Source organism: Robertmurraya mangrovi, from assembly GCF_034427655.1.
Taxonomy (GTDB): Bacteria; Bacillota; Bacilli; order Bacillales; family Cytobacillaceae; genus Robertmurraya_A; species Robertmurraya_A mangrovi.
In genome coordinates this window covers 230,687-346,029 of record NZ_JAXOFX010000003.1, presented here as the reverse complement: position 1 = coordinate 346,029, position 115,343 = coordinate 230,687, and the positions used below count along the sequence as shown (strand labels likewise).

The following is a 115,343-nucleotide window of genomic DNA, read 5'->3' as shown; positions in this document are numbered from 1 at the left end:
AATGTATAAAATGGCCCAACTAATAAAGCCCGTAGCAAATCCTACTAGTATTAACCCATACCACCCCTTAAAAAACTTTACCCCATACAATTCTAGGCCAGATTTAAAAAGTTTTTTACTTACTATAAGTGCAATCGGAAAAAAACTAACTAAGTGGATGAATCGTAGGATATCATTCATGGGAAACAACTGTGGAACTAAATTAAAATATAAACTTAAAATAAGGAAGGCTAAAAGAAACTTTTTCATTAGTAACTCCTGATATATGTTTTATATATTACTTCTCTAAAAGCAGCTCATTCTCCTTTTTTCATCATCTCTTATTGGGTGCTGATACTTTCTTTATAAAACCAACTAAAAAAACCTCTTACAATCCATAGGGTGAAAAATACACTAATCCAACTGTAGTACCATTCCCAATGGATATATTTAATTAAATCTGTATACTTTTCAAATATAATTTCCGGTATGATGATTCCCGTTGTAAATAGGGATATATAATATATTTTCGTCAGTAGTCTTCTGTTAGATGGATAGTAGAGGTTAAAAAACATACTTATTGCGGGGAAAACTAAAAACTCAAAGGTAAAACTAGAACGATTCACATGGGCTAGTTCTCGTATAGGATATTCAATCCACTTTAACTCAACAACAAGTAATCCTAAGAACCACCCTAAAAACTGTAAAAACAAAAAGGAAATACTGGCTTCCTTTCTCCTATCTTTAGGGACAAAGAATAATGACCCTAAGGTTACTAACCAAACTATATATAGAATGATCCATTCTATACTCATATTGATTCCACCTTATTTTTTTTAGTGTACTCACTATCCATTAACCACGTAATATATTTTCTACATAACCAAAGTTCAACAGTAAAATTCAGGGCACTTCTAGTTAAACTCTCTTTAGTAACATCCATTATTTCAGTAAAATATCCTATGACACCCATGATGAATAAAATAAATGTGACAGTAAGTATATAGTGAATTATCCTATATATTTTCCTTTTTGGAAAAAGCAACTGAAAGAACACGGCTATTGTGGGAAAAACCATGTATTCCATAGAAAAGTTTATCTTTGTAGCGTAGGGAAATTCTCTGAATGGTGCTTCTAGTAAACCGAAGTATGTTAACCCGATGCTAAATAGCCAAGTTAAGAAATGAAAGAACAGAAACACAGCAATAGATTCCCTTATTCTTTTTTTGGGGACAAAGATAATCAACATGAGAGGCAATATAATCCAAATAAGGCAAGTGGTCACTACTTCGATAGACACTGAATGATCCCCCTAGTGAAAATTGGCCTGTATTAATCTTTAAGTATTCCAAATTATTTTATACACTATGCATTCTTTAATGAAGATTAGGAATAAAAAGGGCTGTCCAAATAGTCAGATAAATGACACACTGGACAGCCCTAAAATATTTCAGTTTTCAGCAGTTAATAGATCTGTTGATTTCCGTTCCAGGCACTTCGCTTTCCGCGGGCGTGCCGGGGAGCCTCCTCGCCGCTGAAGCGCCTGTGGGGTCTCCCCAGCCCCGTTCTCCCGCAGGAGTCTTCGTGCCTTCCACTCCAATCAACAGAGCCCACTCTAAAAAGATACCACTTTAACATAGTATCTTTTAATAATCGCTCTTTCTAAAACGTTGGTGCCCTATACATGTAATGTACATAAAAAATACATTAAAACAATATATCGAGTTATCTAAATAATCCACTTGCTTATATTTTGAATCCTTCAGGAAAGCTCCATAAAAGCGTCCTTATCAAACTATTCCAGTTCATTTTCATTAACAAACATGACATGATCAAATTTTTGATGAAAATTCACATAACCATTTCCATTTACTGATCCTTCAGGAAATGCATCTTTCCCATTTCGGTCATATGGTCTCCAGCCAATATAATGGTTAGGTTGTTGAAAAAAATCACCAAAGATTGAAGTTTGTGTCTTTTGTTTTTGAACATGATAACTACTATCGATAAATTTTACCCAGTCATTTGGGATTTGTAGAATCCCATAGTTTTTCTCTTTAAGAATTACGGCATGTTTCATCTGAACTTGTGGCTCATACGTATGAATCCCGTCAGAAACAAAGTAATTTCTCTTTTTAATTAAATAAAAATCGATTGAATCAACCTCATCGTTCGGGTCTATATTCCAAACAAGAAACTGCTTTGAAGGTTTTCTCTCATTTGGTGTCCATAAAATCGGCTGACCTGACCCCTCTATAGTGGACACTTGCCATTTGCGATTTTTCCAAACCCAGTAACTCGAACCATATGCCCCTTTATCAGTTTTAAAAGGGACATAAGCATGCGATTCATCTAAAAATAATTCATCTAATATTTCACTAACTTCAGCTTCAGCAAATAATGCGTTCATTTTAGAGATTAACTGTTGTTCACTCGGGAAAGCCTTTGGAGCTGAAAAGTAAAACCAATAAACAGTTGCTAAAGCTACTATAAGGAACAAAGAGGACATGAAATAGATGGTCTGTTTTCTATTCATCACGTTTCTCCTCCTTTAATCCTTCTAAAAACGGCATTTTTGAGCGGAAATATTGTTGCCCATTTGGAGTAGAGATTAATAAACCTTTTCCATCTCTTTCTACATAAACAGTTGAGACCATTCCGCTACCGATTTTTGGGTTTACACCAACTAATTGATAAGGAAACCTTTCACTCTTATTCTTTTCATCAGGGTCCATATATGTTTCTGAATACCACTCGTCACTGTAAATGGTTGACGGCTCCATTTGACCAATCGATTGCTCTAACTTCTCTTTATTTAATGAACTTTCCACACCTGATGGATGTAAGATAATCATATGAGCATTCTCCATGTTTGCTAAATATGTCTCAAGTTGGTCCTTAGGATAGAATAGATGGTTAACAGGTAAGGATAATAATGAAGTGGCAAGGAACAAATACCCCGAAAAAAAGCCTAACCATGCATATTTTCTATACACCAACCATTTATCCACGGATTTTCGATAAATGAAATACAGTAACCATACACCTAATGGTAAAATAGGAATTTTTATTACTTGATTAAGCATGGGCCAATTGATTGAAAATGAAAATATGCCAATGATAACAACCAAAATGGCTTTCCAAACCTTAGGCTTCTCTATTTGTCTTTTATAAATCTGGAAAAATAATACCCCCATTGTAATCCATGCTAACACCGACAATATCAAAATTGGGATGTTAATATGTGAAAAGGTCATGTCCGATCATCCCCTTGTTTTTCCAATTTTGTTTTATTCCAATTTTAACATGAAAACATTGGGTATCATGTGGTAAATATTAGCTAAATTAAAACTAATATTTACCATTTACATAAAAAATAAGCCCTCTTTAAAGAGAGCTCAAATTAGAAAACTATTCTAGAATTTCACCAGTTTTATACCCTGACATGAAACTTTCCACTACTTCTTCTAAGTTTTCATTCCCTTCTGGTAAGGAAACAATCACTTCGTTTCGGGTATTCACGGAAGTTATTTTTATATGGTTCATTCTATTCACTTCGAGTTGAACCTTTAAGTCTTCCGCGATGGAATCAGCCGTATACTCATCTTTTAACAAATATCTAATATTACGCACTATAATCATCCTTTCTAGCCTGATGATTATAGTGTTACACAACCACTAATAAACGATACAAATTCATCTACCATAGAAAATGCAACTTTAACACTAAGTTATTACTAGAGTAAGTGAGGGTGAAAGCGATTGGCTAATAGTCTCGTAGCTTGTTTAGGATCTATATCATGAACCCATACATCAGCTATGTTTGGTTCGGCAGTAATGAGTCTCTCTCCAGTAGGTGATATTAATGACGTTGTACTTTCCTGTCCTTCAATGGCATAATTCACACTCGCGAAGTAAATATTATTTTCCACACTTCTGCATACCATAGCATGATTAAAAAATTCAGGGTTGCTCACTCGGTCGGTAAATTGAGGATGGAATACAATACTTGCCCCTTTTAAAGCTGCCCATCTTACTGTTTCTGGATATCTCCAGCCTTCGTGACAAATAACAATTCCAAATTTAACACCGTTTATTTCAAAAAGTTGACGCCCCTCTCCCGGAACGTAGCCAAAGAAGTCCTCACTAGGGTCAATTTGATTTTTCGTTTGATAACCTAATACTTGTCCGGATTGGTCGATAACAAATGCAACCATATGTAGACCAAGTTGATCCTTCCACTCCATTGGGAGAATAACCGCTATTTGAAGCTCTCTTGCTAGTTGACAAATTTCTTGGATGGCACGCTCTTGAAATGAATGGTCATATGGTTCTACCTCGTAACCAACACCTCTTAATCCTGGTACAATAGACTCTGGGAAGCATACGATTTCACATTCTTTTTCCTTAGCCTTTATAATCTTTTCCTTCACCCTTTGTAAAGATTCGATACTAGTTTCAGGGAATTTCGTTTGTGCTAAACCGATTTTCAAGACTTTTCACCTCATTAGAACCTGTATTAATATAATTCTTGCCAATCTAATCTATTTGCTTCATCTGTAAAACCTAATTTTAATAGTTCTTCTTTTATTAAATTTGCCAATTCGTACTGATCTTGGATTAAGTACAAGAATTGTATATCCCTTATCAAGGCAAGCTTTGCTTCAACAGGAGCCTCTTTAAAGAATGCTCCAACCTCATCTAACTCTATATTCATATTTTCGTTTAAATCCATATTTCTGTAATTCTTGGAAGAATTTTCATATATAATTCCCAATTGATCCTTAGTAGGTATAAGGATTTTGCTTAGGCGCTCGTATTCTAGTTCTTTCTGGTATAAATATAAATCATCTATTTTCTTGCATTCATACATGACTTTAATGTGTTCCAATACATAAGTATTCCTTTTGTTAAAGTCCTCATTCTCGCTCAATTCTTGTTTGATTTGTTCTACTAGACTTTCATATTCATCTTTGGTGCTAAAACTTAAAAAGTTCTCTATGGCAATTGCACCTTTAAGTGTAAAGACGACATCTATAAATTCTTTTAAGTTTCTAGCAACAATCTTAACAAAATTACCGAAGTTCATTGGGCTTACACATACTATATTTGCCTCTTCTAAATCTTTGACTCTCCCGAAATCTGTAAGAAAACCAAAATGTATACCATCTACTCCAGTCCTAGCAAATGGAATTACATCATAAGGAGTAACATTATATGCTTCGTACTCCTCCATAAGAATGAGTGAAAGTTCACTATCAAGGGAAAATCCTTCTTGTTGTAATTCTTCCTCCAGGTAAAAAAGCTTTTTTAGGGTATCAGGTAAAGGATAGGTTCCTAAATAATTCACGATATTTCCTCTCAATCCTTGTGATTTTCTATATAATTTTGAATACAATCTATGATGCTTGCATAATAGGAATCTTCGTGAGAAACAAATGCTTCTTTACCCACTGTCTTATCAATCGATTCCCTCTCACCTATAGAGCTTATTTCAAATCCTTCTATCTTAATCTCTTTAACCTCGCCAGACCATAAACGAGCAAAATGATAGAAATCAGCTCGAGCCATCCCAGACACTTCTTCCACTTGGAGGATAAAATCAAGTGGTTTATCTTTACTATCATACAAAAAGACATGTGCAATTTCTTTATCAATAAAATTCTCTTTCGTCACACAATAGTCGATGGAGTCTAGGAATTGTAATTCTTTTATTGACACATCTATGCCAATCTCCTCTTTCATTTCCCTAATGCCATCTTCAACCGATTCATGTGATAATAGATGACCTGCCGCTGTTATATCTAAAAGATTAGGATAATCCTTTTTAAGCTTACTTCTCAATTGAAAGTAAATATACGTTGTGTTATTTTCCTCTTTTATAAGCCAACAATGAAAAGTTTCATGCCAGTAACCTAATCGGTGCACTTCTTCTCTAGTAGCTGTCCCTATCTCATTTCGTTTATCATCAAATATTTTTAACATTTCTATTTCCATTTCTAATCACCTAATTTCCCCTTCTTGTATGATGAAAAGTGTAAAATAACTTTCCTTTTTTTACAAGAAAATTCATTAACAGGAGTGAAATAAAACTCAAAGTTTATATGTGAATTTATAAAAAGGTATAAAAAAAACACTCCTCAAAAGGAATGCTTTTATCATTTATTCTTCAACCCACATTGAACGGAAAATTTGTGTATGCATACTCCCCTGAACAATGTTCTCTAGAAAGAAAGGTTGAATTAACTTAACATATTCATCATCATCAAAAAGCTTCTTATTAGAAAGCTCCATTTCTGCTAATCCCTCATATGTGATTAAAAGAGAATAAGTATGGTCATGTCCCGAAACCGGTGTTAGAATCTCAACCTTTTGATTATGCTGTTGATTACGATATTTTTGAATTTCTTTTAAATTACTAATTGCATCTTCAAATTTGTCTTGTTTAATTTCAAAAGTTTGATAAACATAAATAGCCATACATGCACCTCTGCCAAATTTATAAAATCAGATATATAACAGAATGTCCTTACACGTATATTTTATTCACCTTTTGTATGATTCCTAACAATGTTTAAAATAGATTCCCTTTTTCTAATGAATTTGATATAATATTCATTGATAATGATTATCATTATCAACAAAGGCGGTTGTCGAATGGAAAAGGTTTACTTTTGTGAAAAGAGTAAATATCACTCGAAAAAAGAATACAAATACTTAAAATCCATGTTCCCAAAAATTAAAATTAAACGTAAAAAGTGTTTAGGAAAGTGTAAAACTTGTAAGAATTGCCCCTTTACTCTTGTTGATGGGAAAGTGTTTAAAAGTGACTCGACACCTGAACTTTACCTAAGTATCTATAAGCAAATACTAAGTAACTAAAGTATGATAAACACTACATAAAAATTCAAATGAGACCCACAAAGGTCTCTTTTTCTTATATCGCACTATGCATTTTGAATAGTTTAAAGTTTTAAGTGAAAAATATATCTCATTAGTGCCTATAGCAAAAAGTCTATTTTCTAGGAGGAATATATGTTAATAAAAGATAATTCCATTAGGCTTTCTTGCTTGAATGAATATGATCCGTTAAAAACAGTCTTAGTTTGTAAACCTGATCACATGACTGTAAAAGATACGATTCCTGAAACAGACAATGATTATAAAAAGGGGTTAAGTCTAGACAGGGCTATGAAACAGCATCGTCATTTTGTCTCTGCTCTAGAAGATTATGGTGTTGAAGTACTTTTTCTCCCTTCACAAAAACAATTTCCTGAACAAGTGTTTACTCGCGATATAGGTTATACTTTAGGGGAAGAAATGTATATAGCGGAGATTGCTAGCTTTTTGAGACAAGGTGAAGAAGACCAATTAAGGGAATGGCTTAAAAAAGCTAATCTTCCCTACAATGACTTAAACACAGACCGTATTGAAGGTGGAGATGTTCTGATTGATGGCAGCACGGTCTATGTTGGGATTAGCAATCGAACGACCGAAGAGGCAGCTAATCATTTACAGTCTAAGTTAAAAAACTTTGAAGTCATTACTATCCCCTTTACTGATGAATATCTACACTTAGATTGTGTGTTTAATATCCTGTCTCCGACTGAAGCCTTAATTTACCCAGAGGAAATTCATGATGAAAAAATTAAATATCTTAAATCTCGTTATGACTTAATTGAAATTTCTAAGGAAGAACAATATACTCTCGGCACAAATGTCCTATCTATCGGACACAAACGAGTATTCAGCTTACCTGTAAACAAAAATGTAAACATGCAATTGAGAGCTCGGGGCTATGAAGTCATTGAGATAGATTTATCCGAGATTATCAAATCTGGAGGAGCTTTTCGTTGTTGTACCCTTCCGTTATTAAGGGAGTCTTAAAAGATTATTCAACCCTATCTTAAAGATAGGGTGATTTTGTTTCATTAACATAAGTAAAACTTATATGTTTTAATAATTAAAATAAAATTTACTTATACAAGGAGTTTATATTATATTTTTCATGGGGATATATTCCAATCATTAATGGAATCAATTAAAATAAAACATGCTCTTTTCACCATTAGTATTTAGATTTTTGAAAACAGCTATTTAGAAACGAGGACAGCTATGAACAAATTCAATTCTTTTTTAAACCAATTCCATATCATTGTTTGGGTCTTATTATTGGGTACTGTTATTATAAGATGTGCTTCAACTATGACTCTACCTTTTCTAGCCATCTATCTTTCAAAAGGCATGGACATTCATCCATTACTTATTGGTCTAACCATTGGTATGTCGCCATTAATGGCCACTGTCGGCGGCTTTGTAGGTGGAAATCTATCAGATAAATATGGTAGAAAACCAGTCATGCTAACCGCTTTATTCTTGTTAGCTTTTGTATTTTTCGGATTTACTGTCGCTAATCATGCAGGTTGGTTCATTCTATTAAACGCTTTAAATGGTCTATGTAATTCTTTCTTTGAACCTACTTCTCAAGCTTTAATGGCGGACTTAACAGATAAAAAGAATCGCTTAAAAGCATATTCTTATAGATATACAGCCATTAATATCGGAGCATCTGTCGGTCCATTAGTCGGGGCTTATTTAGCAATGGTATCAGCTAAAACAACCTTTATCATCACAAGTCTCGTTTATCTGTTTTATGGCATCATCCTATTCATCCTTATGAATCGATTATTAGTGGAAACAAAGAAACTTCATAAATCCAGTGTTACCTTTGTGGATGCCCTAAACATAGTCAGAAGAGATAAAGCGTTAGGCTTTTTAATATTAGGCGGAATCTTAATCAATATTGGTTATGGTCAATTAGAGTCTAATTTACCTCAACACTTAGATCAAACCATCGCTAATAGTGTTTATATATACTCAGTATTGCTGTCCATAAATGCTGTTATGGTTGTATTTCTACAAATCCCAATTAGCCATATAGCTGAGAAATATCGTCCTATGCAGGTAATGATCGTTGGTGCGATATTCTTGTCTTTAGGTTTGATAGGCTTCAGTTTCGTAAACGGCTGGGTTTCTGCTATTCTTGCCATAGCACTCTTAACCATTGGTGAAATTTTAATTTTCCCTTCCAATAGTATTCTAATTGATCAGTTAGCCAGTGAAGAATTAAGAGGAACTTATTTTGGTGCAGGTCAATTTAGAAAAATTGGACACTTCGTTGGACCGATTATGGGTGGTTTCTTCTTAAGTCAATTTGGCGGACAAACAGCATTCTGGATCATCTCAATCATCTCTATTAGTAGTATTTACTTCTTTACACTAGGAAATCGTGCTCAACTAAACATTCAAACAGCGTCTATAAAAGGATAAAATAAATGACCACTTTTCAAGGCGAAAGTGGTCATTTTTTGTATGCTTATGAAGTCAACCGTTGGTGTCGAATCAATAGAAAAGCAACTCCTGCTATCGTGTAAAAGATAACCAACATAAAGAGAATCCAATATTTTTTTGTATCATACGAGATTGGGTTACGATATTTCCTTGATACAAATACCCTACCAATATGGTGCATTAAACGTAAATACACCCAATACAAGCTGTAAGAATCCCACGTGTCCCATGCATTTCTAAATACAATAAAGTGAAAGGCTAGTCTTAAGATAATCTCAAAAGTAAAAACTAGATTTACTGTAATAAAGAAAAAAGGAAACGTCCATTTTTCCGGTTGAAAGCGTATAATAAACAAACTTAAAAATCCAAAACTCAAAGCAACGGTTGGTAAAATAAACCTTATGGGAAATACAAATCGATAATAACCATTTATATAGAAAAAGAAACAGAGAAAAATGGCAAGGGCTGCACTAATTAGAAACACGATGCCATACCGTAAAACATTTTTCCTAATGATTAGTATACATCCTATACTTGTAACCGTGATAACAGTGATTAATATGATCCAATGAGTAAGATTCACTTCCATTTTTATAACTCCTAACAACGAATCCTTTTTCCCTATCTTCACCAATTAATGCTAATGATATAAAAATTCTTTTTATATAATGGAACAGTTTTTTTCTTAGAGATACTATTTATGTGAAAAAAACAAAAAACACCTACGAATAAATAGGTGTTTTAGAAATAAATAGATGCTAAACTGGAACTGTTACAAAAAACTCCTCGTATAACGCCTGAACAGCCTTTCTTTCGTCTGCTTCTTTCACGCCGAACATCATGCTGACCTCAGAGGATCCTTGGTTAATCATCTCTATATTTACACCAACTTTAGCTAATGCACTTGATGCTCGCGCAGTTGTGCCGACATTATGTCTCATTCCCTCACCAACTACCATAATAAGGGCAAGATCGTGCTCAACAATCACTTCATCCGCATTTAGTTCTGTCTTAATTCGGTTAATAACCTCTTCCTCTATATTTGATGTTAGTTGATTTTGACGTAAAATAATCGATATATCATCAATCCCTGAAGGAGTATGTTCATAGGAAAGACCGTTTTCCTCGATAATCCCTAACAATCTACTCCCAAATCCAATTTCTCTATTCATTAAATACTTACTTACATAAATACTACAAAAACCATTGTCACTTGCTATACCTACAACTGGTCCGTTTTGATTTGTTCGTTTGTTCACGATTAAAGTTCCTGGAGCTAATGGATTATTTGTATTCTTTACATTAACCGGGATCCCGGCACGAAAAGCAGGAATAAGAGCTTCATCATGGAATACAGAAAAGCCCGCGTATGAGAGCTCTCTCATTTCTCTATATGTGAGTTCCCTAATTCCTTTAGGATTAGATACAATATGAGGATTGACAGAAAATACACCGTCCACATCAGTAAAATTTTCGTACATACTTGCATTTACAGCATGAGCTAGAATGGAACCTGTAATATCCGAACCGCTCCGTGAAAAAGTAGCTACTTCGCCCTTTTCTGTATACCCAAAAAAGCCTGGAAATACTAAAATACCTGGTTGATGACGAAGATTGCTTAAATTCTCATATGAATGTGGTAACACCTGTGCGTTTCCATATTCATCTGTAACTAATAATCCTGCATCCTTAGGGTTAATATAATGGGCCTCTATTCCTTCATTTCTAAAATAAGCTGCAATCAACTTTGCGTTGTTGTCCTCCCCAGAAGCCTTTATCGCTTCCAAATATCTTTCAGGATTGCTTCTATCCCTTTCCAATAAACATAACAAGTCCTTGCGTATTCGGTTAACAATGTTTGAAGAAAGGTGTAATTCCTCTGCTAAACTTTCATACCTTTCAATAATTTTCCCGAATAACTCGGAAACATCTTTCTCTTGTAAGAAATACTCACCCAATTGAATCAATAAATCAGTTACTTTTGTATCTGAAGCGAATCTCTTGCCTGGCGCCGAAACAACCACTATTTTTCTCTCAATATCAGAAACTACAATTTGTAAAACCTTTTTCACTTGTTCACCTGATGATAAAGATGAGCCTCCAAATTTAACAACCTTCATATTTATATCCCCTGCTTTTTAAATAATTTATATGTAATTATCACTCCTCAAACAAAAAGAATCAATAGTTTTTTCTTCCCTACAAACACATTTGTGTTTATATCACGAACACTAATTTATTTTTTTCATAATTTCTACCTTATATAGTTGAAAAGTAATTAAATAGTTGCTCAAACAAACATCAACATAGTAAACTTTGTAAGTATGTAAAAATTTAACGGGTTAAAGGAGGCTTCATATGCCCTCTGAAAGGAATAATAAAACAAGATTATCCATTTTAATGTTTAACATGTTTATAGCGATGGTTGGTATTGGGTTAATCATTCCCGTACTACCTGTATTTTTAAACGAGTTTGGTGTTGGCGGAAAAGCAATGGGTTACCTAGTTGCGGTCTTTGCTATTACTCAATTTATTTTTTCTCCTATTGCGGGAGAAATGTCCGATAAATATGGTAGAAGAATGCCTATTATCTTCGGGTTAATTATGTTCACTTTATCTCAACTTCTATTTGCTATCGGTACAGAAATGTGGATGCTTTATGTATCTAGACTAATCGGTGGCGTGGGTGCCGCTTTCCTAGTTCCGCCTATGATGGCTTACGTGGCGGATATCACCACTGAGAAAGAACGTGGAAAAGGAATGGGATTGCTTGGAGCGAGCATGTCATTAGGATTTGTTATAGGCCCTGGTATTGGAGGATTTTTAGCAGAACTAGGTTTAAGAGTACCTTTCTACTCTTCTACTATTTGCGCAGCACTTGCAACGGTACTTTCTTTCCTGTTCTTATCCGAAACTTTGTCAGTAGAACAAAGAATGGCAGCAAAGTCTCTTACACGTAAAAACGAAAACATGATTGTGCAAATTAAGAAATCCTTCAAAGCACCTTATTTTTTACTTCTGATTCTCGTTTTTACAATGACTTTTGGAATTGCAAACTTCGAAGCCATTTTTGGATTATACGTTGACACAAAATATGGTTACACACCTAAAGACATTGCTATTATCATTACCGTCGGTGCCTTAATCGGAGTCATTGTACAGTGGGTTGTCGTTGATTTATTGTTAAACAAATACGGTGAGAAAAAAGTAATTTATTGGACGTTCCTTCTTTCAAGTATTTCCATGCTAGCTATTTTAGCCGCTAATACATTCTTAACGATTTTGGCAGTTACTTTTGTATTCTTTACTGCTACTTCATTAGTTCGTCCAGCTCTAAACACGCTACTTTCTAAAATGGCTGGAAATGAACAAGGTTTTGTTGCAGGTATGAATAATATGTATATGAGTGTTGGTAACATGGTTGGGCCTGCATTAGCTGGTATTATATATGATGTCGATATTCATTATCCTTATGTCTTTGGTGCGATTGTATTGTTTATTAGTTTCTTTATGTCTCTATCTTGGAAAGGAAACCAAGCACCTGAACCACAAAGAGTTGTAGCAATAAATGAGAAGTAAAGCTTCGGAATGATCCGAAGCTTCTTTATTTATTTTCTTATAGAATATTCGTCTACCAAACTCGTTAGTTGTTCTTTTACTTGATCCTCACAAATACCACCATGGTAACATATAAGAGTTTTTATCTCATATTCTAATAGTTTTCTTACTGATTGTTGAGCTGTACTCATATCTAGTGTAGTTTGTGGAACTGGACCTATCAGTCTTCCATTTATATTCATTAATGCATCCGCAGCAACTAATGTTTTTTCTTCACTAACATATAAACTAATGTGCCCTGGTGTATGACCAGGAGTACTAATAACTTTAATACCTGTGAAGAAAGGTAATTCATCGCCATCAGCAATAATTTCATCTACTTTAAACTTTGGTGGGTTTTTATAGAGCTCTCTGTCTGAGTCTGAAAATGATTGTAAAACTTGTTTACTCATCTTGTTGATGTCCGTTTTGATTAATGGAAGCTTCCCTTCAATATATGGACGATCTAACTCGTGTGCAAATATTTTTACCCCATCACCTATTGCCTCAAGTAGCTCGGGTACTCCTCCAATATGATCAAGGTCTTGATGAGTAATGATAATGGCTCTTAATTGACCTAACGATAGCCCCTGCTTCTCCATTTCTGCTTGAATCTGGTTCAAACTGCCCGGCATCCCGGCATCAATAAGAATAGCATCCTTTCCATCAGATATAAGAGTTGGACATAGTACTGCCTTATTGTTAAAGGCTTCTGTTTCTAATTCAATTACGTTTACCGATAAAGATTTCAATTAAAATCCCCCTATAAGTAAATGGATGTAAAAGGTTTAAGTGAATTCTAATTAACATGTTAATATTAGCTATAAATAATATCAATAGTAAAACATTTTATTATAACACAAAATTTTTATTTGTCAATAGTCCGCAGAAATCTTTTTTCTATGTATGAAACCATTCCTTTTATCCAAAAATATGTGTATATAGGAGGTTTATATATGAATAATATGATGATTTTATTAATAAAGTTTGTTGCTGCTTTTCTTGCTTTTGCAATTGCATTTGATTTATTCTTTGATGCAACCTTTGTCGATATTTTATCGTTTAGTATACTAATAACGGTTGTATCATATTTTGTAGGAGATCGCTTAATTTTACCTCGAATTGGAAATGTGAAAGCTGCTATAGTGGATTTTTTTATGACCTATACCCTAGTTTGGATTTTTGGTAGTATTCTTCTCCATAGTTATTTGCAAATTGCATGGGGAAGTATTATTTCAGCAACCCTTATTGCTGGAGGAGAAGTTCTCATTCATAACTTTATTCAAAACCGTACAGCAAACACTGCTGAAGAAAAAGCGCAGACGAAAACAAACTTTAACCCTAGACTAGCTTATGGTACCGAATTTGCTGAAGAAGATAACCCGAGAGAAAAGAAATAATATAGCAACAAGGAAAGGACGGTTCTAGTTTTAAGAACCGTCCTTTTTTCCTTTGATATATGATTTATTAAAGTCCAACTACTTTTTGTTCCTCTGCTTCCACCATAGTACTTTTCGTCTCGATTTTCTTTTTACTACTTTTTGTGCGATTTTGGAAATATACCCTTAAACCTTCACCTAATAAGTTAAATGCCATAATGGTATATGTAATTAACGCAGCAGCACCAAAAGGAATCCATGGTGCAACATTGATATCTCTTATTATATTGGACAAATGGGTCGTCCAAATCAGTGAAGTGTTATTAATTTGGTATGATGTTGGTAATCCTGGTGCTCCTGGTAACTGAATAAACTCTTGCGCTAAAAATATAGAGAATATTCCAAGTTGGCCAACTAAAAACAATATTTTCCCAAAATTTAACACAAACGATAAAATTAACTGTGGGGTTAAATGAGGAAGATAATATCGTTTAAGCATTGTAAAACTCGAATTTCCAACGACAACACCAGACTCCACGATTGCAGATTTATTATAAACATCTAACTGCTGCTTAAAGATATCTGCAATTTTACCAATTTCTAAAATGGCTATTAAGGCAATAAAATAATAATACCGATTAGGTGAAAAAATAAAAAACGGTATATTAGTAATTAATATAATAACAAATAAATTCGGAACTCTAGAAAATAACTGGTTCCATGCAACTAAAATCGTGTTTGTAAATTTATTTTTAGAAGCAAAAATTCCAAACAATGTACCTAGAGAGAAACAAACAAATGTTAAGAATAAAATAGTGACAAGAGTTTCTTTGGCACCTATTATTAAGATACTTAGGTAATCTCTTCCCTTACGATCTGTCCCTAGTATAAATTCCTCTGAAGGTGGTAATGGTGGAGGTAAAACTGCACCATTCTCAGTTTTAAAGAACTTTGTCTCTTTTAAATCAGCGTCAACAAATGGTAAGTATGGACCTAAAATGGTAATCAGTAATAACAAACCTACCATTACTGAGCCAATTATTAATGTTTTATTTTGTTTCATTACTCTTCACCCCTTTTTGCCGGGATTAGTATGTAGTTGAGTAATTGATGAATCCAAAGGCTACATAGAATCAGAATCATAAATCCAATAGTAAACCCAACAATTGTCGGAACTTCTAATGGAAAGTTATCTGTAATATTATAGATGGTCTTAATGTCCAATGCTTCTATCAGCCTTGTTCCCGCTCCACGATAGAATGTTAGGTATTCTACTACAATAGAACTCGAAATAAGAGTAATCATAATGGTTAAGAACTGACTTAAAATAGTAGGATAACAATTTTTCAATACATGAATATATAATATCTTCTTTGAAGATGTTCCTTTTGCAATGGCTGTTCGAATATAATCTTTACCTTCTTGCTCAGAGAGGGCTGAAGACGTAATTCTAGCAATATATGATATTGGATAAACCGATAAGAATAATATCGGAAGTAGAGTGTTATACCATTTGTCATACCCATATATGTCGAGCTGTGGAAAACCTTTAGACATAAGGGATAATAACCCTAACTGTACAGTAATGATAATAAAATACTCTGGTACAGATTGCATCAGCCATGTTGTGCCGTTTCCAATTATATTTTTTCTGGAATTTACATTTTTATAATCAAATACACCCTTTAAAATTCCTAATAATAAACTAATAATTAAAGCTGGGAAGATGATAACAATTGTTCTTTTCATGTAGTGGTACACTTCTTCTTCTACTGGTGATCCCACTTTTGAAGTGCCAAAACTCTTATTATCCCAAACTTCTTTTGAATATGTTGTAATACTTTCTTGATAAGCCTCCCATGTAAATTTATAGGTAGCTACATCATCATACCCTACCCTCTCATATGTAACATTTCTAGGTAGTAGGATGATAGCTAGTAGTATGCTTGTGACGATCAACCATATAAGTAAACCGCTCACAAGTTTTGCCAAAATCTTCATTTTATAAACCCCCATATTTTTCCTAATACAGATTATACTATAGATTTGGAATTTTTTCACTATTTTGTTTACTGGCTGTAAATACAAAAAATCCCAGTACCTAGTCTAGTACTGAGATTTATATTTATATTTATATTTAAAATGTTTCTCTTACAACTGTGTCCTCTATTGAAAAACGTTCCGTTGGATGTGCTGGAGATTCAGCATAACCAATGGACATCATTAAAACAGGTATATATCTATCAGGAATGTTTAACTCCTTAATTAACGCTTCAGAGTTAAAACCTCCCATTGGACATGTATCTAAATCAAATGCTTTAGCCGCAAGCATGAGTTGCATGGTTGCATAGGAAGAATTTTTAATTGCTTCAAGCATTCCTGTATCTTCCAGTTTATAAGCATTTTCAATGTTGCGGGTTAGTGCTTCTCTTACATGTTCAGGTGCGTTTTCGTAGATCTTCAGAGCATTTTTATTGGCTTCTAGATCACCTAGTACAATAATGACTGCTGAAGCATCCGCCACTTGTTGCTGATTATAGGAAATAGGCAGTAATCTTTCCTTTCTAGCTTCATCCTCAACTACAATAAACTTCCAATGTTGAAGATTCCATGAAGAAGGTGCCGTTCCTGCAGCGCTTAATATTTGATCCAAAGTTTCCTTTGGTATTCTCAATCCCTTTTTATATTTACGAACACTACTTCTTTCCTTCATAACGTCTACTATATTTTTTTCCATAACTTGAACCATGCTTGTACCTCCTAGGTGTGTTCTTTTATAGTATCTGAAATTCTCCTATTCATATACAATATCTCGAATTCAAACTAAATTGTATTAGAGTAATGTTCACCAGTCAAACGATTAGCTTTAACCTAAAAATAGTGTCGCTTGGTAATACTTTATTTTAAATACATATCGCGTTAATTGTTCGTGAATGATTTTTCAAAAATCCCACATTCTAATAATAAGTAGAGGATGTGTTTTTCAATGGGGTTTTTAACGGTTATAGAATTAATTACAAACCACATACATTATGTAGCCAATATTTCCTATCATGAAGTAATAGAGGCTGAGGAAAACTTCTACCATTTACTAAAAAGCTATTGGAAAGAGCATGTTTTTTTAACAGCTAGATGGTGGTTTTTGTTAGGGCTCGCGGGAATTCCAGCGGCAATATGGTGGAAACTTGTTGATAAGAAAATAGTTATTGAGATTACAGCCTATGGACTTTTCTACGGTGTAGCGGCAATAATATTAGATTCAATTGGAACGTCATTACTTTTATGGACTTATCCAGTTATAATTTCTCCTAATTTATTCCCCCAAATTTATCCATACGACGTTGGCGTAATTATCGTACCTTTTATGCTTATTTATCAAAAGTGGGGAAAGACGATTAAGTCATTTTGGAAAGCTAGTGGTATTTTGTCATTAAGTATAGCCTATATTGCAGAGCCATTTATGATTTGGATCGATGTTTATAAACCTTTTACGTGGAAGCACATATATTCTTTCCCTATTTATTGGCTATTAGCTATCCTTTGTTGGTATATTCTAAATTACTTTAAGTATTTGGAACAAAATCGTTAAAGGCAACTTTCTCAGTTGCCTTACCTTACTTAGGTTGTCTGATTTTTTGAGTTTCAGCTATATTTTTGTATTCCTCTTCACTTATAACACCTAACAATTTGAGCAATACAGAATACTGAACAATCCTTTTATGAATTCTTTTCATGTTTATCACCTGCTTTCTTATAGTATATTTCAGCAAAACAAAAATGTTTCCTCTAGGAAACATTTTTATCTTAGTTAAATAAAGAACAAATAGAAATTTAAGCAACGTACAATATTAAAGTGTATAGGAGGAAGAATATGAACGGATATTTAAGTTCTTTTATGGAAAAAGCCAAAATGACATTTCAAGAGGCAACTGCATTTATTAAAGAGAAATTGAATGATTTAACGGGGACTCCCTCAGCTACGGTTCCACAAATTGCTGAATTTGTCATCAATCATGCTGATACCGACAAGACTTCAAAATCATTACTAGGATTAACATATCACTTTTATCACTTAAAACGCGGGGATATGTATTATTACCTCGAAATGAAAGATTCTGTTATTTTACAATTAGACCTTTCTATCAATGGCCATTCGATTGTATCTTATCGTTCATACAGGGATAAATTCAACTTAGATCAACCGATCGTGTTTTCTGAAAACCCCATTGAATAAGATAGCGGGTAGCGCCGGGATAAAAGAAATTGAAACACTGCCCTGCAAATTAGCTATCGCTTCCCTTAGAATATCCTTATGGAGCTAGACAGTGGTCTAACTCCAACTCTCCCCTAACCTGAAATTCATTTCAGGTTAGGGGGAGACACCTTTTTAGCATAATCAATAGTAAAACAAAAGTTTTGATTAGTCATGCTCAGCCTAGTATAGATTCTTTCAGAGAAGATTACTTCATTGTTAGTGAACTTAACAATGGTTGAACATCTAGTTCCATACGTTTCACTTTCAATAAATAATGGTGATAGTATTCTTTCCCATTCAAGTGACACTCCAGTTGAAGGGAGCAGTTCGTCAGGAGCCGGGTCAGATGTTTTAAGAAGCTGAAACAATGGCTCATCAGTATCCATCTCCCCCTTAATAATTTCACCTAGTTTTTCCCGGCCATATGTTACTTTTGGCCACTCGGTATTTATTAAATGATTACTTAACCCATATATCCCGGGAGTCAATTTGTGGAACATGGATTCTTGGTTAGAGTAATAATAAAGGTCCCTTCCATCGCTAACTACTAAATTATAGCCGGGATATAAATCCCTGGAGCGCGTTTTTTCCTTCACATAGCTATAAGCAGATTGTTTTCCTTTTAAGAAATCAGCCACAAGTTCTCCACGTGAACGCTTCCCCTCAACGACTTCGCTCGGGTTTCTATAATTCGTTAGTGCAGCAAATCGTCCTGATTTCGTCACTCCCAACCAGGTCCCTTGTTTTAATAGATCTTTTCCAGCTAATATATTCTGTTGATTTTCCCAAAAGTGAGCAGGTGCTGTTGGTCGATCGTAAAATTCATCACGGTTTGATGCAACGATTAGATCAAATTCTGGATGAATTTGATAGGCAAATAATATGAGACACATTAATATCACGGCCTTTAAATGAAATGTAATAGGGGAAATTACGTTAGATAGAGAACCATTAAATCTTCATCATAGTAAGTATTCCCCACTTTTAGAGCCTTTTTATCTTCCCCTATTATTTCAAACCCTAATGAAGCATATAAATTTTTCGCAGGTTCATTACTAGATACTACTGTTAAGTACAGTTGCTCTATATTTCTTATACATTTCGCCTGATTGATTGCTTCACTCATTAGTTTCCTTCCAACCCCTTTACCACGTCCCTCTTCACTTACGTACATCGCAAAGATATTTGCTCGATGCCTAATTTTGAGTTTATCTTCACAAACTAATGACACTACTCCAATAAGTTCGTTTTCTTTATAAGCGCCAAATGTATAGGAAAGAGTGGATTTTAACCGATTTTGATAAAACTCAACTGAGTTCCCTTTTTCCTCCTCAAAGCTTGATGAAAAGGCCTCAGGATTATTTCTTAGAGCTTCTAAACGAAGGATTCTATAATACTCTCCATCTTCAGGCTGTAATCTTTTAATATACACTTCTTTTCTCCTTCCTTTATTCCAGAATCATGATTTTTATCATAATTATAACAAAAAGTGAGAAGCTACAATTAATGAATTATTTTAGAGGACGGGTGTTTAATGAAGAATAAAGAAAAGATTCGCTTAACTGCAGCAGAGATGTCCACTTTATGGACTCAATACATTAATGATACCGTATCTATATGTGTAAATAGCCATTTCTTGGAGAAAGTGAAGGATGAAGAAGTTCGACCGGTCATCGAGTTTGCTTTAAATACATCTAAAGAAAATATTAAAATTTTACAGGATCTGTTTACTAATGAAAACTTCCCTGTTCCTATCGGATTCACGGAACAAGACGTTAATCCTTCAGCACCGAGACTATTTTCAGATACATTTGTATTGATGTACTTAAGAAATATGTCTATTCTAGCAATGGCAGCAAGTGGAATGGCATTAGGTGTGATTACACGTCCCGATGTAGTTACTTTTCATAAAAATGTTCTACAAAGCTCTGTTAGTCTACAGGATCAAACAAGAGAATTAATGTTAAAACAGGGTACGTATATAAGACCACCTTATATTTCTTTACCCGATCAAGTAGATTTTGTAGATAAGCAACCCTTTTTATTTGGCTTTATTGGGGAAAAGCGTCCTCTTACTTCCATCGAAATTACACATGTTTTTATCAACATCCAAACAAATGCCATTGGTAAGGCATTAATAACAGGATTCGGACAAATCGCTCAGAACAAGGAAGTAAAACAATTTTTACTTCGCGGAAAACAAATTGCTCAAAAACACGTCGACATTTTTAGTAAAATTTTAAAAGAAGAAGACTTGCCAGCTCCGATGCAATGGGATACTGCGATAACAGACACTACCGTTCCAATATTTTCAGATAAGCTGATTATGTTTCATATTTCAGCCATGATTGCTGCTGGAGTTGGTAACTATGGTGCGGCAATGGGGGCAAGTCCTAGAAAAGATCTAGGTTTAAAGTATGCGTCACTTATACCAGAGATCGCTTTATACGCTGAAGACGGTGCTAACATTATGATTAAGCACAGCTGGCTAGAAGAGCCTCCTCAAACGGATGATCGGAACAGCCTAATAAAAGGAGAGTAAAAAGCAGAGATTTCTCTGCTTTTTACTCTTTCCAACCTAATCTTTCCGCTAGAGTTGTTATATGTGCAATATGATGTCGACCGTGCCAAGAATACAAGCCTATACAAAAGGACAAAGGGATTAACCCTGATTCTGGATGGTTGAAAGTTCTATCAAGTTGATCTTTATTCAATGAACGGAGCATGGTAACTAGTCTGACATGAAGTGATTCCAATAGGGTTACGGAAATTTCAATAGGAAGATTAGAATCTTCTAACTCTGCCCATCTTTCCTCTTTATAAGGCTTAATGGTTGGTACGTCTTCTGTTAAGGCCAATTTTATACGAATATATGCATTCATATGACTGTCCACTATATGATGAACCACTTGGCGTACCGTCCATCCACCCGGTCTGTAAGGTGTATCTAGTTGGGTTTCATCTAATCCAGAAACTGCTTCTTTTAATTGAGACGGTGCGGCCTCAATATCCTTTATCCATTGCTGAATCATTTCATCCGTAATTTCTTCTTCCTGTTTAAACGTTCCTATAGGATATCGTAAGTCCATGGTTTAGTACTCCTTTTTATGATGATTTCCTTTGATACTTACAGTGACCGTCACTCGTTTGTCCGAGGAAGTCAAAGTGATTTTTGCGGTAGAATTCATTTAGCTTCGTGTTAGCTGCAATACAATCTAGTTTTAATATTTTTGTTTCAGCCACTTTATTTTTATAAATCCAAGTTAAAATGCTGCTGCCTATTCCCTTTTTCATATATAAAGGTAGTACTGCTAGTCTGTGTAAATAAATCGAATCAACAGAGTCTTCACCCCAGATATGCTGATCCCACTCACTTTGCTTTTCATATAAAGAAAACGTAGCTACCATTATTCCGTTATCTCTTACTATGTATGTATCTTTGTCCAGAATGGCTTGACGAATTTCCTCATCTTCTCCTCCAGCTAATAGGAAACCCCACTGATGAATGCCGTTCTCTTTTAGCCATCGTGCTACTTCTTTTAAAAGATTAATAACCTGTTCACATTCACTAACAGTTGCAAGCTCAATATTTAGCATTGAATTATTTGGATTCACTCGCAACACCATCTTCTAGGTACCTTTTTTTAAAGTCCGGACTCAATTCACTCCATACATCAAACTTATTCCCATCTAGATCATAGAATATAAAGTTATTCCCTGCATGGCCACGGTCTTCAATTTCACCAATTTTCACGCCTTTTTCACTTAAATCTTGATGTAGTTTCTCAAGTTCTGTAAGTCCATTTACTTCAAATGTTAAGGTAAATCGTTCATTTCCATAGCTATCTACGAAGTTACTATTTTGCTTTTCATTGACCTTTACTAAGAAAAAACTTTGGTTAGCTAAATCTAGAATGGCTTTATCGTTGTCCTCATAGTTTAAAACAGCATCAAGATTGCTTACATACCAATGAACCGCTTCTTTTATGTTTTTCACAGGCAGATAGGTAGTTCCTACGCGTAATAATTTAGACATATTAGCACCCCTTAAATTGATTTATCTATTACTTCTCTCTTTTTTCTAAAGTTTCCTTTATTTCATAAAAAAACAATCTTCTAGGAAGACTGTTCGTCATTTGCTTGATGGAGATTTTTATAGTACTCTACTAACTCGGGAAATTCTGATAGCTCTTCTTTCCCTTTTGTACTTAAACAATAAATTCCCCTCTGAACCTTATCAAACCAACCGTAGTGATTTTGATAGAGAATGGATAATGTTTTATCACCTGTGTTCATTTGTCGGAGCTTCTTCGGAGAAAGAGGCCCTAACTGATCTAAGATGGTAGCAATATGAATACAATTCTCTTTATAGGCGGTCATTATCTTAGTCTTATTACTTCCACCGATATTATAATCACCATTACGCCCCTCGATTTCAGCCAATATTTTTTCCCGTTTTTTCTTGTTCCGTTGCAAGCTCTTTGAACGCTCAAAAGGCTCGGGTGAAACACAAACCTCTACTGAAGGAGTCTTTCTTTTAAACGACACCATGATGAGCCCAATTTCAAGTCTTCTCGCTAAATGGCATATCTCATAGTATTTTTTTGAACTTAATCTCTTCGGTTTCGGGATACCAATGTAAACTAAGTCCGTTATCCGTTGCCTTTTCGTTGCTTGTATCAGGAGGTCAATATTTAAATTCTTCTTTAGTTCAATAATAATGAGCTCATCATTTTTCACGGCGGTCATATCACAGTGATTCACTTCTCCATGAACGATATAACCTAATTTTGTAAAATATTGTTGAATCGGTTTATATAAATCAACCTCGTATAGCTTATCTTGTTTGCTAGCCATTCTATTATCTCCTTACACTATACCAATGCCATATCTTCCTTTAATATTGCTCTTTTTATTGTAGCATAAGCTTATTGGCTAGTTGTAAAAAGGGTGATAGAAAAGATATATTACTCAAAAGAAAAGAGAATGTATTAATAGTAGGAGTTTAAAAATTCATCGATTTGCTCTTTATGTTTTAGATCGTGATTAATCAATCCGATAAAATATTCACTTATTGAAATATCCTTTTTGAGTGGGTATGGCCGTTTAAACGTGGCTAAAGGAAGCAATTCTATAAGTGAAACAAGACTTTTTCGAATTAAAATAAACTCACTAAGTAGATTTTCCTTACTTATACCCGATCTAGCATATTCGCTAGCACTTTTGTTTATAAGTTCTGAATCGAAAACCATGGCTGGAAAGCTTTCTTCTCTTAATAAAAATGGCAATCTATTTTCGATTAAAAATTGATCCCATGAAATAAAATGAGAGATTACATCTGCCGTTCCCCATGTTCCTTGATTAAAAGGTTTAAACCATACTTCATCAGGTATTGAATATAACTTCTTAGCCCATTCGGTCAATAACAGCTTTCTCTTTACTATCTGCTCTTTATCCATCTACTACCTCTCTTTTTCGTTCATTTTCTATTAAATTTTCATTAACAAAACATCTGTTTCATACTCTTTTTTGCAGAAATTTAGCTTATTTAAAATATCAGGATGAATATGTTCAAATTGGGTAATTTCAGAAAAACCATGTTTCGCATAGAAATTTTTTAATGGCTTAAAAGGAATGCAATAGATGTTAAAATACTTAATTTGCTGAGCTTGTTCAACCAAATGCTTTACAATGGAATCAGCAACTTTTTTACCTCTGAACTCTTCTAACGTATAGATTCCACCCATTTCTGCTGTATCCTCATTAATCTTTACCAGTCTTCCAACCCCTGCTCTTTCATTATCTATAGTAGCGATCACAACATATTCATTCTGTAAATCTGATAATAAAAAATCCGCTTTTTTATATTGTTCATTAATCCACTCTAAATCTGATGCAGAAGCTAACCGAATTTTTATCATTTAAATTCTCCTTTCAATTTCACTATTCCATTATAATCCATTTTACATTTTGTATTAATCCTGTACAAACCTAGTTTTTACAGAAAAAATTGGTATGTAATTATAACTGTTTTTTATCTGTTATTTTTAGGCTATTTCTGCTTTTACTATGCCCTACTCTCTCTCAAAAACGCTAGAATATTCCTAAAATTCAGTCACTATTTAACCTATTTTTAGTCCTTTTAGTACAAAATGGTTATTCTGCGACTAAATTCGGGCTTTTCCTTCCCTTATTGATAGTTACGGATTTTTGAATATAATGAAAATTAAATCAAATGAAGGGGGTACAAATGATGATAAAAAAAGGATTTGTGGCTGGAGCGCTATCAGTTGCATTAAGTGCAGCTGCCGTGTTTAGTAGCGGACCAATAGTGAGCCAAGCTAAAACGGTCGACCAAAAATACATAGTAGTTTTTAAAGATCAAGAAAAATTGCCTAGTGGATATGAGAGTCTTGTTAGTAAAGCAGGTGGACAAATTGAATACAAACTAGAGAAGCTGGGTGCTGTTGAGGTATCTTCAGAAAACCCAAATTTTTTAAATGAAATTAAAAAGTCTAGCCTAGTGAGTCAAGCAGGAGCTGAAAACAAACTGTATCCAGAAACACCTGCAATCGAAGAAGCATTAACAGCCGAAGAATTAGAAAGTGCTGGTGCTGATTTGTACCAGACTCTTCAATGGGATATTAAACAAGTGACGAATAACGGAGAATCTTGGAAACTACCAAACGGTACAGGTAAACCTTCTTCCGGTGATGATATTGTTGTCGCTGTTATTGACACAGGAATCGACTACAATCACCCAGATCTAAAAGAAAACTATGCTTATGGAAAATCTTTTGTTCCTGGCTACCCTGATCCAATGGACCAAAACAGCCATGGTACCCACGTGGCAGGTTCTATTGCAGCAAAAGGCAGAACGATGGGTGTTGGCCCTGACTTAAAAGTGGCGGCTTATCGTGTATTTGGACCAACTGGAGGAGCTTCAACTGCACATATCGCTGACGCCTTAATGACGGCAGCTGATGATAATGTAGATGTTGTTAACATGTCTCTTGGTGGTTACGACTGGTACCAAGACCCTGCTTATGCTACAAAGGATATTGTTGCAGATGTTTTACTATTTAACCGAGCAATTCAGTACGCCATTAAAAAAGGGGTTACCGTTGTAGGTTCTGCTGGTAATAACGGTGTGGATTTAAAGAGTCCTGGACAATTATCTGGGGATGATAAAGGTGCTACACATAGAAGCCCTAGTAATCAAGGGTTAATCCGTGTATCTGCTGGCGGTCAAATGAAGAATCTAGCATTCTATTCAAACTATGGTGTAGGTAAAATTGATGTAATGGCTCCAGGTGGAGATTTAGGACCAAATTATAACCCTGCAACTGGTACTGGGAGAGATAACACTTACCTATGCTTAGCTACTATTCCTGGTGGCGGCTATGGTTATAAAGCAGGTACATCAATGGCTGCTCCAAAAGTAGCAGCTCTAGCTGGGATTATCATTGCTAAGCACGGAAAAGATAACATCTCTCCTGCTCAAGTAAAACACATAATTCAAGCATCTTCAGAAGATGTGTTCAAAAATGGTTATGATGCAGAAGCTGGTCATGGTTTAATCAATGCAGTAAATGCACTAAAATGATTTTTTGGGAGAAGTACAATTCACCGGTTGGTTGTGGGTTGTACTTCTTTTTTGTGATTCGCAAAAAAATCCTGATTTTCGCAAAATTAATTTGATTTTCGCAAAATTATCGAGAGTTTCGCAAAATTATCGAGAGTTTCGCAAGAATATCTTAGTTTTAGCAAGATTATTTCAATTTCCGCAAAAAAAGGTAAACTAACCTAAACCGACCTGTTACAATACGTCCCTCTTAATCAATTCTGCATCCAAATATTCCTTCGTTAAGCCCTCAAAAAATAGTTTTTGAGAATGTACGGTTAAACCTCCTAAAACAGATGCTATTACTAAGGAAGTGCGCACATCTTGTTGTTCTGCGAGACCGTGGAATAACCCTACTAAAAATGCATCCCCTGCTCCGTTCGTATCAACCACTTCATATGGAAAGCTCGGTGTCTCAATCCAAATAGAATCTTTTAATAATGTGGTTGACCCTAATGAACCATGTGTACAAATAACCATCTCTTTTCCATCATCTAATAAATCCAGCATGACTTTTTTATAATCGGTTATATTCTCGGAACTAAATTGAATCACGTCGGCTACTGAGATGAATTCATCATAGTAGTTGGATTCAGGGTTGTAATCATGCAAATCTACCCAAACTGGTTTATCATATTTCACGATGTAAGGGATGAACTCCTTGCAATATGGTATGATGTTTAAAAAAATCACATCACTTTCTGCTATTGAAACTTCTAACTTATTAAAATCAAATGGTGCCTGATCCGGGTCCGCATTGAGAAAGATTGAAAGCCTTTCTCCTGCTTTTTTCATGAAATTGACATGTCTCGTCGTACCCTTAGGATTGATTGAATACTCTAAATGAACATGATTTTCTTCTAACTCATCTTTAATTGATTTCCCGTACGTATCACTTCCAATGGTGGCAAATAAAGTAACATCGTAACCTAACCGACTTAATGTTAAGGCCTTGCCTGCTCCCGTTGATCCAATTCCTTCAAAGAATGAGTTAACAGAGTGGATTGTTTGTGCTTTTGGTTCTGGAAAATCATTAACATCTACCATTAAGTTATAAGATACTCCTCCTAAAACTAACACCTTTTTCATAATTGGTCCTCCTACGTATTCCTCTTTTCATAATGAAAAGACTTAGCCCAAAACCTACTAAGTCCCTTTAACTTATCTTTTCTCAAGTTTAACCTTAACATTTGAATAATATAATGTAGTTTTTCCTTCAAAACCTGAGTCTGTTCCGAAAAATACCCAGAGCTCACCTTTACTATTCGTCTTTACTTTCATAGGTGTAGTCAATTGAAGTTTTTTCTTCTCGTAAGATTCACCTGTCTCTGAAAGTTTGGCAATATCTCCAATGACCATCCCGTTTGTACCAGAGGTTGCTTGCTCCCCTTTGTTAATATTCATTCTCCAATCATTTCCTAATTTAGTAGGCTTAGGCTCCACATTTGATGCCCCTGCTTTAACATGTACACCCTCTCCTGGTGATCCACCTACCCCTACTAACCCAGGGTCGACATTCGTGTAAAATTCCACTTCCATATTCAAGTTATACGTCGTGTTTGGTTGTAATCCATCACTCTTCCCTAACTTTTTCTTAGCAAACATAAATAAGTCGTCACTTCGATTCATTCCACTAAGTAAAAGTCCTTTTCTCAAAACTTCTCCTTTAACAGGGATTGAATGTAAGCCGAACTGTAGTTCATATTGTTCCTTTTCATAATTTACTGGTAAATCAGCAAAGTCTCCTACCCAACCATTTAATTCTTTTGTAAAATCATAACTTAGCTCTATATTCTTCTCTTTACTTTTCACCTCAAAAGGTATGTACTTTTTAGTTCCTTTTCCATTATTAAAATATAATAGATAGGAAGCTCCTTTTTCATAAGGTGTAGTCGGAGTTACAAGAATTCTCTTCTTGTTTTTCTTATCAATTTCTACCTTCACAGGGTGTCTTTTCTTCTCGTCCCCTAGCTTTTCTACATAAATCTTATATTTTTTAAGAGTTGATTTTTTTAAGCTTTTTTTCTCTGTAAATGTCCAAACTTTTGAGGTATTTGTCGTGATGGTTGTTTTGGCAAAATGTATAGGGCTTTGTTCCTTACTAAATATGTCATTTGTTGCACTGTCAAGGACCGTTAAAGTAGTATATGGTGGCAAATTTAATCTACCTATAACGTATGGATAGACAATGGCATCGGTGTATACATATCCAGGCTCAGGATGCGTCGATTTAACATAGACTTTTAACTGTTCAAAAATTTGTTCTTGTTTATCCAGTATTAAATCATAACCGGAGTTTGGTTGTGGACCGAGGGCAATCACATACAGTGATCCATATTGATACACCCCTTTTTGTTGTTTTGCTAATTGAACAAATTCTTTCTCAACTTCCGATAGATTCGTTTCGTCTACGCTTTCAAATTGATGTGTTCCCTCATGATTAGAGGCGAATACTGCAGTTCCACTCATTCCGGAAAAAAACAAGAAAATAACAAGTAAAGGTAATAACGCTTTCTTCATAAAAAATCTCCTTTCAAATGGTTCACTCCATTAGACGTACATTTTTTCCATAAGTTACATGTTCTATATTTTTTAACCATTCATTTAAAATTAAACAATTATGTATCTGTTTATGAGTTTGATAAAATTAAAGCTGAATAACAAATAAAATCTCCCCTCTCTGTATATTTGAGAGGGGAGATTTTATTTATTGGTGTTGGTCACTCGGGTAAATGATCCCCATTTGTTTTCGAGCTTCCTCCATTATTTTCATTGTAATCATTGAATGATTGAAGGAATTTATTTTCGATTCGGTTTCACCCTTTTTTATTAATTCAATAAATTCTTTTGCTTCTTAGTACATAGAATCTACATTTTGTTCGACTGTAATATCTTCTTTATTACCATTTCGGTAGTTTATTTCAACCTTTTCAGGGGTATGTATCTTATCTATGATGATACTACCTTCCTCCCCTTGGATTTCAGAGGGTAAGTAAGAGTTAGATATTTTTGAAAACATCACAGTAGCGGTTTTATCATTATACTTTAATACGATACTCCCCTCGCCATCTACAGCCGATTCCAGTAACACTCCTGTAGCTTTAACTTCTTTTGGTTCACCAAATAATACAACAAGCGGGTAAATACAGTAGATTCCTATATCCATTAGGGAACCGTTTGAGAACTCTGGTTTAAATGCATTCAAGATAGTCCCTTGTTTATATGCATCATATCTGGATGAATATTGACAATAGCTAGCGAAATATTTCCTGACCTTACCTATTTTGTTCATGTTCTCTTGAATGGTTTTAAAGTTTGGTAATAAGGTTGATTTTAAAGCTTCCATTAAAAGAACTCCGTTTTTCTTTGCCTCTTGAATCATCATTGAAAGTTCGTATGTATTAGAAGCTATCGGTTTTTCACATAAGACATGTTTCTTATGTCTCAAAAATAGGATGGCTTGTTCTGCATGCATGGAATTTGGACTGGCAATATAAACGGCATCAATCTCATCACTATTTGCCATTTGCTCTAGATTGGTATAAGCATTGTTAACCCCATATTTTTTAGCAAATTCATCCGCTTTTTCCTGTGAGCGAGAATACACGGAGTTTAATTTAAAATCATCTATCTTATTTGCAGCCTCTAAAAATGCATCTGTAATCCAGTTAGTACCAATCACACCAAAACGAATCAATATAATTCCTCCTTTACTTTCTAGTTTATTTTACATATTATTTCATTCTTAATACAATTGCCTAAAGAAAAGAACCCTCCGTAAAGAGAGTTCCTCCAATTAGAATGCTGTGATACATAATGGTTTTTGTAGCGTTGAAAATAACTCATCCACTTGTGATACTTTTTCTTCTAGATTTACTACTACTCGGCCATATTGATATAATTTTTGAAATTGAACAGCACCCATTAGTAGAGACGATAAGTCGGAAATATCAATTGAAATTTTCACATCTGCACTTTTTTCCTGTGATATCGATGCTTTTCCATCATTAAAATCGATGACGACTTTTCTACTTTGCTCTTCTATAAAACTATCAATAATGTCTATTTCTAAAGTAAACGTTTCTTGGTTAAAACGGTATTCACCTAACTGTTTGATAAATTTCTCGATATTAATAATTCGATACATGATCCCTACTCCGGCACTGTTGCTTTCATGATAGACACTAGGAATGAGACGATTGGATCCATTTCTTGGGTCAGCAATGAAAAATTCAATATCATCATCTTGTGTGGTCAGCTCAATACGAGCAATTTGGTCGTTTTGACTCTGAAGAAACGTTGATAACTTGGATAAAGCTAGTGGATTTTGATAAATCATTTCGTTGATTACCATATTATTATGGACAAAATTGGTTTCACTCATCTTTTTAAAAGAAAACAACAAATATCCTTCTAGTTTATCTCCGTTAAGATAACCAACCAACTTTTTATTAGGATTCTTGAACATAACCTCTACATCATGATTGCTTTTTAACATCATTCCATGGGTGGAAAGAGCATATTGATTATAGCACTCTTTCACTAGCTCTTTGTGTGTTTCGTTTAGGAATACAAGTCCCTCTTTGTTCACTCTTGACGGAAAACTCGATGGTTTAATAAAGTATTGATTAATTTTCGTTCCATATCCAAAGCCCATTTTTTTATAAAAATCAGGTCTGAATGGATAAAGAGCGACAATCGATACATCTCGACTGATAAAATGTTGAATGAAGTAATGAATTAGGTCTTTTGCTACTTTTTCCTTTTTATGTAACAAATCGACCGCCACTAAACCTACTCCACCTACTTCAATGATCTTAGAGTATAAGTTCATTTCAAAATAATGAATTCTCATACCTCCAACAAGCTTTTCACCCCTAAATATTCCATAAAATTCGATTGACTTCTCGTTTTCTTGAAGTGTTTTCAACATAGTGGAAAATCGTTCTTTAAAGTCTGGAGTATTCTGCATCGTTCCTGGATACGCATTAATGGCTATGTCAACGAACGAAGGAATTTCGGTTTCCTCTAATTTTCTAACATGATGATTCATAAATATAGCCTCCTCTCTTAAACTACATTTCTTTGATCATATATACTTGATTTGCAAACGGTGTAAAACCTAATTGATCAAGTAGCTTATATGTTAACGCACTACGTTTTTTCGGTAGGTTAGGAATGACTCTTCTTATTTCATCTTGGACGGGTTTGAATACATTCTGAAGCAATAGATGGATGATTGTCACCTGGTCATCATGATTTGGAATTGCCTCACACTGGAACAAGATTGTTCCTACATGCTTACCTTGTGGGTCAAATGTATGCTTAAAATAAGCGTAACCAACCTCTACATCTTCCTTATCCTTAACAAGCAACGCTTCTCCTTCCTTAGCCGCTTGCCAGTGCGTTTGCCAAGGATTCATTCCTTTATAAAAGGATAGAGAGCCGATTTGTTGTGGATTAGCACGCTCAATCAAATAATCTTCATTAGGAGTTTCTTCTAGAGTTAAATGTCCTTTATGTTCCAGATATACTAAGTCATCTACGACCTCATAACCTATCTTTTTATATAAGGCAATTGCTCTTGTATTTTCACTAATGGCTTCTAATGTCGCAAAATCCACGCCTTCTTCTTTATAAATCTTTAACGTTTCTTCCATAAGGATCAGTCCAATTCCTTGTTTCCTAAGTCCGGATGCTACCCCTGTACCACCATTCCAGCCGACTTTTTTCCCATCTATGTTGCGAATACCATTTTTGACAATTCCAACCGGCTCGTTATCTTTAAAAGCCACGATGGATAAATTGGGTGACAGACCTTCCGATACTATACGGTTGATGAAATTTTCAGGAGTGGTCGTCGCATCAAAATAATACCCTTCAAACCCTACATTCCACGCTTTTACGCCCTGTTCGATCGTACAATCCTTTAATCGTTTCACTTCGATCATAAGAACACGTCCCTCTTTTAAAATATCAATTGCGTCATTTCATTGTTTATTATTTTAAGATTCTGATAGTTTAATTTAAGGATTATTTTTTTAAAAATGACCATCCAGTTTTGATAATTACTCATTCAACTATAATTTTAAGGCTATTGCTTTTCCATATAGGTTTAAATTTATCACTCTGAATTACTTAATAAATCGTTAAAGATTCACACCTGATTTAATAAAGTAATCCATCACAAGTTCGTCTTCTAGCTTTTCATCCGTTTCAACAAAGCCAATTCTTTTATAGAAGTCAATTGCTCCCTGATTTTCAGAAACAACCGATAATCGAACTCTACTGCAATTAGGATGCTGATTAATAATCATTTCAATAATCTTTAACATAGCTTGTTTACCATAGCCATTACCTTGGAATTGCTCCCCAATCATGAATCTTGGTACCCAATGACGATCATAGTCTTCATTGTCAGGCACATATTCAACGGCTGCAACTCCTACTACTGTATCTCCATCACATATGGCATATGGAGTAAATTGCGGATCAACATAGGCCCAAGCAATAGTGGCTAGATTTCTAGCAACAAACTGTTTTTGATCCTCTGAAACTTCTAATTTTGCACAAGCTCTAATATTGTCTTGTGTAATAGGTTTAATTTCAATATTATATGTTTTCATAAATTAATTCCCCCATGTCTGTATCAATTAAATAAACTGGCTGGTCATTTTATTATATACAAGTTTTTACTTTTATTCAATTATTGGCTAAATTCTTAATAAAAACATCTCTTTGTTCAATCACTAATTTTTCATACGGGAAGTTTGGAAACACCAATTTAGTTTCAATTGCTCCGTCAAAAAATGCCCAGAACATTTCGGCATATACATCTGCATCATGTGTTTGCTTTAACTCGCCATTTTGTATTCCTTCACTTATCACTTTTGAAATAATACCAAGTCTTTTAAGTCGTCTTTCCTCCAATAGCTTAAGCATTTGTTCTTTTCTAGTAGAATAAAGCTGTAATTCGAAATGAACTAAAAATGAGTTTAATTTATAGGAGTCAAACTGACCATTCAAATATTCAATAAATAAAGATGACAGCTTTTCCCTCGCTGTTGTGTATTTTGCTAAAATGAGGTTTATCTCTTCAAAAAATTCATCAGTATATTTATACATTAACTCGATATAAATTTCTTCCTTACTCTTAAAAAGCTTATAAATAGATCCTTTACTGACACTAGAATGCAGTACGATATCATCCATGGTGGCTGCATCATACCCCTTTGAAGCAAAACATTCTAAGGCACTAATCAAAACTTTATTTCTCTGTTCTTGCTTATGTTCATTTTTTGCAAAGGACATAATGGCCTCCCGTCAATTCCTATTTATGTTTGATTTCTTCCAAATACATTTCCTTCATTTCACTTAATACGTCATAGTAAGGGAAATCCTTATATATCGTTTGTAATGAAACACCATCCAATATTAACCAAAACTTATGGGCATACACTTGTGTATCAATGTTAGGATTGATTTCCCCTACCTCTTGTCCTTTTTCCAATGTTTCTTTAATGAGATTCACTAAAAAATTACCTCGATCTGTTATAAGTTCCAGTAGCCTTTTAGACCTTGTACAATGAAATGTAAATTCGTAAAACACGACATTTTGCCCTGCTCTTTTTGGTTCAAATGGGTCTAAAGTTAAAAACACATCAAATAGAAAACTTATTTTACTGTATGACGATCGAAGTTTAGAGAAATTCTTTGTTATGTCTATTTTATCGTTTTCGGTAGCTCTATTTAATAATTCAAGATAAATATCATCTTTGCTGACAAAGTAGTTATAAATGGACCCTTTACTTATACCTGAATGTGCCCCAATTTCATTGATGGTTGTGGTTGAAAACCCTTTTTGAGCGAAACACTCAAGAGCACTGTTCAGAATTTTTGATTTCATTTTTTCTTTATATTCTTCGGATACAATCGGTGCCATGAATCAATTCACTTCCATACTGCTAAATTTATGTCTCATTTATTTCGTTATTTCTAAAAACTCTTCTATTTGCTGTTTAATCAATTGAATCGATTTTTCCCAGAAGACCGGTTTTGTTAAGTCGATTCCTAAGTGTTTTTCTGACAATTCCTCGACTGAGTATATCCCAGTATCTTTAAGCAATTCTATATATTTTTTCTCAAAATTAGGATCCGTCTTTGACATTTCAAATAATCCATTACTGAATAAGAATCCAAAGGTATATACAAAATTATAAAAAGGTTGATCGATATAATAAAAGTGAGGAGTATGTAACCAGAAGAACTCTTGATAATGTTCTAGACAATCACTAAATACTTCTTTTTGAAAGGCTACGATTAATGATTTAAGCTCCTCGGCAGATAAATATTTTCCTGCCTTTTTTCTATTATACATTTCTAATTCAAAGTGAAAGTGAAACTGGACATATAATAGATATAAGACGGCTGTATTGATCTTTTCTTCTATGTTCGAAAGCCTTTGTTCTACCGGAATGCCTTCAGTAGATTCAGTGACAATTAATTCATTAAACGTCGACGCTGTTTCAGCCAAACTCATAGGATACTTTTGACAAAATGAAGGTTGGTCAAACAGAACGGTAGCATGAAAAGTATGTCCAAGTTCATGTGCTAAAACAGTGACATCATTAAACTCACTGTTGTAGTTTACAAATAGTCTCGATTCTTGACTAATGGGAAAGGCAAATGCCATACCGCCTTGTCTCTTATTAGGACGAATCTCTGAGTCTATCCACCGGTTGTCATAAGAATCTTTAACAAATTGTGATAATACTGGGAAGGAATGTTCATATGCTTTATGTGATATGAATTCAATTGCATCTTTTATGCTGTATTTCTTCGTTTCCTCGGCCGAGCTAATCGGATAAAAGAGATCAAAATAACTTAATTTTTCAACACCTAACAGTTTCGCCTTTCGTTGAAAATATGCTTGGAACATTTGGTTATTATCTTTTATTGTATCCCACATGGCCTTAAGGGTTGTTTCTGACATTTTGTTTAAGGTTAATGTTTCTTTCAGAACAGAGTCCCATCCTCTTTGTTTATACAGCTTAGTTCTAAAACCTGCTAAATGATTTAGGATGGAGGCAAATAAATCCTCATTTTCATTCAGTGTTCTTACCCTTGCTTCATGAGCAGCTAATCTTATACTACGTTTAGAATTTGAGTTATACTTAGCAAGCTCACCAAATGTAACTACCCCTTCTTTTCCATCAACGGTAATCGTAAATTTCAATTTATTTATAGACTGTTGGTAAAGAGCTTCCCATGATCTATAACCATCAATCGACAATTCATCAATTAAGTTTTCCATTTCGGGGTGTAAAGTATCACTCAACCTCTCCTTTTGCTTTAAAAAATAAAAATACAAAGGAGAAGAAAGTTCTTCCTTCATTTTCTCCCAGATCGAACCATCCATCCCATTCAATGTTTGATAAAATAACCGTTCTAACTGAGAAAATTCTCTACTCAAATCCGAAAGTTGATAATCTAGTTGCTTAGCTGCCTCATCACTTGAATCTTGTGAAGTTAAAGATAAGGTGAATTCTTTTAGTTCCTCCAACCTTTTTGTTACATCATCCATATGTAAAATCAAATGCTTAATACTTTCCCAATCTTTTTCACTCGGGATTTTGAGATTATCTATTAACTCATTCACTTTTTCCTTCAAGCATTGGAAAAATTCAATAATCTCAGGAGAATCTCCTTTTCCTTTATATAAGGAATCTAATGTCCATTTTTCTGTGTTATTAGTAGTTTTCATACCTTATCCCTCCTTAAATTCCAAAATTTGATTACCTAAACTGACCGTATAGTTTATTTATAACCCTTTTCTCATAGACTTTCAACCTTAATAATTAATAATATTGTTGTATCGTTAACATGAAAAAAGGGTCAGTCCCTCTTAAATTGGCTAAAGAGGGACTGACCTATTATCAATTGGTTATTCTCATGCTTTTGAATGGATAAATAACTAATTCACTCGTTCCCCAGATATTACTCTTATGAATAAATCCGAGCCCATTTCGACTATCCAAGCTAAATAATCTATTATCACCCATAACAAAATAATGATTTTTCGGAACTTTAATTGGGCCAAAGTCCCCTGTTAATCTACTATCTGTTTGATTAGCATATTCTATCAAACTATGTAAATAAGGCTCATGAACTACGTTACCATTAACATATAGTTGATCCTTAATCATTTCAATTTTTTCTCCAGGTAGTCCAATCAATCTTTTTACGTATTTTTCTTTCGTCTTTTCATTGTACAGCACGACGATATCTCCTCTTTTTAGAGTGTCAGTATAGTCAGCTACCTTATTTATAAAAATGATTTCTCTATTATTTAGAGTAGGATTCATTGATGCTCCATCTACAATATACGGTGAGAAGAAAAAAATTAGAATGATTAGTCCTGCTCCAAATGTAAATAGAAATAATTTTTGTGGACCATCTAACCGTATGTTCATCTATAAATACCTCCTTTAAATTAAGAATATATTGAAGTTGTGTTAACTTCTAATATATGAAAAAACGTCAAACCTTGATAAAGGGCTAAAAATAAGAAAAAGCTTACAATGATTAAAGTTATAACAGAATATAGATTCTTTTTCCCCTTTATTAAACTAACTAGCAACCACCCTAAAAATAGGATTAATAATCCCATACCAACTATGGCAATTAACATGTAAACAACAAACATCGTATCACACCTTAGGTAAAAATAATTTATTGACCTTTATCCATTATAAAATCGATGTTAAATAACTATATTTACTATTTTAACATATAAAACCCATACATTTCTTTTTCCAGCCATATTATCAATTTATTACTGGCTGTATGAATGAATTTACGCCCAAATAGAAAAACCCCCACATTTGTGAGGGTCTTGTTCATTTATGCCAAATACTGTTCCGCTAACTCCATTTTCAACTGCTTTCTTGCCCTGTACACTTTTGTTTTAACCGTTCCTTCATTGATATGAAGCTTTGAAGCAATTTCTTTTTCTTTTAAGCCTTCTTTAATTTTTAGTAAAAATATGTTTTTAGCATCGGAGGAAAAACCATTGATTACACGTCCGATTTCCTCTTTTAGTAACGACACTTCTACCTCTTTTTCTACGTCTTGGTTAGCTATTAAATGAACATTTTTATCTTCAAGAACAGAACCTTCTAGCATGGTTTCATTTTTACGTTTTTCTTTCCTAACAAAATCAATGGCTGTTCTTGTTGCAATTGAAGATAACCAAGAACCCAGTTTTTCTACCTCTTTTACTGTATCCATTTTTTGATAGGCTTTTATTAGTGTCTCTTGAACAACATCTTGTGCTAAATAGTGGTCTCTTGTAATACAGAATGCCACTTGAAACAGACGCTTACTATACTTTTCACAAATATCATTCATATCAATGCTGTTGTGAATCTCGCTCATGGTTTGTTCCTCCTCTCCCTGATAAACATATCGCTTCACACTGCTACTTGGAAAAGTAGCTTATTTTAATTGACTACTGATGAATGTAGGAACCTCTTTTGTAGCAAAGGAATAGACGACTGGATAATCATAGTTTTTGAATTTAAAAGCAACGATATATTGAATATTAGCATCAAAGATATATTGTTCTCTTGATATTTCCATCAAGATTTTTACTTCATCTTTGCTCGTAAATTTCAAGCTATTAGAAGCATTTGCGTATTCCTTAAAAAACTGTCCAGGATCCATGTCTAAAATTCTTAAATCTTCTTGTTGTAATTGACCTTTCTTTACAACATAAGCATATTCAAGGTCCTCTACACTAACTGTTGCTTTCTCATATAATCCTTCTTGTTTTAACCAATTAAGTACGTTCACATATGAAGGTCTTAAAGGAATGTCAATTGAATCCTTCCCCAATACAAACCCAATAGAAGATTGAAATCCCTTTTCGTTATACATCTCATCATAAGTGGATGCAAAAATGTCTTCCTTCAATATACGGATAAACTCTTTCATATCATTTGATTCAGAGATAACAGCATTTCTGTTAAGTGGACCTCTTGGGTTAATTGTAATGAATTTCAGTTCTTCTTCTTTCACCTTAAATAAAGGATTAGTGACCTCTTTATACTCTTTGGATTCATGAATGGAGTGAAAATACTGTTTATACTTGCTTTTATCAATTCTATACTCCCTCACAAACCTTTTACCGTTCTTTAACTCGTAAGCAAAAAACACGTCTTCAACATTTTCATCTCCGATTACCCATTCTTCCTTTTGGTTTCGGTTTTCTACAATTTCTTCATGCAATTGATGAGTTAATTTGATGTTTTCTTCCGTTTTTAAATAAAACGGTTTATTCAAATCATCCTCATACATCAATAAATGCGGACTGTTACTTAAATGAACTTTAGTAACCTCTTTTAAATCTGGAAGTCGTGTTTCATATCCAAATACATCAAATTTAAATAAAGCAACAGTAATCAATAATATTCCTGCATAGATAGGGAATTTTTTAAATGTATCAATAATTCTCCAAGTTTTGTGTAACACCATCTGAGCGGCTAAATAGCCAATAATGGACCCAGTAATATACCCAAACACCAACCAAAAGGTGGAGTGATTTTGAGTTTCACCAAAATAAAGTGCGCCTAAGAAGGCTGTACATAGAGTAGTCCCCATGATAAAAACGGGCTTTAACATTGGGAACACAATGGCTTGGGACACCGCTTCTGACTTTCTCTTTTTATAAACAAATAGAGCTAAAACATATAAAACGATTGAAATAACTAGATAACCGATAACAAAACTCATTTCAATTGGGAGATGCGACAGTCTCTCTAAAATAATTAATGGGGAGAGAAACCTCATCTTGTCATTAGCAAAGTAATAATCGGAAAACCCATATAAAAAGAATCGCAAATTGAACGAAATCAGGACAATTAACCCTACTGGAAGGAGAAGAAAAATATAAGCTAATACCCCATGTAACATAGATAAACCAGTAAACATCCCTACAAAAACAGCGCTTATATAGATAATCGTATTAAACAGGATGGTTAAACCAGCCCAATACCAGATATCACCTACACTAAAATAAAGATCTAAATCAAATGCTCGATGTTCAATAAAGACGAATATGGCAACTACTAAAACAGGAACGTTAAGATAAGCCCATCCTGTTAAAGTATATTGATGATAAATTTGTTCCCTCTTTACCGGTAAGCTGTGAAATAAGTCCGTACTTTCTTTTACATGTAAAAATCGATAGAGGAAAAGAGCGATTAATACTGGAGCTGCAATAAATAGAATATATTGAATATCCTGATTGATTTGAAATAAATTTACTTTTTCCCAGAATCCTCGATTTTCGTTTGTAGCCGTCATGAGTATGTCTAATGGCAAACAAAATACTAGAGTAATAAAATATAGGATTGATAACCATCCAACATTTCGTCCGATATGTTTAGACATCTCACTTTTATACAAGGATATTTTTGATTGCATAACCAACATCCTCCATTTCATATATAAAAATCTCCTCTAGAGTGAGTGGTAACATATCAAAAATAACAGGGTCGAATCTTTTTACTTTTTTCACTATGTCATCCTCATTCCCTCTAACTATACATAGGAGGACACTTCCTCTATTTTCCTGATGAAGGACCTTTAAGCCTTCGAATATTCCTTCTGGAGCTCCGTCTTTAAATGCTAATTGGATTTTATGTGTATCTGATTTCAAATCGTCTAATTCTTTTTCAATGAGCATTTTCCCTTTATGTAGGATGCCTACAAAATCGCAGATATCTTCCACTTCACGAAGGTTGTGAGAAGAAATCAGTACGGTCATTTCCCTCTCAGCCACATCTTCAATAATGAGGCTCTTAATATTTTTTCTAACCACTGGATCTAGACCATCCATCGGTTCATCTAGCACTAGTATTTCTGGCATAGTAGATAGTGCTAAGATGAAAGCCGCTTGTCTTTGAAGACCTTTTGAATACTTATGTAGCTTTCGGTTAGGGTCAATATCAAAAGCCTTGACTAAATGATTAAATCTCTCTTCATTCCAGTTATCATACATATTTCTATAAAAGGAACCCATGTGTCTAATCGTATATTGTGAGAAGAAATAGGGATAATCAGGGATAAAAAACAGTCTTCTTTTTACATCTGGATTTTCATATACCATTTTCTCATCAATCGTTACATGGCCACTGTCTTGAGTGTAGATTCCCGATAACAGTTTTAGCAATGTTGTTTTACCTGCACCATTTGAGCCGAGTAGGCCGTAGATTGAACCTTTATTAATGCTCAAATTGACTTCTTCAACTGCTTCCTTATCTTCAAATCGCTTACTAACATTTTCAAATTTAATCATTCGGTAACCCACCCCCTATACCAGCTTCAACTTCTTTAATTATCGCTATAATTTCTTCCGCTGTTATACCGAGATATATCGCTTCTGATAAAAGTTTTATAAGATCATTTTTCATTTTCATTACCTTCTCACTATTTTGTTTTGGAGTCGAAGGACTGACAAAACTTCCTTTTCCTTTAATCGAGTAAATGTAACCTTGTATCTCAAGCTCACGATAGGCTTTTTGAATCGTGTTAGGGTTAATGGTCAATTGGCCCGCCATAATCCTAACAGAGGGCAGCTGTTCGTCTGGTTTTAAAACTTCGGTAATAATTAATTCCTTTAGTTTATCAACCAGCTGTTCATAAATTGGCTTTCTGCTTCTAACGTCTAGTTCAAACATTGTAACCCTCCCATCTCTATGTAGTGTATGTATAGTAAACACTTATCTGTACTATGTGTATATAGTGTACTATCATTCGTAGTACAGTTGGTACAGTCATAGTATATTACATCCTTTTCCATTTGAGAAGAGGTTTTTTTATTTTTTTATATAAAAAAAATAGGACTATCCGTTAAGTGACAGCCCTACAACATTAATCTTTCATTCTATTTAATAAACAATCTCTCCAGCCGTTCCATCTACTTTCATTCGATATAACTTTTCACCATTATATTGAATTCTAAAATACAACCAGTCTCCCACGATGTTAATTAAACCAGCGAATCCAAGAGGTGGAGTTAGTTTAATTTGTTCTGGTGAATCTGTTGGTGTTTTATATAGGTCACTATAACCGTAATAGATCATATTGTCTTTTACATTTAAATATGTTGGACTACTATATTCTGCACTAAAGGAGGTTGGGTTGCTTCCGTCCCACTTCACACGCCATATACCTGGCATGGTTTGATTGACAAAGTATAGCCAATCTCCTTCAATGTTTAACTGCCTAGCTCCGTATTCGGTTACAACATTTCGACTAGTTCCATCTGGTTTTATTTTTACTATTCTTAAGCCTTGATTTTGTAACGTATAAAATACCCAATCTTCCGTTGCATACATTTCTTCTATCAAGAAATCTGTCCCTAATTGAGTTCTTCCCGTTCCATCTGTCTTCATTCTAAACAATTTATACTGTTCACTTTGAGTAACATAATAAATATAGTCACCAACTACAGACAAGACCGTAGCAGAATGTAAATCATCAATCTTCGTTTTATTTGTTCCATCAAGACGTATTTTGTACATTTTAAATTGATCGGATTGATTAATATAGTAAATCCAATCTCCTACAACATTTATATATAGTGCACGGTCATTTGCCAATAATTGTTTACCTGTTCCGTCCAAACGCATCTTGAACAACTTATTATCCTGACTAATATTGCTAAAATAAACCCAATCGCCTTGATTAGCTGCAATTCCCCAGTTTGAAATATTGCCAGCTGTGTTTCCACGAACAGAGACAGTCTGATAGGTTGACAATTGTCTTCTTAATTGCTCATTCTCAGCTTGAAGCAGTCTTACTTGGTTCTCGAGTTGTTGGTAATTTGTTGTTACAGTTAGAATTTGTTGTTGTTCATTCCAAACCACCCTTGCCCCCACCCGACCAAATTCTGCAATAGGGACGTATATAAAAGGATATTGTGCATTTTCTGGTTGATAATTTAAAACAGGGTACAATCCAGCATTAATATCAACCCCGTTTACTAAAACAGGTCGAGTCACTGTATATGCGGTAACAGGTCGGTATTCTTTTTGACGTATTTCGTTTCCTACAGGAATAGCTAACTGCTGACCAATAGTAGGATATGGATTCGAGGTTCGATTCGCTTCCATTAACTCTTGAATGCTTATTCCGTAATAATTGGCTATGGAAGATAATGATTCCCCATGGTTTAAAAAATGGTATCCCCTAATTTGCATGAAAGATCATCCCTTTATCTATTAATGTTAAAACAAAGGCGATTGTCTATAACCGACCACTTTTCATCATATTCAAAAACAAAGTGTACTGTGAAAAAAAACTCCTAACACCCTCTTTATTCGACTAATTTCAACTAAATCTGTATCTAATGGTAGATATTGCTGAAAACACACTAGTTTTGAGAGCTTTTGTCATACGGAAGGAAAACTTATATAGACATAAAGAATTATGTAAAAATCAACGTTTTATTCAAAAACTGTTCTAAGTATTTTACCCTAACTAAACATACAGATAGAAAGGAATGTCACGATGAACAAGAATCAAAATACTAGAGCTTACTCCATAAAAGAGGTTTCAAAGAAACTAAACGTTCCAACCGGTACATTAAGACAATGGGAAAAAGATTTAGAAGGATTGTTAGTCATTCCTAGGACAAAACAAGGAGCAAGATTCTATACGGAACCAGAGATGGACTTGCTTTTTAAGATTAAAGAAATGCGCGGAAAAAATGTAGGCAAAGAAATGATACGAACTTTACTAGAAAACTATTTGAATCCCTCCAAAGAAGAACCTTCCGAAACATTCGAAATGGTTATTCAAGATCCACCAATAGATAAACAAGTGGTCAGTCAAAATAACATAGAAGAATTTTACCAAGCCATGGCTAACTATAAAATGGAACTAGTCAACGAAATCAAACAAGAAATCATCCAAACACGTAGAGTTTTAATAGATGAAATTAAGAATGAGTTGTCTCATACCTCCCTTCAAACCGTGAATGAAGTGTCTAAATCTATTCAGAGATCGAATGACAAACGTAAGGCGGAGATGCAACAGTTATCAGATCAAGTTGTACACGTATCAAAACAGACTTCTGAATCATTCGGAAGCCTTTCAGAAACAATCAATCAATCATCACAACTTACTTCCGAATCGCTAGGAACCTTAACAGAGAAGCTTACGAAGTCTTCGGAACAAGCTTCTGAAACGCTTGAAACGATTAACAGTCATATTGCGAAATCATCGGAACATACTTCCGAATCAATCAAAAGCCTAAAAGAGAACGTGGTTAGAATGACAGAAAAAACACATATCCAAATGCAAAAACAAGTGGCTGAGTCTTCGAAGTCAACAATCACAAATATGGATGAAATAACTAAAGCTGTCCAACAATCTAAATCGGAATTCAAAAGATACACTCAATCCCTGAACGAAAAACAAGAGCAAATATTGGAAACAATCCAGGAATTAAGACAAACAAAAGAGGAAATCCAGCTTAGAGAAGAAACTTTCCAGAAGATGCTGGTAGGATATAGAGAAGTAGCTGCTGCAAAGAAAAGAAAATGGTGGCAACTTTGGGAATAAGAAAAAGGTTCCTTACGGTAGTGAACCCCGAAAGTCAGATTTTCACTCTAACTTTTTGGGGTACAGTACCACCTGGAACCCTTTTTCTTTTATTCATGAAAATTATTTAGAAGCTTGTGGTGGGCTTTCAAACCAACCTTTTTCTATTAATAAATTGGTCCCGTCTTCAGCATATTTTCCTACCTCAGCTGCCAGACGTGAAAAAGTAGTACTTACGTCTCTTCTAATTGAATTTGAAATGGCCATCCCATAGTTGGCTATACCCTGAGCGTTTAAGTAACTAATCATATTTAAGATTAATTTTTCTGAGAAAGGGTTTTCTCTAGAATCAGTGTGAGTACCGCTCCATGTAGATGGTACAGGGAGTTCAGCATCTATAAATATTTTTGACATAGCATTAACGTGTTTACTAGCTATTTCTTTGCCTCTCTCTATGTATCGCTTTAAATCACCATCCGCTATTACTTGAATAAAGCTATTCATTAATTCAAAGCCTATTTGATTTGAAACGATATTATAAAAATTAGCTGAAATTTCTTGACCAACTAATGGTCGTTGTTCTCCTATCCACCCATTTAGGAAACTCTGTTTCTCTACAAAAGTAACTTTTTTTGGTATAGGAATATATGGTGATCTAATCCACAAGCCTTTGTCTAGTAACAGTTTCCTCGACTCATTTAATAACTTTAATGCACCTGTAAGGAGAGTACTAAATAAAGCAACCACATCATCTCTTGCAATCGTATTTAAAGCAATAGAAGCATAGTTTAGATTCCCCTTATGAACAAACCATTGATAATACAATATAAACGGGTCTGTGTAAAGTTTTGCCGCATTAGTATTTACATCCGAATCTGAAAATCCTACTGGAATAGGAAAGCCATCTTTCTCAAAAATATCTACTAATTCACCTAATACTTTTTCACATTCTGAAAGTGATTTTGAATTTAATTCTCTTACTTCATCATCCTCCAACGTATGACTATAGTACTTTAAAATACAAATATTCATCGTTAAAGATTGATATACGGTCCATAAGTACCCCATCTCACTTGCGGTTAAATCAATTTTTTTCTCCATGATGGTCACCTCATAAAATATAACTAAGTATAGTATGACCAAAACAAAAAAGGATACACAAAAAGCCATTGAAACAATGGCCTTTTAGTAATCTATATCCTTATCAAGTAATTTATCGATGTCAATGAAGTCTTTATCAAAAAGGTGCTCATTATCATCCATATCAACAGTATCTTCAAGTAATTTATCGATGTTAATCATAATGAGTAATTATATCCTCCTAGTCACCTCTATATTTTATATTTTTGTTATATAGCATTAATCTCATAAGAAAAGCGCAAGCGCCCCGTTTAGCGACGTATGGACTGGAGCGCCTCGACTGAGATAAAGGAAACACGAAGAGCGATAGCGATTCGATGTTTCCTTATCGTAGGGAGAGGTGCGAAGTACACTAGTCGCTGGGCGCTGGAGCTAGACAGTTGTCTAACTTCAAAAAGCTTATACTTACTTATAAAGAAAAAAGGAAATGATCAATTAAAGTAATGTAAAACATGTTTCCATATGATTATATCAAACATTGTCGAATATTGTCGACAAATTAGCATTTAAGAAGCTGTTTGCTTATCCATCTTAGAAAGTAGTGAGACTTCTTCCTCTTGAACTAAAAGCACTTGATGTTCCTGACTCTCATGTCTAATTTCTAATTTCCCATTATTATATTTAAATATTACTTCGAAAATTTCATTATTATATAAGACCTTATCTTTTGATCTCATCTTGCTCCCCCACTGTATGTAAAGTCCTATATCATTACCCCTAGATTTATATAATTAAACCTCATTATTAAATAAAAATAGGATATTAGAAAAAATTCCATAAAAAAAACGCCTAATCATACATAGGCGCATTCTTATCAGTTCTTCGTCTCAGTAACATGTTCTAAGAAAAACTGGATATGGTCTTTCATTTTTTGTTCGATTTCAGATGTATCTTTACCATCAAATCTAAGCATATTGTACTCTGCATGCATAGAGAACAATGGATATTGATACTCAGAGGCAAGTAACTTAGTAGGATAAGCCTTCATTTTTCCAAGCTGAATAAATTTTTCAAATGCACTTTCTAAAAAGTCAATAGTGCCCTTAATAATATCATTTAAGAAAATTTCTCTGGCAAGTGGCTCTCTATAATGTTCAATATAGAGAATTCGCCAAAACTTTTCATTCACAGGATGGTTAATATGCGTTCTAAAATTTTCATATCCTCTTAACAGAAAATCTTCAACGGTAGATTTTGAAATAATCTCATCTAAAAATTCAAATGGTGGTACCAACTTGCTAAATTCCTCTCTAAATATGGAGAAAATACTTTCCAAAATCTCTTCTTTGTTCTTAAAATGATTGTACAGTGAACTTTCTTTGATTCCAACTTCTCTAGTAATTTCTCTAACCGAGACACCACTATACCCTTTTTGAGAAAATAGATTTATAGAAACCTGAAGTATTTTTTCTTTAGTAGACATCTTTTCTGTTAAATTTGTTTGCATGAGATTTTTTCTGTGTCTCCCTTCAAAAAGCACTTAATAATTCAAACTCTTAAATAATCTTCTGGTAAAAATGAAGCTTTTCCCCATATAATATAGATGCTATTTCACGGTTTAATAGTGTACCGCTAAACTCTTTTATCGTTAACTTAGAAAAGCTCGTCACATTGTTACTTATAACAATAATAGTGAGGTCGTCTTCCATGTATCTTTCCATATGGCTCGTTGTTCCACTTGGGTGGTTTCCAGGGTGACAAATACTTTTATGCCCAAAAAGATTTTTTATAAACCAGCCATGTCCTATCGTAACATATTTTCCTTTATACGACATTTGTTCCATTAAGTTAGAATATTCTTGATTTAGTAGGAGCCCTCTTTTTAAGGCTCGTTCAAAACGTCTCACATCTTCTAATGTAGTTACCACTTCACCACAGGCGAACAATAAGGTCGGGCTGACATGTTGGCCGATTTGACCATTGATATAATTTTGCGCTACACCATCTATATCATCACGTATAAAACCTGAATCATTCATTTGTGCGATCCTGAAGATATTTCTTCTAACATAGTCTTCATAAGAGATACTTGTTATCATTTCTATTAAAAGTCCGAGCATCAAATAACCGGTGTTACAGTACATAGATTTTGCCCCTGCTTCAAATTTTAACTTTTCCTTTTCAACTATTGATAAAATTTGCTCAGGTGAATAATCTTGATCCCATTTCACTTTATTTCGTAACATTAAATAATTCACGATACCTGATGTATGATTAAGTAAATGGAGGACCGTAATTCCTTTACCTGTAAACGCGGGAAAGTACTCAGCAATATCCTGGTTCAAAGAAAGTAAATCTTTACTTACTAATTGAAGAATGCAGACAGCTGTAATAGGCTTACTAATTAAAGACCCTACTGAAAATTTAGTACTTAATTCATTTTTAATTTGTCCCTCTTGATCTGCCCATCCATATGCTTTCTCAAAAATGATTTTTCCCTTTTGTTCAATTGAGACAACACCAGAGAACTTACTTTTTCTATAAAGATAATTTTCAATTTCTAACATATAACCTTTTTCCTTTCTATAAGTGATTCTTCTTTATGTCATTCATTAATTGATTAAATTTACCAGGTTCCTCAAAGCAAGCTAAGTGCCCTGATTCTTCAAATACAATTAGCTGTTTTTCTTTTGCTCTTAATTGCTCGAAATAATCAGTTACTAATTCATGGAACACAATTTTGTCGTGCCTTCCGATAATAAAATAAACAGGAACATGAAGTTCAGGCACAAGTTGAAATAAGTTGAGTGAAGTGATTTCGTTCCATAGATTAGTAGATGAGAAGCCAAATCCCTTCATGAAATTCAGCCTTTCTTTCCATGTTAAATGAGAGCTTAATAGATAATTCATATTAATCAGTGCAGCATTTTTTTTATAGGCTACTCCTTTATACTTTGTCAGCCAGGTCCGTTGTACAACCATGTCTTCGATTTTTCGGTAAAGTCCATTCTCTGGGAATCCAATAGACTCAAGTTGAGCAATGGCTTTTTTATCATGTTTACGTTTAGCTACATCCAGTGCAAATGTATAAGATTTCTTCTCCTCTTCTTGCCTATGAACAGGTTGATTAATTCCAATATAAGCATGAATGAGGTTTGGATATTTACCTGCAAATAATAATCCTAATGCTGCCCCAACAGAATGTCCCATAATAAATAATTTTTCTTGATTGAATTTATTTAATAGATAGGTTACCAGTTCATATGCATCAGAGAGTAACTGATTAACAGTCAAACTTTCTTTCTTTACTTCAGGAGTAAAAGATTTTCCTGAACCCCTTTGATCCCAATTCACCACTATATACTCATCTTCTAGAACTCGATTGTATTTTCTTTGTGCACCAGTCTGAGGGCTACCTGGTCCACCATGTAAAAATAGTAAAATAGGCAAGTTCTTATTTTTCCCTCTTATAGTAATCCACTGAGTTACTCCACCTAGAGTCAGTTTCTCTAATTGAGAAATACTATCTTTTAGCACGTTTCCATGTTGATCCTTTACAACCGGTACATATCCTCCAACTAAACTTTTGAACAAAATGTCCACTCCTCTTTCCATTTATCACTAAGTATTTTTATTTATATAAGCTTATTAGAATGTATGTTCAATAATATTTATTTAATCTTAGGTTATACTAACGTTCGTTCGTTTTTAATTATAGCAACATTTTCCACTTTTGCAACATACAATTTTACTAATTAGAATTCTCTCGCCTGTTAGTTGTAATATTTCTAAAAAAAATGACTATCCAACTTAATTGGATAGTCATTTTTTGAACTAGTGTTTTTTCCAGGTTAACCAAAAGCCTGTGCTGCAATTCCATATAATTGCTCGTTTCTAGCAGGCATTTCGTTCTTATGTAAGATCATAACAGGAGGTTGACTCACCTGCTCAAATCCACTAGCTAACGCACTACTTTTAATGATGTATTCACTTAGTTTTAGCCTCTTTTGTATATTTAACTAGAAATGGCAAAAATAGTGAGATGACAAGTGCCATAGCAATAACGAGACAAATGGAAAAATAGATAGGCATGTCTAAACGGTCCGAATAGATGAATTGAAATAGAAAGATAGGAAATATAGTGAATATAACAACTATAAATCTTGAAGAAAATGCTATCTCGTGTTTTGTTGAACAGTTGTTACAAATAATCGGCTTGTAGGCTAAAAAAATGGATGAATAAATTTCTTTCCAACGAAACTCCGAGTTGCATTGTTCACATTTTTGTATGCTCATGGTATGTTGTCTCCTTATAAAATTTATCTATGTACTTTCTAAATGATACCATTTAACCTAATGGTATTAAAACTCTTTTGGTTTAAAGTGATTTAAATAGTCTTCAAGTGTAGTTTTCCCGTATAATCGCCCAGTCTTTGTACAAAATATCTTTGTTTAAAGGAGGTGTAAACATGGCTAATCGCAATGATAATAAATTTAGAAAAATTGAGTCTGAGAGCGCAAAACAAGGGAAAACGCAAGAGGAATATGCTGCTGAACTTGAAATGAATAAACTGAAAAGTCAAAAGAGAAAATAGACGCTCAAAAAGGCAGATGATTGACATCTGCCTGCTACATTTACACCATCAATTCCTTAAACTTAACAATAACTCCTCAAAAAAGACTCTAGGTAGGTTTTGCTCTTCGTCTTGTAGGTGACTTTTAATGACCGCGACTATATTTAATTCTGGAACTATGAAAATGTACTGCCCAAATAATCCATTAGCGCTGTAATAATTAATTGGGTTATCTGCATTATTGCCTTCAAAATTCCAGAATTGATAACCATATCCATATGTACCTTCTGGCAACACTTCCACCTGCTTATGAGGGTACCTTGCCTGTAAAATCCAGTCAGATGATATTAATTGTTTTGATTTATGTATACCTTCATTTAATAGTAACGTTCCTATTTTCATCATATCTACTAAATTCAAAGATAGACTGAATCCGCCACCATGAATTCCTTGAGGGTCACTTACCCACGTATATTTATTAATACCCATTGGACCAAATAAATATTTTTCAGCAAATTCTGCTGTAGGCATTCCTGAGACTTGCTTTATAATAGCACTTAATAAATGTGAATCACCCGAATTATACTGAAAAGTAGTACCTGGATTATGAATGATAGGTTGTTCTATGATGCTTTTAACCCAATTTTTTGATCCTTGAAATGGGCAAACCTTTAATCCTGATGTCATGGTGAGCAAATGGAATATGGATATCTCTTTTTTAAGAGGTTCATTCATTGCTAATATTTCAGGAAAATACAGAAAAATGGGATCATGGATATTTTTAATTAAACCTTTATCAACTAAAATCCCAATCAATAAAGAAACGATACTTTTAGTAACAGAGTAAACCTTAGTTGGCTTTTCCTTAACCTTCTTATTTTTCAAGTATTCGAAAATGACCTTATTCCCTTGGTTTACTATAAATCCTTCAATTTTTATATTCTTTATTTTCTTTTCTAAATCTAAAAATGTGACTACACTCAATTTATTTCCCCCTAAGATAGTAAAAACAACCTCTATATATTCTTTCATAAACAATGAATTTCCTTTAACTCTTTATAAATTTATACCTAAGTTAACTAGGTCCTCATGACGGAAAATTGCTATTTAATAAAGGAACCCGTCATGCATATAGTCAGTTGAAGTGGTAACAATACATGAACAGTCGTAAATCCTTTGATTAGATTCACTAAATAAAATTGGTCCCCTCCCTAAACCTCTCCTCTATTATGAGACTTATCAGACCTAGAGTTTAACTTTATATTTTTTAGGCGATAATTTTACAACAAATATTTCTTAATCCGGGGAAAACTCATGTACTTAATTTTTGTTGTTATCGTTTATATTATATTTGCCAAATTATTTGTTGATTGGAAAAGATGGAAGGAATATTATCCAACGATATTATTTTTTATCGTCTGTAATCTTCTGTACAACTTCGTATTCTATAATCATACTTTATGGAGATATAGAGCCGTAACCATTGATTGGTTGAATCATACCCTTATCGAACTAACCTTTACCTTTTTTATCGTACCTGTTGTCATTATGATTTACTTGAGGTATTACCCAACAGGAAAGAGGCAGTTCTTCTATTTAGCGGCTTGGATTATCTATTTTTCTTTTATAGAGTTTCTTTTTGAAAAAAGAGGATTATTTGTTTACGAAAACGGGTGGGATTTAAAATGGTCTGTACTATTTAATGTGATTATGTTTACGATGGTTAGAACTCATTATAGAAATCCTTTATTAGCTATGATTATTTCTCTACCTATTATAATCATTTTATTATTTATCTTTCATCCTTCAATTTCTGAACTAAAATAGACCAAATGGGAGACAGTCGTGAAACCTGAAATCTCTTTATCATTATTTTTAATCTTATTATTAGCCACTTATTTGCTTATGGCTTTGTATATAACGAATCAAAAAAAGAAATAACCAATTATTTATAACAGTATAAAGAGGTGAAAAGCTCACCTCTCAAATAGTATTTTTACTTTACTTTTTCAATAAATTCCTCTACCGTCTTTCCTGCCTTTTCTGGATATTGAAGCCAGACATAGGCATGTAGAGAACCTTCTATATGTTTGATTTCATAACCATTTACTAGACTTGAAAAGTATTGTAAACTTCTATTGATTTTCTCATTTTTTGATTCTTCTTCACTAGGAAGAAATAAAATAGGACATTGGATGTTTCTATAATAGTGGTCAAATTGGACTTCCCAATATTTCGTTATGTACTCGGTTCTTACATGGTTTTGATAGCGATTTGTGAATTTACCTTCCTCATTTTGAACCATCGTACTCTCTAAAAAGCGGAGTACGTACTCATTCCATAATCCTTGTTGAATAAAGGAACCTTTTACTTCTTCAATATATTCTTCCCTCGTTGAACAATTCGGTAAAACTCTTTCAGCCAACCCAGCACTCAATCTTTTCTTTTCTTCCGCAATTTCTTCAACACTTCCATTAAATAAGCCGTATTCTCCAAACTCGTTATACAATGCACCTTCACATACTAAAGACTTCACTTTCTCTGGATACGTGGCTGCTAAGCTAAGACCAACTTCTGCACCTAGCGAGCTCCCGACAATATGACACTGATTAATATTTAATTCGTTTAACAATAAGTAGATATCATGTGCCATATCGTCAATATGATAACCTGTTAAAGGCTTGTCTGATTTCCCATGACCCCTGTAATCAGGAGCAACAATATTAAACTCTTTACCAAACATCGGTAAGATTCCGTTCCACATTTCAAGTGTTCCTCCACTGAAATGAAGAAACAATACTGTTTCTTTATCATTCTTCATATCAATTGAGTATTTAACGTTTATTCCAATTGAATTACTTAATGTAACTTTTTCCTCAATCATTTTAAACCACCCTTTTAAGAATCATAATCTCCCCTATCGCCATAGGGGTTTAGATTTTCTTTTATTAACTAATAAAATATTAGTTTACATAATATAGTTATAAGCAACTGACTTCATTAGCCATCTCTTAATAAATCTTAACCCCCTGGATGGTAGTTTTTCATAACGTATACAAAATCAATAAAGCTGTATATACAATAAATGGCTTGAATGATTAAGACTAGTCCTAATATCCCAATAAATAAAGCCCTTTTTTTGTAGAGATTCTTATATACAAGCCAAATTCCCATGAACAAGGTTACTATCCCGTAACCCCCGATCATAAAAAAAATTAAAAATACAATTCCCATATATTGCTCCTCAGTAAATTTTAAGTAAATAAGACTGCACAAGGCAGCCTTTTTACTAAATTATTTATTACATACAGGCATGAATTTTTCAGGATTTAAATTATCTCCTTCGATGACAACTGCCTTCATCATATTTTCAGTCCCTGATTCATGATTCTCTCCTGTTACCCAAAAAGCCGCTTGGCCCGCCTTAATTGGCAATTTAATGTGGTCAGGACCTGAAACCCATCCTTCCCCTTCAATGACAAGGAAAAGTTGATTACTCGTTGCATCATGTCTTCCTACCAAACCATCTTCACCTAAATGCATACATCCGATATGAAACTTTCCCTCAAAAACACCAATTCTAGACATATCAAAACTAGAACCATATGCTTGAATAGGGTTTCCTACTTCTTGACTAAAATTATAAATAATCACCTTAACGTACTTCCCTTCCTAATTTGCTTTTTGAATGAGTATAATTATTTCTCAATGGATAAAAATAACATCAGTGTTACTTTTCTAACACTAAACTTCAATGTGGAGGGTGAAATACTTTGAATATTCTAGTAAGCATTTTCCCACTTAGCATGAGATTTGTATTCTTAATAAGTAGAATAATTTACAGAATGAGAAATTTAATGAGAATTCCTTCTTTTGCGTAAGCTTGAATATTCAGGAGAGTATGTCTAATCCCATTGTATAAAAGGAAGCATTCAACATGCTTCCTTTTATTATTTTGATTTGCTACTCCTTTTTACCGCATACATATTATAGTATAATATCCATTTTTTATCATTATTTTTTGATAGGTTATTAAGTGAAGTTGGTATAAACAGGGATAACAGTTTAATGGATTGGAAAATTTTTATATAATTAAATCATTATACAAGCTGACTAGTATTATACTGTATTATTAATCATTAGCTTTGTACTTAGTCCACTAAAGGTTTTTTTAAAATGGGGTGCTTTTCTGAAAGAGCAAGCTCAAACTAAGCTATAAGTCTTTGAAAATCTTATTACACCTTCCATGAAATATATTGGGCAGCTTTGGCAGGAAAATAAAATTACGGTTGCTGACGAAAATAGCGTTCGAACCTATTTTTGGTGATATATCCGAAACTCAGATGGAAGCAATTACAGGTGAGGTCATTACCCTTTCACCCTTAGAGAACCTTCAATGTCGTTATCAATGGTAAATGATCAGAAGCATCTGGGGTGGTATTTATAACATTAGCACCAATAACTTGGATTTCTTTACTTGTAAAAATATAATCTAGTCTCATTTTCGGATTTGTTGAGGAATACGTACTCCCCTTATCTACACCAGCCACACTCCAGACGTCAGAAAATCCTCCATCAATTACTCTTCTCCACTTTTTCGAGTGGGGACTCATGTTCCAATCCCCTAATATGACCGCTGGTTCCTTTGCCTTTGCTAAAATAAATTCGCATTGTCTTTTATGTAATATTGGATTTAAACTTAAGTGGCTAACATAAAAATTCACTAATACGCCATACACATCAATACTTGCTTCTATCACGGATCTTCCTTCAATGAGACCAGGAACAAAATTCAGTAAATAAGATATACTTGACCTGATCGGAAATCTAGATAAAATACCATTGCCATATTGATGAATACTTCCTCCATTGGAGTATTTAGTTAAAGAAGGACTAAAGAAATAGGCTAGATTTAATTTTCGGCCTAGGTATTCTAGTTGGTCGACAAATTCACTCCTTTTCGAAAATTGCTTATCTACTTCATTGAGGCCTATAATATCTGCTTGGCTTATTGAAATTACATCCGCAATACGATCAAGGTCCAATTTCTTATCGGTACCTTTACCGTGATGAATATTGAATGTCATGACCTTAAAATCCATATAGTCACCTCCTGTCTACTCGTCCTTTACAATTCTAATAATCCATTCCTTTAAGTCTAAAATCCGTTCATTGATAGGCTCAAGCTCAGTTCCAACTACTAGCATTGGAAAGTGAGTGTCATCTTTATGAAGGGAACCATGACTAGCTCCACCTACGTGTGTAGGTGAACCTTCCCCGACAAATTCAAATCCCGGCTTTGCATTTACAACTAAATAATTTCCCTCATGTGAAAAAAACGAGCTGTATAAGCGAGCAAGTCCATCTGGGTAACTAGAATAAGCAATCTCATTTTTATCGTTAACGGTTAAATCTAATATTTGAAGGTTTCCTTCCACTAACCAAGACTGTCCATATGGATCCATTAATGGTCCACCCGGTTGGAATGATAATGCCTCTTGATAATCACCAGAAGCGACACGAACCATATTTCCGTCTAACCACGCAATATGATCAATTCTAGAATCTTGAATTAATCTCATAACGATGTTTTCTTTTTGAATTTCCTTGTCTAATAGATAAATAAAGGACATTCTTTCATTTAATCCTAGGACTATTTGATCCGACTCTTGGATTGGCTCACTTATCTTATGAATTTTATAATTGGCTAATAGCTTTGGTAAGTCGATGAGAGATTCATTCTTGTTATTTTCAATAAAAGTTTGACCACTATCTCCCATAATGATCCAGACCGTATCTTGAGTAGCATCTTCCCATGTTTTATATAGTTGAAAAACCTCTTCTAATTTCTTGTCTGCTTTTTCTATCCCTTTAATGGATTGATCCCCTTTTTTATGTACTTCCTTATCATTATCAGATAAATAAATGAGAGAGAATGCTGGAAGACTTTGATTTTCAATTAAATACTTTAGTTCATCAATTGCAAAATGGTCGTTAAATCCAAATGCCTCCCAAATATGAATATATTTGTTATTGGGTTTAATTTTTGATAACAATCCATAGGAAAAATAATCTGGCCCTAGTACAACATCATCTTCCTTAAGGTATCCTAACATATTTAAAATCCTAGGAGTGTTCAATGGTTTCTCCTGTTTTCCTCTATAAACAAGAGTATTAACAGAAGCTGTTTTGCCTTCTAATTCTTCATGGATGGTACGAACTTGATTGCTTAAATGTTTATGATTTAAATGAAATAAACTATTGTTAAAAACTTGCTTTGGACCGAGTTTTAAGATTTCTTTTGCTGCACTTCCATAGGAAATAAACTGTTTTTCTTTTTCGTCATACCATACTAGTGCCGGAACTTTATGTTTATCAGGGTATGTACCGGTTAGGAGGGTACTATCAATTGAAACAGACATCGTTGGAAAGCTACTCACCATCTGGGGATAGTAACGACCCTGTTCCATTAAAAACTTGAATGTAGGAGCTTTCCCATCATGAATAGCCTTCTGGAGGGGCTGGTCCATTAAGGAATCAATAATAATCATGACTACCTTTTTCGTTGGTTTTCCCGAAGATTGATTGATTTGTGTCTGATTAGTTGGAGTTTTTATTAAGAAAGAATAAAGAATACCTACTGCAAGTACGATTATGACTACACTAGTAAGTAATTTTATCAATTTGCTCTTCAGCTCCTATAGAATAGTTATTCATTTTTTTGTTTTTCAATTTGGCTAATGGTTTCTCCCTTGGCCAAAGAATATAACCTACTTTTAGGCTCATGAATGGTTTGTGAGGGCCATAAACTATGATGACCAGAAAAAATATAACTAGTGACACAGGCGACGAAGAAAAATTCCAGTCCTTTACCTTGAAACATCTCTAATGCTAATGTGAATGCGGAAATAGGAGTATTTGCTCCTGCACAAAAAGTTGCAATCAACCCTAGAGCTGCCATAAAGGACAGTGGCAAATGAAAATAGTCAGTAAGTGAGTTTCCTAAGGTAGCTCCAATATAGAATAAAGGGATTGCTTCTCCACCCACGAAACCCATCCCTAGTGTAATGGCTGTAAAAATTAATTTTCCTAGAAAAGCAAAGTGAGGAACATCCTGATTAAAAGACTCCTCTAACATGTGAAGTCCCCTACCATTATAGTCTTGATTCCCAATAAAATAAGTTAGTATAGCAATGATTAATCCACCAATAAAGGCTCTAAATATATGGTTCTTCCTTAAAATTCTTTCCGATTCTCTCTGTATCCCATGTCTTAGCTGACAATATAGAACACTTATGAAACTAAAAATAACCGCTAGTAAAAGAACTTTAGAAAAAGAAGAAATAGACAAACTAGGGACAGAGTCAATTAGAAATTTTTCGTGCTTAATCCCCCAAATCTTTACTGTCACATAATGACCAACAAAGCTAGAAACTAGACAAGGAATAAAAGCCTCTGACTTTACTTTCCCAATAGCCGCCATTTCCATACCAAAAATGGTTCCCGTAATGGGAGTACCAAAAGCTGCTCCAAAACCCGAGCTAATCCCGCTCATTAATAGAATTTTCTTGTCAATGGTTCCTATTTTGAAAAACTGATTGAAGGTTTGTGCCACACTTCCCCCCATTTGGATAGCAGCACCTTCTCTGCCGGTGGAACCACCAAATAAAATGGTTATAAATGTTCCTATATACACGAGTGGCCCCAACCTTTTTAATACCCTTGCCTTGCCACGTACTCCTTCAATGACTAGATTATTTCCTTCTGAAGAATGATTCCCTGATTCTTTACCATGGTACATATAGAGGTATCCTATTAAGATTCCACCAAATGGTAGAAATGCAATCAGCCAAAAATTCTTTTCTCGATAGCTACCTAATAAATCATTTGTATTCAATAGGAAAGCGGTTGTAGTTCCAACTACTAGACCTATGATGCTACCTAGTAGAATCCATTTAATTAGAGTCAGAAAGAGTGCCTTATATTTATCTATTGTCGTCATTATGTATATTTCCTCATTTCAAATATTCTGGAGGTTCCTTAACATGCTGACTATTCTTAACCTCCTTGAATATTTTATCTTCTGTAGAATTCTTCACATCAAGTTTTAAGTATGTATTATCAACGACTGACTGAATGAGTGACATTAACTGTTGTATATCCTCTTTTGTAGCAAATTGCTTTTCGGGTTTTAATAAATAACCTAACTGTCCATTTGATTCAATGGTTGCCCATTGGACATCATTAATGGATATAACCCCATGCAATCTTAGACGTACTTCTAGCATGTCTACAGTTAACCTTAGTTTCTTCATATTCTTTTCATTCATTTGACCATTTTCAATGATCATAATTGATTTACTATAGAAAAAACTTTCAAGCTTATCGAATTTTAAGGCTAAAAATTCTATTATTATAAGGGTAAGGACCATTATAAAGGTGATCAAAAGTGTTACCCAAATATTTCTGTGATTTACTGGTTGAATGATTAGAGAACCAACAGCAACCATCATAACGGTTTGTGCAACAGTTAATTGAGAAATTGATTTTCTCCCCGCTACCCGTAACACCAAGACACCACCGAATACAATAACAATGGCTTTCCATATAAAGTTTAAATCCACTTCCTAACCAACTCCTCAGAACCTTAAAAATCGGATTCCATCTTATCTTAACCTTGGACCCATAATTGAAACGTTAAAATTTACTAACCAAAAAAGAATCCAGCACTCCGATAACGAATGCTGGATTCCATCATTGTTTGTTATTTTTTTCTAAATAGAGCCGCCCACAAGGAAGAGTTACCAAATACATTACCTGAATCAAGGGAATCTCTCATTTTACGAATTTCTATTTCTTCAAATTCGTTGAAAATTAACCTTAACTTTTCTTCTGTAAATCCTAAACCTCCCATAAGGCTTTTTTTTCGATAGACCTCCCAATCAGAAATCTCTGCTCCACCTAGTTCTCCGCCTTGGACAAAACAAGTTATGGCAAAATGTCCACCTGATTTTAAAGCCCTCATAACTAACTCAATGTAGTCCATTCTTCTATGTGGTGCAATATGGTGAAAACACCCTGAATCATAAACAAAATCGTATGTACTTTCAGAAATCTCAAGATTAAAAATATTTTCTTCTATAAAATTAATTTCTAATTGTTTATCTCTTGCCCTCTCCATACCCCATTGAAGTGATTCACTAGAAATATCTACTGCATCTACCTTTGATCCTTGCTCGGCTAGGAAAATGGCATTTCTACCTGGTCCACACCCCAATTCTAAAACTCTTCCAGTTTGGATTATATTGTTCTTTATGTAGGCTACTAGATTCTCATCTGGTTTATTGGCAAAAAAAGGGATGTTTCTTTCACGATCTGAATAGAAGTTGTCCCAAAACATAGTCGGTTCACGTAAAAATGAATCAAGCATTTCTTTTAAATTTTCGTAGTTAAGAATTGTTTCTTTCATTGCTTCCCATCCTTTATATGTGATACCTCCATTTTACGAAATTTTCCCTATTTACATATTTCAAAGTGATTAAGAATAGATTAATTCACCCCATTGACTTTAGTGCAATCATGCAGAGCAATCCACTTCCACTAACTATGAGACGCTCCTTATCAAACCAAACATACTGTTGTATACGTACATATTAAGATAGAATAAAACCTTGATATTGCACCTTATATTCATTCTCATAGAGGGCATGTTTTTTATTTATGTTACAAACATTACAATTTAATTACATAACATCTGAATTTATCCGTAGAACCAAAATATGTTTTCTTCTTTTCGGGTAAAAAAAGCATTAAATATGCATACTAACTTTCAGAAAGGAGGGGTAAGATGGCTAATAAAAAGAATAATACCCAAAAAGAGAATTTAGATATTGCAGGTAAACAATTTGATCCATCCGACTATAAAGGAAACAGCCAATTAGAACAAGGTTTAGCCGAAACCCATGAACAGGTAGGAGACGATTATAACGAAGGAACGGTAGATCAACTCCTAGAATAGACTTATTATTTTGGTACCTCTGGACTTTAAGGGGTACTTTTTATTTTTGGAAAATTGCTTCCCTACAAGAAAAACAGCAAAGAGATTATTTTTATTCCTAGTAATAATTAACCTCGTCCCTTTCGAATGATTGATATCCAAGTAACAAATTATAAACAAGTGTTCTATAAAGAAAGGAGTGACCATTCATGAACAATAATTTAGGTTTGCACGAAACGTTAGAATTACACGAACTTTTATTATTTAAAAATACATGTTTGACAAAGGCAAATACTCTTAGTGAAGTTGCCCAAGATCAAGAGCTTAAAAACATTTTAAAAGCGGACGCTAAAGCGTCTCAGTCAGAAATTCAGGATATTCAAAAATTCTTATCATAGTAAAGGAGGATTTAACTTGAACGAACAACAAAAAAAACAAATGAGTGACATAGCTGTTGCTACCGAAATGTTACTTACTGCGAAAACTGGTGTAGCCTCTCTTGCAGCTGCTATTACAGAAACGGCAAATCCAGACTTAAGAAAAACACTTCGTAGTCAATTAAATAGAGCAATCCAAACTCAAGAAGAAATAAGTTCTTATATGATTTCAAAAGGTTACTATCATCCTCATAACGTTCAAGAGCAAATTAATCTGGATTTACAAGCATCACAAGCTGTTTTAGGTATGTCTCAGCAGTCACAGACACAATCTGGGTCCACAAACACTCAATCTCAATATTGTTAATAAAGGGAGGAAATTAAAGTGACAACTCAACATATGGGAGTTCATGAAACGCTTGAAGTGAGTGAAGTTTTAATGTTTAAAAATCTTTGTCTTACGAAATCGACGGCTATGAGTGCTTTAGTTCAAGACGAAGAATTAAAGACCATTTTATCAGACGATGTGAATAAAACAAAAACACAAATCGAACGATTACAAGAGTTCATTACAGACAGGGGGTCTAAATCATGAACATATTAGGAATGAATACAGGTTCTATGGGCGGTGCAATGGGTGGAATGTCGGACCAAGTGATTGCAACAGACTTCTTATTTGCAACGAAATCAGATATCAAAATGCTAGCAAGAGCTATAAATGAATCAGCTACACCAGAGGTTAGACAAACTCTAACACAATATTTAAATGATTCCATTGATAAGCATGAAGCGATTACTAATTACATGGTTAGAAACGGCTATTACTACCCTAACGATCTGTCAAAACAATTAGGTTTAGATATTAACGCTGCTCAAACAGCAACAAATCTAACAGATCAACAACAATCACAACAACAGCAACAATAAGAACATAATCCCTCTAGAGTAAGGAATCTTACTTTAGAGGATTCCCTCCTCTACATAAATTGTATGAATTCAATTTCTAATGAATAATTATGGATTCATTTATCCAAATTATCATAAAAAACACGATCCTAAGAGGTGGTTTCATGTCTGTCAAAGCTTATCAAAATCGCCATTGTAACCGTTGTAATAAAGAAACCAAGCATATAGCCAAGGAAGATGCATTGGAAATTGAATATGAATGTACCGAGTGCCATAACAAAACAGAAATGGTTAAATCATTTTTTTAGGCTTTAATAACCAATTAACCCTAAAATAAACAAAGTTTACTTAGGGTTAATTGTCAAACTTTTTAATGACTGGAATTTGTCTCATCCCATCCCACAGTGAATGGTTTCTCCGACTCACCAACCGTAACTTTTAATAACGTCCAGCCTTTACTAATGTAATCATTCAATTCATACTTACTTACATCTTTTCTCTTTGATATTTGATGACATCCAAATTCATCATTCATGTCCTTCCCTCCAAAATCTTGCATCAGATTACTCTATATCTTCGGTAATGAGAGCTCCTGAACTATGTGGCTTAGGCGCATGTTCCAGATGAACAGTTCCTTTTGTCCCTTTTTCTAACTCATATGAGTTTCTTTTCATTTCTTTTGTAACCGAAACTCTTTTATTATTTTTCATAATAATCACCTCAGGTAATATGATGTCTGTAATATGTCAAATTAATCATCTGAAGTGGAAAAGATCTTTCTAAATAAAAAAAAAAGAAATTATAGAGGTTTCCACTTTAACTATGATTTAACTAATAATATATGGAAAAATACACATGATAAAAAGAAAAAAGGAATTCAGTCATGCACCTTTTATTAGCTTTTATCAGTATTATCGCTGTTTGGATAAGAAAAGACTACCGAGCTTGGAAAACATACTACTCCACGATGCAATATGTAGCGCTGGGAAATCTAACGTATAATTTTCTATGTGCTTCCCACTGGCTCTGGCAATTGTCTCCAGATATAAAATGGTTTAATCATTCACTGTTGGAAATGTCCTACACTTTTATTGTTTTTCCTTTTACAGCGCTTATGTTCTTATCTCATTATCCAGAGGAAAAATCGAAATGGAAGGTTCTTCTCCATTATTTATGTTGGATAGGAATCTATGTAGGTGTTGAATATATCCTGATGATTAGAGGATCCATCATTTACAAATATGGATGGTCTTTAGGGTGGAGTGCATTATTCGATTGTATCATGTTCCCTTTTTTAAGACTTCATTATAAAAAACCGCTGTTTACACTAATTGCAAGTGTACCGATGACCATTTTTTGGGTATGGTTTTTTGACATTCCGGTTTCCGTCCCCATTCCCAAGAGATAGGTTTCCAGAAAAAGAATATGAGGGGACTAATAAAATCCCCTCGAAAGTACTGTTATCTCTCCCTATATGGAAAGTGTTCTCTTAGGAATAAATTGGGTGCTCGACCATGCTTAATCTTTCATTTCCCACTCATCAAAGATTTTCACATGCAACCCTAATTTTCCAGTTTTAAACCATTCAAACGCTTTAATCACTAAGGGAGATGAGTGTTCTTCAGTTGCTTCTTCTTCCGATATCCATAAAGCACCTAGGGAATCTTGGCCCTCAAATGTTTCGGGATTGGATAGACTGCCACCAATATCATTCACTAAGTAGAAAACTGCAATGTGATGTACATGAGTGAATTCTTGCCAATTACAAGGAAACATAAAATCAATCACCCCGATATTATCAAGAACTTCAATTTGAAAACCCGTTTCCTCAAGAAATTCTCTTTCTAACGCACTTGTTAGGCTTTCGGTCTCTTCAAGTTTTCCTCCAGGCAAATCATATCGGTTAATATAGGGGCCTCTATTTTTATTTATAACTAATAGTTTGTCATTTTTAAATAACAGCCCATAAACACCGAAAGCACGATGATACTTAATTGCATTGGCCATTTAAGGCACCCCTCTTCTCTAATATCTAATTATGATTCTTCGAAGGATAAATTCATAGGCTCTTCTTGTATGTCCTTACTAAAATCAATATTAGTAGTAGGTGTACGGTCATCCACTTCTTCAAATCTTAGCTCATCAACCCACACTTGCCCATTACCTGATAATAGGACACCAAATGAAATCATCGAGCTTGTTTCTGGTATGTCTAAAACAATGAAATAATGATTCCACTCCGTATCACTAGTAATAGGACGATCCCCCATATTATCAAATTGTAATACGTCCCCAACTGAATTATCGACTCTCATCCAGAATCCACAAAAACCATCCATTCCTGCTGACTTTAAGAACCCTGATAGTTTCATTCTTTTACCACGGTATTTCTCGGCCATGAATTCTTGCATCATAGTACCAAATTCTCCTGATGAGACTGCTGACTTGGACTTTATGTAACCGGACGAACTTCCAGTATGGAATACCTTTCGATCAACCCCTATTTCATAATGGTAAGGGTGACTCCCACTCAAAATCCATCCTTTAACGTTTTGCTCGTTACTCAATTTTAATTCCTCCTTCTGAATAGTAACTTTGGACATTAGTTTTCGATATTGACCAGGTGGCAATTGGTACACTTTTTTAAAAGCACGAGTAAATGATTCTTGAGTTTCAAAACGAAAGTAAATAGCAATGTCGATAATTTTCATTTCTGAATAAAGTAAAAGACTGGACGAATTGGCTATTCTTCTATTCCGAACATACTCCATTACCGAAATCCCTACTTCTTTTAAGAAAACACGATGAAAATGGTACTTTGAAAAATTAGCAAACTTTGCGACCGAATCCAATGTTAAATTTTCCTGAAGATTCTTTTCAATGAACTGTATTGTATCCTGAATCGTTTTTTGATACATTCGTTATCCTCCTCTCTTATACCTTAGCAGAATACTGAAAGGTCTTTTTTGACATTTATTGCTTTTGTTTATTTATGATAAATTAGAAAGATTGTTGTATAAATGAAAAAAACAATAACTAATGATGCCTAAATAATCGTCTATCAGTAAAAAATTTAAAAACCGTAATTGATTTAAAGGAAATCAATTACGGTTTAATGAAATTTTATCATCTATATAATCTATTTTGCTAATACTAACTCATAATAAGGCTCTTCTTGTTCTGTGTCTTCAAACCATTTTAAGCCTTGATAGTTGAACCCCATTTTCTCTAGAATTTTTAAAGAGGAACTATTTTTAGAGTCAGCAGAAGCATAAATCTTCTTTACTTTACCGTTTTTTCTTGCTATTTCTAAACAAGCGTTCCCAGCTTCTGTAGCATAGCCCTTTCCCCAAGCCCCCTTAGCAAAATGATACACCAATTCAACTTGATCAATGGAATCTCTAACAATAAAACCCGCTCCACCTATTACTTTATTTGTACTCTTTTCATATACGGCATAAATGGATAGATGGTTTACTAAATGACATTTAGCATATGAATCTAATACTTTTGGTAAAACATCATGTGGCACTGCACCTAAGCAATGTTCCATTACTTCCTCATTTCCCCAAAATTCTTTTGCATCTTCTACATCTATTTCTTCAAATACTTTTAAGATTAATCGCTCTGTTTCAAAAATTACATTCATCTTTACACCTCTATGTACATTCATTTATATTTAATAATTACTAATATAGCAATATTCTCCACTTCTATTAACCGCCTCAAGACTGATATGTTTTAAGTCTTAGCCAATTACTATTACTTACCAATAATATAATTATGTAAACTAAGCGGTTATAAAATAAATAAAAGCTACCAGAATAGTAGCTCATTTGTTGGATATTTATGATTTAAAATAATTTTAACTAACTTTCAACTAACTTTTCTATAATACCTGTGGTTGAAAGGAAGGCTGTACATCCGGATCAGTATTTGGAAGATCAACTCCATCTGGATCGCTGACAATATTTACATTACCTGTTGTAATATTCCCTTGCCCATTTCCTGCAATGCCTTGGTTTAACTTCTGTGGAGAGTTCCAACCTGCAGCATTATTCGTACCAATAAAAAGCCCACTGTTACTTTGAAATTGAGCGACGTTGATAGCATTAAATAAGATATTTACGGCCATGGATCATACCTCCATTCATTCAGCCCTTTTCAAGCATCCATTCGCTAACATATGCCTATCATTTGTTATTTGAACAAAAATGTGCCTAGGTTACTTAAAGGAAAGAAGAGGATGCATATACCCAAACTGAGGCAGTAACCTATTACTTTGGTTTTGGTAAGATAACCGTCACAGTTGTTCCAATTCCTTGTATGCTTTCAATGAACATCTTCCCTTGATGGCTTTCAATAATTTGGTTCGAAATTAACAACCCTAATCCCGTTCCATTTTCCTTCGTAGTGAAAAAAGGTTCTCCAATTTTATTTACAATGTCTTCTGGAATCCCTTGCCCGTAATCAGTAACTTTAACTTCAACTGCATGATCATATTCATGGGTGTGAATCATTACTTTCCCGTTCTCCATGGATTCAATACCATTTTTTATTAAATTAATAAATAATTGTTTAATTTTCACTTCATCACAATTAATGGTTAACCTTTCCCAGCCACCCTCGAAAATAATAATATTATTCTCAAGATGGCTTGAGAATTAAGTAATGTTGTGATATCCATCAATAACTTATGTATATCTGTTTCTTTATAGGAGAAAGACTGTGGCTTAGCTAATATTAAGAGCTCGTTTGCGATTTTTTCTATTTTCAGCAGTTCTTCTATTAAAATATCAAAATATATTTTTCGCTTTTCTTCATCTACTTCCCCTTGGTTAATCAATTTTAAAAAACCATTAATAGAGGTTAAAGGATTTTTTAGTTCGTGTGCAATGCCTCCAGCTAGCTGCTCAATTGTTTTTAATTTCTCCGAATTTAAAACGAGCTGTTCATCTAATTGTAACAGGCGGGAATTTTCCTCCAATAACTTCCTATTTGCTTTTTTTAGCTCTATTAACTCTTTGGTTTCTGCTCGTGAAACTAATTTAAGGTTCTTTCTCATTTAAGTCCCACTCCCACTATTACATTCTTCTTATGCAATAGCACACTATTTTAATTGGTTCGATCTGTGGAAGCTGTGGCTACTCCAATAATATCTCCATTGTTGTCAAATAAGGGTTGTGCAAATACATCATAGACATGGCTTGTATCAGAAAGAGGAAAGCTAATGTCTCTTCTTATCGACTTTTTAGTCTCGATTACGTCTTGTTTTAACGCCATTAATGCCAAAGTACCCGTATTAACTTTTATTTCATCATCTCTTTTCCCTATCACGGTGTTAGGATCGAAATCAGTATGAGGATTGAATATCCAAGTATATCTTAAATCCAAATCACAATGTGCGATAATCATAGGGGAATTTTCTAAAGCATAGTAAAAAGGATTATCTTCCATCATAAAAATGGAAGGATGAAATTTTAGTATTTCTGCAATCTTGTCTGAGATCTGTTTACTAGGTTTTCTCTCACCATTTTCAATTCGGGAATAGTAAGTACGGTCGATATTAATTTTCTTTGCAATATCTTCTTGGCTATAACCTCTTTTTTTCCGTAAGTTAAAAAGCCAATATCTGTTTTTATCTATTTTAGTCACACGATAACTCCTTAAATTACGTATATTTATATGTATAACATGATTGTTTCCATAGATACTACTTAAAACCTTGTGCCTTTTTTGTCACATTGCTTCCCACGAAAAAAAGAGAATTTGTATGATTTGTTTCATTATATTATTATTTTGTCATTCCTATACTAAGAAAATATTTATTTTCACAAGAATTAAACAATATTCATAAAAACAGAGCTTCGTACAGAAGCCCTTCATATTAGATATGGTTAATCTCTGAAACAAGTATTTCTATAGCTTCCCCTCTTTTTGAACGCTGCATGTTTTTTATCATTTCTTCTTTTCGTTTCTCTAGTTTCTCTAGAGATGTTAATAAAGATTGACTTGTTAGGTTTTCCTCTTCCAATGTAAGGGAAAAGCCTTTCTCTTCAAATGACTTGGCATTTAATATTTGGTCCCCTCTACTTTGTTGAAGAGTTAATGGTATGATTAACATAGGTATTTGTAAAGCCAAAAATTCGAAGATGGAATTCGAACCACCTCTTGTGATGACTATATCCGTAGCCGCTAAAATGTCCGGTAATTCTTCATTTACATATTCAAATTGCTTATAACCAGTGACATCTAGTAATGACTGATCAAGGTTATTCTTTCCACATAGATGAACAATTTGATAGTTTTTTGTTAATTCTTTTAGCGAATGGCGAATGCTTTCGTTAATTTTCTTTGAACCTAAACTTCCACCCATGATGGTTAGTATAGGTTTGTCTCTCCTAAATCCAAGAAAACTTCTTCCTCCTTCCCTCGATCCACTTAATATTTCTTTTCTAATAGGTGACCCAATAACGGTAGTTTTGTCACCCGGAAAGTACTGCTTAGTTTCCTCAAAGGAAGTAAATATCTTTGAAGCAAAGCGCTGTGAAATTTTATTAGCTAATCCAGGAGTCATATCGCTTTCATGAATGAAAATCGGTATTTTTAATGTCCTAGCTGCAACAATTACTGGTACAGATACAAAACCACCTTTAGAGAAAACAACATGTGGTTTCAGTTTTCTAAGAAGTGTTCTAGCTTCTACACATCCTTTTAGAACTCTAAAAATATCAACGATATTTTCAAAATCCAAATATCTCCTTAGTTTTCCACTGCTTATTCCGAAATAAGGGATATTCATTTTTTCAATTAAATCCTTTTCTATTCCCTGTTTAGAACCAATATATTGGATGTCCCAATCCTGTTTATTTATATCATTTATGATTGCGATATTAGGAGTAACGTGTCCTGCAGAACCCCCACCTGTAAATACGATTGTCTTTTTTGCCATAATACCTCCCACGAATGTTTCAGTAATGCGTAATTTTATTCAATAAAGAAATCACTTTTCTTGATTTTATTTTAGTAATGGTATACATTCCAAAAATAACATAAAAAGTTCCATTCTGCACAAATTAACCATGGGTCCAAAATGGAGTAAGGCAAACCTAAATTAGCTTAACTAAAGTGCCCTAGCTTTGGAACAATTATATGGGTAAACCGATATGCGTATGCTTATTTATCATTTTAAGTTTGCCCTAATGCATACCATAGATAACCTTAGTCTATAACGTTTAGAATGAAAACATTAGGAGTGATAAAATGAGTAGAATTAAAGGAAAAACAGCCATCATTACAGGTGCTGGTCGAGGGATTGGCCGTGCTACAGCAATCGCACTAGCAAAAGAAGGAGTTCATATTGGATTAATTGGGAGAACCATGTCTAATCTCGAACAAGTGGCTGACGAAATAGCATCATTTGATGTTAACATTTCTGCTGCTGCAGCTGATGTTGCGGATCTTGAATCCATTCAGCATGCAGTTGAGCATATTAAAGCAGATTTAGGTCCCATTGATATTCTTATAAATAATGCAGGAATTGCTAAGTTTGGAGGATTCCTTGATTTAACACCAGAGGAATGGGAAGACATTGTTCGTGTAAATCTGATGGGAGTATATAATACAACCAGAGCTGTGTTGCCTGAAATGATTGAAAGAAAAACTGGGGATATTGTCAACATTTCCTCTTCAGCTGGTCAAAAAGGAGCTCCTGTAACAAGTGCTTATAGCGCATCAAAATTTGCCGTTCTTGGTCTGACAGAATCACTTATGCTTGAAGTACGAAAGCATAATATCCGCGTTACAGCTCTTACTCCAAGTACAGTAGCAACAGACTTAGCATATGAAACAAACCTGATAACAGGAGATCCTGAAAGAGTTATGCATCCAGAGGATCTAGCGGAGTTAATCGTTAGCGGATTAAAACTTCATCCAAGAGTATTTGTAAAGTCAGCTGGCCTATGGTCAACGAATCCTTAAATAATGTAATGAGAAGCGGGCAGAAGTGTCCGCTTCTCACTCTTTATTCTTATAAAACAAAAGCATTACCTCTCAAAAGAAGAAATGCTTTTTTCATTATTTATTTTTCGCTAATTCCTCTCTATCCGGGAAAGTTGGAGGTTGTTCCATCCATTTTTTATCGATCATTAAGTTTGCACCATCTTCAGCATATTTTGCTATATCGGCAATTAAAAGAGCATATTTAGCTGCCAAATCTCTTCTTTGTGATAGAGCGAATGCAGCACCATAATATCCAATCGCACTAGAAATTAAACTAACAATATGATACACCATCAGTTTTTCCGAGAAAGGAGAAACGGTTGAATTAGTCACTTCCGCATCGTATCTCTTTGGAGTTGCTAAGTTACTTTCTTCTAGGAGGTCATTAAACACCCTAAAATGTTCATCACAAATCTTTTCCCCTCTTTTAATAAAGTCGCGAACCTCCTTTGAAATTGCAACCTGACTAAATGCAATTTCTAATACAATTTTCGCAAGATCTTTTTTAATATTAAAAAATACTCCTGACGCTTCAATTGCATTCAATGGTCGCTTATTACCAAACCAACCTGTTAGAAAGCTTTGTTTTTCTATAATACTTGGCCTTTCAGGAGGATAAATAGTGGAAGGCCTACTAACAATCCCCTTTAGAGTTAAACATTCAATTACCTTTTGATATAACTCCATTGTCTCCGAATTGCACTTGACGAAATATTCAACTTGATCCTTACGTATAGAGGTACTGAGTGCTCCAGCATATCCCGTCATACCATGAATAGTCATGATATGCATATAGACAAGCATAAACGTGTCAGAGAATAAACGTGGAGCATTTAAATTAACATCATTTTCATTAAAACCCATTGGGACAGGATAATTCTCTTTTTTCAAAAACAATTTTATTTTTTCCAGATGTGATTTTGATAAGTTTAAAGCAAACGTTAAAATTTCTTTAATATCCTTGTCTTCAACATCCTTTAAATAATAATTTAAAGTACAAATTGCCATACTGTCATTGATATACTGAGTCCAAAGATTGGCAATCTCAGCTGATGTCAAACTAACATCATGGGTAATATCTGTCATTAAAAAAGTACCCCCAATAAAAAGTTACAACCTGAACTGAGTATAATAGCATTTACTTTCATTAGTTTCATGAAATATGAATAAAAATATTCCTAAAAACACATAAACTCTATAAAAATTGGGGGATTGCCTTTTTTTTATGTTATCTCTATATGGTAATTGTATTTAAAGTTTAGACAACTTCATGGCACTAAGAGTGAACCTTATACTTGCTCAAATCTTTTGCCCACTCAACTAATTCCTCAGGTTTTAGAGCAGGTGAAAAGTAATATCCTTGTATGAGTGGCTGTTCTGCCAAAGAAGATAGAAACATTGCTTGCTCCTTTGATTCCACTCCTTCAATGACAATTTTCAAATCTAATGAGTGGCTTAATGTGATAATGGCTTTGATAATGGCTGAATCTTTCTCAGAATCAGGTATTTCATCTACAAAGGACTTATCAATTTTCAAAGTGGAAATGGGTAATCGTTTTAAATAGGATAATGATGATAGCCCTGTACCAAAATCATCTAGAGCCACCGAAAAACCGTTTTTCCTAAATTCGTAAATAGCTTTAATCGCACTTTCAATATCATTAATAACGCTTGTTTCTGTTATTTCAAGTTCAATATCATGATTATTGATTCCATAGTTTAAAACATTACTCTTTAAGACTTCCATCAACCGTGGAGAAGTAATATAAGGTCCCGGGATGTTGATTGCTACTTGGAATGGTTGAACCCCTAACTCAACCCATTGTGAAATCTGATAACAAACTTGGTTAATCACCCAATCGGAGATATCAAACATTTTCCCGTTTTCCTCAAGAATTGGAATAAAAACAGCTGGAGATACAAATCCATGAATATGATGATTCCAACGAAGCAATGCCTCAACACCTGTTACTTCTAACGTTTCAGAAGATACTTTTGGTTGATAGACTAAGTATAACTCATTGCTTTCCATCGCTTGTTCCAGATGTTCGACTAGATTTTTCTCAAAAGAATATGTATGGATCAAAGGATCATAGGAAATAACCTCATGCTTATAACGAATTCCAGAATACTGAAGTACAGACATGACATTTGGAAACAGAGAGGGTACATCTTCCCTTTTTTCAGCTGTAGAATAGGCACAAACCATTTCAATTAAAATTCGGTGATTATTGATTACTTGCGGTTTCGAGAGAATGGTCATGATTCGATCCATTGCAATTTCCATATCTTCAAAATCATTTTTATCTGTTGAAAAGATTGCAAATCGGTTTCCTTCTATTCTGTATACCTCCGCTTTAATCGGCTTTAAGGAAACGATAACATCACGTACGGTTTTAATGACTTGATCCCCAAATGTATAGCCATACCCACTATTCCATTTTTCAAGATGATGTATATGTATTACAGCCAAACTTCCCATGGGAAAAGGAGTCCTTAATTTCTCTTCAAACTGTCTACGGTTCGGCAATATCGTTAACGAATCATAGTAATTTAGCCTGTAGTTTACATAACGATCTAACAAACTTGATAAGCCAGAAAATAAGAATATAATTGAAATTCCTATCGTTACCGAGACAATCAGTAGAGTAATATCCATGCCATGATGATGAGACGAAATAACGTTAACATCCTCGGCGTAAAATACAACTGCTCCCATTCCCGTATAATGCATACTAGCTATGCCAAGTCCCATAATGATTGAGGTAATAATTTTAACCCAATGATTCCCCATATATTTTTGTAAGTTTGAAAGAACAAACAGCGCCACAAAGGAAACGAATACAGCGATTAAAATAGAGGCAAGAAACATCCACGGTTTATAAACATATTCAGCTTCCATGTTCATAGCTGCCATGCCTAAGTAATGCATCGTAGCTATTCCAAATCCCATAATTAAACCAGCTATTCCATATGGCATGAGAGTTTGGTTAGCCCTGTTAGAAATATAAAAAGCCAAATAAGAGGCAAATACTGCTGGGATTACCGAAATAATCGTAAGGAAAACATCATATTCCATCCTAACAGGTAATGAAAATGCACTCATCCCAATAAAGTGCATGGACCATATACCAAGTCCCATCGCGATTGAAGCTAAAACTAACCAAAAGGTGCGATGGAAAAAACTATTTTGTTGAATTCTTTCATTCATAGATAAGGCTGTATAAGCAGCAGCACAAGCAATTATGACCGAGAGTATAACGACCATAATGGAATAATCGCCATTCAAAATGACAATGTTAGTTGATTCTGGTAGTGAAAACATAGTTGCTCCTTAGTTTAGAGATTAATAGCTTAAGATAAGATATTTATCGGAATATCTATTACCTTCTTTACTGGAATGATTTTCTAAAAGTGAGTTGATTAATGACTTACATAAATCTAGCCTTTCTAATATAAAAAAGAAGCACCATGAAAATGCTTCTATCTTGTCCGTTTGATATTTGTGTTATTTATCTAACCAACTAACGATATACTCCACTTGTACATTTGGTACAGTCATATTAGGCTCCTTTACCTGCCACTTTCCATCTATATTCAATTCTTTACATGCCATTTCAAATTGACACATAGCAATTCCCATGTCTAGTAACTGCATGTCATAGCCAAGTTTAGAGCTATAATTAGGTGTATGTTCAATATAAAAGTGACATTGTTTTCTGTCTTCAGATAAGACAAGTCTCCAAGGTTGTTTGTTGGAGGCAGATGGCCCAAGTCTTACCATTTCTATTGGGATTTCTAAAGAACCAGACTCTTCCTTAGTTAATGCTTGTTCAAATGCGGTATCATAAAACATCTTATCCCATGTTTTCTTATTATCTGCTTTCACAACATAACGGACCGCTTTATCAAATACACGTTGTTTTTCATTTGGGTAACCGATAGGAGTAATGCAAGGAATAAAATCTCCTTCTACCATATCAATTTCTTTCTCAAATGAGTCTCTATTAAACGTACCACCCATCCAACAGGTCCCTAGTCCCAACTCCTCTACATATAAAACTAACCGATGAAAAGTATAGGCAAAATCAATTAAGGAGTATTTATTATTTTTACCAATTCCTACCAAATAAGCTTTTGGATTTTTTATAAACCCGTATGTACCCAGCTTAATCCCCTTATCCGTAACATTGTTTGTAACATGTACTAATTGGATTTTCCCTTTCTCTCCAAGAGGACCCATTAAATTTTCTCCAACCCTTAAATAATCTTGTATAAGCTGGATATGAGATGCGGCAATGTCTTGTGAACTAAACGTTCTGATTGATTGACGTTTTTTCATGATGTCTATTGCAGATTTATCAAAGACCATTGTATCTCTCCTGTTAATCATTTATTTATCCATATTAACATTCCGTTGAAGGTAAATCATGTTGTAAGGCTTAGAGAGAGACAGGTGTAGAATATTTTACAATTAAGGGACGATCATTATCTTACTTAGCTTGGGATGCCTCATGAGCCCTTCCGTTCCATCATTACTCCCCCTAAGATTAAATGGAGTTTAGAAAATCATTCCATTCCTCTAAAAATAACTCTTTTTCCTCGAGGAATGGGTAATGGTTGCTAGTCTCGAACATAGAAAGCTTTGAATTTTGTATTCCCTCATGTAGTTCTAATGAGTAAGATAGAGGACATTGCACATCATGTTTCCCGCAAGCAATAAAAGTTGGAGAAGTTATTAAGTGTAGTTTCCTCGTCACATCGAAAATGACTAATTCTCGATTAAAGTAATTCATTCGTATGGCAGACATTTTCTTTTTAATACTCAATGAGAAATATTCTTCATATTTAGAAGGATTGTATAACGATAGTTTAGTTCTTTCCATCGTTAAACGATCTCGTTCCTCCTTTGCTAGATTAGGTTGCTTTAATGTCTCAATCAACTCCTGCATTCTATTAAACTTTGGATGCTCTGAGTTATAGATACATTCCCTGGAGAAAGTTGCATACTCCCTTGCCGCACTGCCTACTAATATGTTAAATAAAAGACTCTTAGAATAATAAATCCCGTAGATAATTCCCAACATTCCTCCTGTTGAATGACCGGCAAATCCCCATTTTGAATAACCAAGAGCTTCTCTTATGGCTTCTAAATCAAAGATTGTTTCTATCATACTCAATTGAAATGGCTCCTGTGCTCTTGCAGAATTACCTGTTTCCCTTAAATTCACTAAGTAGACTTGATTTGTTTTAGTAAAAGTAGAGGCAAAGTAGTCACCTGTCTCGTTAAACTCTGAGTAAAGGTGTGTTACGCAAATAGGTTCTCCTTCACCCTTTGTAAAAACTTCAAAGTTTCCTCGTGTTGTTTTTACTAGTGTAGTCTCCCAATGTATCATTATATTTCTCCTCGTATCCGTTCTAATAAATTCACCTTATTGGTCGCTTTATAAACAGCTAACGAAATATTATATTTCTTTCACCATTTTAATGATCTCTTTTTCAAAACCTAATTGCTGGTACATTTTTAGAGCTCTTTCATTTTTATCAAATACATTTAAGACAAGCTGTTGATAGCCTTTGCTTTTTGCCCATTCCTCTGCTTTTTCCATCAACTTCCTTCCGACACCTTTACCTTCACCCTCTTTAGCAACAGCAATAGACGAAACATACCCTTGCTCTACTCCTGTGAAGTAGTCAGACATAGTAGTTACATGTAAGTATCCTAATAATTGATTAAACTCGTCTTCTGCAACAAAGATGATAGAATTAGGATTTTGTATGGCCTCTTTTGCCATCATAATTTGAGCTTCATCCATCTTTTCCGGATCTCTCCAGCTCATAAACTCAAACTCATTAAATCGGCTAGATAGCCCTAATATAAAATCATGGTCTTTCTCTTCCATTTTGCGAATGTTCATTATTCTCTACTCCTACTTTTTTATGATTCAATTTTACTTCCTCTTTTTTCTATTATTATGAGACTACAAGATTTCTATCAAAGTCTTTCCTTTGTCATGACTCCAATTTACTAACAATAATTTTGCGATACATACCGTTTAATATAAGCGGGCAGTCTTCCTCTATATGGATATTTCCAGTGAAATTTTGTACTACCTTCTCGAATCGTAAACCAATATCTGTTCCTAACACTTTTATGAACGGTTTTACAACTCTTTTAAATATAGAAAGTTGTTGATCTTTAGGTACAAATTTATCAAAGATAATGATTTTTCCTTTGTTTCTTAAAACTCTAAGCATCTCTTCAAAACATTTTTCCGCGTTTGGTACTACGGAAAGAATCAAGCTTCCTACTACATAATCAAACGATTCATTTTCAAATTCCATATTCTGTCCATCCATTTGTATGAATTTAATGCTTGATTGCTTAAATTTGCTTCTAGCCTTTTCTAGCATTTCATCCGAATAGTCAATGGCCGTGAGATTTATGTCTAAATGTTGAATTAATTCTAAATCAGCCCCAGTACCAACCCCGACGAATAAAACCTTCTTCCCTTCCATAAAACGTGCATCCTGAAATACCTGTTTACGCGCACTTAGAAAAATTCCTTTATTAAAAATAAGATCGTAAAAGGGCGACCAAAATTTATAAATCATTTTGTTCCATTTATTATTCATTTCTCTCTCCTACCTACAGCAAATTATGACACCTTTTTACATTCTAGATTAACTTGGAAAAACCTTCTAAAAAATCAAATACGGAGACAATATAAGAAATAAAGAAGCTCAGAGAACTCCGAGCTTCTTTTAAATCATCAATATTTCACGAATATCATCTTCTGTAAGTGTTACGTTTGCTTTTTCACCAGGCTCTAGAATTTCCTCGACTAAATGTCTTTTTTTATCCTGTAGTTCATTCATTTTTTCCTCTATCGTGCCTTTTGAAACAAGCTTAATTACTTGAACGGTATTCTCTTGACCAATGCGGTGAGCGCGGTCAGCAGCCTGTTCTTCAACAGCAGGATTCCACCATAGGTCATAAAGAATGACTGTGTCAGCACCCGTTAAATTTAGACCTGTTCCTCCTGCTTTTAACGAAATTAAGAATATATCATTTTCTCCATTGTTGAATCGGTTACACAATTCAACCCGTTCTTCCGAAGGTGTATGGCCATCAAGATAAAAAAACTTTTCCCCTTGTGAAGCTAACTCGCGTCCAATAAATCCCAGCATTTTAGTAAACTGAGAGAAAATCAATATTCTTCTACCGGAAAGCTTTGATTCTTCTAATATTTTTAACAGTTGATCAAATTTCGCTGAACTGCCTTTGTATCCATCAACAAATAGACCTGGATGACAGCAAATCTGCCTTAAGCGAGTTAACCCCGCAAGTATTTTTATTTTGTTTTTGCGTAATGTGTCCTTGTCCAAATGTTTTAAAGTATCATGTCTTAGTTTTGCCAGATACGCGGCATATAGTTTTTTCTGATCAGGTAAAAGTTCTACTGTCTCTAAAGATTCTACCTTATCAGGAAGTTCCCCTATCACATCTTCCTTTAAGCGTCTGAGTAAGAACGGTCGAATTCTTCTAGAAATGGATTTCCTAGTAAGATTACTGAAATCTTTTAATCCTAAAAATAGTTCAGGAAAAACGACATGAAAAATCGACCAAAGCTCTTCCAGGGAATTTTCTACAGGCGTTCCCGTTAGAGCAAAACGATGTCCTGCTTTAATTTTCTTTACTGCTCGAGCAGTCTGTGTGTAAGGATTTTTAAAGGCTTGTGCCTCATCGTAGAAAACAGTATGGAAAGATTTCTTCTCAAACCATTGACTATCCTTTCTTAATAGAGGATAAGAGATAATAATTACATCTACACCGCTTAATTCCTCTTGTATTCTTTGTCTATCATCTTGGGTTCCATCCATTACTACAGCTTGGATTTCGGGAGTAAATTTCATGAACTCACTAACCCAGTTATAGGTTAAAGAAGTAGGACAAACAATGAGTACAGGAAGCTCATTTTTACGTATTTCTTCCAGGTTTGATTGAATAAAGGAAATACTTTGCAATGTTTTTCCAAGTCCCATATCATCAGCAAGAATTCCGCCAAAGCCATAGTGAGCAAGTGTCTTCATCCATCGGTAGCCGTATTTTTGATAGTCTCTCAAAGTAGATTCCAAGTTCGAAGGGAGATCAATTTCCATTTTGTTAGGATTATAGATCGTTTCGAGGAAGTTCCTAAAAGATTCCTCATAAATATAGGCTTCCTGACTTTCTTCTGAGTTGATTATGGAGAGTCCTCGGATTAGAGGAATGTTAAGTCCCTCCTCTAATTTCTCTATTTCTTCTGGGATGACAGATATAAACCGTTTGATTTCGTCAAACTCCTTTGATTCTAAAGAAAGTAGTGACCCATTTCGAAGGCGATAATACTTCCTTTTCTCTTCTAGCGCCTGAAGAATGTCTTTAATTTGTTTGTCAGGTATTCCATCCATCTCAAACTTAAATTCCAGCCAATTTGTTCGTTCTGTCGGAGCTTTTATACTTATTCGTGGACGCGCACTTTCTCTAAACAGACGATTTCTTACGGCAGTGGTAGCATAAATTTGACTGAGCTTTTGAAGTTTTGGCAATTGATGGTATAAGAAATCGTACTCTAACTCCTCATTCTGCAGAAAATAGCCCCCATCTGTTTTGGCAAATAGGCTATCTTCCATTATAGATAGAATCTGTTCTTCTTTTTTAACATCCCTGACAACAATCGGAGCTGACTGTTGGCTTTCTAAAGGATTAATAACAAGGTGGTCATAGTGAAACTCTAGCCCGGCTAAAAGTCTATTTTTAATCCGGTCCAAATAGATTTTTGCAACTAAAGGAATCCTTATCAAATGTTCCGTAATCGTCCTTGAAATGTTCACCAGTCCTAGTTTTTTCAATCCAGGAACGACTTTGTCTATAAAAAAGTGTAGTTGGTCTTCTAATACCGGAATATGTTTTGTATCCGAAGCTTCTATTATTGCATTTAATTCATATAATCGGTTGCAGTCGTCTTTTTTCAGCTGAAAGACCTTACCCTGAGCAAGAACCGTTTGATAACTGTTCATGATTATTATTTGTTCTAGACCTTGAATTTTCAATTGATACCTATTTTGTTCCCTTTCTGATAGGTCAAACTGTAAAGGAAGAACGGTTTCAACTAGCTTAAAATCTTTATATGTTCTATCGTTATATTTAAGTTCTACGAATGGAGCTTTTTCTAATAGATGAACAAGTTGATCCCAAACCGTTGGTGGAATAACAATCTTTTCTTGACCTAGTAATGCACGGTTAACCGTCTTTGAGTCATGTAAAACATCGGTAAGCTTTTCAATCACCTTATCAGTTTCGGTAGAGAAGCAGTGAAAATTGGAATCATACGTTGTACTTTCAGATATCCGATACGGCTTCCTATTTTTCACATGATCCAGGAATGCATGCATATCTGAAATGGTTTCGTTTTGAAGCTTTATTTCTAATGCAAAAACAAATTCTTCATTTATTTTTAACGGGCTACAAATAAATTTGGCCTTCATCACTTCTCTATTTTCAAAATGAAGCTGATGCCCACTTGAACGAGTTGGCTTTTTATGAAATAAAGAAAATAAACCAGCTGTCAGCTCATGATCAACTTTTACAACTGAAGAATCTTGCTTTGTAGGAGGTGTACCTTTTCGCTGGATATCTAAAATAGTGAGCAAGACTGCCGCTACGTGCTGACACTCTTTATCGAATGATGCTAAAGTGGGACAGCTACATTCCGACTGAAATCCACCGTTTTTATCTATTTTGATAAAGACGCGAAAATCTTCCGTACCCTCCACAACTGCTTCACAAAGATTTGAATCGTACTGTTCGATAATAACTTTATTAGCTCGATAGAATGCGTCACCTCTTTTGAAGGAGACGGTGCCGCATAAATCTTGGATGATCTTTTGATTTAATTTAATATTCAAGGCTTTTCTCCTTCTTAGAGATTTTAAAGAAATCTAAATGCAGAAATTGTCTTCATTGATTGTAACATATGTTCTAATTAGCCATAACAAAATGACCTTTATCTAACATGGGAACTGTTTGATAGACATTTAGTTGACTACAGTGAATGACGTCATGCTCAAACCCTTTCCCTCGTAATTCTCGGCCACTTCCACATTCAAATATTAAGTCCCTTAATCTATCTTTTGATTGGAGAAATGCTCCTATACAAACTTCTGCCTCAGGTGATTTACTTCCCCTAAGGTAGGATAAAATAGCTCCCGCTCCTATATAATCTTCCACGGAAGGTCTGAGCGTATCTTCATCTTCTAATCCATTCATCCACTGTTCACCACATGCAATAACGGTAATAGGTTTATTGGTTTCTTGTCTCAACTTATTAGCAACAGCCGCTACTGAAGATGCATTTAATAGAGAGCCGATTAATAATGCTGGAACTCTTGATGCTAACCAAGTACAAAATGCTCCATTAAGGGATGTTAAAACGTATTTTTTGTTTGCATGCTCTTCCGTAAAGGATACAGGAGATAAAGTAGCCTTCCCCATCTTGGCCGCTTCTGCCCTTCCTAAAATATATTCAGCTCCCAATTGGTCCGCGTATTCCTTCCCATCTAGATTAGGTGGGTAAGGGTAAATAATTGCCCCTTGACTTAAGGCAGATACAACCGTTGATGAAAAACTTAAGACATCAATGACTATTACAATGTCCCCTCTCTCTGCAGCTTCCCTAGCACCTCGTCTTCCCCATTCCATTCGACAATCATAAGGATATTGATCATACCACATAAAAATCACCTTTCTGTTTTTGACTTTATGTGTAAGATTATAAGGCTAGGAAAAAATATTAATAGAATTATATTACTAAAAAATATATAATTTAGATTGAGGTCTGTATGATATTGATCTGCTTTAAATAATGGAATTCCATCCCCAATAATTTTGGGTGCAATGGTTATTATCAATTCGTCAACTAGATTTTCTTTAAAAAACGTGTGTAATAAATCCCCGCCGCCAACAATCCAAATATTTTGCCCTTCCTCATTTTTTAGGTCATTTGTAAATGTAGGAATGTCTCCATTAACAAATTTTACATTTTCGGTATCCTGAATAGGTGTCCTTGTAAAAACATAACACTGCTTATTTGGGTAAGGAAATTTTCCATTTTCTTGATTCATTATCCAGTCATATGTTCTCTTTCCCATTAAAATAGTGTCAACCTGCTCATAAAATTCTGAGTAACCATTGTCTCCTTCACCCTCAACGTCAAAAAGCCAATCTAAAGAGTCATCTTTTGTTGCGATATATCCATCCAAACTCTGAGCGATAAATAAAACTAATTTCCTCTCGTTCTTCATCTTAAACTCCTTTACAAATCAATTCATTATTTTCATCAAAAATCCTTGAAAACTTAATTTGAATATTTATTACATAGAATGTAACCTAAAAGTTCTTATTTAATGTTTCTATTACATCCTTTCTAAAGTTTACATCTCTAAACATCTTTATTTCAAATTCATTCAAACTACTCATTAATTTTTTTGACTGTTGTGGTTCTAGATCATTAAAGAAAAGAGCTATTTCAAACTTTTGACCATTTTTATCTTCAATGAATAATGCGTCTGTTAAAATAAATTGAGTGGACCCACCCTTCTTTCCTGCACGTTCGATCCATTTTTGATTTGCTGGGTTCTCTAGTAATATTCCAAGAAGGTATTCCATTTCTTTTTGTACTGATTCCGGAAACTTCTTAGTGTTTAATTGATTCATTAGTTTGGAGTATTCTAATGTAGTAGATTGAATAAAACGGTCTGAAAAGATTTTGTCATAGTCATTATTCCACCAATCTAATACATTAGCTTCTTCTTTATACTTTGTGTTCTTTGTCAGTTTTTCATGTATTTCAGCTGATAGAGAAATCCATTCTTCCTCCTTCATGCTTGAAAGTCTATCAATAATTTTTGTCTTTGCATTTTTCATATCTGAATTCTTATATTCTTGCAACTTTATTTCATAAGGTATTAAGGTAGCTGACTCGATATAAAACAATGGTGAATGGTCCTTCACTCCAGCTTCCTTCATTCTATCTTCTATATTATCAATTCCTAACCTTCTCATTAGAAATTCTGTGTTAGCATTGGAGCTGAATGCAATCATTCCTCTAGCTACTTCTCTTAGGCTTACGGCATCATTCTTAATAAGTCCCTTATCATTTGAATACTTAATCCAAGCCTCATGAGCACCACCATCTAATTTAGAAAAATAGTATTTTTCTAAATTATTTAATTGGATCATTTCGTTAGAGTCGACTTTTCCCTCACTAACTTGATATGCATATTCCATTGCAACCATAATTTTAACTGTACTGGCTAGACCCAACATTTCTTTGGAACGCAAATCAACCTTTACCTCTCCATTTTCAATAAAAACAAGAGATGACTTATTGTTCTTTTGCAACATCTTCACTACATATTCTGGATTACTGCTATTTAGCCATTTTATAAAGCCAAAAAATATGGCAACAATGAGCAAAATGACGCCACCGATAATTAATACATATTTAAGCAAGTTAAACTCTCCCTCTCCCTATTGTAATTAGATTATTTACGAGTAACCTTTGATAAAAGTTCCCAGTAAAAAGAAATAATAACATTTTTTGTAAGGACACCCCTAAAAAATAGAGTTGCAATTTTGCAACTCAAAATGTACCTTATTTAACTTTCACTGTCCTTTTCACACTGAGATTCCCCCTTGAATCCTTTGCATAAACATAGATGGTTGTTCCTACTCGTTGTTTAGAAATGGGAATTTTAAAGTTTCCATATGAACTCGCCTTGGATGAATAAGTTTTTGTTCCGATTTTAGCAATAACCGTAGATCTTTTCCCCGCTTTTCCAGTTATGGTGGTTGAGTAGTATTTCACTGTATTTACGACTGGAATGTCTGGAGCGATTCTAACTACCTTCCCAACTTTACCGTAGCTAATTTTCCCTCCAGAATCTTTTGCTGTAACAGTAAAACTGGTTCCACTATTTTGCACAGGAATGCTTACTTTATAATTCCCATAACGATCAGCTTTCCCTGAATATGTTTTAGTTCCTATTTTAATAGAGATGATAGCATATTTTTCTGTCTTTCCTGTTATCGAAGTCGACTTGTTGCTAACAGTGTTAACGACTGGAATATTTGGAGCCACTCTAGTTACTTTAATCATTTTTGTTTCACTTACATTTCCAGCCAGATCCTTTGCGGTAATAGAGATAGATGTTCCGCTATTTTGGACTGGAATGGATAAACTAAAGTTTCCGTTTTCATTTACACTGGTTGTATAAGTTTTTGTACCAATTTTAGCAGTCACACTAGCAAATCTTTCTGTTTTTCCAGATATAGAATTTGCTTTGTTAGTAACATTATTTACTTGAGGTAAAGATGGTGGCGTAATATCCTTTACTATAACTTTTGTTGGCATACTAATGTTACCCACTTGGTCTTTTGCTGTAAGCTGAATAACGGTTCCAGCTTTTTGTATAGCAATAGGGATAGAAAAAGACCCCTTTTCATCAGCTGTAATAGCTGCTACCTCGATTGAATTAATATATAGTTGTATATATGCCGAAGCTTCTGTATTTCCTGTTATCATATTACTCTGATCCGTTATTATGTCCACCATTGGAGCATCAGGGGGAGTTAGATCTTCTACAATCACTTCTTTGCTAGTTTTCATCCCATTAACACTGGTGGACACTACTGTTAACTTGGTACCTGCCGATTGTGCTGGAATATCAATACTGAAGCCATAATCATAAATGACCGTACCTTTACCTATTTCTTCTCCATTCTTCAGCACTGTAATAGTGGCCCCTACATTTGACATCCCTATTAAGCTCTTGGCACTATCGCTTAGCTTTAGAACGATTAGATATGGTGGGGTCACATCTTTTACAACAGTAGTTAATGATTCGCTTTTATTTCCAGCCTGATCTATAGAGTAGATTTCAATGTTGGTTCCAGATTTTTGATTACTAATGTAGCTGTTAAACGTACCTGTATAAACTCTTTGACGTATCATTTCTCTATCGTTTGCTTTAATAACAATGGTCGAATCCTTCTCAGCTACACCAGTAATGGTATTTGATTCATTCGTTATTTCTCTAGTTAATTCAGGTTTAGTTGGTGGAGTCACATCTTTCACCGTAACTTGAACAATGGGGCTTTTATGGCCAGCTTGATCTTCTGCTTGGATTTGAAAAATGCTATTTGCTTTCAGTTGGCCAGTATAAATATTAAAGTATCCTTCTTGATTAGCTGTTACTGTTCCGATAAGCTTCTCGCTCGATGTTACAGTGATGGTTGAACTTGGCTCCGCTGTTCCAGAGATAAAGAACATGGCATCGTTTAATTCATGAACAACAGGAGCTATAGGAGCTGTCATATCAATAACCTTTGTGATTGTAGCTGCGCTTGTTCTACCAAAACTATCTGTTGAAATTAAGTGAATTTCTGTTCCAGATTTTTGAAGCGGAATGGTAATAGAAAAAGTACCATCACTCTTTGAAAGGCCAGTTGCTATTTTTCCTCCGAATGAGTCCAATACTTCAACCGTACTGTCCGCATCGGTTACACCGGTGATAACCGTTTCATGATCCCCAATGTATTTTACAACTGGAGGAGTTAATTCCCCAAGAGGGTGACCATGATTAAAAGGTTTATAATAAATAGGATCTGTTATAAGAATCCCTCTGAAATTCATGTTATCGTTACCGTCAACAATAAATTGATTTATTTTTGTTTGATCCGTTGTACCCCAGTAGTTGTTTCCTCCATTAAAAGTGAATGAATGGTTACTAGTTAAGTAGATATAAGGATGGTTTAACCCAAAGAAATTATTATGAGATAGCTGTAAATTAGGAGCAATGCATTCATAGCTGCATCCAATACTTATATCACCTGATGAATGAATGTCAGGACCATTAAAAAAAGTATTGTTTGTAATAATAGTCTGTTTGGCTCCTAACCAAAGAGAAATGGTTGAGTTATTCTGAAACACATTTCCCGTTACAACAGGCTCTATCATAGTAGGGTTTGATATTAGAATCGTACCATTTGAAAAAAGATTGTTCTTTAGAATAATATTCTCACCTGTTACTAAATAGCCTCCGTTGTACCCTCTACTAACATCGGCATTTTCTAAATGAACAAAGGTTTCTAAAAAGTCCCAGGCATTAATATAAGTCGTATCAATTTTAATTCGTTCTTGTTCTGGCTCACCGCCAATGGCTATTAATTTACCTTTAACATCAATCCACGTCCCAATTTTACCGACTACGGAAACCCCCGGTTCAATCGTTAGTTTGACATTTCTAGGAATTGTTAAAATACCAGTGAGCTTATAGGGGGAACCCGCTTTTGACCATGTTGTATCTACATCTATGGTACCACTCACCGTTGTCCCCTCATTGGCTTCTACTTTTAAGTATTGCGGTATAAAGTTAGTAAGCATAACGATTATAAGAAACCAAGTAAATATTTTATAAAGCTTTAGTAGTTTCATGGTGTCCCCCACTTGATTTGATTTACACTATAGCAATAATAAATATATCACCATGAGAGTTTTTGAAATAGTGTAAATAGAAGGAAACTAAGAAGTATATGAGTGCATGAACAAAAGCGCAAGCGCCTCGATCAGCCCCGACAAGCAAATGTTCTTCAACCCTAAAAGTCTGCCTTTCGACTTTTAGGGTTGAAGGTTATTTGACCTCGAGGGGCTAGGCGCTGGAGCTGGACGGGGACACTCAATGTTAAAGAGTTATCTACAATGCGAAGTATTTTATAATCCTAAACGATAAAAAACAGACAACTGTATCTTGTCTGCCTTAAAATTGTATGAAACAAACTATAAAGTAATATGTTGAAGTTTCTCCGGGTTTCTTACAATATAGATTTCAGATATTTGATCATCTTTAACGTTGAAAGAAACAGCAGATAAAATGTTGTCTTCTCCTTTACCTATGATCCCTATATTCCCATTAATATTAACGATTTTTATATTAGCCGGTTTATCCTCCGATTGATAATTAGCCATTAGATGCTGAATAAATCGTAAAACAAGACCTCTAGTATGCACAGGTTTGAGAGCCGCATATACTTTACCGCCTCCATCAGAATAAAGGGTAACCTCTTCACTTAAGAACTGTTCAATTGCATTAATATTTTCCTGTTGTAAAGCTAAAACAAAATTCTGAATAATAAAATTTTCTTTTTGTCTTTGTGACTCTTCTTTTTCTATATTAATGAGGGGGAGTTTCTTTTTAACGCGGCTAAATATTTTTCTACAACCGATTTCACTACGACTAACAATATTAGAGATTGTTTCATAATCGTATTCGAGAACTTCTCTTAAAATGAAAACAGCTCTCTCGATTGGATTCAATTTTTCTAGTAATAAAAGGACAGCGTATGAGATGTCTTCCTCTTTTATTACTTCTGAAAAAACATCTACCTCACTTACTATTAAAGGCTCTGGTAACCACGGTCCGACATATACTTTCCTTTTTTGTTCAGCTGACTTCAAGTAATCTAAACAACGATTCGTTACCATTTTACAAAGATAGGCTCTTTTATTCTCTATAGGGTCCATATCTTTATCGCTCACCCTTACAAACACATCTTGGACGATATCTTCTGCATCCGTTACTGTTCCAAGCATTCTATAGGCAATGGAAAATAGTAATGGCTGGTATTGTGAATAGAGTTCCTGCAGCACCCCTAATCTCTCCCTTCATTATTGAGACAAGCTAGCATATTCCCATGTATACTCTCTAACTCTTTCAGCAACTTTTCCTGTTAAAATAAAGTCTATTCCCCATTTCTTCGCCCATACCAACCCGTCCTCTGGACCAAGACCAATACAAAGAAGAGAGGGATAGTTTTGATGAGGGTTAGACTCAGTCCCTTCTATTTCTGCTTTAATAACCTTAGCAAGTCGTTGGGCCTGAGCTATAGCTTCTTTACAGCTCATTTCAGCATAAAGTCCACTTGAAGGGTCAACTACATGAACACAATCCCCAATTGAATAAATATTTTCAACCTCTTGAACACGGTACCAGGAATCTACCTTCAATTTCCCTTCTTCTGTTAAAGGAAGTCCAAAGTTCTTAAGGCAAGGATGAGGTTCTAAACCAACCGTCCAAATACACATGTCTACTTCTAGAAGTGTTTCGTCTGATAAAATTAATTTGCTATCTAAATAGGAATCTACTCTCTGATTATGCAAAACCTTAACACCTAGTTTATTTAATCTCTTTTCAAGTTTAGTACTAACTTGATTTGGTACTTCACTCAATAATTTATGTTTACTGTTGATTAATATAACTTCGATAGTTTTGTTTTGAACTCCTTTAATTCTCATCTCTTTATTCAACCAAGTGCTAATTTCCGCTGCTGTTTCAATTCCAGTAATACCCGCTCCTGCAATAGCAATTTTTACTGTTCTCGACGATGATAACTGATTCAATATTTCCGTGCGAATTCGTTTGGCTTCTCTCATGTTATTTAATACGATACCACCCTTTTGTGGATCTACTTTACACCCTACACTTCCCGTAGCTAGGATCAATTTATCATAATCCAGTTGAATGATTTCATCAGAGTTAGTTCGTATAAGAAGCTGTTGTTTTTCAGGTTGGATTGTAAATACTTCCCCTTGTAAAAACTCGATAGATTGATCACCATAATTTGTTAAAGGTATTTGTAAGTTCGAAACTTCCTCCTCCACAATTCCTTTAAACAACTTTACCTTCTTAAAATGGTAGACATTTTTGTCTACTAGTACAACCCGAATATCTCCATTAGATAATTCATTATTAAACACTTTTCTTAATTTTTTCAGAAGGTTAATACCGGCATATCCTCCACCTACAATAACAAAGGTTTGTATTTTATTAGTCATAAAATATCTCTCTCCATTCGTTTATTTTTCTTTCTAATAACAAAACGATTGAAGAATATGGTTTGTGACCTCATAAAATTTTTTTTATTATCTTCAGACATGAACAATCTAATAAACCTAATTGCTATACTATTCAAACTCTTTTAAGATAGGTATATATCAAAAAACGAGGGGTCAGCTATGTCTACATATATTAATCAACCAAATGGGGTATTTCCTTCCGTATGTTCTCTAGATTGTCCAGACCAATGTGGGTTACTTCTTCATAAAGAAAACGGTAAGATAGTAAAGATTTCGGGGGATCCTGAACATCCCGTAACACAAGGTCATATTTGTAACAAAGTCAGACATATGACAGAACGTATATATGATGAAAAACGATTAAAGTATCCTCTTAAAAGAGTTGGAAAAAAAGGAGAAGGAAAGTTCGAGCAAATAAGTTGGGATGAGGCTATTGAAACGATAACAAATCAATGGAAGATGCTCATTAAAAATGATGGCCCAGAAAGTATTCTTCCCTATAGTTTTTACGGAAATATGGGGCGGTTGAATGCAGAAGGAATGGATCGTCGCTTTTTCTATCGAATGGGTGCTTCTCTACTTGACCAAACCATCTGTCAAGCGGCTGGTTCTGTTGGTTATCAATACACGATGGGCGGTAGTTTTGGAATGGACCCAGAAGACACCATTCATTCTAAATTAATTATTTTCTGGGGTATTAATGCAGTAAGTACCAATATGCATCAGGTTGCTCTTGCTCAAAAAGCACGAAAAAATGGAGCTGAAATCGTGGTGATTGATGTTCACAAAAACCAAACGGGTAGATTAGCTGATTGGTTTATTCCCATTTTACCTGGGACGGATGCCGCTCTTGCACTTGGATTAATGCATATATTATTTGCTGAGAAATTAGTGGATGACGCATTCTTGAAAGAGCATACGATTGGATATGATGAATTAAAAGAGCATGTGAAAACGTATGACCCTGTATCCGTTTCAGAGATTACTGGTGTACCAGTTGATGATATTTATAAACTTGCACGGATGTATGGTAAGACCTCCCCTTCTTTTATTCGAATTGGGAATGGTATTCAGCATCATGACAACGGTGGGATGTGCATACGAACCATTTCGTGCTTACCTGCTTTAACCGGACAATGGAAAGTTAAAGGTGGCGGGGCCATTAAGGGAAATTCAGGATATTTAGCTTTTAATACAAATGCTTTACAAAGACCTGATTTACTAGAAAATAAACAAACACGCGTGATTAATATGAATGTATTAGGTCAGGCTTTACTAGATTTGGAGCCTTCTATTAAATCTTTATATGTTCACGGATGTAATCCAGCCGTTGTTACTCCAGAAGGAAATAAGGTAAGGCAAGGTTTGGTAAGAGAAGACCTTTTTACCGTTGTACATGATTTATTTTTAACGGATACAGCGAAATATGCGGATATTATCTTACCAGCAACCTCTTCATTTGAGAATACAGATTTTTATACATCTTACTGGCATCATTTCATACAAATTCAACAGCAAGTAATCGAACCATACGGGGAATCAAAATCAAATGTTGATGTTTTCCGATTATTAGCCAAGGGAATGGGATTTGAAGAATCAGTGTTTGATGATTCAGAGGAAGATATGATTGCTCAAGCTCTTGATTTTTCGAATAATCCAAGTTTAAAAAACATTACTTACGAACGATTAATGAAGGAAAATTTTATTAAAGCTGATATAAAACCATTATTAGAAAATAAATTGAAGACTCCTAGCGGGAAAATTGAACTGTACTCCGAGCGAATGAAAAAACATGGTCATTCACCTTTACCTATTTATAACCCAATAGAAAAAGATAGTGAATATCCATATTTGTTTGTCCCTGCACCTAATCATAATTATTTAAATTCTACGTTTTCTAATAATGAAAAACATGTTTATTTGGAAAAAGAACCCAAATTATTTATAAATCAAGAGGATGCATTAAAAAAAGGAATTGCAGACGGTGAAGTAGTTCGAGTATGGAACAACCGAGGTGATTGTGAACTTAAAGCCGTTGTTGGAGATCAAGTTCTACCAGGAGTGGTTGTGTCACTTGGTCTGTGGGCAGACACTCCTGGTACAAAGCAATTAGTCAACTCTCTAACTCCTGACAGAATCTCTGATATGGGTGGAGGCGCTACTTTTTTCTCCGGGCGAGTGAATGTTGAGAAACTTTAATTTTTAATGGAGCATAAAAAATCATTTATGCTCTTTTTCTCTTTTACTAAAGAAAAAACCAACTAACAAAGTAGTTGGCTAACAAGTTTTTTATATTTGATAAATTCTCGCTTCATGCGGACGAAGTCTAATCTGCACTAAAGATTCTTCTTCATTAACGTCCGCATAATTAGTAATAATTAAAGTATTTTCTTTTTGAGCATACATGTCATTTAGTCTCAGTTCCACTTCATCATCACTATGATTTAACATGATAATCCATGTTATATCATTTAAAGTACGACTATAAACATATAGCTTATCATCATGCTCTAGTAAATCTTCATAATCTCCATACACCATCACGTCATGTTCCTTACGCAGAGCAATTAACTTTTTATAATATTTAAAAATAGAGTCATGGCTATTTAAATCTGCCTCTACATTAATATCAACATAATTCGGATTTACCTTAATCCAAGGTTTCCCCACAGAAAAGCCAGCGTTTTCGCTATTATCCCATTGCATAGGCGTACGTGAATTATCTCTACTTAAAAGCTGAAGATCCTTTAATACCTGTGTTGAATCTTTTCCTTTTGCTACTTCCTCTAGGTATTTATTCTTCATTGCAATATCATTATAGTCTTCTATATGGTTAAATTTTACACCTGTCATACCAATTTCTTCTCCTTGGTAGATATAAGGAGTTCCAGGTAATGTATGTATCATAGTTGCCAACAATTTTGCAGATTGTACACGGTATATATGGTCATTTCCATATCTCGTGACTTGGCGTGTATGGTCGTGATTATTTAAAAATTGGGAGTTCCAACCTTGGCCATTTAGTCCTTCATACCATCTTTTTTGGATTTGCTTAAAAGTAATCATATCCCAGGTTTTCATGTCATCCGCTACTTCAAAATGGAAAAGGGTGTTCAGTTCATTTCTATTTTCGCCAACATATAATAATCCGTCCTCTGGTGTTACAAATGGTATTTCACCTACCGTTAATATGTCGTAAGCCGAAAGAACTTCACGGTTCATTTCTTGAAGATACTCATGAATTCCTGGATTATTACCTAAATAAGAAAGATTATAAGGAGTTTCTGTATCAGGAAAACCTTCTAATTTGGCTAGTAAATTAATGACATCCATTCTAAATCCGTCTATTCCTTTATTTAGCCAAAACCTCATCATTTGATAAATTTCATGTCTAACTTCTGGATTCTTCCAATTTAAATCTGGTTGCTCAACAGCGAATGAATGAAAATAATATTGATTAGTAGTTTGATCATATTCCCATGGAGTAGGATGGAAATAAGAACGCCAATTATTTGGTTCTTTCCCATCTACTCCATCCTTCCAAATATACCAATCTCTTTTTGGATTATCCTTTGAAGATTTAGACTCTATAAACCACGGATGTTGATTGGATGTATGATTAACTACTAAATCCATAATCAGCTTCATCCCACGTTGGTGAACTTCATTAATTAATCGTTCAACAACTTTCATATCGCCTGCTTTTTCCATGACTTGATAATAATCGGATATATCATAGCCATTATCTTTGTCTGGTGATTGAAACATTGGATTTAACCAAATAACATCCACACCTAAATCTTTAATATAGTCTAATTTCATAATCAGACCATCTAAATCTCCTACTCCATCTCCATTGGAGTCAAAGAAGCTGCGCCAATATACTTGGTACACAACAGCTTCCTTCCACCATGCTTTGTTCAAACCGCACACCTCTTTTATCGTTCACAAATGTTACTATAAAATTTATCTATTATGCTTCAACAGTCGATTGAATAAAACAACCTTGTTTTTCTAAATTGTTTCTTAAGGATTGAGCATCTAATTTCTTCGGAACAATCCCCTCTTTTACAGCCATCGCCGCAGCCGTACCAGCCGCTTGACCTAATGCATAACAAGTAGGTTGAATTCTTAAAGATGAATGAGCCTCATGAGTTGCTGATATACATCTTCCTGCAACTAGCAAATTATCAAAATCTTTTGGTAGTAGTGATCGATATGGAATGTCATACCACTGCCCTTTAGGAAGAACAACTTTTTCTGTCCCTACTCCAGTAGGATTATGGATATCAATCATATACATACAAGAAGCAATTCCATCTTCAAATTTCTTACATTCCAAAACATCTTCTGTTTGTAAAACATATTCACCTATAATTCTACGAGACTCACGAATTCCAATTTGTGGTCCTGTAGTAACTAAATAAGCATTCTCAAAACCTTCTACATTTTCCTGTAAGTATTCTACTACTTCTTTTACTTGTCTTCTTCCTTCTATTTCAGCTCTTGTTAAATCATCAACATCAAGAGCATTTACATTCACAATACGAGTCATGTTTACCATTACTTCGCCTGGACGAGGCATTCCAAAAAATAAAACTCTTCCTTGTGGTAAACGTTTATCAGCTACTGCATACTCCATAGCTTTCTTCTTAATTGTCACACCAGCCATTTTAAACATGACAGATGCAGGTTGCACTTGGCCATCTTTTTCACGACCAACTTTAAACTCTGCTCCTGCACGAGCAGCCAAGTCTCCATCACCTGAACAGTCAATAAAAGATTTTGCTTTTAACATTTGTCGTCCTGACTTACTTTCAATGATAACACCCTTTAGTGTTTTTCCCTCTGTAACAGCGTCAACGACATAAGAGTGAAATTGTAGTCGTACCCCGCTTTCAAGAACCATTTCATTTAAAACATATTTATATATCTCTACATCGAAGGACCACGCATGACCTGTTCCTCCAAAAGCACCTGCTTCTTTTAAACGGTCAATCATTTCTTGGAAGATCCCTTTTACAAGCTGAGTTCTCCCTGCTGAAAAACTCATAAAAGGATTTACTAGAGCAGCAGTTCCCATTCCACCAAGAAAGCCGTTCTTTTCTAATAGGATAGTATCGGCACCATTTCTTGCAGCAGCTATAGCAGCCGCAACCCCAGCTGGACCTCCACCTGCGACAATAACATCCGCATGCTTTGTTATTTCAATTTCCTTTACTTGTGTATAAGTTTCCACGTATTTCTCCCCCTAGCCTTTTACTCCTGATGTTGCGATTCCTTCTACTAAGAATCGTTGGAAAACAATAAAGATTAAAGCGATTGGAATCATAGATAGAGCAGATGCTGCCATTAATAGATTCCACTTCACTTCATATTGACCTTGGAATTGTGTTAGAGCTACTTGTAAGGTCATCATATCTGGTGAATCTAACATAATAAGTGGCCATAAAAATTCGTTCCATGCACCTAGGAAAGTTAAAATTCCTAAAGTAACTAGCGCTGGTTTTGTTAATGGAAGAACAATTTGCCAAAAGATTCGAAAATCAGAACAGCCGTCAATTCTAGCTGCTTCCATTAATTCAGTTGGGATTGTACTCATAAACTGTCTCATGAGAAAGACTCCATAGGCATTTGCAGCTAAAGGAAGTATTACTGACCAATAGGAGTTCAATAACCCTAACTTCGCCATCATTAAGAAAATTGGAATCATAATAACTTGCATTGGGATCATCATTGTTCCTAAGAAAAATAAGAATAATGTCTTCTTGCCAAAAAACTCATATTTCGCAAATGTATATCCAGCTAATGAGCAGATAAATAGTGTAATGATCGTAGTTAAAACAGAAATTACAGCTGTATTAATAAAGTATTGTGTATAGTCACCCGACGTCCAAGCATCAATAAAATTTCCCCAATTAGGATTTGATGGTAGTAACGTTGGAGGACTAGTGAATATCTCACTATTTGGTTTGATTGCACTAAAGAACATCCAAGCAAATGGAAGAAGCATTCCAATCGAACCTAGTGTTAAAAATGTGTATAGAGTAGCACGTGTGAGAAACGCTGATTTCTTTTTCATAATTGTTCCCCCTGTTACGAAGCGTCCGATTTGAACATACGCATTTGAATTAATGTCAGTATAAATAATATGATGAAAAACACATATGCTGCTGCAGATGCATAGCCCATGTTAAAGCGCTGGAAGGCTTCTTGATAAATATAATGAACAAGAACCATTGTACTAGTACCTGGCCCTCCACCAGTAATAACGTAAGCTAAATCAAAAATTTTAAACGATCCGATTAATGTAATAATCAACACGAACAATGTTGTTGGCTTTAATAGTGGTACCGTTATATGCCAAAACTTCTGCCAGCTATTTGCCCCATCAATCTCAGCAGCCTCATAAACACTTCTAGGAATGGACTGAAGACCTGCTAAGAATAATAAAAGATTACTTCCTAAGCCTTTCCAAATACTAACGATAATAAGCACAATCATGGCTTGCTTTGAATCAATTAACATACTTTGTAAAGGTAAGCCTAGTTTTTCTAACATAAAGTTTACAAATCCATAGCTTGGACTAAACATCCATTGCCAAATCAATCCGACAACAACCATCGATAGGACGACAGGAAAGAAAAATGCGGCTCTGAAAAATGCTAGCCCTTTTATTTTTTGGTTTAGTAGTACAGCAATAAAGAGGGCAATTCCTACTTTAAAAGGAACCGACAAGGAGAAAATGATTGTATTTTTAACAGAAATCCAAAATAAAGGATCTTGTAATAATCGAACATAGTTTTCTATGCCAACAAACTCTGGATTTCCAATCATTCCCCATTGATGAAAGCTCATATATAAAGCAAACACCACTGGGATAAACATGAATAGAGAAAAGATGACAAGAACCGGGGATAAGAAACCAAAGGGAATTAATCTTTTTTTCCATTTAATTTTTCTTGCTATGGTTTTTTCGGACTTATCTTGAAGTTTAATAGATTTGACCGCGTCCATAAAATTCACTCCTAAGGTATAAGAAAGGAGAGGAGATCATGCTTAGAACCCTCTCCCTTTATTTTTATTATTTTTTCAGGACAGATGTATTAATTTGTCTTTCCATTTCTTTTGCTGCTTCCTCTGGTGACTTTTCACCAAGGATTACTGATTGTAATTCACTTGTTAACACCGCTTTATAACCTAAATACTCAGGAATAGAGAAGTCTGCAACTGCAAAAGTTGGTACGTTATTTACTTCATCAATGATGATTTTCATGTCTTCAGCGATTGAACCATAATCAACAGCTTCTTGAGCACTTGCTCTTGTAGGAATAACCCCTCTAGCAGCTGAAAACTCAGACATTTTTTCCGTGCTTGTTAAGTATTTCATTAGCTTAACAACTGCTTCTGAGTGTTTAGTATTCTTAAATGCTACGATATTAGATCCACCAAGCTTTGTAGCTGTAACTTCTTGTTTTGGTAAGTAAGTTGCACCAAATTCAAAATCTTTAATGTCATTATTAAATGTGTTAATTAAGCCAGAGAATGTGATAATCATTGGTAATTTACCTTGTTTAAATAATTCATCCGCTTTCTCTGAACCTATGAATGCCTCTTTTGAAGCAAGACCACGATCAAACCATGTTTTAAACCACTCAATTGCTTCAATAGATGCAGGTGTGTTAATTCCAGCAGCAGTTTGGTCTTGATTTAAAACTGAACCATTGTTTTGATATAAGAATGGTAAGAATTGTGAAACGTCATTTCCAGTACTTACACCATATTTTAATCCATTAGCTTCTTTCACTTTTTCAGCAGCATTTAGAAACTCTTCCCAGTTCCAAGTATTATCAAGAGATGGAGGAACCTCTACACCAGCTTTTTCAAATAAATCTTTGTTATAGAATAATGAAATTTCATCTGTAAAGTGTGGTAAGCCATAGATTTTTTCACCATTCTGTACAGATACCATTGTTGATGGAAGGAAGTCTTTCTTCTCATCTTCAGATAAATTTGGAGCAAGATCTAACAATAAATCAAGATTTGCATAACGTTTTGTTGCAAGAACAGGTGTGTATAATAAGTCAGGTGCACGATTCCCAGCAATCATCGTTTCAACTTTCTCAAAGAATTGATCTAGAGGAATCGTTTCGATATTTACTTTAATGTTTTCGTTTTCCGCTTCGAATTGTTCCACTTGTTCAACTAATTCTGGGATATCGTTATTAACAATAAAGCGAAGTTCTACTTCCTCATCTCCACTTTTAGTTGTCTCTTCACCATTTGAGCAAGCGCTTACAATTACAGCACTAAGTAAGACAAATACTAGAAATAATGACATTTTAAACTTATTCATGTGTATCCTCCTGTTGGTTGACCGTTTTTATAATTTCTGACATGAGTTTTTTTGTAAAAACACTAGATCTAAATAATTAGCTTTTGGATGTTCATTGCCTTCTACTAATGAAATCGTTAGCTTTGCTGCTTGTTTCCCTAACTCTAGTTTAGGTATTTGTAAAGACGTAAGATCTAATCCAATAAAATCATTAAATTGTTGGTTTAGTTCTTGGTTGTCATCAAAACCTATCACGGAAATATCATCAGGGATTACTAGACCTTCTTCCTTAATTGCAGTAATAGCACCAAGAGTCGTATAAGTATTATTTAGCATAACAGCAGTTGGTTTATGTTTTAACATTTCTTTCATTGCATTGTAACCATCTGCTTGCGATTGGCTCTGTTCCGATACAAGCTTTTCATTATAAGTAATTCCGTGCTCTTTTAATCCCTGCTTATATCCAAGAAACTTATCGTAATCGGGAGCTATTTTTTTTGATTGTCCAATGAAACCTATTTTTTGGTGTCCCTGTTCTATTAGGTAGTTTGTCGCAACTTTTGTACCTTCGATATAATTTGGTGAGATATAGTACGGTTCAATTCCCTTAACTTCTCTCTTTCCGACAAAAACATAAGGGAAACCTTTTTCGTGAACAGATCTAATATCATCTTCATTTACGTGAATTCCCATAAAGATAACACCATCAACTAGACTAGAGCGAATAATTCGGTTCCTGTATGATTGCTCGTCATTTTGAGCAAAAATGAGTAAATCATATCCTAACTCAGAGGCTCCACTTTGTACTCCATTCATAATTTCATTGTAGAAAGTTGGGTGAACCCCTTCCTCGCTGTAAATGACTAGACCCAAAATATTAGTCTTTTTTCGAGCTAAGCTTCTCGCAATCATGTTTGGCTGATAATCAATTTCTTTAATAGCGTCCAATACCTTTTGCTTTGTCTTCTCAGATACTTTTCCACTATTATTTATGACCCTAGAAACAGTCATAATCGAAACCCCAGCCAACTTAGCTACTTCATTAAGATTTGGAGTTTTTTCCAAGAACACCACCCTTTTCAGAAATGTTAGCGCTAACATTTAATATAAAAAAATATATTTTTCGGTGTGTTAACGTTAACATTTTTTAGTAAAAAAATATAATTCATCTAACATTATTGTTAGCGTTAACATTTTAAATTGTCAAAGAATCGTGTTAGCGTTAACATTATATTAATCCATTAATCTCAAAACTGTCAATATAAAAATTATATAAAAGCATTTTGCTACAAAATTTTCATTTTTATAGTTTATTCCTTGTATCATAAACTGAACATTTAATTGTTGGCAGTTGATTTATGTTACATTTAACTATTAAGCTAATTATTGTCTAATCACTCATAAAAATTAGTATTTACCCATACGGAGGAAGATGATGAAATTCTACATTGCATCAAGTTTCATTAAAAAAGCAGATGTTCGCTATGTTGCTGATAAGCTTAAGGTAAAAGGTTATTCACATACCTATGACTGGACTAAAAATGAGCGAGCTTCTACGTTTTCTCAACTTCAAGAAATTGGTCTACTAGAGAAAAATGCGGTTATTGAATCGGATTTTCTTGTTATCTTATTACCTGCTGGAAAAGGAAGTCATATTGAACTAGGGATTGCACTTGGTCATGGTAAAAAAGTTTATCTGTACTCCCCTGATGAGGAAGTGAACCATTTCGAAACAACTAGTACCTTTTATCATTTGCCTGAGGTTATCAAATGCTTTGGTTCGTTAGAGGATCTTGTAGAAAAAATAAGAACTGATTAAATTGAAAGAGACGAACTAGAAAAATCAGTTCGTCTCTTTCTTATTTAGCTGAAATTAATGCACCATCCGTTTTAGATACGGTAAGCCCTAGTCTAGCTAAGTGCTTTCTAATACCGGACCGTTCCCATGTTTTAAAAATAGGAACCGTCAAAGTGTTTTTCGGATAAAAGATGCCGATCTCAGTTAGTTCTTCGAATGTAAGTCCTTGACGTACGTATTGATTGACTAATTCATCTCTCTTATTAATGACTTCTAAAAACTTTACCATTTCTTGTTTAAATTCTTCTTTTGTAAAAATCCCTTTTTGATGACCTGTAATGAATGTGTTAGCATCTAATTCCATCAGGCGATTTCCTGATTTTATAAAATCCTCAATATCTCCATCTGTTCCGTTATACCATGGTCCAAATGAAGTCATATCATAATCGCTTACATAAACGGTACCTAGCTCCGGAAAGTAAGGTGAGACTAGACCACTTGTATGTCCAGGGGTGTGCAAGAAAATCGCTTTTACACCGCTAAAGTTATATTCTGTTTCATAATCATACGTACCTGAGATTTGATCAAGGTTCTCAACCCATTCTACGGGAAGGTTTTTACGCCACATTTCAACTCCAGCATCTCCCCATTCCTGATGAATGCCGTTTGCTTTTGCAATGCCTTCAATCGTTCTAGATGTTTCATATTCAATGGGGTTAATCCACTTCTCGGCTTTTGGAAAGAGATAGTTATGTTGAGTATGGTCTGGATGATAGTGAGTATTAATAATTAAATCAATTCCAAATTGTTGATTGATTTCCTTTAATGCCTCGGGATCTGCACCCGAATCAATTAAGACCCTACTTTCCGTATCTATAAATATACTTCGCGAAAAAGGAACCTTACTCATACTTGGACCTTCTACTATGACAAGGGGACCTATCCGATTCATGTTCTTTCACCTCTTAATTCATGATATTCGTAAAATGAATGACTATTCACTCATTATATCACAATTTGTTAAAAATGGGTTCAGACCCTCTTTGGTTCATCTCACAATGATTATCATTCCATTAACTTTGTCAAAGAATAATATTATTCACACAGTTTTACAATAGTTGTTTTTAAAAATATTGATATTAGTAAAGAGTAATTAATGAATAAGTCTTTTCATTTTTAAAAATATTTTTAAAAACTTTATACTGAAAAAATATCAATTTCCCATTGACATTCTAAAAGTTTTAGCATTATATTAAGTACATATCGATACTGATAATCATTATCAATTATTTACAAATTGTACTAACGGAGGTAAAAATTGTGGTTCGCCTATATACAAATGACTTAAGCATTGGCTATGGTGAACGTTTAATCGTGAAAGATCTTAGTGTAAAAATTCCTGATAAGAAAATAACGACTATTATCGGCTCAAACGGCTGTGGAAAATCAACTTTGCTAAAGGCGATTACTCGAATCATCACTCATCAGTCTGGGACAGTAGTTTTAGATGGGAAAAATATTTCTAAAGAAAACACTAAACTATTAGCAAAAAAAATGGCCATCCTTCCGCAAACACCAGAAAGTGCTAGTGGATTGACTGTTGGTGAACTTGTTTCCTATGGACGTTTCCCCTATCAAACTGGATTTGGCCGACTATCTAAGAAAGACTATGAAATTATTGATTGGGCACTTGAGGTAACAGGAACTTCAGAATTTAAGTTTCGTCCTGTCGATGCTTTATCTGGAGGTCAACGTCAACGTGTATGGATCGCTATGGCTCTTTCACAAGAAACCGATATCATTTTTCTAGATGAACCTACTACCTATCTAGACATGGCGCACCAATTAGAAGTACTTGAATTATTACAAAAATTAAACGTGGAACAAGAACGGACGATTGTCATGGTTCTTCACGATTTAAACCAAGCCGCTCGATTTGCTGACTATATTATTGCTTTAAAAAATGGAGAAGTAGTGAAAGCAGGAAGTGGCGAAGAAGTGATCAATCGTGAGGTCCTTAGAGAAGTATTCCATATTGATGCAGAAATTGGACGAGATCCCAGAACAAACAAACCTATGTGTATTACGTACAATTTACTAAAGGGAGAACAAAAAAATGAAAAAACTAATGATGCCATTTATTCTACTGCTAGTGCTAGTAATTAGTGCTTGTAGCAACACTTCTACAGAAAAAGATGAAAGTAAAGCACCTGAGGATAAGCAACCTGAAACTATTACTTATCAATCTGAAAATGGTCCAATCGAAGTACCTGCCGACCCACAACGAGTTATTGTTTTATCTTCATTTGTAGGTAACGTAATGGCTTTAGATGTTAACCTTGTTGGAGTTGATGCTTGGTCTAAAATGAACCCACGATTTAACTTAGAAGGTGTTGAAGAAGTAACAGACGAGAGTTTAGAAAAAATCATCGAACTAGATCCAGATTTAATTATTGGGTTATCAAATATTAAGAATGTTGACAATCTAAGTGAGATTGCTCCAACTGTCACTTACACATACGGTAAATTAGACTATTTAACTCAACATTTAGAAATAGCAAAATTACTCAATAAGGAAAAAGAAGCTCAAGTCTGGATTGACGACTTTAAAAAGCGTGCACAATCTGCCGGAGAAGAAATCAAAGCTAAAATAGGCGAAAATACAACTGTGTCAGTTGTAGAAAACTTTGACAAACAGCTTTATGTATTTGGTGATAACTGGGCGCGTGGTACAGAAGTTCTTTACCAAGAAATGAAATTAGCTATGCCAGAAAAAGTAAAAGAAATGGCATTAAAAGATGGTTTCTACGCACTATCATTAGAGGTTTTACCTGAGTTTGCTGGAGATTATTTAATATTTAGTAAGAATGCAGACACAGATACTTCATTCCAAGAAACAGATACGTATAAAAACATTCCTGCTGTAAAAAATAATCAAGTTTTTGAAGTTAATTCTAAAGAATTCTACTTTAATGATCCTATATCACTTGATTATCAATTAGATTTCTTCGTTCAAAGTTTTTTAGGTAAGTAAACTTAAGGGCTGACTCTTTAACAGGGTCAGCCTCTACTTCTATTCTTACCCTTATACCATACATAGAAAAGATGAGAGACGATGTTAAAAAAGAAACCACAACATATTCCTTTTATAGCTAAATTTATTATAAGTCTAATCGTTTTTGGATGTATGTTTATCGTTGCTATGATTTTCGGTGCAGCGAATACAACCATTAATGAAGTATGGTTAGCCATCACGACAAACGCTTCTGGAGAAAAACTCAACATTATTCGAGAAATTAGGCTACCTCGTGAGATTGCTGCCATTTTTGTTGGGGCAGCCCTAGGAGTTTCCGGAGCGATAATGCAAGGAATTACTAGAAATCCTCTCGCAGACCCTGGCTTATTAGGATTAACCGCTGGTGCTAACGCAGCTTTAGCCATTACGATTGCGTTCATACCAACAGCCAATTATTTTGGCATTATGATTTCCTGTTTTGTTGGGTCAGCTGTTGGTGCAATACTAGTTTTTGGTATTAGTGCATTGAAAAAAGGAGGCTTTTCACCTTTTCGAGTGGTGTTAGCTGGTGCAGCTATTACTGCTCTCTTTACGGCTATTGCAGAAGGTATTGGGATTTATTTCAAAATTTCAAAAGAAGTATCCATGTGGACAGCCGGTGGAATAATCGGAACATCTTGGAGCCAAATACAGATCATTGTTCCATTCATATTATTAGGTGTATTCATTTCTTTACTTCTTTCAAGACAACTGACAATCCTAAGTTTAAGTGATGAAGTAGCTGTCGGCTTGGGTCAGAAAACGACGCAAATAAAAGTATTTCTCTTTTTTGTTATTATCCTTTTAGCCGGTGCATCTGTTGCCCTTGTTGGAAACATGGCATTTATCGGTTTGATTATCCCGCATATTGTTCGCGCGATAGTAGGTACAGATTACCGTTTTATTATCCCTATGTCTATCATTTTTGGGGCTACGTTTATGCTATTCGCTGATACACTAGGGCGTACCATTAATTCTCCTTATGAAACACCTGTTGCCGCTATTGTTGCTATGATGGGGCTTCCTTTCTTTCTTTTCGTTATGAATAAAGGAGGTAAAGGTTTCTCATGATAGATTCCATGATAATTAGAAAACAAAGAATGATTCTACTGATTTTATTCATCTTGATCGTGTTTACAATTGTAGTTGGGATGGGAATGGGCTACTCGTCACTCTCTTATAATCGACTCCTTCCTACCCTTTTTGGTCAAGGAACATTTAAGGAGGAATTTGTGTTATTCTCCATTCGCTTGCCTAGAATCATAATCACCTTGCTAGCAGGTATGGCACTTGCCTTATCTGGGGCCATTTTACAGGGAATTACACGGAACGATTTAGCTGACCCAGGTATTATTGGCATTAATTCAGGTGCAGGGGTAGGCATTGCTATATTCTTTTTATTCTTTCCCGCTGAAGCTGGGACATTTGTATATTTTCTCCCATTGTTGGCCTTCATCGGAGCTGTTTTGACGGCAGTCTTAATTTATATGTTCTCGTATAAAAGGCATTATGGATTACAGCCGATAAGATTAGTGTTAATTGGTGTAGGTTTCTCAATGGCTCTTTCAGGAATTATGATTGTTCTCATTTCCGCTGCCGAACGGGAAAAAGTAGATTTCATCGCTAAGTGGTTAGCAGGAAATATTTGGGGAACTGATTGGCCCTTTATATGGGCTCTCCTCCCATGGCTACTGTTGCTCATTCCATTCACTTTGTACAAAGCAAACCGATTAAATCTTCTTGCTCTAAGTGAACCCGTAGCCATTGGAGTTGGAGTATCGATTGAAAAAGAAAGAATAACATTACTACTAACAGCAGTTGCCTTAGCAGCTTCTGCAGTATCCGTCACAGGTGGAATTGCTTTTATCGGTTTAATGGCACCACATTTAGCCAAAGCATTAGTGGGCCCAAGAAATCAACTGTTTATACCTGTTGCTATTCTCATAGGTGGATGGCTCTTAATGATTGCCGATACGGTAGGTAGGAATTTAGTTGAACCTGAGGGAATATCAGCTGGAATTATGGTCGCTTTAATTGGGGCACCTTATTTTATTTACTTGTTGATGAAGAAATAACCAAACACCCTTATGGGGCACAGATCAGTCAGAAATTTTGAAAAAGGCTTAAAGGGTGTAAAATAAACCTCTTAAGCCTTTTCATTTATACATCTATTGCTAATGTGATATTCATACATGAATGTTAATTTTTCTATATTAACAAAATTGCTCTGACTCCACTCTACGCTTAATGTTATACCAAATTTTTATAGAAATAATTGCAACTACCCCAAAAGATAGAATAACGAAAGCGATACCTAAAATTGACTCATTTAAACTAGTTCCAACAAAGCTATATAATAGCATCATTGGTGTATTGGCTATTAATACCGTTAAAAGGTACTTCCAATATTTTAATCCAACTGACGCGGATAAAAAACATATCACATCAGTTGGGGCTAATGGACAAATAATTCCTAATCCTAAAAACTTATAGTTATAAGTGTCTAATAATGCCATAATCTCCGGGTGCTTTCTCTCCAAATGCACTTTGATATATTTACTAAAGTACGTTTTTGATAGTAAATAAACAATCGTTTCACTTACAATCATACCAATCATTGATAAAACAAAGCCAATTAGTGGATTGAAGCAAATTCCTCCTAATATCATTAGTGTTACCCCAGGGATTAGAATGAAAAGCCTAATTACCCATAAGCCAACAAATATCAAAATGGACTCGTGTGTATGATTGGAAATAAAATGTTGTAATGAAGTTAAATCAAGTGTAAGCAAATGATTCTTCTTTAATATATAAATGGCTAAAATCCAGATAAAGACAATGACCATCTTCTTTTTCATTTTCCTCATCTCCTTGCTTTCGATACATACATCATAAACAAAGAGAATTAAAATTTACTCAGTAAAATCCTTAAGGATTCTTAAGTTTAACTAATTAATTATGTTCTCTGCATCTTAGTCTGCTGAGTTGGAAGTTCAACCATAAAGGTCATCCATCCTTCCTTGTATTCTACAAGCATAATCCCTTGATGAAGTTCGACAATCCTCTTAGAAATTGCTAATCCAAGTCCTGTACCTCGTTCTCCACTTCTAGATTTGTCTCCAGTGAAAAAGCGTCCAAATAATTGGTTTACATCTTCCATTGGTGGAGTTTCTACTCTGTTTGATATTTTAAAAACAGCAATTTCATCATTTGTTTCAAGACTTATATTTAGTTTGGAAGGTTTTAAACTATATCTTATTGCATTCATAAAAAGATTTTCATAAACTCGAACCAGCTTTTCGACATCTACTAAGACAGGTATGTTCTTTTCCGTAATTGATTTGTTCAGACTTAATTGCTCCCTTTCAAAAATGGGTGTGTATTCTCCCACTATCTGCTCTAGCAGACCTGCTAAATCCATTCCCTTTAAATTTAACTTTAGATCAGGATCAGTTAAACGGGTATATTCAAAAAGTTCATCAATTAAAAATTTTAATCTTAGAGATTTGGTATAAATGGTTTCTACATAGTCTTCAAGCTGTTTCATGCTTTCATATTGTTTATTTCTTAACAAATCTAAGTAACCGATAATGGAAGTTAAAGGTGTTCTTAAATCATGTGAGACATTGGTTATCAGTTCATTTTTTGTGGCTTCCAAATGTCTCTCATGCTCAAATTTACTCTCTAACTCTTTGGACATAAAATTAATATTCTCTACTAGCTGTGTCAATTCATCTTTTCCTTCAACCTTTATGGTTAAACCCAATTTCCCATTGGCTATTTGGTTTACACTCTCGGAAATCACCTTCAAATATATGATCTTTTTCCGCACCATCAATAAAAACACAGCAATAAATGTAAAGATTACGGTTGAAAACATGAAGAGATTCACCAAATTAAAATGTGCTACACTTTCGGCATTCAAATAATCTATATTTAAAAGGTATAAAACTAGTTGAGCATTTAGGACCAACACACTATATGAAACAAAAAAGCTAATGGCAACAACACCAAGGAGCTTTAAAATAAGCTTATTTCTAAACTTAGTAATACTCATATTTTATACCCTACTCCCCAAACTGTTTTGACATAGATAGGATGCTTCGGATCTTCTTCTATTTTGTCTCTTATTTTTGTAATGTGTACCATCACCGTATTATCTGATTTAAAAAAGTCTTCCTTCCAAACCGCTTCATAAATTTTTTCAATACTCAAGACTATACCTTTGTTACGAGCGAGAAGCTCCAGTATATCAAATTCCTTTGGCGTTAGTCTGACTTCCTTTTCCCTTACCCATACCTGACGAGTGTCTGAATTGACCTTTAAATCACCAATTTCTATTACAGTCATATGGTTCTCTGTGTCGTTATTGTATTTTTTATATCTTCTTAATTGGGATTTCACCCTAGCGATTAACTCCAACGGGTTAAATGGTTTAGTTAAATAATCATCTGCCCCTGAGGCAAGACCCTGGATTTTATCCATATCTTCTGACTTAGCAGAGAGCATAATGATGGGCATGTTTCGTTCTTCCCTTATTTTCATACAGGCTTCTATACCATCCATTTTTGGCATCATAATATCCAAAATAATTAAGTCAAAATCCTTTTTTTCTAATAGCTTCAAAGCCTCAAGAGCATCTTCCACTTTATGGGTTTGCATTCCTTCGTTTTCTAAATATACCGATATCAGATTCCTAATATCTTGATCATCATCCACAATAAGTACTTTTGATTCCATCGTATTCCTCCATCTGTTTATCTACAGAACAACTTAATATATAGGCTGGCGGCAAATTTCTAAGTTCTCTTTTAACCTCTACTTTTGTAAAAAATTGTTCAATAAAGGCCTTTTTTAACTTTGTGTATTGAAAAGTGATAAATTGGCCATCCTTGCTCAAAATTTTACATGTATTTAATAAGATACCTTGCGAAATTTCTTTAGGCAAACTTGTGAAAGGAAGACCCGAAATCACATAGTCTGGATTAGGGAGATGATACTCCTTAAGATATTTTCCAATATTTTCAGCTGATCCATGTACGATAAATAAGTTTTTTTCCCTTTTAAATTTTTCTTTCAATAATAAATAAAATTCTTTATTGTTCTCCACTAGCATCACTTTCGTTTGCGGATTTCTATTTATCAGTAACTTTTCAGTAAAAACTCCTGTTCCCGGTCCATATTCGACAATAACTTTTGCTTTTTGAAAATTGACCCCTTCAACCATCCTATCTCCAAGGAAACCTGAACTAGGAAATATTGCACCAACCTTTTTAGGATTTGTGATAGATTGTATTATAAAAAATAATTTATTCACGTCCCATTGCTCCATTCATTTGAGTCTTATAGTCTTACTTTAAAATTCAAACCTGAAGAAATGAGGGTAAAAGTTCTTAAGAATTCTTAAGTTTATGTAAATGTAGGATTCGATATATTTTTTTACATTAATCCACTTACTAATGTTTATTTCCACATAAAAAAACACGCTATTGATTAGTGAAATAGCGTGTTTTTGGTGATATTCACTGTTTAAACTTTTAAGATAGGCAATTCTCTACATCTATTAAAACGTCCTCAATATGTTCGTAACTACCTTCTAGTCTAAGCATTCTTTTAATTAGAGCCCTAGTATCACCACTAATGGTTAGCTCTTCTTCCCAGCTACGTTCTATTTTTGTAGTTGGTTGATAATTTGAGTACAGCAGAAAAAGTATAAAATGTCCTAAAGCATAGAAATCACTATTAAATGATGGTTCACGGAATAATGCATTGTTCGAGTTTACTAATAAAACCGCTTTTGATTCTGGAGGAACCGCTAACCCAAAATCAATAATATATATTTCGTTGTTATTACTTATTATATTAGGCAATCTCAAATCTCGATGAATAAGCTTGTTATCATGTAGATACTTTACAATTCTCAATACTTTTAAAAGAATGTATAGACTCTCTTTCTCTTCGTATTTTTTCCCCTCATTAATAACAAGATCTTCAAAGTTTTTTCCATCGATATATTCCATAACTAAAAAGGAGCTTTCCCCTTCATCGAAGAAGTTTAAATACTTTGGTATAGATGGATGAGAAAGGTTTGTGAGTGTTCTTGCTTCTTTCGCTAGCATGGACCTGGTGTTTTTACCCCTTCTGACTCGATTTTGTTTCACAATTACAGTCGTTTGCGAATCGAGATCATATGCAAGGTAAACCATTCCGTAGCTTCCTCTTCCTATATAACTTTTGATTTCATAGCGATCTTGTAAAACGGTCCCTAGCTTAAGCGCTCTTTGGAAAAATTCTTTAATCAAAGCCCTCATCTAGTTAACTACTACTATATGATTTAAAAAACCCGCTTGATTTATGTTTTTTCTTATAATATTTATGCCCATATTGTGAAGGGTGTTGTCCATACTTCCTTTTCTTGTAATCGCTACTTGAATAACGTTTATAATGAGATTTACTGCTCAAAATTGCTTTTATAATTTTCTTTAACATAAAATCTCTCCATTCTAATTAGTATGAAGGAATATCCCTAAAGTGCAAAAAACACTTTACCTTAATATGGTAAAGTGTATAGACGAAATGAGAGCTTTACCAAGATTGGCAAAGGTCTCGCTAACAACTTATGTTGCCAACTAAGCCGAGGATGTGATCCTGTAATGACGACTTAATTGTAAAAGCTACTCCCCTTTGGGAATATTCATTTAATAAAATTATAACAATAAATAGGCTCTTAATCAATTAATATGGTCGAACCATTGCTGTTATTCATATGGAATTCAACTTTATCATTTTCAGCATAGTATTAGCATCGTTGTTCATCCATACTACTTTTTATTTAAATTTTTTTAACTGCAAATTGTATCGATAAACTTCCTCATTTGAAGAGATTTTGTATCCTAAAGTTGGATTAAAGTCTAGTATTATTTTATCTGATAAATGCTTTTGACTTTCTTTAGAGATAAGAACAGGGATTTCTTCAACTATGAATAGTTCATCCTCTTCCCCTTTTTTATCAATCCGTAAATCATGTTCAGCATATAAGGAACAGCTTCCAACAAATATGGCTTCAATTCTTAGACCTTCATCTTCCTGGAACTCTACCCTCTTTAGTTGTTCTAATGCTGCTGGTTTAATGACGATTTCCATTTAATTTGGCACCTCAAACATCTAATATTGATTAACTATCTTGTATTTCTTTTTTAAATAACGAAAAAATACAATGGTATGATATTGTACAAATAAATAGATAGTGAATGAGTAGGCTAAGTTCCAGTGTTTATAAGTAAAAATATTACATTTCGACGAGAGCCACTCAAAACCTATCCCAAAAAAAGACCATATAAAAATATATAGGACGATATACTTATCTTCTATCTTAAATTTATCATAAATATAAACAAATAGGTAACCAAAAGGGGCATACATAATATAAGTAAACACACCAAATAACTCAAATTTAGGGGAGTCCATAACATCATAAAAATCCAGAAGCGGTGAAGCAAGTATATGGTCAAATGCTCGAGCATATGTAGCTGAAAAAATCATGATTAAAATCGACAAACTTATGGGAAACCTTTTCGGTAAGAGTTTATATATGACTATTCCGCTCATTAATACCCCTATAACTAGCCACTCATTTTCATCAAATTTTTCAGGTAGGGGCAGAATCATTAATTACACCCTCCTTAACTAAATGCTTTCCAACAAGATAATTTGTGACTACCGAAGTGCTATAAAAAATAATCCAAACTAATATCGTTTTGTATACTTCCCAATGTCTATATTCAAAGACCTTCATATAGACTAACCATTGCTGCAATAATACTGGAATGAGTAAGAATAAACTAATCAAGGTTATTTTATACATCTTATTTGACTTAAGGTGAAATAACTCAATAAACCATAATGCTACTAATGGAAATAGAATCACTTCAGAGACTCTAAACACTATATAAGGAATAATTTGCTCTTTTACCTTCCAAAGCTCAAGATTATCACTAATAACCGATATAAAGGAACAGTATAGAAAAACTATGATTAAATACACATATAGATATTGAACAGCATGAAAACGTTTTTTCTTAAATATGAAACAGATTGAAGACAAAATAATAAGATCAATAAAAATGGATGTTTGCACTAAGAAATTCCTCCGTACGCTTGTACCTTATATTTATTAGGTGATTTAGCTGTCGGTGCTGATCGAGGCGCTTGCGCTTTTGTTCTTCTCACTAACTACCGTTACAAAAATGAGTTTGCAATATTCACTAACACTCTCGGAGTAACTTTGTTAGTAGCTCTTTTATCAATACTCAAGATATATTGCCATCCGTCTCTTTCAAATACTAAAAGATTAAATCCATTAACGACTTCTGTTGCGTAATAGGCACTGCTTTCATCCTTTAATTGATAAGTGTATTTAATTTTCTTATTCCTAAGCTTCATCCCGTTTTCACTAGGACGAACCATGATCATATAATGGTTGCTTGGTAGTTCTTCATTAAGATACTCTATCTCAAATGTATCGTTCGTTCCGTCAATTTGTGAACATCTCCCTAACTGTAGCGTGAAATTCAAAGGTGGAACTTTATAAGGTAGCTTAAGCTCATCATTGAATAAGGATTTACATTCATTTAAGGCTTCATTTATAGGTTTATACCCCATTTTGAATAGAGATTCTTCTAAAGGTGGTAACTCTTGTTCAAATGCGTATGTACAAGGTGCTAAATGGAGGAAGGTAAACAGTATGGTTAAGGTTAGTGTTAAGATTCGAATAAAAATAACCTACTTTCATTTCTTTTTTGGTATTATTTGCATTTTTTCATTGAGTATACCTAGTTAGATCATTGCGGACTCGAGTGGATTTTTGTCGAAAAAACGATATTTTTAAAAAATCGATGATATCTTTCTAAAAAGTGATGATATATTAAAAAAATCGATGATATATGATCCAAAATCGATGATATAGATTGAAAAAACATTTTAAGAGAGTTAAAAAGTCAGCACTTTGCCTCCCATTCCATAAAAAAAGAAAAGTAGACTCAGTAAAATTGATCTGTGAGTCTACTTTTCATGTGTTTAGCCTACATGTTTTATTTTAATTTTTAAACATTCTTTATTAAATTTATCTGTTTCTTCATAGTTTGGTAGATGACCTGAATTTTCAAACCAAATCAATTCTTTATATGGACATTCAAGTATATGAAAATATTTTTCTGCCAATTGAAACGGGGTCTGGTAATCATGTTTTCCCGCCATGATGTAAACAGGTACATCTAGTTTGGGAATCGTATTAATGGCATTGAATTCAATCATTTGTGGCCATAGAGCGAGAAGGGATTGCTTCCCAGCCTTCATGTATTTACTCCAATCTTTAAATGTATATTCCGTTGCAAACAACATATTGGAATAAATAAGGTCCCATGTTGAAACTCCAATGAACGATCCTCCAAACTTCTCTAGCCATTTCCTCTGAGTATCCAAATAATTCATATCCGACGGGTCAAATTTATATTTCCCTAGTTCTTTTAATGCTCTTCTATTATTCAAATTCTTTGCCTTTTCTAATGTATATTCATAGGAAATTTTTTCCCCATCCTGCATACTGACTACCTGTCCGATTCCAATGTAACTATGTATATATTCTGGTACTTTTTGGGTGACTAAAGTACCTAGTAGGGAACCCCAAGAATGACCTACCAAAAATAACTTTTTCTGTTTAAAACGATTTAATAGGTATTCAATCACCTCAACAGTATCATTAACCAAACATGCTATTGTAAGATCCTCACTCTTTAAGCCTTTCGAATAAGAAAGACCTGCTCCTCTTTGATCCCAATTTACAACAATAAAATCTTTTTCTAGTACTTTTTGAAATTTAGGTGCAAAGCCTATCTGTGCCGTTCCAGGCCCTCCATGTAAAAATAACATAATGGGGTTACTACAATTCTCTCCTCTAATCAATAAAGTTTGATTAAATCCCCCGATGACTCTTTCTTCTAAAGAAGCAACAGATACAAAATTACTTACTATTTGTTTCGTTTTCCGTTTAAACATCCTTGCGCCTCTATTCTCCCTAATTAAAACAATTACTTTTTTTTGTCTGTTATTCACTCTACTAGATATAATACCATTGTACTATACAGGAAACTTCTTGAAAAATAGGAATTTTTTTATTATTTTGTGATTAGCACAGAATTCACCTAGTTATTTTAATTAACTGTTCATTCAAAATTAATAATCAAATCTGCTATTTCCATTGGCTTTACTACCTTTAAGTAATGGTCTTCTCCTAACCAGTAGCGATTTTTGTACTTATTTAATCTAGACTCAAAATCACCGATATAAGTATCACGAGTTAACACCCTTTTATACCGAATGTCACGAGGGCAATCTATATAAATCACAAAGTCAAGATAGTCTCGCCACTCGTGTCTCTGTAAAAATATACCTTCAACTAGAACTATACTTCTAGGGGTAAATGGAATTTCTTTAACTTCATATGTATCTGTTGAGTTGTTGTAAAATGGTAAATGAATGTCAGAGTTACTTTGTAATTTTTCGAATAGATCATTAGATAACTTCTCTACATCCCATTGCAATGAATAATATTCATACCATTCTTCATAACCTGTATGATATCGTTTGTTTCTTTCAACGATATGGTCGTCAATATGAATAACCACTACATCTATATTTGTTAGCTGTTCTTGTATTCTTTTCACTAACGTCGTTTTCCCCGCACCACTTAAGCCATCGATTGCTACTACAAAAGGCCGATCGAGTTTAGATTTATTTATATAACATTCGTTTAAGAGATTAATAAGTTCGTAAGTTTGCATAAATTCACCTTTCATTCGTCCCTTTTTCCCAAAAATTTCACCGAAACTGACCTACTTTAATAAACGTTTCAAACAAGAAAAAAGTTTCACCCTTATAACAAAAATAGAGCTAACATCAAGTTAGCTCCATTTTATTTAAAAAGTATGCGCCATATCTTTCGCCCGGGCAATGGCGTTTTGTTTAATATCTTCTGCTTTGTCAGGCATAGCATTATGTCCTTCTACAAACAGTCCTTCAAAGGAAGGAACCCCGTAAAACTGCATGATAATACTTAGGTAACGGTGACCCATTTCCATTTCAGCAGCTGGGCCTTCGGAATAAATACCTCCACGTGCTTGAATATGCAACGCTTTTTTATCAGTTAATAAACCAACTGGCCCTTGTTCCGTATATCTAAACGTCTTACCAGCAACAGAAACAGCGTCGATGTAAGCTTTCATTACTGGTGGAAAAGAGAAGTTCCATAATGGAGTAACAAATACGTATTTATCTGCTGCAATAAATTGTTCAACGATTTCAGATAAACGACCTACTTTTTCTTTTTCTTCAGCAGAAAGGGCATCAAACTCTTGTCCTGAGCGAAGTTTCCCCCAACCACTGAAAACATCCACATCAATTTCTGGGATATTTTCTTTATATAAATCAATATTTACGATCTCGTGATCAGGATTGGCCTCTTTGTATGTATCAATAAAAGCCTTACCTACTGCCATACTGTAGGATTGAGTGTCATCATGCGGGTGAGCGGTAATATAGAGCACTTGTGTCATCGTATCTATCCTTTCAAATTTTGTATTTTCGTTATAGTTTTTAACATTTGAAACTTTATTATTACTACAACCGAAAATAAAAAGGAACTCACTATTTGAATGTGAGTTCCTCTTATGAATGGTTATACGATCTTATACACTCATCTTCTTACCTGAATCATTTGTAACCCAACTTGATATGTGAGATACAGACGTCTCGTCCTTCTCAGCCTCTTCTCGATTCTTCATGTACCTTCGTTTATCTAGAAAATCCTTCAAACCTGCACCGAATAAGTTTAGGCCGATAATGGTTAAAGCAATGAAAAGTGATGGGTAGAACAGAAGCCATGGTGCTATTTGTATATCATATAAAGAGTTCGAGAGCAATGATGGCCAAGTATGTGTCAGACTTAATGCATGGTATCCTTTTTCTGGAGTGAAAACCATGTTTTGCGCTAAGAATATCCCGAGAATTCCAAGACCACCAAGTAGGACCATAATGCGAGACATATCACTTATGAAAATGTAAATGATTTTCTGATAGATGTTTGGAATGTAATATTTTGTAATGATATCATACCAACCTGTACCCATAGACACAGATGCAATATAATAATCAGTCTTATTAATCTTCGTAAATTCCTGCCTCATGATTTCACCAATTCTCCCTACATCTAAAATGGCAATGGTGAATACTAGCAGTGGGTATCGGCTATATGATTCTATAATAGACGGCATACCAGCAACTAACATGATTAATAATATCGTTGGTAAAAACGAAAGCATGCTGTTTGAGAAGCCAAGTAAAGCTCTTGCCCCATTATGTATGGACGCAAAATACCCAAACGGAATACTAATGACAAATCGAATAATAACAATGACGGCTAGCTCTGTGAGAGTTTCTCTAGCTCCTAGAACAATTTTACTAAATAAATCACGTCCTTCTCTATCCGTCCCAAACAAGTGTCCGTCACCTGGTGGAAGAGGAGGCTTTACTAACTCTCCATTCTCACCATATCTAATATTAAACCCTTCCAGTTTACTGTCAACGAAAGGTAAAATCGGCCCAAGTACAGCCAATATAATCATCACTGCCAAAATAAATGACCCGAAAGCGAAGGAGGGATTTTCTTTACTAAAATGGTACATGAATTTAGCAACTTTCCTATAGGGAAATGTTTTCAGAAATTGGTATATAAATTTAACCGTCCTATATTTATTGACATCAGATATCGTATCTTCAGATAACTCATGTTCTAGACTGGTAGGAAAGATAAAGTACTTAATAAAATCCGTAATCCATAGACTGATTAATACTAGTAATAGAAAAGGCAAAAGCAGCCCTAAAATTAAATATGTATCTTTATCTTTAATCGCAAGAAGGATATGATGCCCAGCACCCCTATAAAAACATAATCTTTCGATAATCGGTATACTGCTAATAATGATTAACATAAGTGTTTGCGTATAACTAAGAATGGTTGGCCATGCATTCCAAAGTAAATGCTTCAAGGTAATAGCAAGATGGCCGGTTCCTTTCGAGAGGGCAGTCCTAACATAGTCCTTATCCTTTTCAATTAATAAAGAATGATAAGTGATGTTTGAGATATAAAAGGTAGGGGTTATGCTCATAATGATGATAGGGAATAACAGATGGAACCAGGTTTCGTCACCAAATAAATCTAGTTCAATCAGCTGTGCCCTCATTAATAGCAAGATGATATATTGCACGGTAATTAATATAAAAAAGTCCGGTACGGCTCCAAAGATGGTGTTGTTAAATTTGTGTATACTACTCTGAATTTTTCTTTCTCTTACAATAAACTGAATAATCCCTAGAATAATGCCCAATACAATACTAATAAAGTAAGTAGGAAGAATAATTTTTAAGCTTTTAATAAAGACTTCGGGAACGATTTCGATTACAGCAGCATTCCGAATATTATTCCCGAGTGATTGGTTTACGAATAAATCACGATAATACTCAAATGCAATCTGAAACATGCTATTATTTCCGCCCATAAAGATTATTCCAGTAGACAAAAAAACAAAATAGACAATAGTAACAGAGGCGAGAATTACAAGAATGAGACTCCTCAGCATTTTGTTCAACAGTAAAAACATAGAACCACCCTCTATGAAAATTTTATAATATAAATTTAATATAATTGTAAAATTTGTAAAATTCAACCATATACACTAAAAAATATTCAGAATTTTTTTATATAAAATGAAACTTTTTGATAAACATACAAAAAAGAGATGCTCACAATAGAACATCCCCCTCTCTATGCTATTATTATTTTTCAGACGAATATGGATTTCCACTAATATTTACTCTCATTTCGTCTGTAAGTACAAATGGTTGACTTTCAACGTTTTCATTTGGATTTTGACTATTCTGAATACTCCCGTCATAATGCATTGGTTTTCCTTCCATTTCATTCACCTCCTAATCCCTAGTATCTAACACTATTGTACTGATTATTTATTCCTAGTAGTAGATAATTTTGGTAAATAACCCAATGTAAATTTTGGTAAAAATGCATCTATAGGTTCACAATCTTCTCCTACACTCTATTTTCCAACAATCGCTTCAGTATTCGGATTTGGCCTCTATGGTTAATTTCATCTTCCATCACGTGATACCAAAGCCAGTAGTGATTATGGGCAACACCGTTATCCCATTTCTTTTCCACTGATAACCAGCTGTCTTTCATTGTTTTTAGTCGGGCTAAAGCTTGAGCTCTTGTGGTACATAGTTTTTCAATGTAGTAAGACAATGGTTGATTTTTGTATTTATCCCTTGCTTGCTCACCAAGTTCTAAGGCTGCTCCCCACTCTAACAACTCTTGGTCATTTAAATCCCTATTTTCGAATGAAATGACTTGATGGACAAAATCAATCGAAGCAATATGCATAAGTAATCCACCAATAGTGTTTGAATAACCTTCTGGTAAAAAATCTAAATCTTCCTGGGTTAAACTTTTAATATCATCCAATAATACAGCCCGAGAATAATCTAACATTGAAACTAGCTCACCGATTTTTTCATCATAGCCTTCTATAGGTATTATTCTAAAATCCATTATCTCTACCCCCCCTTTTCATTTCTTTATAGACTACCAGTAAAATAATAAAGTTAAAGACTGATATTATTTGGGTAAAAATGGTATAATAAAATTGACCATATATAAATTGGTGAAAATCTGCCCTTTACATTTGTAACATCAACAGAAAATCTTCTTCACTAATTTCCTTTTTATCCTTTACTAAAATAGTTTGAAAAGCTTTATATAAACTTATAATTTCTTCTTGCTGGTTAATGAGTTTAATACTTTTTTCGTATTCTCCTTCATCTTGAAATTTCATTATTTCAATCCACTTTGTTTCGTCCTCCTTACTTTGCAAATATATAGATTGAAAGTGAATGTACTTCTTATATACTTCAGCTACTTTCTCTTGAAGGGCTAAATAGTCTTTTACTTTCTCTGTTTGAATGTGGTATTGGTAAACTTTCACGAACATCGGCTTACTCCTACTTTATAAGACTTTTTCAAGTATGATTTTATGTCGTCCTTTAGAATCTATATAAGTACTTGTGACATCAAACCCACTTTTTATATTTAAAATAAGCATGTTTCTCCACTTGTTCATTGTTTTAGTCTGCACTACATTATATCCCTGTTCTGAAATAGAGGTATTGAATTTTCATTATTTCTCCTTAACTATTCTAAGTAAGAAAAAACTAGAAAGTCTAATAGCTTCCTAGCTTCTCTCTACCATTTGTTTAGTTTAACGCAAAAACTTCATTACTAATTCTCGGATTTCTCCATGCAAAATCAAACTCTATGTTCATGACACCATTGATTTCAATAAA

Annotated in this window: 125 protein-coding genes and 4 pseudogenes (2 of these 129 running past the window's edge); 27 read left to right on the top strand and 102 right to left on the bottom strand. The window is 34.3% G+C overall.

Going from position 1 to position 115,343, the window contains the following annotated elements:
* The 10 genes from SM124_RS07350 to SM124_RS07305 all read right to left on the bottom strand — a co-directional run.
* Positions 1-249, bottom strand: the start of a protein-coding gene (locus SM124_RS07350) for a CPBP family intramembrane glutamic endopeptidase (protein WP_322445852.1). Its footprint begins 516 nt before the window's first position; 249 of the gene's 765 nt are visible here — the first part of the coding sequence; it begins with the start codon at positions 247-249; its stop codon lies beyond the left edge, outside the window.
* 71 nt (positions 250-320) lie between these two features.
* On the bottom strand, positions 321-794 hold the full coding sequence (locus tag SM124_RS07345) for a CBO0543 family protein (RefSeq protein ID WP_322445851.1): 474 nt from the start codon (positions 792-794) through the stop codon (positions 321-323).
* Positions 791-1,228, bottom strand: a complete 438-nt coding sequence (locus SM124_RS07340; RefSeq protein WP_322445943.1) for a CBO0543 family protein — start codon at positions 1,226-1,228, stop codon at positions 791-793. Before SM124_RS07340 ends, SM124_RS07345 begins: the two co-directional genes overlap by 4 nt.
* 546 nt (positions 1,229-1,774) lie before the next feature.
* On the bottom strand, positions 1,775-2,515 hold the full coding sequence (locus SM124_RS07335) for a hypothetical protein (protein ID WP_322445850.1): 741 nt from the start codon (positions 2,513-2,515) through the stop codon (positions 1,775-1,777).
* Positions 2,508-3,236 (bottom strand): hypothetical protein, encoded by a 729-nt coding sequence (locus SM124_RS07330; protein WP_322445849.1) that lies wholly within the window; start codon positions 3,234-3,236, stop codon positions 2,508-2,510. Before SM124_RS07330 ends, SM124_RS07335 begins: the two co-directional genes overlap by 8 nt.
* 154 nt (positions 3,237-3,390) lie before the next feature.
* Entirely contained in the window at positions 3,391-3,612 is a 222-nt protein-coding gene (locus SM124_RS07325; protein WP_322445848.1) for a hypothetical protein, read from the bottom strand.
* Positions 3,613-3,716: 104 nt separating this feature from the next.
* Positions 3,717-4,472 (bottom strand): carbon-nitrogen hydrolase family protein, encoded by a 756-nt coding sequence (locus SM124_RS07320; RefSeq protein ID WP_322445847.1) that lies wholly within the window; start codon positions 4,470-4,472, stop codon positions 3,717-3,719.
* 26 nt (positions 4,473-4,498) lie between these two features.
* The gene (locus SM124_RS07315; protein WP_322445846.1) at positions 4,499-5,329 is read right to left on the bottom strand and encodes a hypothetical protein; all 831 of its coding nucleotides are present in this window, start codon (positions 5,327-5,329) and stop codon (positions 4,499-4,501) included.
* Positions 5,330-5,340: 11 nt separating this feature from the next.
* A complete protein-coding gene (locus SM124_RS07310) occupies positions 5,341-5,976 on the bottom strand; it encodes an NUDIX hydrolase (RefSeq protein WP_322445845.1) in 636 nt (211 codons plus the stop codon).
* Between the two features lie 165 nt (positions 5,977-6,141).
* On the bottom strand, positions 6,142-6,459 hold the full coding sequence (locus SM124_RS07305; protein WP_322445844.1) for a hypothetical protein: 318 nt from the start codon (positions 6,457-6,459) through the stop codon (positions 6,142-6,144).
* A gap of 144 nt (positions 6,460-6,603) precedes the next feature.
* On the opposite strand from SM124_RS07305, the gene SM124_RS07300 reads away from it, so the two are divergent.
* From SM124_RS07300 to SM124_RS07290, 3 genes are all read left to right on the top strand, one after another.
* Positions 6,604-6,861 carry a DUF1450 domain-containing protein gene (locus SM124_RS07300; RefSeq protein WP_322445942.1) on the top strand — a complete coding sequence of 86 codons (258 nt, stop codon included), beginning with the start codon at positions 6,604-6,606 and terminating at the stop codon, positions 6,859-6,861.
* Positions 6,862-7,014: 153 nt separating this feature from the next.
* Positions 7,015-7,866, top strand: coding sequence for a dimethylarginine dimethylaminohydrolase family protein (locus SM124_RS07295; RefSeq protein ID WP_322445843.1), 852 nt, complete (start codon positions 7,015-7,017; stop codon positions 7,864-7,866).
* Between the two features lie 228 nt (positions 7,867-8,094).
* Positions 8,095-9,309, top strand: coding sequence for an MDR family MFS transporter (locus SM124_RS07290; protein WP_322445842.1), 1,215 nt, complete (start codon positions 8,095-8,097; stop codon positions 9,307-9,309).
* Positions 9,310-9,355: 46 nt separating this feature from the next.
* Here SM124_RS07290 and SM124_RS07285 read toward each other — a convergent pair whose 3' ends face one another.
* Together SM124_RS07285 and SM124_RS07280 are read right to left on the bottom strand one after the other, a co-directional pair.
* A complete protein-coding gene (locus tag SM124_RS07285; protein WP_322445841.1) occupies positions 9,356-9,919 on the bottom strand; it encodes a hypothetical protein in 564 nt (187 codons plus the stop codon).
* Positions 9,920-10,088: 169 nt separating this feature from the next.
* A complete protein-coding gene (locus tag SM124_RS07280; protein WP_322445840.1) occupies positions 10,089-11,450 on the bottom strand; it encodes an aspartate kinase in 1,362 nt (453 codons plus the stop codon).
* Between the two features lie 238 nt (positions 11,451-11,688).
* On the opposite strand from SM124_RS07280, the gene SM124_RS07275 reads away from it, so the two are divergent.
* Positions 11,689-12,909: an MFS transporter gene (locus tag SM124_RS07275; RefSeq protein WP_322445839.1), complete on the top strand. Its 1,221-nt coding sequence runs from the start codon at positions 11,689-11,691 to the stop codon at positions 12,907-12,909.
* A 29-nt stretch (positions 12,910-12,938) separates the two neighbouring features.
* Here the strand turns inward: SM124_RS07275 and SM124_RS07270 are convergent, their stop codons facing one another.
* Positions 12,939-13,679 (bottom strand): MBL fold metallo-hydrolase, encoded by a 741-nt coding sequence (locus SM124_RS07270; RefSeq protein WP_322445838.1) that lies wholly within the window; start codon positions 13,677-13,679, stop codon positions 12,939-12,941.
* 204 nt (positions 13,680-13,883) lie between these two features.
* Between SM124_RS07270 and SM124_RS07265 the strand changes: the two genes are divergently transcribed.
* Positions 13,884-14,327: a YndM family protein gene (locus SM124_RS07265; protein WP_322445837.1), complete on the top strand. Its 444-nt coding sequence runs from the start codon at positions 13,884-13,886 to the stop codon at positions 14,325-14,327.
* Between the two features lie 67 nt (positions 14,328-14,394).
* Here the strand turns inward: SM124_RS07265 and SM124_RS07260 are convergent, their stop codons facing one another.
* From SM124_RS07260 to SM124_RS07250, 3 genes are all read right to left on the bottom strand, one after another.
* The gene (locus SM124_RS07260; RefSeq protein WP_322445836.1) at positions 14,395-15,369 is read right to left on the bottom strand and encodes an ABC transporter permease; all 975 of its coding nucleotides are present in this window, start codon (positions 15,367-15,369) and stop codon (positions 14,395-14,397) included.
* On the bottom strand, positions 15,369-16,307 hold the full coding sequence (locus SM124_RS07255) for an ABC transporter permease subunit (protein ID WP_322445835.1): 939 nt from the start codon (positions 16,305-16,307) through the stop codon (positions 15,369-15,371). Before SM124_RS07255 ends, SM124_RS07260 begins: the two co-directional genes overlap by 1 nt.
* A 136-nt stretch (positions 16,308-16,443) precedes the next feature.
* Positions 16,444-17,055, bottom strand: coding sequence for a nitroreductase family protein (locus SM124_RS07250; protein WP_322445834.1), 612 nt, complete (start codon positions 17,053-17,055; stop codon positions 16,444-16,446).
* A 237-nt stretch (positions 17,056-17,292) separates the two neighbouring features.
* Here SM124_RS07250 and SM124_RS07245 point away from each other — a divergent pair, with 237 nt between their 5' ends.
* Both SM124_RS07245 and SM124_RS07240 read left to right on the top strand, forming a co-directional pair.
* Positions 17,293-17,895 carry a CBO0543 family protein gene (locus SM124_RS07245; RefSeq protein ID WP_322445833.1) on the top strand — a complete coding sequence of 201 codons (603 nt, stop codon included), beginning with the start codon at positions 17,293-17,295 and terminating at the stop codon, positions 17,893-17,895.
* Positions 17,896-18,177: 282 nt separating this feature from the next.
* Positions 18,178-18,540: a hypothetical protein gene (locus tag SM124_RS07240; protein ID WP_322445832.1), complete on the top strand. Its 363-nt coding sequence runs from the start codon at positions 18,178-18,180 to the stop codon at positions 18,538-18,540.
* A gap of 125 nt (positions 18,541-18,665) precedes the next feature.
* On the opposite strand, the gene SM124_RS07235 is transcribed toward SM124_RS07240, so the two are convergent.
* The gene (locus SM124_RS07235) at positions 18,666-19,454 is read right to left on the bottom strand and encodes an NRDE family protein (protein WP_322445831.1); all 789 of its coding nucleotides are present in this window, start codon (positions 19,452-19,454) and stop codon (positions 18,666-18,668) included.
* Between the two features lie 38 nt (positions 19,455-19,492).
* A complete protein-coding gene (locus SM124_RS07230; protein ID WP_322445830.1) occupies positions 19,493-19,993 on the bottom strand; it encodes a GNAT family N-acetyltransferase in 501 nt (166 codons plus the stop codon).
* A gap of 102 nt (positions 19,994-20,095) precedes the next feature.
* On the opposite strand from SM124_RS07230, the gene SM124_RS07225 reads away from it, so the two are divergent.
* Complete coding sequence (locus tag SM124_RS07225) at positions 20,096-21,103, top strand: DUF3231 family protein (protein ID WP_322445829.1); 1,008 nt, start codon at positions 20,096-20,098, stop codon at positions 21,101-21,103.
* 22 nt (positions 21,104-21,125) lie between these two features.
* On the opposite strand, the gene SM124_RS07220 is transcribed toward SM124_RS07225, so the two are convergent.
* The 6 genes from SM124_RS07220 to SM124_RS07195 all read right to left on the bottom strand — a co-directional run bounded on the left by SM124_RS07220 (position 21,126) and on the right by SM124_RS07195 (position 24,482).
* Positions 21,126-21,650: a YfiT family bacillithiol transferase gene (locus tag SM124_RS07220; RefSeq protein WP_322445828.1), complete on the bottom strand. Its 525-nt coding sequence runs from the start codon at positions 21,648-21,650 to the stop codon at positions 21,126-21,128.
* Between the two features lie 16 nt (positions 21,651-21,666).
* Positions 21,667-22,176 carry a GNAT family N-acetyltransferase gene (locus tag SM124_RS07215; RefSeq protein ID WP_322445827.1) on the bottom strand — a complete coding sequence of 170 codons (510 nt, stop codon included), beginning with the start codon at positions 22,174-22,176 and terminating at the stop codon, positions 21,667-21,669.
* Positions 22,163-22,597 (bottom strand): VOC family protein, encoded by a 435-nt coding sequence (locus tag SM124_RS07210; protein WP_322445826.1) that lies wholly within the window; start codon positions 22,595-22,597, stop codon positions 22,163-22,165. Before SM124_RS07210 ends, SM124_RS07215 begins: the two co-directional genes overlap by 14 nt.
* Positions 22,598-22,677: 80 nt before the next feature.
* The gene (locus tag SM124_RS07205) at positions 22,678-23,418 is read right to left on the bottom strand and encodes a DUF2161 domain-containing phosphodiesterase (RefSeq protein ID WP_322445825.1); all 741 of its coding nucleotides are present in this window, start codon (positions 23,416-23,418) and stop codon (positions 22,678-22,680) included.
* Between the two features lie 134 nt (positions 23,419-23,552).
* Positions 23,553-24,020, bottom strand: coding sequence for a DinB family protein (locus SM124_RS07200; protein ID WP_322445824.1), 468 nt, complete (start codon positions 24,018-24,020; stop codon positions 23,553-23,555).
* Between the two features lie 30 nt (positions 24,021-24,050).
* Positions 24,051-24,482 carry a GNAT family N-acetyltransferase gene (locus SM124_RS07195; protein ID WP_407691380.1) on the bottom strand — a complete coding sequence of 144 codons (432 nt, stop codon included), beginning with the start codon at positions 24,480-24,482 and terminating at the stop codon, positions 24,051-24,053.
* A 329-nt stretch (positions 24,483-24,811) separates the two neighbouring features.
* On the opposite strand from SM124_RS07195, the gene SM124_RS07190 reads away from it, so the two are divergent.
* Positions 24,812-26,167: a S8 family peptidase gene (locus SM124_RS07190; RefSeq protein ID WP_322445823.1), complete on the top strand. Its 1,356-nt coding sequence runs from the start codon at positions 24,812-24,814 to the stop codon at positions 26,165-26,167.
* Positions 26,168-26,380: 213 nt separating this feature from the next.
* Here the strand turns inward: SM124_RS07190 and SM124_RS07185 are convergent, their stop codons facing one another.
* The 16 genes and pseudogenes from SM124_RS07185 to SM124_RS07110 form a co-directional block, all read right to left on the bottom strand.
* Positions 26,381-27,274: a carbohydrate kinase family protein gene (locus SM124_RS07185; protein WP_322445822.1), complete on the bottom strand. Its 894-nt coding sequence runs from the start codon at positions 27,272-27,274 to the stop codon at positions 26,381-26,383.
* Between the two features lie 72 nt (positions 27,275-27,346).
* Positions 27,347-28,705, bottom strand: a complete 1,359-nt coding sequence (locus tag SM124_RS07180; protein ID WP_322445821.1) for a protease complex subunit PrcB family protein — start codon at positions 28,703-28,705, stop codon at positions 27,347-27,349.
* Positions 28,706-28,892: 187 nt separating this feature from the next.
* Positions 28,893-29,882: pseudogene (locus SM124_RS07175) on the bottom strand (Gfo/Idh/MocA family protein).
* A gap of 99 nt (positions 29,883-29,981) precedes the next feature.
* Entirely contained in the window at positions 29,982-31,238 is a 1,257-nt protein-coding gene (locus tag SM124_RS07170) for a GNAT family N-acetyltransferase (RefSeq protein ID WP_322445820.1), read from the bottom strand.
* Positions 31,239-31,260: 22 nt separating this feature from the next.
* The gene (locus tag SM124_RS07165; RefSeq protein ID WP_322445819.1) at positions 31,261-32,136 is read right to left on the bottom strand and encodes a GNAT family N-acetyltransferase; all 876 of its coding nucleotides are present in this window, start codon (positions 32,134-32,136) and stop codon (positions 31,261-31,263) included.
* 198 nt (positions 32,137-32,334) lie between these two features.
* On the bottom strand, positions 32,335-32,811 hold the full coding sequence (locus tag SM124_RS07160; RefSeq protein ID WP_322445818.1) for a GNAT family N-acetyltransferase: 477 nt from the start codon (positions 32,809-32,811) through the stop codon (positions 32,335-32,337).
* A 76-nt stretch (positions 32,812-32,887) separates the two neighbouring features.
* On the bottom strand, positions 32,888-33,496 hold the full coding sequence (locus tag SM124_RS07155) for a TetR/AcrR family transcriptional regulator (RefSeq protein WP_322445817.1): 609 nt from the start codon (positions 33,494-33,496) through the stop codon (positions 32,888-32,890).
* Positions 33,497-33,515: 19 nt separating this feature from the next.
* Positions 33,516-34,127 carry a TetR/AcrR family transcriptional regulator gene (locus SM124_RS07150; RefSeq protein ID WP_322445816.1) on the bottom strand — a complete coding sequence of 204 codons (612 nt, stop codon included), beginning with the start codon at positions 34,125-34,127 and terminating at the stop codon, positions 33,516-33,518.
* Positions 34,128-34,166: 39 nt separating this feature from the next.
* On the bottom strand, positions 34,167-35,948 hold the full coding sequence (locus SM124_RS07145; protein ID WP_322445815.1) for a M3 family metallopeptidase: 1,782 nt from the start codon (positions 35,946-35,948) through the stop codon (positions 34,167-34,169).
* A gap of 172 nt (positions 35,949-36,120) precedes the next feature.
* The gene (gene lepB / locus SM124_RS07140) at positions 36,121-36,657 is read right to left on the bottom strand and encodes a signal peptidase I (RefSeq protein WP_322445814.1); all 537 of its coding nucleotides are present in this window, start codon (positions 36,655-36,657) and stop codon (positions 36,121-36,123) included.
* Positions 36,658-36,677: 20 nt separating this feature from the next.
* A complete protein-coding gene (locus tag SM124_RS07135; protein ID WP_322445813.1) occupies positions 36,678-36,890 on the bottom strand; it encodes a hypothetical protein in 213 nt (70 codons plus the stop codon).
* A 197-nt stretch (positions 36,891-37,087) separates the two neighbouring features.
* Positions 37,088-37,621, bottom strand: coding sequence for an RNA polymerase sigma factor (locus SM124_RS07130; RefSeq protein WP_322445812.1), 534 nt, complete (start codon positions 37,619-37,621; stop codon positions 37,088-37,090).
* Positions 37,622-37,681: 60 nt separating this feature from the next.
* Complete coding sequence (locus SM124_RS07125) at positions 37,682-39,670, bottom strand: DUF6449 domain-containing protein (RefSeq protein ID WP_322445811.1); 1,989 nt, start codon at positions 39,668-39,670, stop codon at positions 37,682-37,684.
* Positions 39,645-40,544, bottom strand: coding sequence for an ABC transporter ATP-binding protein (locus SM124_RS07120; protein ID WP_322445810.1), 900 nt, complete (start codon positions 40,542-40,544; stop codon positions 39,645-39,647). The genes SM124_RS07125 and SM124_RS07120 overlap by 26 nt, the downstream gene beginning before the upstream one ends.
* Positions 40,537-40,926: a GntR family transcriptional regulator gene (locus SM124_RS07115; RefSeq protein ID WP_322445809.1), complete on the bottom strand. Its 390-nt coding sequence runs from the start codon at positions 40,924-40,926 to the stop codon at positions 40,537-40,539. Before SM124_RS07115 ends, SM124_RS07120 begins: the two co-directional genes overlap by 8 nt.
* Positions 40,927-41,136: 210 nt before the next feature.
* On the bottom strand, positions 41,137-42,450 hold the full coding sequence (locus tag SM124_RS07110) for a DUF5050 domain-containing protein (protein ID WP_322445808.1): 1,314 nt from the start codon (positions 42,448-42,450) through the stop codon (positions 41,137-41,139).
* 310 nt (positions 42,451-42,760) lie between these two features.
* Here SM124_RS07110 and SM124_RS07105 point away from each other — a divergent pair, with 310 nt between their 5' ends.
* The gene (locus tag SM124_RS07105) at positions 42,761-43,816 is read left to right on the top strand and encodes a MerR family transcriptional regulator (protein WP_322445807.1); all 1,056 of its coding nucleotides are present in this window, start codon (positions 42,761-42,763) and stop codon (positions 43,814-43,816) included.
* Between the two features lie 102 nt (positions 43,817-43,918).
* On the opposite strand, the gene SM124_RS07100 is transcribed toward SM124_RS07105, so the two are convergent.
* From SM124_RS07100 to SM124_RS07075, 6 genes are all read right to left on the bottom strand, one after another.
* Complete coding sequence (locus SM124_RS07100) at positions 43,919-44,896, bottom strand: DUF3231 family protein (protein ID WP_322445806.1); 978 nt, start codon at positions 44,894-44,896, stop codon at positions 43,919-43,921.
* A gap of 545 nt (positions 44,897-45,441) precedes the next feature.
* Entirely contained in the window at positions 45,442-45,612 is a 171-nt protein-coding gene (locus tag SM124_RS07095) for a hypothetical protein (protein ID WP_322445805.1), read from the bottom strand.
* Between the two features lie 137 nt (positions 45,613-45,749).
* Complete coding sequence (locus SM124_RS07090; RefSeq protein ID WP_322445804.1) at positions 45,750-46,382, bottom strand: TetR/AcrR family transcriptional regulator; 633 nt, start codon at positions 46,380-46,382, stop codon at positions 45,750-45,752.
* A gap of 49 nt (positions 46,383-46,431) precedes the next feature.
* Positions 46,432-47,442, bottom strand: coding sequence for a serine hydrolase domain-containing protein (locus SM124_RS07085; RefSeq protein WP_322445803.1), 1,011 nt, complete (start codon positions 47,440-47,442; stop codon positions 46,432-46,434).
* A gap of 16 nt (positions 47,443-47,458) precedes the next feature.
* Positions 47,459-48,469, bottom strand: a complete 1,011-nt coding sequence (locus SM124_RS07080; protein WP_322445802.1) for an alpha/beta fold hydrolase — start codon at positions 48,467-48,469, stop codon at positions 47,459-47,461.
* Positions 48,470-48,862: 393 nt separating this feature from the next.
* Positions 48,863-49,171, bottom strand: a complete 309-nt coding sequence (locus tag SM124_RS07075; protein ID WP_322445801.1) for a TIGR04104 family putative zinc finger protein — start codon at positions 49,169-49,171, stop codon at positions 48,863-48,865.
* Positions 49,172-49,344: 173 nt separating this feature from the next.
* Here SM124_RS07075 and SM124_RS07070 point away from each other — a divergent pair, with 173 nt between their 5' ends.
* A complete protein-coding gene (locus tag SM124_RS07070) occupies positions 49,345-49,470 on the top strand; it encodes a hypothetical protein (protein WP_322445800.1) in 126 nt (41 codons plus the stop codon).
* Positions 49,471-49,518: 48 nt separating this feature from the next.
* Here the strand turns inward: SM124_RS07070 and SM124_RS07065 are convergent, their stop codons facing one another.
* Positions 49,519-50,433: a serine hydrolase domain-containing protein gene (locus SM124_RS07065; protein ID WP_322445799.1), complete on the bottom strand. Its 915-nt coding sequence runs from the start codon at positions 50,431-50,433 to the stop codon at positions 49,519-49,521.
* A gap of 330 nt (positions 50,434-50,763) precedes the next feature.
* On the opposite strand from SM124_RS07065, the gene SM124_RS07060 reads away from it, so the two are divergent.
* Positions 50,764-51,276, top strand: a complete 513-nt coding sequence (locus tag SM124_RS07060; RefSeq protein WP_322445798.1) for a CBO0543 family protein — start codon at positions 50,764-50,766, stop codon at positions 51,274-51,276.
* Between the two features lie 169 nt (positions 51,277-51,445).
* On the opposite strand, the gene SM124_RS07055 is transcribed toward SM124_RS07060, so the two are convergent.
* Entirely contained in the window at positions 51,446-52,333 is an 888-nt protein-coding gene (locus SM124_RS07055) for an alpha/beta hydrolase (protein ID WP_322445797.1), read from the bottom strand.
* 410 nt (positions 52,334-52,743) lie between these two features.
* The gene (locus SM124_RS07050) at positions 52,744-53,103 is read right to left on the bottom strand and encodes a cupin (protein WP_322445796.1); all 360 of its coding nucleotides are present in this window, start codon (positions 53,101-53,103) and stop codon (positions 52,744-52,746) included.
* Positions 53,104-53,680: 577 nt separating this feature from the next.
* Here SM124_RS07050 and SM124_RS24065 point away from each other — a divergent pair.
* A pseudogene (locus SM124_RS24065) lies at positions 53,681-53,776 on the top strand (cobalamin B12-binding domain-containing protein); the annotation flags it as partial.
* A 55-nt stretch (positions 53,777-53,831) separates the two neighbouring features.
* Here SM124_RS24065 and SM124_RS07045 read toward each other — a convergent pair.
* From SM124_RS07045 to SM124_RS07025, 5 genes are all read right to left on the bottom strand, one after another.
* Positions 53,832-54,551 carry an endonuclease/exonuclease/phosphatase family protein gene (locus SM124_RS07045; RefSeq protein WP_322445795.1) on the bottom strand — a complete coding sequence of 240 codons (720 nt, stop codon included), beginning with the start codon at positions 54,549-54,551 and terminating at the stop codon, positions 53,832-53,834.
* 15 nt (positions 54,552-54,566) lie between these two features.
* The gene (locus tag SM124_RS07040) at positions 54,567-56,132 is read right to left on the bottom strand and encodes an alkaline phosphatase family protein (protein WP_322445794.1); all 1,566 of its coding nucleotides are present in this window, start codon (positions 56,130-56,132) and stop codon (positions 54,567-54,569) included.
* A 26-nt stretch (positions 56,133-56,158) separates the two neighbouring features.
* Complete coding sequence (locus SM124_RS07035; protein ID WP_322445793.1) at positions 56,159-57,451, bottom strand: chloride channel protein; 1,293 nt, start codon at positions 57,449-57,451, stop codon at positions 56,159-56,161.
* Between the two features lie 13 nt (positions 57,452-57,464).
* Entirely contained in the window at positions 57,465-58,073 is a 609-nt protein-coding gene (locus SM124_RS07030; RefSeq protein ID WP_322445792.1) for a DUF421 domain-containing protein, read from the bottom strand.
* 140 nt (positions 58,074-58,213) lie between these two features.
* The gene (locus tag SM124_RS07025) at positions 58,214-58,918 is read right to left on the bottom strand and encodes a class I SAM-dependent methyltransferase (RefSeq protein ID WP_322445791.1); all 705 of its coding nucleotides are present in this window, start codon (positions 58,916-58,918) and stop codon (positions 58,214-58,216) included.
* Between the two features lie 411 nt (positions 58,919-59,329).
* Here SM124_RS07025 and SM124_RS07020 point away from each other — a divergent pair.
* The 6 genes and pseudogenes from SM124_RS07020 to SM124_RS06995 form a co-directional block, all read left to right on the top strand.
* Positions 59,330-59,467, top strand: a pseudogene (locus tag SM124_RS07020) (YozQ family protein); the annotation flags it as partial.
* Positions 59,468-59,655: 188 nt separating this feature from the next.
* Positions 59,656-59,844: a hypothetical protein gene (locus tag SM124_RS07015; RefSeq protein ID WP_322445790.1), complete on the top strand. Its 189-nt coding sequence runs from the start codon at positions 59,656-59,658 to the stop codon at positions 59,842-59,844.
* 16 nt (positions 59,845-59,860) lie between these two features.
* Positions 59,861-60,190, top strand: coding sequence for a spore coat protein (locus SM124_RS07010; RefSeq protein ID WP_322445789.1), 330 nt, complete (start codon positions 59,861-59,863; stop codon positions 60,188-60,190).
* A gap of 33 nt (positions 60,191-60,223) precedes the next feature.
* Entirely contained in the window at positions 60,224-60,418 is a 195-nt protein-coding gene (locus tag SM124_RS07005) for a hypothetical protein (RefSeq protein ID WP_322445940.1), read from the top strand.
* Positions 60,415-60,750 carry a spore coat protein gene (locus tag SM124_RS07000; protein WP_322445788.1) on the top strand — a complete coding sequence of 112 codons (336 nt, stop codon included), beginning with the start codon at positions 60,415-60,417 and terminating at the stop codon, positions 60,748-60,750. Before SM124_RS07005 ends, SM124_RS07000 begins: the two co-directional genes overlap by 4 nt.
* 143 nt (positions 60,751-60,893) lie before the next feature.
* A complete protein-coding gene (locus SM124_RS06995; protein ID WP_322445787.1) occupies positions 60,894-61,037 on the top strand; it encodes a hypothetical protein in 144 nt (47 codons plus the stop codon).
* Between the two features lie 62 nt (positions 61,038-61,099).
* Here the strand turns inward: SM124_RS06995 and SM124_RS06990 are convergent, their stop codons facing one another.
* Positions 61,100-61,264 carry a hypothetical protein gene (locus SM124_RS06990; RefSeq protein ID WP_322445786.1) on the bottom strand — a complete coding sequence of 55 codons (165 nt, stop codon included), beginning with the start codon at positions 61,262-61,264 and terminating at the stop codon, positions 61,100-61,102.
* A gap of 28 nt (positions 61,265-61,292) precedes the next feature.
* Complete coding sequence (locus SM124_RS06985) at positions 61,293-61,439, bottom strand: hypothetical protein (protein ID WP_322445785.1); 147 nt, start codon at positions 61,437-61,439, stop codon at positions 61,293-61,295.
* A 173-nt stretch (positions 61,440-61,612) separates the two neighbouring features.
* Here SM124_RS06985 and SM124_RS06980 point away from each other — a divergent pair, with 173 nt between their 5' ends.
* Positions 61,613-62,137, top strand: coding sequence for a CBO0543 family protein (locus SM124_RS06980; protein WP_322445784.1), 525 nt, complete (start codon positions 61,613-61,615; stop codon positions 62,135-62,137).
* A gap of 110 nt (positions 62,138-62,247) precedes the next feature.
* Here the strand turns inward: SM124_RS06980 and SM124_RS06975 are convergent, their stop codons facing one another.
* From SM124_RS06975 to murG, 8 genes are all read right to left on the bottom strand, one after another.
* Positions 62,248-62,736: an NUDIX hydrolase gene (locus SM124_RS06975; RefSeq protein WP_322445783.1), complete on the bottom strand. Its 489-nt coding sequence runs from the start codon at positions 62,734-62,736 to the stop codon at positions 62,248-62,250.
* Between the two features lie 29 nt (positions 62,737-62,765).
* Complete coding sequence (locus SM124_RS06970; RefSeq protein ID WP_322445782.1) at positions 62,766-63,647, bottom strand: helix-turn-helix transcriptional regulator; 882 nt, start codon at positions 63,645-63,647, stop codon at positions 62,766-62,768.
* A gap of 221 nt (positions 63,648-63,868) precedes the next feature.
* Complete coding sequence (locus SM124_RS06965) at positions 63,869-64,378, bottom strand: GNAT family N-acetyltransferase (protein WP_322445781.1); 510 nt, start codon at positions 64,376-64,378, stop codon at positions 63,869-63,871.
* A gap of 240 nt (positions 64,379-64,618) precedes the next feature.
* The gene (locus SM124_RS06960) at positions 64,619-64,864 is read right to left on the bottom strand and encodes a hypothetical protein (RefSeq protein WP_322445780.1); all 246 of its coding nucleotides are present in this window, start codon (positions 64,862-64,864) and stop codon (positions 64,619-64,621) included.
* Between the two features lie 142 nt (positions 64,865-65,006).
* The gene (locus SM124_RS06955) at positions 65,007-65,318 is read right to left on the bottom strand and encodes an ATP-binding protein (RefSeq protein WP_322445779.1); all 312 of its coding nucleotides are present in this window, start codon (positions 65,316-65,318) and stop codon (positions 65,007-65,009) included.
* Positions 65,319-65,335: 17 nt separating this feature from the next.
* Positions 65,336-65,794, bottom strand: a complete 459-nt coding sequence (locus tag SM124_RS06950; RefSeq protein WP_322445778.1) for a histidine kinase dimerization/phospho-acceptor domain-containing protein — start codon at positions 65,792-65,794, stop codon at positions 65,336-65,338.
* 50 nt (positions 65,795-65,844) lie between these two features.
* Entirely contained in the window at positions 65,845-66,384 is a 540-nt protein-coding gene (locus tag SM124_RS06945) for a helix-turn-helix domain-containing protein (protein ID WP_322445777.1), read from the bottom strand.
* 232 nt (positions 66,385-66,616) lie between these two features.
* The gene (gene murG, locus SM124_RS06940) at positions 66,617-67,681 is read right to left on the bottom strand and encodes an undecaprenyldiphospho-muramoylpentapeptide beta-N-acetylglucosaminyltransferase (protein WP_322445776.1); all 1,065 of its coding nucleotides are present in this window, start codon (positions 67,679-67,681) and stop codon (positions 66,617-66,619) included.
* A gap of 311 nt (positions 67,682-67,992) precedes the next feature.
* Between murG and SM124_RS06935 the strand changes: the two genes are divergently transcribed.
* Positions 67,993-68,709: a 3-ketoacyl-ACP reductase gene (locus SM124_RS06935; protein ID WP_322445775.1), complete on the top strand. Its 717-nt coding sequence runs from the start codon at positions 67,993-67,995 to the stop codon at positions 68,707-68,709.
* Between the two features lie 96 nt (positions 68,710-68,805).
* Here SM124_RS06935 and SM124_RS06930 read toward each other — a convergent pair whose 3' ends face one another.
* The 13 genes from SM124_RS06930 to SM124_RS06870 form a co-directional block, all read right to left on the bottom strand.
* Entirely contained in the window at positions 68,806-69,816 is a 1,011-nt protein-coding gene (locus SM124_RS06930) for a DUF3231 family protein (RefSeq protein WP_322445774.1), read from the bottom strand.
* A 190-nt stretch (positions 69,817-70,006) separates the two neighbouring features.
* Positions 70,007-72,055: a bifunctional diguanylate cyclase/phosphodiesterase gene (locus SM124_RS06925; RefSeq protein WP_322445773.1), complete on the bottom strand. Its 2,049-nt coding sequence runs from the start codon at positions 72,053-72,055 to the stop codon at positions 70,007-70,009.
* Positions 72,056-72,238: 183 nt separating this feature from the next.
* Complete coding sequence (locus tag SM124_RS06920; RefSeq protein WP_322445772.1) at positions 72,239-73,102, bottom strand: nitroreductase family protein; 864 nt, start codon at positions 73,100-73,102, stop codon at positions 72,239-72,241.
* A gap of 178 nt (positions 73,103-73,280) precedes the next feature.
* Positions 73,281-74,126 (bottom strand): alpha/beta fold hydrolase, encoded by an 846-nt coding sequence (locus SM124_RS06915; protein ID WP_322445771.1) that lies wholly within the window; start codon positions 74,124-74,126, stop codon positions 73,281-73,283.
* Positions 74,127-74,195: 69 nt separating this feature from the next.
* Positions 74,196-74,648, bottom strand: coding sequence for a GNAT family N-acetyltransferase (locus SM124_RS06910; protein ID WP_322445770.1), 453 nt, complete (start codon positions 74,646-74,648; stop codon positions 74,196-74,198).
* Positions 74,649-74,742: 94 nt separating this feature from the next.
* On the bottom strand, positions 74,743-75,366 hold the full coding sequence (locus SM124_RS06905; protein ID WP_322445769.1) for a class I SAM-dependent methyltransferase: 624 nt from the start codon (positions 75,364-75,366) through the stop codon (positions 74,743-74,745).
* Positions 75,367-75,495: 129 nt separating this feature from the next.
* Positions 75,496-78,681, bottom strand: coding sequence for a DEAD/DEAH box helicase (locus SM124_RS06900; RefSeq protein ID WP_322445768.1), 3,186 nt, complete (start codon positions 78,679-78,681; stop codon positions 75,496-75,498).
* Between the two features lie 73 nt (positions 78,682-78,754).
* Positions 78,755-79,507 carry a 2-phosphosulfolactate phosphatase gene (locus tag SM124_RS06895; RefSeq protein ID WP_322445767.1) on the bottom strand — a complete coding sequence of 251 codons (753 nt, stop codon included), beginning with the start codon at positions 79,505-79,507 and terminating at the stop codon, positions 78,755-78,757.
* A 5-nt stretch (positions 79,508-79,512) separates the two neighbouring features.
* Positions 79,513-80,076 carry a dihydrofolate reductase family protein gene (locus SM124_RS06890; RefSeq protein WP_322445766.1) on the bottom strand — a complete coding sequence of 188 codons (564 nt, stop codon included), beginning with the start codon at positions 80,074-80,076 and terminating at the stop codon, positions 79,513-79,515.
* Between the two features lie 85 nt (positions 80,077-80,161).
* Positions 80,162-81,286 (bottom strand): serine hydrolase, encoded by a 1,125-nt coding sequence (locus tag SM124_RS06885; RefSeq protein WP_322445765.1) that lies wholly within the window; start codon positions 81,284-81,286, stop codon positions 80,162-80,164.
* A gap of 142 nt (positions 81,287-81,428) precedes the next feature.
* Positions 81,429-84,269 (bottom strand): Ig-like domain-containing protein, encoded by a 2,841-nt coding sequence (locus SM124_RS06880; protein WP_322445764.1) that lies wholly within the window; start codon positions 84,267-84,269, stop codon positions 81,429-81,431.
* Positions 84,270-84,611: 342 nt separating this feature from the next.
* Entirely contained in the window at positions 84,612-85,481 is an 870-nt protein-coding gene (locus SM124_RS06875; RefSeq protein ID WP_322445763.1) for an RNA polymerase sigma-70 factor, read from the bottom strand.
* A gap of 18 nt (positions 85,482-85,499) precedes the next feature.
* Positions 85,500-86,666, bottom strand: a complete 1,167-nt coding sequence (locus SM124_RS06870; protein ID WP_322445762.1) for an NAD(P)/FAD-dependent oxidoreductase — start codon at positions 86,664-86,666, stop codon at positions 85,500-85,502.
* 180 nt (positions 86,667-86,846) lie between these two features.
* On the opposite strand from SM124_RS06870, the gene SM124_RS06865 reads away from it, so the two are divergent.
* The gene (locus SM124_RS06865) at positions 86,847-88,886 is read left to right on the top strand and encodes a molybdopterin oxidoreductase family protein (RefSeq protein ID WP_322445761.1); all 2,040 of its coding nucleotides are present in this window, start codon (positions 86,847-86,849) and stop codon (positions 88,884-88,886) included.
* 90 nt (positions 88,887-88,976) lie between these two features.
* Here SM124_RS06865 and SM124_RS06860 read toward each other — a convergent pair whose 3' ends face one another.
* The 6 genes from SM124_RS06860 to SM124_RS06835 all read right to left on the bottom strand — a co-directional run bounded on the left by SM124_RS06860 (position 88,977) and on the right by SM124_RS06835 (position 96,087).
* Positions 88,977-90,611: a glycoside hydrolase family 13 protein gene (locus tag SM124_RS06860; protein WP_322445760.1), complete on the bottom strand. Its 1,635-nt coding sequence runs from the start codon at positions 90,609-90,611 to the stop codon at positions 88,977-88,979.
* A 49-nt stretch (positions 90,612-90,660) separates the two neighbouring features.
* Complete coding sequence (locus tag SM124_RS06855; protein ID WP_322445759.1) at positions 90,661-91,926, bottom strand: FAD-dependent oxidoreductase; 1,266 nt, start codon at positions 91,924-91,926, stop codon at positions 90,661-90,663.
* Between the two features lie 12 nt (positions 91,927-91,938).
* Positions 91,939-92,769, bottom strand: a complete 831-nt coding sequence (locus tag SM124_RS06850; protein ID WP_322445758.1) for a carbohydrate ABC transporter permease — start codon at positions 92,767-92,769, stop codon at positions 91,939-91,941.
* A gap of 14 nt (positions 92,770-92,783) precedes the next feature.
* Positions 92,784-93,704, bottom strand: a complete 921-nt coding sequence (locus tag SM124_RS06845) for a carbohydrate ABC transporter permease (RefSeq protein WP_322445757.1) — start codon at positions 93,702-93,704, stop codon at positions 92,784-92,786.
* Positions 93,705-93,771: 67 nt separating this feature from the next.
* Complete coding sequence (locus SM124_RS06840) at positions 93,772-95,043, bottom strand: ABC transporter substrate-binding protein (RefSeq protein ID WP_322445756.1); 1,272 nt, start codon at positions 95,041-95,043, stop codon at positions 93,772-93,774.
* Positions 95,044-95,070: 27 nt separating this feature from the next.
* Positions 95,071-96,087, bottom strand: a complete 1,017-nt coding sequence (locus SM124_RS06835) for a LacI family DNA-binding transcriptional regulator (protein ID WP_322445755.1) — start codon at positions 96,085-96,087, stop codon at positions 95,071-95,073.
* Positions 96,088-96,454: 367 nt separating this feature from the next.
* On the opposite strand from SM124_RS06835, the gene SM124_RS06830 reads away from it, so the two are divergent.
* Entirely contained in the window at positions 96,455-96,841 is a 387-nt protein-coding gene (locus SM124_RS06830) for a group-specific protein (protein ID WP_322445754.1), read from the top strand.
* Positions 96,842-96,881: 40 nt separating this feature from the next.
* On the opposite strand, the gene SM124_RS06825 is transcribed toward SM124_RS06830, so the two are convergent.
* Positions 96,882-97,772, bottom strand: coding sequence for an MBL fold metallo-hydrolase (locus tag SM124_RS06825; RefSeq protein ID WP_322445753.1), 891 nt, complete (start codon positions 97,770-97,772; stop codon positions 96,882-96,884).
* Between the two features lie 368 nt (positions 97,773-98,140).
* On the opposite strand from SM124_RS06825, the gene SM124_RS06820 reads away from it, so the two are divergent.
* From SM124_RS06820 to SM124_RS06805, 4 genes are all read left to right on the top strand, one after another.
* Entirely contained in the window at positions 98,141-98,986 is an 846-nt protein-coding gene (locus SM124_RS06820; protein ID WP_322445752.1) for an ABC transporter ATP-binding protein, read from the top strand.
* Entirely contained in the window at positions 98,937-99,854 is a 918-nt protein-coding gene (locus tag SM124_RS06815; RefSeq protein ID WP_322445751.1) for an iron-hydroxamate ABC transporter substrate-binding protein, read from the top strand. The genes SM124_RS06820 and SM124_RS06815 overlap by 50 nt, the downstream gene beginning before the upstream one ends.
* A gap of 81 nt (positions 99,855-99,935) precedes the next feature.
* A complete protein-coding gene (locus SM124_RS06810) occupies positions 99,936-100,946 on the top strand; it encodes a FecCD family ABC transporter permease (RefSeq protein ID WP_322445750.1) in 1,011 nt (336 codons plus the stop codon).
* Complete coding sequence (locus SM124_RS06805; protein ID WP_322445749.1) at positions 100,943-101,950, top strand: FecCD family ABC transporter permease; 1,008 nt, start codon at positions 100,943-100,945, stop codon at positions 101,948-101,950. Before SM124_RS06810 ends, SM124_RS06805 begins: the two co-directional genes overlap by 4 nt.
* A gap of 138 nt (positions 101,951-102,088) precedes the next feature.
* Here the strand turns inward: SM124_RS06805 and SM124_RS06800 are convergent, their stop codons facing one another.
* From SM124_RS06800 to SM124_RS06715, 18 genes and pseudogenes are all read right to left on the bottom strand, one after another.
* The gene (locus tag SM124_RS06800) at positions 102,089-102,733 is read right to left on the bottom strand and encodes a TVP38/TMEM64 family protein (RefSeq protein ID WP_322445748.1); all 645 of its coding nucleotides are present in this window, start codon (positions 102,731-102,733) and stop codon (positions 102,089-102,091) included.
* Between the two features lie 98 nt (positions 102,734-102,831).
* Complete coding sequence (locus tag SM124_RS06795) at positions 102,832-103,932, bottom strand: sensor histidine kinase (RefSeq protein ID WP_322445747.1); 1,101 nt, start codon at positions 103,930-103,932, stop codon at positions 102,832-102,834.
* Positions 103,929-104,615, bottom strand: a complete 687-nt coding sequence (locus tag SM124_RS06790) for a response regulator transcription factor (RefSeq protein ID WP_322445746.1) — start codon at positions 104,613-104,615, stop codon at positions 103,929-103,931. The genes SM124_RS06795 and SM124_RS06790 overlap by 4 nt, the downstream gene beginning before the upstream one ends.
* The gene (locus tag SM124_RS06785; RefSeq protein WP_322445745.1) at positions 104,587-105,192 is read right to left on the bottom strand and encodes a class I SAM-dependent methyltransferase; all 606 of its coding nucleotides are present in this window, start codon (positions 105,190-105,192) and stop codon (positions 104,587-104,589) included. Before SM124_RS06785 ends, SM124_RS06790 begins: the two co-directional genes overlap by 29 nt.
* 220 nt (positions 105,193-105,412) lie before the next feature.
* Positions 105,413-106,186: a serine/threonine protein kinase gene (locus SM124_RS06780; protein WP_322445744.1), complete on the bottom strand. Its 774-nt coding sequence runs from the start codon at positions 106,184-106,186 to the stop codon at positions 105,413-105,415.
* Positions 106,187-106,703: 517 nt separating this feature from the next.
* Positions 106,704-107,018, bottom strand: coding sequence for an iron-sulfur cluster biosynthesis family protein (locus SM124_RS06775; RefSeq protein WP_322445743.1), 315 nt, complete (start codon positions 107,016-107,018; stop codon positions 106,704-106,706).
* 21 nt (positions 107,019-107,039) lie between these two features.
* On the bottom strand, positions 107,040-107,543 hold the full coding sequence (locus SM124_RS06770; RefSeq protein WP_322445742.1) for a hypothetical protein: 504 nt from the start codon (positions 107,541-107,543) through the stop codon (positions 107,040-107,042).
* Entirely contained in the window at positions 107,524-108,012 is a 489-nt protein-coding gene (locus SM124_RS06765) for a hypothetical protein (RefSeq protein WP_322445741.1), read from the bottom strand. Before SM124_RS06765 ends, SM124_RS06770 begins: the two co-directional genes overlap by 20 nt.
* Before the next feature lie 101 nt (positions 108,013-108,113).
* Positions 108,114-108,536 carry a hypothetical protein gene (locus tag SM124_RS06760; protein WP_322445740.1) on the bottom strand — a complete coding sequence of 141 codons (423 nt, stop codon included), beginning with the start codon at positions 108,534-108,536 and terminating at the stop codon, positions 108,114-108,116.
* A 414-nt stretch (positions 108,537-108,950) separates the two neighbouring features.
* On the bottom strand, positions 108,951-109,928 hold the full coding sequence (locus SM124_RS06755) for an alpha/beta fold hydrolase (RefSeq protein WP_322445739.1): 978 nt from the start codon (positions 109,926-109,928) through the stop codon (positions 108,951-108,953).
* 167 nt (positions 109,929-110,095) lie between these two features.
* A complete protein-coding gene (locus SM124_RS06750; RefSeq protein WP_322445738.1) occupies positions 110,096-110,713 on the bottom strand; it encodes a kinase in 618 nt (205 codons plus the stop codon).
* A gap of 135 nt (positions 110,714-110,848) precedes the next feature.
* Complete coding sequence (locus SM124_RS06745) at positions 110,849-111,484, bottom strand: FMN-dependent NADH-azoreductase (RefSeq protein ID WP_322445737.1); 636 nt, start codon at positions 111,482-111,484, stop codon at positions 110,849-110,851.
* A 132-nt stretch (positions 111,485-111,616) separates the two neighbouring features.
* Positions 111,617-113,467, bottom strand: a complete 1,851-nt coding sequence (locus tag SM124_RS06740; protein ID WP_322445736.1) for an ABC transporter permease subunit — start codon at positions 113,465-113,467, stop codon at positions 111,617-111,619.
* A 295-nt stretch (positions 113,468-113,762) separates the two neighbouring features.
* A complete protein-coding gene (locus SM124_RS06735; protein ID WP_322445735.1) occupies positions 113,763-113,903 on the bottom strand; it encodes a hypothetical protein in 141 nt (46 codons plus the stop codon).
* 130 nt (positions 113,904-114,033) lie between these two features.
* A complete protein-coding gene (locus tag SM124_RS06730; RefSeq protein ID WP_322445939.1) occupies positions 114,034-114,555 on the bottom strand; it encodes a DinB family protein in 522 nt (173 codons plus the stop codon).
* A gap of 124 nt (positions 114,556-114,679) precedes the next feature.
* Positions 114,680-114,991: a hypothetical protein gene (locus tag SM124_RS06725; RefSeq protein ID WP_322445734.1), complete on the bottom strand. Its 312-nt coding sequence runs from the start codon at positions 114,989-114,991 to the stop codon at positions 114,680-114,682.
* Positions 114,992-115,006: 15 nt separating this feature from the next.
* A pseudogene (locus SM124_RS06720) lies at positions 115,007-115,153 on the bottom strand (GNAT family N-acetyltransferase); the annotation flags it as partial.
* A gap of 100 nt (positions 115,154-115,253) precedes the next feature.
* A protein-coding gene (locus SM124_RS06715; protein ID WP_322445938.1) for a serine hydrolase domain-containing protein crosses the window boundary here: on the bottom strand, positions 115,254-115,343 show its end. 1,494 nt of this gene lie beyond the right edge of the window; 90 of the gene's 1,584 nt are visible here — the last part of the coding sequence; the start codon falls outside the window, past its right edge; its stop codon occupies positions 115,254-115,256.

Bases quoted from the DNA above. Each gene is read 5' to 3' on its own strand.
- SM124_RS07305 (WP_322445844.1), bottom strand. From the start codon at position 6,459: ATGGCTATTTATGTTTATCAAACTTTTGAAATTAAACAAGACAAATTT.
- SM124_RS07190 (WP_322445823.1), top strand. From the start codon at position 24,812: ATGATGATAAAAAAAGGATTTGTGGCTGGAGCGCTATCAGTTGCATTA.
- SM124_RS07345 (WP_322445851.1), bottom strand. From the start codon at position 794: ATGAGTATAGAATGGATCATTCTATATATAGTTTGGTTAGTAACCTTA.
- SM124_RS07210 (WP_322445826.1), bottom strand. From the start codon at position 22,597: ATGTCTAAATTATTACGCGTAGGAACTACCTATCTGCCTGTGAAAAAC.
- SM124_RS06850 (WP_322445758.1), bottom strand. From the start codon at position 92,769: ATGAAAAAGAAATCAGCGTTTCTCACACGTGCTACTCTATACACATTT.
- SM124_RS06775 (WP_322445743.1), bottom strand. From the start codon at position 107,018: ATGGAAATCGTCATTAAACCAGCAGCATTAGAACAACTAAAGAGGGTA.
- SM124_RS07195 (WP_407691380.1), bottom strand. From the start codon at position 24,482: ATGATAAAAATTCGGTTAGCTTCTGCATCAGATTTAGAGTGGATTAAT.
- SM124_RS06845 (WP_322445757.1), bottom strand. From the start codon at position 93,704: ATGGACGCGGTCAAATCTATTAAACTTCAAGATAAGTCCGAAAAAACC.
- SM124_RS06965 (WP_322445781.1), bottom strand. From the start codon at position 64,378: ATGAATGTAATTTTTGAAACAGAGCGATTAATCTTAAAAGTATTTGAA.
- SM124_RS06810 (WP_322445750.1), top strand. From the start codon at position 99,936: ATGTTAAAAAAGAAACCACAACATATTCCTTTTATAGCTAAATTTATT.
- SM124_RS06870 (WP_322445762.1), bottom strand. From the start codon at position 86,666: ATGACTAATAAAATACAAACCTTTGTTATTGTAGGTGGAGGATATGCC.
- SM124_RS06795 (WP_322445747.1), bottom strand. From the start codon at position 103,932: ATGAGTATTACTAAGTTTAGAAATAAGCTTATTTTAAAGCTCCTTGGT.
- SM124_RS06865 (WP_322445761.1), top strand. From the start codon at position 86,847: ATGTCTACATATATTAATCAACCAAATGGGGTATTTCCTTCCGTATGT.
- SM124_RS06925 (WP_322445773.1), bottom strand. From the start codon at position 72,055: ATGTTTTCACTACCAGAATCAACTAACATTGTCATTTTGAATGGCGAT.
- SM124_RS07095 (WP_322445805.1), bottom strand. From the start codon at position 45,612: ATGAGATCAAAAGATAAGGTCTTATATAATAATGAAATTTTCGAAGTA.
- SM124_RS07290 (WP_322445842.1), top strand. From the start codon at position 8,095: ATGAACAAATTCAATTCTTTTTTAAACCAATTCCATATCATTGTTTGG.
- SM124_RS07220 (WP_322445828.1), bottom strand. From the start codon at position 21,650: ATGGACTTACGATATCCTATAGGAACGTTTAAACAGGAAGAAGAAATT.
- SM124_RS06950 (WP_322445778.1), bottom strand. From the start codon at position 65,794: ATGAGAAAGAACCTTAAATTAGTTTCACGAGCAGAAACCAAAGAGTTA.
- SM124_RS07250 (WP_322445834.1), bottom strand. From the start codon at position 17,055: ATGGTTCAAGTTATGGAAAAAAATATAGTAGACGTTATGAAGGAAAGA.
- SM124_RS07045 (WP_322445795.1), bottom strand. From the start codon at position 54,551: ATGGATTTTAAGGTCATGACATTCAATATTCATCACGGTAAAGGTACC.
- SM124_RS07100 (WP_322445806.1), bottom strand. From the start codon at position 44,896: ATGGAGAAAAAAATTGATTTAACCGCAAGTGAGATGGGGTACTTATGG.
- SM124_RS06970 (WP_322445782.1), bottom strand. From the start codon at position 63,647: ATGTATCAAAAAACGATTCAGGATACAATACAGTTCATTGAAAAGAAT.
- SM124_RS07015 (WP_322445790.1), top strand. From the start codon at position 59,656: ATGAACAATAATTTAGGTTTGCACGAAACGTTAGAATTACACGAACTT.
- SM124_RS06735 (WP_322445735.1), bottom strand. From the start codon at position 113,903: ATGGAAGGAAAACCAATGCATTATGACGGGAGTATTCAGAATAGTCAA.
- SM124_RS07130 (WP_322445812.1), bottom strand. From the start codon at position 37,621: ATGAGCGAGATTCACAACAGCATTGATATGAATGATATTTGTGAAAAG.
- SM124_RS06990 (WP_322445786.1), bottom strand. From the start codon at position 61,264: ATGAATGATGAATTTGGATGTCATCAAATATCAAAGAGAAAAGATGTA.
- SM124_RS07240 (WP_322445832.1), top strand. From the start codon at position 18,178: ATGAACGGATATTTAAGTTCTTTTATGGAAAAAGCCAAAATGACATTT.
- murG (WP_322445776.1), bottom strand. From the start codon at position 67,681: ATGGCAAAAAAGACAATCGTATTTACAGGTGGGGGTTCTGCAGGACAC.
- SM124_RS07115 (WP_322445809.1), bottom strand. From the start codon at position 40,926: ATGTTTGAACTAGACGTTAGAAGCAGAAAGCCAATTTATGAACAGCTG.
- SM124_RS07000 (WP_322445788.1), top strand. From the start codon at position 60,415: ATGAACATATTAGGAATGAATACAGGTTCTATGGGCGGTGCAATGGGT.
- SM124_RS07160 (WP_322445818.1), bottom strand. From the start codon at position 32,811: ATGAAAACATATAATATTGAAATTAAACCTATTACACAAGACAATATT.
- SM124_RS06760 (WP_322445740.1), bottom strand. From the start codon at position 108,536: ATGGGGTATAAACCTATAAATGAAGCCTTAAATGAATGTAAATCCTTA.
- SM124_RS06790 (WP_322445746.1), bottom strand. From the start codon at position 104,615: ATGGAATCAAAAGTACTTATTGTGGATGATGATCAAGATATTAGGAAT.
- SM124_RS07205 (WP_322445825.1), bottom strand. From the start codon at position 23,418: ATGGCTAGCAAACAAGATAAGCTATACGAGGTTGATTTATATAAACCG.
- SM124_RS06750 (WP_322445738.1), bottom strand. From the start codon at position 110,713: ATGCAAACTTACGAACTTATTAATCTCTTAAACGAATGTTATATAAAT.
- SM124_RS06815 (WP_322445751.1), top strand. From the start codon at position 98,937: ATGAAAAAACTAATGATGCCATTTATTCTACTGCTAGTGCTAGTAATT.
- SM124_RS07295 (WP_322445843.1), top strand. From the start codon at position 7,015: ATGTTAATAAAAGATAATTCCATTAGGCTTTCTTGCTTGAATGAATAT.
- SM124_RS06930 (WP_322445774.1), bottom strand. From the start codon at position 69,816: ATGACAGATATTACCCATGATGTTAGTTTGACATCAGCTGAGATTGCC.
- SM124_RS06725 (WP_322445734.1), bottom strand. From the start codon at position 114,991: ATGTTCGTGAAAGTTTACCAATACCACATTCAAACAGAGAAAGTAAAA.
- SM124_RS06740 (WP_322445736.1), bottom strand. From the start codon at position 113,467: ATGTTTCAGATTGCATTTGAGTATTATCGTGATTTATTCGTAAACCAA.
- lepB (WP_322445814.1), bottom strand. From the start codon at position 36,657: ATGAACATACGGTTAGATGGTCCACAAAAATTATTTCTATTTACATTT.
- SM124_RS07110 (WP_322445808.1), bottom strand. From the start codon at position 42,450: ATGCAAATTAGGGGATACCATTTTTTAAACCATGGGGAATCATTATCT.
- SM124_RS07335 (WP_322445850.1), bottom strand. From the start codon at position 2,515: ATGAATAGAAAACAGACCATCTATTTCATGTCCTCTTTGTTCCTTATA.
- SM124_RS07155 (WP_322445817.1), bottom strand. From the start codon at position 33,496: ATGTCCTTTGCAAAAAATGAACATAAGCAAGAACAGAGAAATAAAGTT.
- SM124_RS07035 (WP_322445793.1), bottom strand. From the start codon at position 57,451: ATGACGACAATAGATAAATATAAGGCACTCTTTCTGACTCTAATTAAA.
- SM124_RS07280 (WP_322445840.1), bottom strand. From the start codon at position 11,450: ATGAAGGTTGTTAAATTTGGAGGCTCATCTTTATCATCAGGTGAACAA.
- SM124_RS07180 (WP_322445821.1), bottom strand. From the start codon at position 28,705: ATGAAGAAAGCGTTATTACCTTTACTTGTTATTTTCTTGTTTTTTTCC.
- SM124_RS06825 (WP_322445753.1), bottom strand. From the start codon at position 97,772: ATGAATCGGATAGGTCCCCTTGTCATAGTAGAAGGTCCAAGTATGAGT.
- SM124_RS07260 (WP_322445836.1), bottom strand. From the start codon at position 15,369: ATGAAACAAAATAAAACATTAATAATTGGCTCAGTAATGGTAGGTTTG.
- SM124_RS07285 (WP_322445841.1), bottom strand. From the start codon at position 9,919: ATGGAAGTGAATCTTACTCATTGGATCATATTAATCACTGTTATCACG.
- SM124_RS07275 (WP_322445839.1), top strand. From the start codon at position 11,689: ATGCCCTCTGAAAGGAATAATAAAACAAGATTATCCATTTTAATGTTT.
- SM124_RS07025 (WP_322445791.1), bottom strand. From the start codon at position 58,918: ATGAAAGAAACAATTCTTAACTACGAAAATTTAAAAGAAATGCTTGAT.
- SM124_RS07085 (WP_322445803.1), bottom strand. From the start codon at position 47,442: ATGTTAGAAATTGAAAATTATCTTTATAGAAAAAGTAAGTTCTCTGGT.
- SM124_RS06890 (WP_322445766.1), bottom strand. From the start codon at position 80,076: ATGAAGAACGAGAGGAAATTAGTTTTATTTATCGCTCAGAGTTTGGAT.
- SM124_RS07185 (WP_322445822.1), bottom strand. From the start codon at position 27,274: ATGAAAAAGGTGTTAGTTTTAGGAGGAGTATCTTATAACTTAATGGTA.
- SM124_RS07200 (WP_322445824.1), bottom strand. From the start codon at position 24,020: ATGGATAAAGAGCAGATAGTAAAGAGAAAGCTGTTATTGACCGAATGG.
- SM124_RS06805 (WP_322445749.1), top strand. From the start codon at position 100,943: ATGATAGATTCCATGATAATTAGAAAACAAAGAATGATTCTACTGATT.
- SM124_RS06830 (WP_322445754.1), top strand. From the start codon at position 96,455: ATGATGAAATTCTACATTGCATCAAGTTTCATTAAAAAAGCAGATGTT.
- SM124_RS07300 (WP_322445942.1), top strand. From the start codon at position 6,604: ATGATTATCATTATCAACAAAGGCGGTTGTCGAATGGAAAAGGTTTAC.
- SM124_RS07150 (WP_322445816.1), bottom strand. From the start codon at position 34,127: ATGGCACCGATTGTATCCGAAGAATATAAAGAAAAAATGAAATCAAAA.
- SM124_RS07060 (WP_322445798.1), top strand. From the start codon at position 50,764: ATGTACTTAATTTTTGTTGTTATCGTTTATATTATATTTGCCAAATTA.
- SM124_RS06915 (WP_322445771.1), bottom strand. From the start codon at position 74,126: ATGATACATTGGGAGACTACACTAGTAAAAACAACACGAGGAAACTTT.
- SM124_RS06910 (WP_322445770.1), bottom strand. From the start codon at position 74,648: ATGAACATTCGCAAAATGGAAGAGAAAGACCATGATTTTATATTAGGG.
- SM124_RS07105 (WP_322445807.1), top strand. From the start codon at position 42,761: ATGAACAAGAATCAAAATACTAGAGCTTACTCCATAAAAGAGGTTTCA.
- SM124_RS06905 (WP_322445769.1), bottom strand. From the start codon at position 75,366: ATGAATAATAAATGGAACAAAATGATTTATAAATTTTGGTCGCCCTTT.
- SM124_RS07075 (WP_322445801.1), bottom strand. From the start codon at position 49,171: ATGAGCATACAAAAATGTGAACAATGCAACTCGGAGTTTCGTTGGAAA.
- SM124_RS07255 (WP_322445835.1), bottom strand. From the start codon at position 16,307: ATGAAGATTTTGGCAAAACTTGTGAGCGGTTTACTTATATGGTTGATC.
- SM124_RS07055 (WP_322445797.1), bottom strand. From the start codon at position 52,333: ATGATTGAGGAAAAAGTTACATTAAGTAATTCAATTGGAATAAACGTT.
- SM124_RS07120 (WP_322445810.1), bottom strand. From the start codon at position 40,544: ATGATTAAATTTGAAAATGTTAGTAAGCGATTTGAAGATAAGGAAGCA.
- SM124_RS07340 (WP_322445943.1), bottom strand. From the start codon at position 1,228: ATGTTGATTATCTTTGTCCCCAAAAAAAGAATAAGGGAATCTATTGCT.
- SM124_RS07125 (WP_322445811.1), bottom strand. From the start codon at position 39,670: ATGCAATCAAAAATATCCTTGTATAAAAGTGAGATGTCTAAACATATC.
- SM124_RS06935 (WP_322445775.1), top strand. From the start codon at position 67,993: ATGAGTAGAATTAAAGGAAAAACAGCCATCATTACAGGTGCTGGTCGA.
- SM124_RS06920 (WP_322445772.1), bottom strand. From the start codon at position 73,102: ATGGTCTTTGATAAATCTGCAATAGACATCATGAAAAAACGTCAATCA.
- SM124_RS07005 (WP_322445940.1), top strand. From the start codon at position 60,224: ATGGGAGTTCATGAAACGCTTGAAGTGAGTGAAGTTTTAATGTTTAAA.
- SM124_RS07310 (WP_322445845.1), bottom strand. From the start codon at position 5,976: ATGGAAATAGAAATGTTAAAAATATTTGATGATAAACGAAATGAGATA.
- SM124_RS06780 (WP_322445744.1), bottom strand. From the start codon at position 106,186: ATGAGGGCTTTGATTAAAGAATTTTTCCAAAGAGCGCTTAAGCTAGGG.
- SM124_RS06755 (WP_322445739.1), bottom strand. From the start codon at position 109,928: ATGTTTAAACGGAAAACGAAACAAATAGTAAGTAATTTTGTATCTGTT.
- SM124_RS06770 (WP_322445742.1), bottom strand. From the start codon at position 107,543: ATGATTCTGCCCCTACCTGAAAAATTTGATGAAAATGAGTGGCTAGTT.
- SM124_RS06985 (WP_322445785.1), bottom strand. From the start codon at position 61,439: ATGAAAAATAATAAAAGAGTTTCGGTTACAAAAGAAATGAAAAGAAAC.
- SM124_RS06840 (WP_322445756.1), bottom strand. From the start codon at position 95,043: ATGAATAAGTTTAAAATGTCATTATTTCTAGTATTTGTCTTACTTAGT.
- SM124_RS07330 (WP_322445849.1), bottom strand. From the start codon at position 3,236: ATGACCTTTTCACATATTAACATCCCAATTTTGATATTGTCGGTGTTA.
- SM124_RS06995 (WP_322445787.1), top strand. From the start codon at position 60,894: ATGTCTGTCAAAGCTTATCAAAATCGCCATTGTAACCGTTGTAATAAA.
- SM124_RS06980 (WP_322445784.1), top strand. From the start codon at position 61,613: ATGCACCTTTTATTAGCTTTTATCAGTATTATCGCTGTTTGGATAAGA.
- SM124_RS06960 (WP_322445780.1), bottom strand. From the start codon at position 64,864: ATGGCCGTAAATATCTTATTTAATGCTATCAACGTCGCTCAATTTCAA.
- SM124_RS07135 (WP_322445813.1), bottom strand. From the start codon at position 36,890: ATGTTTGTTGTTTACATGTTAATTGCCATAGTTGGTATGGGATTATTA.
- SM124_RS06975 (WP_322445783.1), bottom strand. From the start codon at position 62,736: ATGGCCAATGCAATTAAGTATCATCGTGCTTTCGGTGTTTATGGGCTG.
- SM124_RS07225 (WP_322445829.1), top strand. From the start codon at position 20,096: ATGAAGAATAAAGAAAAGATTCGCTTAACTGCAGCAGAGATGTCCACT.
- SM124_RS07165 (WP_322445819.1), bottom strand. From the start codon at position 32,136: ATGATCGAAGTGAAACGATTAAAGGATTGTACGATCGAACAGGGCGTA.
- SM124_RS07245 (WP_322445833.1), top strand. From the start codon at position 17,293: ATGGGGTTTTTAACGGTTATAGAATTAATTACAAACCACATACATTAT.
- SM124_RS07090 (WP_322445804.1), bottom strand. From the start codon at position 46,382: ATGCAAACAAATTTAACAGAAAAGATGTCTACTAAAGAAAAAATACTT.
- SM124_RS07170 (WP_322445820.1), bottom strand. From the start codon at position 31,238: ATGAATCATCATGTTAGAAAATTAGAGGAAACCGAAATTCCTTCGTTC.
- SM124_RS07235 (WP_322445831.1), bottom strand. From the start codon at position 19,454: ATGTGTCTCATATTATTTGCCTATCAAATTCATCCAGAATTTGATCTA.
- SM124_RS07145 (WP_322445815.1), bottom strand. From the start codon at position 35,948: ATGAAAACTACTAATAACACAGAAAAATGGACATTAGATTCCTTATAT.
- SM124_RS06745 (WP_322445737.1), bottom strand. From the start codon at position 111,484: ATGACACAAGTGCTCTATATTACCGCTCACCCGCATGATGACACTCAA.
- SM124_RS06800 (WP_322445748.1), bottom strand. From the start codon at position 102,733: ATGAAAAAGAAGATGGTCATTGTCTTTATCTGGATTTTAGCCATTTAT.
- SM124_RS07265 (WP_322445837.1), top strand. From the start codon at position 13,884: ATGAATAATATGATGATTTTATTAATAAAGTTTGTTGCTGCTTTTCTT.
- SM124_RS06895 (WP_322445767.1), bottom strand. From the start codon at position 79,507: ATGTGGTATGATCAATATCCTTATGATTGTCGAATGGAATGGGGAAGA.
- SM124_RS07070 (WP_322445800.1), top strand. From the start codon at position 49,345: ATGGCTAATCGCAATGATAATAAATTTAGAAAAATTGAGTCTGAGAGC.
- SM124_RS06880 (WP_322445764.1), bottom strand. From the start codon at position 84,269: ATGAAACTACTAAAGCTTTATAAAATATTTACTTGGTTTCTTATAATC.